The 115,343-nt window shown below is 70.8% G+C and carries 92 protein-coding genes (1 of these 92 running past the window's edge); 48 read left to right on the top strand and 44 right to left on the bottom strand.

The features are described 5' to 3' along the window. Both U9J66_RS18640 and U9J66_RS18635 read right to left on the bottom strand, forming a co-directional pair. A protein-coding gene (locus U9J66_RS18640) for a hypothetical protein (RefSeq protein ID WP_326338268.1) crosses the window boundary here: on the bottom strand, positions 1 to 1,372 show its 5' portion. 833 nt of this gene lie to the left of the window's left edge; 1,372 of the gene's 2,205 nt are visible here — the first part of the coding sequence; its start codon is at positions 1,370 to 1,372; its stop codon lies beyond the left edge, outside the window. Between the two features lie 345 nt (positions 1,373 to 1,717). Then, the gene (locus tag U9J66_RS18635) at positions 1,718 to 2,314 is read right to left on the bottom strand and encodes a YbhB/YbcL family Raf kinase inhibitor-like protein (RefSeq protein WP_026125142.1); all 597 of its coding nucleotides are present in this window, start codon (positions 2,312 to 2,314) and stop codon (positions 1,718 to 1,720) included. A 256-nt stretch (positions 2,315 to 2,570) separates the two neighbouring features. Here U9J66_RS18635 and U9J66_RS18630 point away from each other — a divergent pair, with 256 nt between their 5' ends. After that, a complete protein-coding gene (locus U9J66_RS18630; protein WP_326338267.1) occupies positions 2,571 to 5,870 on the top strand; it encodes an AfsR/SARP family transcriptional regulator in 3,300 nt (1,099 codons plus the stop codon). A 55-nt stretch (positions 5,871 to 5,925) separates the two neighbouring features. Here U9J66_RS18630 and U9J66_RS18625 read toward each other — a convergent pair whose 3' ends face one another. Continuing rightward, on the bottom strand, positions 5,926 to 6,756 hold the full coding sequence (locus tag U9J66_RS18625) for an ABC transporter permease (protein WP_017535357.1): 831 nt from the start codon (positions 6,754 to 6,756) through the stop codon (positions 5,926 to 5,928). Beyond that, positions 6,753 to 7,727: a daunorubicin resistance protein DrrA family ABC transporter ATP-binding protein gene (locus U9J66_RS18620; protein WP_017535356.1), complete on the bottom strand. Its 975-nt coding sequence runs from the start codon at positions 7,725 to 7,727 to the stop codon at positions 6,753 to 6,755. The genes U9J66_RS18625 and U9J66_RS18620 overlap by 4 nt, the downstream gene beginning before the upstream one ends. Before the next feature lie 195 nt (positions 7,728 to 7,922). Between U9J66_RS18620 and U9J66_RS18615 the strand changes: the two genes are divergently transcribed. Together U9J66_RS18615 and U9J66_RS18610 are read left to right on the top strand one after the other, a co-directional pair. Continuing rightward, the gene (locus U9J66_RS18615) at positions 7,923 to 8,498 is read left to right on the top strand and encodes a PH domain-containing protein (RefSeq protein ID WP_017535355.1); all 576 of its coding nucleotides are present in this window, start codon (positions 7,923 to 7,925) and stop codon (positions 8,496 to 8,498) included. After that, on the top strand, positions 8,498 to 10,318 hold the full coding sequence (locus U9J66_RS18610; RefSeq protein WP_326338266.1) for a PH domain-containing protein: 1,821 nt from the start codon (positions 8,498 to 8,500) through the stop codon (positions 10,316 to 10,318). Before U9J66_RS18615 ends, U9J66_RS18610 begins: the two co-directional genes overlap by 1 nt. 74 nt (positions 10,319 to 10,392) lie before the next feature. Here the strand turns inward: U9J66_RS18610 and sepH are convergent, their stop codons facing one another. After that, positions 10,393 to 11,760, bottom strand: a complete 1,368-nt coding sequence (gene sepH / locus U9J66_RS18605; RefSeq protein ID WP_326338265.1) for a septation protein SepH — start codon at positions 11,758 to 11,760, stop codon at positions 10,393 to 10,395. Positions 11,761 to 12,327: 567 nt separating this feature from the next. Between sepH and U9J66_RS18600 the strand changes: the two genes are divergently transcribed. Beyond that, positions 12,328 to 13,335, top strand: a complete 1,008-nt coding sequence (locus tag U9J66_RS18600; RefSeq protein ID WP_326338264.1) for a hypothetical protein — start codon at positions 12,328 to 12,330, stop codon at positions 13,333 to 13,335. Between the two features lie 24 nt (positions 13,336 to 13,359). On the opposite strand, the gene U9J66_RS18595 is transcribed toward U9J66_RS18600, so the two are convergent. Then, on the bottom strand, positions 13,360 to 14,658 hold the full coding sequence (locus tag U9J66_RS18595; RefSeq protein WP_326338263.1) for a D-arabinono-1,4-lactone oxidase: 1,299 nt from the start codon (positions 14,656 to 14,658) through the stop codon (positions 13,360 to 13,362). Between the two features lie 131 nt (positions 14,659 to 14,789). On the opposite strand from U9J66_RS18595, the gene U9J66_RS18590 reads away from it, so the two are divergent. From U9J66_RS18590 to U9J66_RS18580, 3 genes are all read left to right on the top strand, one after another. After that, a complete protein-coding gene (locus tag U9J66_RS18590) occupies positions 14,790 to 15,821 on the top strand; it encodes a ferrochelatase (RefSeq protein ID WP_202421407.1) in 1,032 nt (343 codons plus the stop codon). Between the two features lie 202 nt (positions 15,822 to 16,023). Then, a complete protein-coding gene (locus tag U9J66_RS18585) occupies positions 16,024 to 18,066 on the top strand; it encodes a S9 family peptidase (protein ID WP_017535349.1) in 2,043 nt (680 codons plus the stop codon). Positions 18,067 to 18,219: 153 nt separating this feature from the next. Then, entirely contained in the window at positions 18,220 to 19,032 is an 813-nt protein-coding gene (locus tag U9J66_RS18580; RefSeq protein WP_014909421.1) for an inositol monophosphatase family protein, read from the top strand. Positions 19,033 to 19,196: 164 nt separating this feature from the next. On the opposite strand, the gene U9J66_RS18575 is transcribed toward U9J66_RS18580, so the two are convergent. Then, positions 19,197 to 19,361 carry a hypothetical protein gene (locus U9J66_RS18575; RefSeq protein WP_014912018.1) on the bottom strand — a complete coding sequence of 55 codons (165 nt, stop codon included), beginning with the start codon at positions 19,359 to 19,361 and terminating at the stop codon, positions 19,197 to 19,199. A gap of 652 nt (positions 19,362 to 20,013) precedes the next feature. Here U9J66_RS18575 and U9J66_RS18570 point away from each other — a divergent pair. The 3 genes from U9J66_RS18570 to U9J66_RS18560 all read left to right on the top strand — a co-directional run bounded on the left by U9J66_RS18570 (position 20,014) and on the right by U9J66_RS18560 (position 22,740). Further along, positions 20,014 to 20,667, top strand: a complete 654-nt coding sequence (locus U9J66_RS18570; RefSeq protein WP_014909606.1) for a response regulator transcription factor — start codon at positions 20,014 to 20,016, stop codon at positions 20,665 to 20,667. Further along, positions 20,664 to 21,923, top strand: coding sequence for a sensor histidine kinase (locus U9J66_RS18565; protein ID WP_026125139.1), 1,260 nt, complete (start codon positions 20,664 to 20,666; stop codon positions 21,921 to 21,923). Before U9J66_RS18570 ends, U9J66_RS18565 begins: the two co-directional genes overlap by 4 nt. A 520-nt stretch (positions 21,924 to 22,443) precedes the next feature. Continuing rightward, complete coding sequence (locus U9J66_RS18560; RefSeq protein ID WP_013153901.1) at positions 22,444 to 22,740, top strand: DUF4193 domain-containing protein; 297 nt, start codon at positions 22,444 to 22,446, stop codon at positions 22,738 to 22,740. Positions 22,741 to 23,083: 343 nt separating this feature from the next. Here U9J66_RS18560 and U9J66_RS18555 read toward each other — a convergent pair whose 3' ends face one another. After that, positions 23,084 to 23,359 (bottom strand): DUF4235 domain-containing protein, encoded by a 276-nt coding sequence (locus U9J66_RS18555; protein ID WP_014912301.1) that lies wholly within the window; start codon positions 23,357 to 23,359, stop codon positions 23,084 to 23,086. Positions 23,360 to 23,565: 206 nt separating this feature from the next. On the opposite strand from U9J66_RS18555, the gene valS reads away from it, so the two are divergent. The 5 genes from valS to U9J66_RS18530 all read left to right on the top strand — a co-directional run bounded on the left by valS (position 23,566) and on the right by U9J66_RS18530 (position 29,313). Next, the gene (valS, locus tag U9J66_RS18550) at positions 23,566 to 26,154 is read left to right on the top strand and encodes a valine--tRNA ligase (protein WP_326338262.1); all 2,589 of its coding nucleotides are present in this window, start codon (positions 23,566 to 23,568) and stop codon (positions 26,152 to 26,154) included. A gap of 180 nt (positions 26,155 to 26,334) precedes the next feature. Continuing rightward, positions 26,335 to 26,811: a dUTP diphosphatase gene (gene dut / locus U9J66_RS18545; protein WP_026125138.1), complete on the top strand. Its 477-nt coding sequence runs from the start codon at positions 26,335 to 26,337 to the stop codon at positions 26,809 to 26,811. Positions 26,812 to 26,870: 59 nt separating this feature from the next. After that, positions 26,871 to 27,704: a DUF3710 domain-containing protein gene (locus U9J66_RS18540; RefSeq protein WP_014910394.1), complete on the top strand. Its 834-nt coding sequence runs from the start codon at positions 26,871 to 26,873 to the stop codon at positions 27,702 to 27,704. 62 nt (positions 27,705 to 27,766) lie between these two features. Next, the gene (locus U9J66_RS18535) at positions 27,767 to 28,507 is read left to right on the top strand and encodes a PIG-L deacetylase family protein (RefSeq protein ID WP_326338261.1); all 741 of its coding nucleotides are present in this window, start codon (positions 27,767 to 27,769) and stop codon (positions 28,505 to 28,507) included. A 29-nt stretch (positions 28,508 to 28,536) separates the two neighbouring features. Further along, on the top strand, positions 28,537 to 29,313 hold the full coding sequence (locus U9J66_RS18530; protein ID WP_442789861.1) for an alpha/beta hydrolase: 777 nt from the start codon (positions 28,537 to 28,539) through the stop codon (positions 29,311 to 29,313). A 35-nt stretch (positions 29,314 to 29,348) separates the two neighbouring features. Here U9J66_RS18530 and U9J66_RS18525 read toward each other — a convergent pair whose 3' ends face one another. After that, positions 29,349 to 30,461, bottom strand: a complete 1,113-nt coding sequence (locus U9J66_RS18525; protein WP_161110084.1) for a serpin family protein — start codon at positions 30,459 to 30,461, stop codon at positions 29,349 to 29,351. 262 nt (positions 30,462 to 30,723) lie between these two features. On the opposite strand from U9J66_RS18525, the gene U9J66_RS18520 reads away from it, so the two are divergent. After that, on the top strand, positions 30,724 to 31,488 hold the full coding sequence (locus U9J66_RS18520) for a DUF3159 domain-containing protein (RefSeq protein WP_017535344.1): 765 nt from the start codon (positions 30,724 to 30,726) through the stop codon (positions 31,486 to 31,488). A gap of 7 nt (positions 31,489 to 31,495) precedes the next feature. Here the strand turns inward: U9J66_RS18520 and U9J66_RS18515 are convergent, their stop codons facing one another. Both U9J66_RS18515 and U9J66_RS18510 read right to left on the bottom strand, forming a co-directional pair. Continuing rightward, positions 31,496 to 32,188, bottom strand: coding sequence for a potassium channel family protein (locus U9J66_RS18515; RefSeq protein WP_202422047.1), 693 nt, complete (start codon positions 32,186 to 32,188; stop codon positions 31,496 to 31,498). Position 32,189: 1 nt separating this feature from the next. Beyond that, positions 32,190 to 32,876, bottom strand: coding sequence for a potassium channel family protein (locus U9J66_RS18510; RefSeq protein ID WP_161110082.1), 687 nt, complete (start codon positions 32,874 to 32,876; stop codon positions 32,190 to 32,192). Positions 32,877 to 33,096: 220 nt separating this feature from the next. On the opposite strand from U9J66_RS18510, the gene U9J66_RS18505 reads away from it, so the two are divergent. Continuing rightward, complete coding sequence (locus U9J66_RS18505; RefSeq protein WP_326338260.1) at positions 33,097 to 34,404, top strand: class I SAM-dependent RNA methyltransferase; 1,308 nt, start codon at positions 33,097 to 33,099, stop codon at positions 34,402 to 34,404. 82 nt (positions 34,405 to 34,486) lie between these two features. Here U9J66_RS18505 and U9J66_RS18500 read toward each other — a convergent pair whose 3' ends face one another. Next, positions 34,487 to 36,853: a M64 family metallopeptidase gene (locus U9J66_RS18500; protein WP_326338259.1), complete on the bottom strand. Its 2,367-nt coding sequence runs from the start codon at positions 36,851 to 36,853 to the stop codon at positions 34,487 to 34,489. 150 nt (positions 36,854 to 37,003) lie between these two features. Between U9J66_RS18500 and U9J66_RS18495 the strand changes: the two genes are divergently transcribed. Beyond that, entirely contained in the window at positions 37,004 to 37,384 is a 381-nt protein-coding gene (locus U9J66_RS18495; RefSeq protein WP_326338258.1) for a DUF427 domain-containing protein, read from the top strand. Between the two features lie 53 nt (positions 37,385 to 37,437). On the opposite strand, the gene U9J66_RS18490 is transcribed toward U9J66_RS18495, so the two are convergent. The 6 genes from U9J66_RS18490 to U9J66_RS18465 form a co-directional block, all read right to left on the bottom strand. After that, the gene (locus U9J66_RS18490) at positions 37,438 to 38,385 is read right to left on the bottom strand and encodes a DMT family transporter (RefSeq protein ID WP_042283329.1); all 948 of its coding nucleotides are present in this window, start codon (positions 38,383 to 38,385) and stop codon (positions 37,438 to 37,440) included. Between the two features lie 243 nt (positions 38,386 to 38,628). Next, on the bottom strand, positions 38,629 to 39,384 hold the full coding sequence (locus U9J66_RS18485) for a DUF1326 domain-containing protein (RefSeq protein WP_326338257.1): 756 nt from the start codon (positions 39,382 to 39,384) through the stop codon (positions 38,629 to 38,631). 147 nt (positions 39,385 to 39,531) lie between these two features. Further along, positions 39,532 to 41,028, bottom strand: coding sequence for a hypothetical protein (locus tag U9J66_RS18480; RefSeq protein WP_326338256.1), 1,497 nt, complete (start codon positions 41,026 to 41,028; stop codon positions 39,532 to 39,534). Beyond that, on the bottom strand, positions 41,025 to 41,918 hold the full coding sequence (locus tag U9J66_RS18475; protein WP_017535335.1) for an ATP-binding cassette domain-containing protein: 894 nt from the start codon (positions 41,916 to 41,918) through the stop codon (positions 41,025 to 41,027). Before U9J66_RS18475 ends, U9J66_RS18480 begins: the two co-directional genes overlap by 4 nt. Further along, complete coding sequence (locus U9J66_RS18470) at positions 41,915 to 42,712, bottom strand: zf-HC2 domain-containing protein (protein WP_014909487.1); 798 nt, start codon at positions 42,710 to 42,712, stop codon at positions 41,915 to 41,917. The genes U9J66_RS18475 and U9J66_RS18470 overlap by 4 nt, the downstream gene beginning before the upstream one ends. Continuing rightward, the gene (locus tag U9J66_RS18465) at positions 42,709 to 43,299 is read right to left on the bottom strand and encodes an RNA polymerase sigma factor (RefSeq protein WP_014909197.1); all 591 of its coding nucleotides are present in this window, start codon (positions 43,297 to 43,299) and stop codon (positions 42,709 to 42,711) included. The genes U9J66_RS18470 and U9J66_RS18465 overlap by 4 nt, the downstream gene beginning before the upstream one ends. Before the next feature lie 139 nt (positions 43,300 to 43,438). Here U9J66_RS18465 and U9J66_RS18460 point away from each other — a divergent pair, with 139 nt between their 5' ends. The 8 genes from U9J66_RS18460 (at position 43,439) to U9J66_RS18425 (ending at position 59,019) form a co-directional block, all read left to right on the top strand. Next, positions 43,439 to 44,374, top strand: a complete 936-nt coding sequence (locus U9J66_RS18460) for an LLM class F420-dependent oxidoreductase (RefSeq protein ID WP_042283322.1) — start codon at positions 43,439 to 43,441, stop codon at positions 44,372 to 44,374. 379 nt (positions 44,375 to 44,753) lie between these two features. Beyond that, positions 44,754 to 47,477, top strand: a complete 2,724-nt coding sequence (acnA, locus tag U9J66_RS18455; RefSeq protein ID WP_014913034.1) for an aconitate hydratase AcnA — start codon at positions 44,754 to 44,756, stop codon at positions 47,475 to 47,477. A 130-nt stretch (positions 47,478 to 47,607) separates the two neighbouring features. Beyond that, entirely contained in the window at positions 47,608 to 49,566 is a 1,959-nt protein-coding gene (locus tag U9J66_RS18450) for a hypothetical protein (RefSeq protein ID WP_326338255.1), read from the top strand. Continuing rightward, positions 49,556 to 50,839, top strand: coding sequence for a hypothetical protein (locus U9J66_RS18445; RefSeq protein ID WP_326338254.1), 1,284 nt, complete (start codon positions 49,556 to 49,558; stop codon positions 50,837 to 50,839). Before U9J66_RS18450 ends, U9J66_RS18445 begins: the two co-directional genes overlap by 11 nt. Before the next feature lie 90 nt (positions 50,840 to 50,929). Then, entirely contained in the window at positions 50,930 to 52,960 is a 2,031-nt protein-coding gene (locus U9J66_RS18440) for a hypothetical protein (RefSeq protein WP_161110074.1), read from the top strand. Then, positions 52,950 to 54,266 carry a hypothetical protein gene (locus U9J66_RS18435; RefSeq protein WP_326338253.1) on the top strand — a complete coding sequence of 439 codons (1,317 nt, stop codon included), beginning with the start codon at positions 52,950 to 52,952 and terminating at the stop codon, positions 54,264 to 54,266. Before U9J66_RS18440 ends, U9J66_RS18435 begins: the two co-directional genes overlap by 11 nt. A 127-nt stretch (positions 54,267 to 54,393) precedes the next feature. After that, a complete protein-coding gene (locus U9J66_RS18430; protein ID WP_326338252.1) occupies positions 54,394 to 56,640 on the top strand; it encodes a protein kinase domain-containing protein in 2,247 nt (748 codons plus the stop codon). Positions 56,641 to 56,856: 216 nt separating this feature from the next. Continuing rightward, positions 56,857 to 59,019: a serine/threonine protein kinase gene (locus U9J66_RS18425; RefSeq protein ID WP_326338251.1), complete on the top strand. Its 2,163-nt coding sequence runs from the start codon at positions 56,857 to 56,859 to the stop codon at positions 59,017 to 59,019. Between the two features lie 67 nt (positions 59,020 to 59,086). On the opposite strand, the gene U9J66_RS18420 is transcribed toward U9J66_RS18425, so the two are convergent. Further along, positions 59,087 to 60,598 (bottom strand): AbgT family transporter, encoded by a 1,512-nt coding sequence (locus tag U9J66_RS18420; protein ID WP_326338320.1) that lies wholly within the window; start codon positions 60,596 to 60,598, stop codon positions 59,087 to 59,089. A gap of 243 nt (positions 60,599 to 60,841) precedes the next feature. Further along, on the bottom strand, positions 60,842 to 61,438 hold the full coding sequence (locus U9J66_RS18415; RefSeq protein WP_161110070.1) for a uridine kinase family protein: 597 nt from the start codon (positions 61,436 to 61,438) through the stop codon (positions 60,842 to 60,844). Positions 61,439 to 61,899: 461 nt separating this feature from the next. Between U9J66_RS18415 and U9J66_RS18410 the strand changes: the two genes are divergently transcribed. From U9J66_RS18410 to U9J66_RS18395, 4 genes are all read left to right on the top strand, one after another. Further along, entirely contained in the window at positions 61,900 to 63,159 is a 1,260-nt protein-coding gene (locus U9J66_RS18410) for a styrene monooxygenase/indole monooxygenase family protein (protein WP_014910781.1), read from the top strand. Positions 63,160 to 63,197: 38 nt separating this feature from the next. After that, entirely contained in the window at positions 63,198 to 63,968 is a 771-nt protein-coding gene (locus U9J66_RS18405; protein WP_014911036.1) for a sulfite exporter TauE/SafE family protein, read from the top strand. Positions 63,969 to 64,328: 360 nt separating this feature from the next. Beyond that, a complete protein-coding gene (gene dxs, locus U9J66_RS18400; protein WP_026125198.1) occupies positions 64,329 to 66,257 on the top strand; it encodes a 1-deoxy-D-xylulose-5-phosphate synthase in 1,929 nt (642 codons plus the stop codon). A gap of 55 nt (positions 66,258 to 66,312) precedes the next feature. Then, positions 66,313 to 67,731, top strand: a complete 1,419-nt coding sequence (locus U9J66_RS18395; protein WP_161110068.1) for an FAD-dependent oxidoreductase — start codon at positions 66,313 to 66,315, stop codon at positions 67,729 to 67,731. 7 nt (positions 67,732 to 67,738) lie between these two features. On the opposite strand, the gene U9J66_RS18390 is transcribed toward U9J66_RS18395, so the two are convergent. After that, the gene (locus U9J66_RS18390; protein WP_017535673.1) at positions 67,739 to 68,566 is read right to left on the bottom strand and encodes a neutral zinc metallopeptidase; all 828 of its coding nucleotides are present in this window, start codon (positions 68,564 to 68,566) and stop codon (positions 67,739 to 67,741) included. A 544-nt stretch (positions 68,567 to 69,110) separates the two neighbouring features. After that, positions 69,111 to 69,902: a TetR/AcrR family transcriptional regulator gene (locus tag U9J66_RS18385; protein ID WP_326338250.1), complete on the bottom strand. Its 792-nt coding sequence runs from the start codon at positions 69,900 to 69,902 to the stop codon at positions 69,111 to 69,113. Positions 69,903 to 70,040: 138 nt separating this feature from the next. On the opposite strand from U9J66_RS18385, the gene U9J66_RS18380 reads away from it, so the two are divergent. Next, positions 70,041 to 72,266, top strand: a complete 2,226-nt coding sequence (locus U9J66_RS18380; protein WP_014911184.1) for an MMPL family transporter — start codon at positions 70,041 to 70,043, stop codon at positions 72,264 to 72,266. 76 nt (positions 72,267 to 72,342) lie between these two features. Here the strand turns inward: U9J66_RS18380 and U9J66_RS18375 are convergent, their stop codons facing one another. The 6 genes from U9J66_RS18375 to U9J66_RS18350 all read right to left on the bottom strand — a co-directional run bounded on the left by U9J66_RS18375 (position 72,343) and on the right by U9J66_RS18350 (position 79,530). Next, positions 72,343 to 74,436, bottom strand: coding sequence for a 3-hydroxyacyl-CoA dehydrogenase NAD-binding domain-containing protein (locus U9J66_RS18375; protein WP_014911614.1), 2,094 nt, complete (start codon positions 74,434 to 74,436; stop codon positions 72,343 to 72,345). Then, complete coding sequence (locus U9J66_RS18370; protein ID WP_026125200.1) at positions 74,433 to 75,608, bottom strand: thiolase family protein; 1,176 nt, start codon at positions 75,606 to 75,608, stop codon at positions 74,433 to 74,435. The genes U9J66_RS18375 and U9J66_RS18370 overlap by 4 nt, the downstream gene beginning before the upstream one ends. Positions 75,609 to 75,789: 181 nt before the next feature. Next, the gene (locus tag U9J66_RS18365; RefSeq protein WP_017535676.1) at positions 75,790 to 76,290 is read right to left on the bottom strand and encodes an FBP domain-containing protein; all 501 of its coding nucleotides are present in this window, start codon (positions 76,288 to 76,290) and stop codon (positions 75,790 to 75,792) included. Between the two features lie 89 nt (positions 76,291 to 76,379). Next, the gene (locus U9J66_RS18360; protein WP_014911108.1) at positions 76,380 to 77,381 is read right to left on the bottom strand and encodes a tetratricopeptide repeat protein; all 1,002 of its coding nucleotides are present in this window, start codon (positions 77,379 to 77,381) and stop codon (positions 76,380 to 76,382) included. A gap of 211 nt (positions 77,382 to 77,592) precedes the next feature. Further along, positions 77,593 to 78,843, bottom strand: coding sequence for an HRDC domain-containing protein (locus U9J66_RS18355; RefSeq protein ID WP_026125201.1), 1,251 nt, complete (start codon positions 78,841 to 78,843; stop codon positions 77,593 to 77,595). 111 nt (positions 78,844 to 78,954) lie between these two features. Further along, positions 78,955 to 79,530 (bottom strand): DUF3000 domain-containing protein, encoded by a 576-nt coding sequence (locus tag U9J66_RS18350; protein WP_014909935.1) that lies wholly within the window; start codon positions 79,528 to 79,530, stop codon positions 78,955 to 78,957. 338 nt (positions 79,531 to 79,868) lie between these two features. Here U9J66_RS18350 and hemE point away from each other — a divergent pair, with 338 nt between their 5' ends. Continuing rightward, complete coding sequence (hemE, locus tag U9J66_RS18345) at positions 79,869 to 80,837, top strand: uroporphyrinogen decarboxylase (RefSeq protein ID WP_014908338.1); 969 nt, start codon at positions 79,869 to 79,871, stop codon at positions 80,835 to 80,837. A 64-nt stretch (positions 80,838 to 80,901) separates the two neighbouring features. Here the strand turns inward: hemE and U9J66_RS18340 are convergent, their stop codons facing one another. Beyond that, positions 80,902 to 81,987 carry a DUF4349 domain-containing protein gene (locus U9J66_RS18340; RefSeq protein WP_326338249.1) on the bottom strand — a complete coding sequence of 362 codons (1,086 nt, stop codon included), beginning with the start codon at positions 81,985 to 81,987 and terminating at the stop codon, positions 80,902 to 80,904. A gap of 168 nt (positions 81,988 to 82,155) precedes the next feature. Here U9J66_RS18340 and hemG point away from each other — a divergent pair, with 168 nt between their 5' ends. Continuing rightward, on the top strand, positions 82,156 to 83,628 hold the full coding sequence (gene hemG, locus U9J66_RS18335) for a protoporphyrinogen oxidase (protein WP_202421403.1): 1,473 nt from the start codon (positions 82,156 to 82,158) through the stop codon (positions 83,626 to 83,628). Next, entirely contained in the window at positions 83,625 to 84,335 is a 711-nt protein-coding gene (gene hemQ, locus U9J66_RS18330; protein ID WP_014911538.1) for a hydrogen peroxide-dependent heme synthase, read from the top strand. The genes hemG and hemQ overlap by 4 nt, the downstream gene beginning before the upstream one ends. Before the next feature lie 69 nt (positions 84,336 to 84,404). Here hemQ and pssA read toward each other — a convergent pair whose 3' ends face one another. The 3 genes from pssA to msrB all read right to left on the bottom strand — a co-directional run bounded on the left by pssA (position 84,405) and on the right by msrB (position 86,572). Next, entirely contained in the window at positions 84,405 to 85,202 is a 798-nt protein-coding gene (gene pssA / locus U9J66_RS18325) for a CDP-diacylglycerol--serine O-phosphatidyltransferase (RefSeq protein WP_014910258.1), read from the bottom strand. Next, entirely contained in the window at positions 85,189 to 85,857 is a 669-nt protein-coding gene (locus U9J66_RS18320; RefSeq protein WP_017535681.1) for a phosphatidylserine decarboxylase, read from the bottom strand. Before U9J66_RS18320 ends, pssA begins: the two co-directional genes overlap by 14 nt. A gap of 268 nt (positions 85,858 to 86,125) precedes the next feature. After that, a complete protein-coding gene (gene msrB / locus U9J66_RS18315) occupies positions 86,126 to 86,572 on the bottom strand; it encodes a peptide-methionine (R)-S-oxide reductase MsrB (protein ID WP_014910176.1) in 447 nt (148 codons plus the stop codon). Between the two features lie 252 nt (positions 86,573 to 86,824). Between msrB and U9J66_RS18310 the strand changes: the two genes are divergently transcribed. After that, on the top strand, positions 86,825 to 87,208 hold the full coding sequence (locus tag U9J66_RS18310) for a hypothetical protein (protein WP_017535682.1): 384 nt from the start codon (positions 86,825 to 86,827) through the stop codon (positions 87,206 to 87,208). A 105-nt stretch (positions 87,209 to 87,313) separates the two neighbouring features. Here the strand turns inward: U9J66_RS18310 and U9J66_RS18305 are convergent, their stop codons facing one another. The 5 genes from U9J66_RS18305 to U9J66_RS18285 all read right to left on the bottom strand — a co-directional run bounded on the left by U9J66_RS18305 (position 87,314) and on the right by U9J66_RS18285 (position 93,891). After that, complete coding sequence (locus U9J66_RS18305; protein WP_161110063.1) at positions 87,314 to 88,102, bottom strand: GntR family transcriptional regulator; 789 nt, start codon at positions 88,100 to 88,102, stop codon at positions 87,314 to 87,316. 168 nt (positions 88,103 to 88,270) lie between these two features. Beyond that, positions 88,271 to 89,074 carry a dihydrofolate reductase family protein gene (locus U9J66_RS18300; RefSeq protein WP_017535684.1) on the bottom strand — a complete coding sequence of 268 codons (804 nt, stop codon included), beginning with the start codon at positions 89,072 to 89,074 and terminating at the stop codon, positions 88,271 to 88,273. Positions 89,075 to 89,143: 69 nt separating this feature from the next. Continuing rightward, positions 89,144 to 91,288, bottom strand: a complete 2,145-nt coding sequence (gene glgX, locus U9J66_RS18295; RefSeq protein ID WP_017535685.1) for a glycogen debranching protein GlgX — start codon at positions 91,286 to 91,288, stop codon at positions 89,144 to 89,146. 205 nt (positions 91,289 to 91,493) lie between these two features. Next, entirely contained in the window at positions 91,494 to 93,125 is a 1,632-nt protein-coding gene (locus U9J66_RS18290; protein ID WP_326338248.1) for an acyl-CoA dehydrogenase family protein, read from the bottom strand. A 109-nt stretch (positions 93,126 to 93,234) separates the two neighbouring features. Continuing rightward, a complete protein-coding gene (locus tag U9J66_RS18285) occupies positions 93,235 to 93,891 on the bottom strand; it encodes a pyridoxine/pyridoxamine 5'-phosphate oxidase (RefSeq protein ID WP_326338247.1) in 657 nt (218 codons plus the stop codon). Positions 93,892 to 94,009: 118 nt separating this feature from the next. Between U9J66_RS18285 and U9J66_RS18280 the strand changes: the two genes are divergently transcribed. Both U9J66_RS18280 and U9J66_RS18275 read left to right on the top strand, forming a co-directional pair. After that, the gene (locus U9J66_RS18280) at positions 94,010 to 94,360 is read left to right on the top strand and encodes a DUF5713 family protein (RefSeq protein ID WP_017535688.1); all 351 of its coding nucleotides are present in this window, start codon (positions 94,010 to 94,012) and stop codon (positions 94,358 to 94,360) included. Positions 94,361 to 94,562: 202 nt separating this feature from the next. Beyond that, a complete protein-coding gene (locus U9J66_RS18275) occupies positions 94,563 to 95,852 on the top strand; it encodes an MFS transporter (RefSeq protein WP_202421401.1) in 1,290 nt (429 codons plus the stop codon). Here U9J66_RS18275 and U9J66_RS18270 read toward each other — a convergent pair. The 5 genes from U9J66_RS18270 to U9J66_RS18250 all read right to left on the bottom strand — a co-directional run bounded on the left by U9J66_RS18270 (position 95,827) and on the right by U9J66_RS18250 (position 99,553). Beyond that, a complete protein-coding gene (locus tag U9J66_RS18270; RefSeq protein WP_326338246.1) occupies positions 95,827 to 96,609 on the bottom strand; it encodes a sirohydrochlorin chelatase in 783 nt (260 codons plus the stop codon). The two genes, U9J66_RS18275 and U9J66_RS18270, sit on opposite strands and share 26 nt — an antisense overlap. Further along, the gene (locus U9J66_RS18265) at positions 96,591 to 97,292 is read right to left on the bottom strand and encodes a phosphoadenylyl-sulfate reductase (RefSeq protein ID WP_017535691.1); all 702 of its coding nucleotides are present in this window, start codon (positions 97,290 to 97,292) and stop codon (positions 96,591 to 96,593) included. Before U9J66_RS18265 ends, U9J66_RS18270 begins: the two co-directional genes overlap by 19 nt. Then, entirely contained in the window at positions 97,289 to 97,495 is a 207-nt protein-coding gene (locus U9J66_RS18260; protein ID WP_026125204.1) for a hypothetical protein, read from the bottom strand. The genes U9J66_RS18265 and U9J66_RS18260 overlap by 4 nt, the downstream gene beginning before the upstream one ends. A gap of 82 nt (positions 97,496 to 97,577) precedes the next feature. Beyond that, complete coding sequence (locus tag U9J66_RS18255) at positions 97,578 to 99,275, bottom strand: nitrite/sulfite reductase (RefSeq protein ID WP_041562051.1); 1,698 nt, start codon at positions 99,273 to 99,275, stop codon at positions 97,578 to 97,580. Positions 99,276 to 99,463: 188 nt separating this feature from the next. Next, a complete protein-coding gene (locus U9J66_RS18250) occupies positions 99,464 to 99,553 on the bottom strand; it encodes a putative leader peptide (RefSeq protein ID WP_017535694.1) in 90 nt (29 codons plus the stop codon). Positions 99,554 to 99,681: 128 nt separating this feature from the next. Between U9J66_RS18250 and U9J66_RS18245 the strand changes: the two genes are divergently transcribed. From U9J66_RS18245 to U9J66_RS18235, 3 genes are all read left to right on the top strand, one after another. Next, a complete protein-coding gene (locus U9J66_RS18245) occupies positions 99,682 to 100,692 on the top strand; it encodes a YihY/virulence factor BrkB family protein (RefSeq protein ID WP_026125205.1) in 1,011 nt (336 codons plus the stop codon). A 311-nt stretch (positions 100,693 to 101,003) separates the two neighbouring features. After that, a complete protein-coding gene (locus U9J66_RS18240) occupies positions 101,004 to 102,572 on the top strand; it encodes a hypothetical protein (RefSeq protein ID WP_442789863.1) in 1,569 nt (522 codons plus the stop codon). A gap of 30 nt (positions 102,573 to 102,602) precedes the next feature. After that, positions 102,603 to 103,436, top strand: coding sequence for a DNA primase (locus U9J66_RS18235; protein WP_326338244.1), 834 nt, complete (start codon positions 102,603 to 102,605; stop codon positions 103,434 to 103,436). Positions 103,437 to 103,530: 94 nt separating this feature from the next. Here U9J66_RS18235 and U9J66_RS18230 read toward each other — a convergent pair whose 3' ends face one another. After that, positions 103,531 to 104,730: an MFS transporter gene (locus tag U9J66_RS18230; RefSeq protein ID WP_014913499.1), complete on the bottom strand. Its 1,200-nt coding sequence runs from the start codon at positions 104,728 to 104,730 to the stop codon at positions 103,531 to 103,533. Positions 104,731 to 105,006: 276 nt separating this feature from the next. Between U9J66_RS18230 and U9J66_RS18225 the strand changes: the two genes are divergently transcribed. Next, positions 105,007 to 105,567 (top strand): GNAT family N-acetyltransferase, encoded by a 561-nt coding sequence (locus tag U9J66_RS18225; RefSeq protein WP_014911833.1) that lies wholly within the window; start codon positions 105,007 to 105,009, stop codon positions 105,565 to 105,567. A 144-nt stretch (positions 105,568 to 105,711) separates the two neighbouring features. Continuing rightward, the gene (locus tag U9J66_RS18220) at positions 105,712 to 106,977 is read left to right on the top strand and encodes a phosphoribosyltransferase family protein (RefSeq protein WP_161110056.1); all 1,266 of its coding nucleotides are present in this window, start codon (positions 105,712 to 105,714) and stop codon (positions 106,975 to 106,977) included. A gap of 169 nt (positions 106,978 to 107,146) precedes the next feature. Here the strand turns inward: U9J66_RS18220 and U9J66_RS18215 are convergent, their stop codons facing one another. Further along, positions 107,147 to 107,446: a WhiB family transcriptional regulator gene (locus tag U9J66_RS18215; protein WP_017588640.1), complete on the bottom strand. Its 300-nt coding sequence runs from the start codon at positions 107,444 to 107,446 to the stop codon at positions 107,147 to 107,149. A 773-nt stretch (positions 107,447 to 108,219) separates the two neighbouring features. On the opposite strand from U9J66_RS18215, the gene U9J66_RS18210 reads away from it, so the two are divergent. The 6 genes from U9J66_RS18210 (at position 108,220) to U9J66_RS18185 (ending at position 115,221) form a co-directional block, all read left to right on the top strand. Continuing rightward, entirely contained in the window at positions 108,220 to 108,627 is a 408-nt protein-coding gene (locus U9J66_RS18210; RefSeq protein ID WP_014913110.1) for a YccF domain-containing protein, read from the top strand. A gap of 123 nt (positions 108,628 to 108,750) precedes the next feature. Next, complete coding sequence (locus U9J66_RS18205; RefSeq protein WP_161110055.1) at positions 108,751 to 110,115, top strand: AI-2E family transporter; 1,365 nt, start codon at positions 108,751 to 108,753, stop codon at positions 110,113 to 110,115. A gap of 263 nt (positions 110,116 to 110,378) precedes the next feature. Beyond that, entirely contained in the window at positions 110,379 to 111,977 is a 1,599-nt protein-coding gene (locus U9J66_RS18200; protein WP_014912012.1) for an ABC-F family ATP-binding cassette domain-containing protein, read from the top strand. Positions 111,978 to 112,183: 206 nt separating this feature from the next. Beyond that, the gene (locus tag U9J66_RS18195; RefSeq protein ID WP_014912345.1) at positions 112,184 to 112,390 is read left to right on the top strand and encodes a helix-turn-helix domain-containing protein; all 207 of its coding nucleotides are present in this window, start codon (positions 112,184 to 112,186) and stop codon (positions 112,388 to 112,390) included. 68 nt (positions 112,391 to 112,458) lie between these two features. Next, complete coding sequence (locus tag U9J66_RS18190; RefSeq protein WP_326338243.1) at positions 112,459 to 113,301, top strand: enoyl-CoA hydratase/isomerase family protein; 843 nt, start codon at positions 112,459 to 112,461, stop codon at positions 113,299 to 113,301. Positions 113,302 to 113,631: 330 nt separating this feature from the next. Next, positions 113,632 to 115,221, top strand: a complete 1,590-nt coding sequence (locus U9J66_RS18185; protein WP_326338242.1) for a DEAD/DEAH box helicase — start codon at positions 113,632 to 113,634, stop codon at positions 115,219 to 115,221. Positions 115,222 to 115,343 lie beyond the last annotated feature (122 nt).

The raw sequence follows: 115,343 nt of genomic DNA, 5'->3' as shown, positions 1-115,343 counted from the left end.
CGGTGCCGCCGTACCCGGATCGGTCGAGGGATCCGGTGTCGTAGGCGGAGCGGGTGTGCGTGCCGGTGTCGTATTCGGGGAGCGGGGGTGTCGTGGGGTCGTTCGGTCGGGTGTGGGCGCCGGTGTCGTAGGGAGCGCGGCGGTGGGATCCGGTGTCGTAGGCGGAACGGTCGAGGGAGCCCGTGTCGTACCCCGAGCGGTCGAAGGAGCCCGTCGAGTGGGCACCGGTGCCGTAGGAGGAGGTCGAACGGAACACGTCCGAGGACGGGCCGCCGGTCAGCGGATCGGGGGACGATCCAGGCGAGGGCGTCCCGGGCATCGTCGGGCCTCCCGCGAGGGGATCGGACAGCGGAGAGGGGCCGCCGACCCCGGGTCCGCCCGGCACGGGCGGCTCCGGGCGCCGGTGGGTCCCGGTGTCCATGCTGGACCAGATCGGGGAACCGAGGTCCTCCGTCGGGGCGGCCCCGGAACGGAAGCCCGGCGCCAGGGGGTCGAGACCGCCGCCCGTCGGGGAGGGGTCCGGGGTGTAGGGGGGAACGTCGCGCCGGTCCATCGTGCCGGAGTCGAAGGGGGAACGGTGTTCGGAGGCCAGGGGCCGCTCGGAGGGGGAGAGGGGCTCACGGCCCTCGAAGGGGTCGCCCGTCGAGGGCGGACGCGGCGTCCAGGAACCCGGCCCCAGAGGGTCCTCGTCCCGCGCCGGCGGAGCGGGGGGCGGCTCGGGGGCGGGCGAGAGCGGCTCTCGGGCGGAGGGCGGCGCCGGTCGTTCGGAGCCGGTGTCCGCGGAGACGGAGCGGGGGGCGGGCTCCGGCGGAGGGGTCGGGGTGGAGCTCTGCCCCAGTCCGGCCAGCACCGCCAGGTCCGGGGTGGAGTCCGCGGGGGTCGCGGGCATCTCCGAGGTGGGGGCGGGACGCGGCTCGTCGGGGAGGGCGTCGTGGTCGTGACCGTCGTCGTATCCGTCGTCCAACCGGTCATCGATGTTCGCGGTCTCGCGTTCGTCCCTGCCCCGTGAACGCGGGCGATCCGGCTCCTCCTCGTTCAGACTCGACCAGAAGTCGTTGTCGGAGAGTCCCGCCGAGTCGTCGTCCTCCCAGTCGTCCCGTCGCCTGTTCCGTCCCCGGGGACGTCGCTCCGCCCGTTCCCCGCCTTGACGCGACCTCCGGCCGCGAGGCCGCGCCCCCTCGTCCTCGGGCTCCTCGTCCCGGGCCCGTCCACGGGGTTCGTCGCGGTCGTCGTCGACGCCGTCGTACTCGTACTCGTCGTCGTAGTCGTCGTCCCGTGAGCCGAGGCTGAGCGCCCGCATGCCCAGAAGGATGAGTACGAGCACGGCGAGCACGACGATGACGGCGATGATGATGATGACGGTGAAGGTCATGGTGTACGCACTACCTTGGGGAGGTCTGTCACGCCCGGGACACGCCGGTGACCGGCCGGGGAGGAACGGCGGCCCGGTTCCGCGCGGCCGTGGAACGCCGGGCCCACGGGGTCGACGGGACGCGGGCGCCGATGCTCCACCGCGGTCTCCGAAGGGGATGCCGCGCGGCGGACGGACGGGAATCGGTCATCTGAAAAGGGGCGAGGGGCACGACCCCACTGTATGCGCTGCTGCGCTCTGTGTGCAGAGGGCGACGGAGCCTTCCTCGGATCGTCTTCGCGCCCTCCGATCGATCGGACGCCCCGGAACACGGACGGTGACCGGGGCGCCGATCGGGGCTCCGGATCACTCGCTTTCGGTGACGAGGGTGCCCCGCGCGATGGCCTGCTCGGCGACACCCTCCAGGATCGAATCCAAGGGGGCTCCCTCGGGCAGGTCGAGGGTGCCGCTCAGCGCGTACACGGTGAAGCGGTACTCGTGCGCGTCGTTCTCCGAGGGGCAGGGGGCCCCGTAGGACGCCTCGCCGGCGCTGTTCTGACCGATCTTGGCGTCGGCGGGGACGGAGTTCTGGCGCAGCTCCACCAACTGCGGATCCAGGTCGTGGACGACCCAGAACACGACGGCGGCCTGGGGGTCGTCCACCACCAGGGCGATCGATCCCACGTCGTCGGGCAACCCCGACCAGCTCAGCGGAGGAGAGACGGGATCGCCGTCGGCGTCGCAGGTGTAGGCGACGGGGAGCGGCTGGGCCTCCTGCATCATCGGGCTGGTCACGTTGATGTCGGTCGGCATCTCGCCGCTCAGCTCCGAGTTCAGCACGCCGCAGCCGGTCGACGCGAGCAGCGCGGCCCCCGCCGCCGCTGCGCCCGCACGGGCACCGAGGGGTGTGCGGGGCACGCCGCGCGAGACGGTGGTCCGGGTGGAAGGCAAGACCGGGAACAAAATGGGGCTCCTGCTGGACTTTCGGGCCGTAAGGCGAGACTCGCTGTGCACCGGATCCGGCACCCGGCTGACCCCGGCGCCCGTCACGGTGGAACCGTGTGGAGCGGCGCCGTCCCCGACACCGTCACACGGCCCTGAGCGAACCCTACTGCGGTCGGAGAGGACCCAGGGACCTTCCGGAGGCGATCCGGGGTGGAGACGTCGACGACACCGATACCGAGAGGCGTGATGACCGCGTATCGGTCATCATGGGGCGGTGCGGTTCTCCATTCTCGGTCCTCTCCAGGTACACGACGCCGCGGGGGCTCCCGTCGGCGTCGGAGGAGCGCGTCTGCGCGCCCTCCTGGTGTCGCTCCTGCTCCATCCCGGGCGCACCGTCGGTGTCGAACGGCTCACGGACACCATCTGGGGGTGGGACGAGACCCCCGCCGCCGCGGGGAACGCGCTTCAGGCCCTGGTCTCCCGGCTGCGCCGGGCGTTGGGCGAGGAGGCCCGGATCCACGGTGACGGCTCCGGCTACCGGCTGGAGATCGCCCCCGAACAGGTGGACCTCCACGTCTTCGAGGCGTCGGCCGGGTCCGGGAGGGCTCATCTGACGTCGGGGCGCCCGGCGGAGGCCGAGGCGGCCCTGGTCGAGGCCCTCTCCCTCTGGCGCGGCCCGGCCCTGTCCGACCTCACCGCGAGGGGGCGGGCCGAGGACGTGGCCCTGCGTCTGGCCGAGATCCACCGCACCGCCGAGGAGGACCTCCTGGAGGCCCGTCTCGACCTGGGGCGGTACACCGAGGCCCTGCCGGAGGCCGAGGCGGTGGCCGGACGCGACCCTCATCGTGAGCGTCCGATCGAGCTGCTCATGCGCGCTCTGGCCGGCGGCGGTCGTGTCGCCGAGGCCCTCGACGCGTACGAGGCCTTCCGCGCGCGGCTCGCCGAGGAACTGGGGCTGGATCCCTCGCCCCGTCTGCGGCGGGTCCACCTGAACCTGCTCCGGGGGGAAACGGCGCCCGCTCCGGAGAACACGATCGAGAGGAACGTCAGGCCCTCCGCCGCGCCCTCGGTCCGCCTGCCTCGACCTCTGACCGACTTCGTTCCGCGCGAGAACGAGGTCGGGGCGACGGTGGAACGTCTCTCCGGATCCCGAACGGTCACCCTCATCGGCCCGGGAGGGGCCGGCAAGACGCGCCTCGCCGCGGAGTCCGCCGAGACCCTGGCGGAACGGAACCCCGGGCTGGTCTCCGGCGGTGTCCGCTGGGTGGAGCTCGCCCCGGTTGGGCAGGGGACCGACCTGCACCAGGTCGTCGCCGACACCCTGGAACTGCGCGAGTACGCCGTCATCAGGGCGAACACCGGGGCGGCCCACCTCGACCCCGCCGAACGGGTCGCCTCCCACCTGGGGGACCGCCCGTTCCTGCTGGTGCTGGACAACTGCGAGCATCTGATCGCCGAGGCGGCCGCGCTGACGGAGTCCCTCCTGGCACGCTGCCCCGGCCTTCGCGTGCTGGCCACCTCCCGGGAACCGTTGGGGGTGCCGGGCGAAGTACTCCTGCCGGTGCCGCCGCTGGACCTGCCGCCGGAGGGTGACGACCTCGAACGGGCCCGTACCCGCTCCGCCGTGCGATTGTTCACCGAACGGGCCGAGGCGGTCAGGCCGGGGTTCCGGGTCTCCCAGGACAACCTCGCCCACGTCGTCCGGATCACCCGCGAGCTGGACGGTATGCCGCTGGCCCTGGAGCTGGCGGCGGCCCGGCTCAGGATGATGACCCCGGGCCAGCTCGCGGAACGCCTCACCGACCGCTTCCGCCTGCTCACCAACGGCAGCCGATCGGCCCTGCCGCGCCATCGCACCCTGCGGGCGGTGGTCGATTGGAGTTGGGAACTGCTCGACGAGGCCGAACGCCGGCTGTTGCGCCGCCTCGCGGTCTTCCCCGGCGGGGCCGGGCTGGAGGCCGTCGAACGGGTGGGCTCCGACCCGGGTGAGGAGGCCGAGGGCGGGGTCCTCGGGCGGGACGTGTGGTCGGTCCTGTTCGCCCTCGTGGACAAGTCCCTGGTGGTGGCGGAGAATCCGGTGCGCGACGACGCGCCGCCCACCTATCGCCAATCGGAGACGGTCCGCGCCTACGCCCTCGAACGCCTGGCCGAGAGCGGTGAGGAGGAGCGGGTCCGGGAGGCCCACGCCCGCTACGTGGTCGACCTGTGGCGTCGGGCGGATCCGGAACTGCGCGGCCCCGAGCAGGCCTCCTGGCTGGCCCGGCTCGGAACGGCGATCGATGACTGCCACGCGGCCTTTCGCTGGGCGGTCGAGCGGCGCGACGCCGAACTCGCCCTGGACCTGGTCGAGTACACCCAGTGGTACTGGGCCCTGGACGGAGGGCGGAGCCGGAACCACCGGTGGGCCGAGGCCACGCTCGAACTGGTCGGCGAGGAGGTCCCCCGGGGGCGGGAGACGGCCTACGCCATGTGTCTGTTCAGCCTGGACGAGGGCGTGGAGAGGGGACGGGAGGGCATCCTCGCCCTCCTCACCGAGGTGGAGCGGTTGCTCCGGGCCGGCGAGCGCGAGACCGGGAGGCATCCGTCCCTCGCCCTGTGCCTGGTCTACGGGGCGATCACCGACGGGCGAGTCGACGGGCCCTGGCGCGTGAGGTTGGAGGAGGAACTGGAGGGCGCGGACGACCCTTGGACCCGAGCGCTCCTGTACCTGATGACCGCGATGCTCGACGCGACCTTCGGGGAGATCGGGCGTTCCCGGGAACGAGCGGGGCTCGCCCTGGAGGGGATGCGCGCGCTCGGCGACGCGTGGGGGCAGTGCAACGCCCTGGCCCAGCTCGTGGACGTCTGTTTCCACACCGATCCGGAGCGCTGTGGGGATCTGTTGAGCGAGGGGATCGGGCTCGCGGAGAGGAGCGGGCTGAGGGGCATCGTCGCGCTCTTCCGGATCCTGCGCGCCCAGACCCTCGTGGAACTGGGCCGGATCGCCTCGGCGGAGGAGGACCTGGAGACGGTCACGGGGACCCCGCTGGAGAAGGAGCACCTGGTCACGTTCCGGATGACCCGGGTGATGTGGCTCCAAGCGGCCGGGCGACAGGAGGAGGCACGTCGGTTGGTGGACGAGACCGAACCCGTCGTGGTCGGACTGGGCGGGCTCGCTCCGATCTACATCGAGCCCGCCTGGCGGGGGCTCACCGCCGACGTGGCCCTGTCCGACGGCGACGTCGCACGGGCCTGGAAGGAGGCGGGCCGGGCCTGGTGGCTGGCCGGACGGGGCCTGAGCACCTATAAGAGCGAGATCCTGGAGATCTTCGCCCGGATCATCGTGGACAGCGACCCCGAACGCGCGGTGCTGCTGCTCGGCCACGCGGCGACCCTGCGCGGAGGGCTCCCCTCACGACGGCCGAGGACCCTGCGCCTGGGGGAACGTCTGGTCGAGGTCCTGGGCGAGGCCCGCTTCGCCCGGCTGTGGTCGGAGGGGGTGGACACACCGACGCCCGAGGCGAGCGCTCGTGTGGGGGAGTGGCTGGAGCGGATCGTGCCCGACGACGTGGAGATGGACACCTGGGCCCGGTGATGAGGGAGGGGCCGGCGGGCGTGTGCCCGCCGGCCCCTCCACGCGAGGACGCGGTTCAGGTACGGCGTCGGTAGGCCCACACCGCGAGCGGGAAGAAGACCGCGGTGATGGCGAACGCCCAGACCAGGGTCCACGTGACCGGTCCGGTGACGTCGCCGCCCAGCATGAGCCCGCGCATGGCGTCCACGACGTGGGTGACCGGGTTGTTCGCGGCGATCGGGGCCAGCCACCCCGGCATGTCGTCCGGGGCGACGAAGGCCGAACTGCCGAAGGTCAGCGGGAACAGCAGGATCATCGCGAACGACTGGACCGCCATGGGCGTCCGGGCGAGCATGCCGACGAAGGCCGACATCCAGCACAGCGCGAAGGCGAAGACCAGGATCAACGCCCCGGCCACCACCACGCCGACCGCGCCGCCGTCGGGACGGAACCCGATGGCCAGACCGACCAGCAGCACCATCACCACGGTGATCGCGTAGCGGACCAGGTCTCCCAGGACCGCGCCGATCAGCGGGGCCGAGCGGGCGATGGGCAGCGAACGGAAGCGGTCGAAGATGCCCTTCTCCACGTCCTGGCTCAGGGTGAAGCCGGTGCCCATCGTGGCGAAGATGACCGACTGCGCGATGATCCCCGGCATCAGGAAGTCACGGTAGGTCTGCCAGTCGCCCATCATCGCCTGCCCGAAGACGAAGACGAAGAGGGTGACGAACATGATCGGCTGCAACATCAACCCGAGGACCTCCTCGGGGTTGGTCCTGAGCTTGACGATGCTGCGCCAGGTGAGCTGGAGCCCGTTGCGAACGGTCACCGACAGGCCCACCCGGTCGGGGACGGGCGGGACGTTCTCGGGTGAGGCCGCCGAGGATCGGGTGGTCACGGCGCTCATGCTCGGGTCTCCTCGTTCGTCTCCTCGTCCGAGGGCGAGGCCTCGGCGGTGCGTCCGGTCAGGGCCAGGAACACCTCGTCCAGACTGGGTCTGCGCAGGGACAGCTCGCCCACGGCCACGCCCTGTTCGTCCAGACGGCGGACCACCTCGGGCAGAACCGCGGCGTCGCCGACGGGGACACCGAGCCTCAGCCCGTCGTCGCCGACCGGGGCGCTGGTCACCGTCTCGACGATCTTGACGGCCAGGGGCAGTTGCGAGGGGTCCACGGTGCGCAGTTCCAGCACCTGGTCTCCGGCGCGGTTCTTGAGCTCCTCGGGGGTGCCCCGGCTGATCACCCTGCCGTGGTCGAGCACCATGATGTCGTCGGCGAGCTGGTCGGCCTCCTCCAGGTACTGGGTGGTGAGCAGGACGGTCACCCCGTCGCCGACCAGGTCGCGCACGACGTCCCACAATTCGTTGCGGCTGTGCGGGTCCAGACCGGTGGTCGGCTCGTCCAAGTACAGCAGCGACGGCCGGCCGACCAGGCTGGCGGCCAGGTCGAGTCGGCGGCGCATACCGCCGGAATAGGTCTTGGCGGCCCGGCCTCCGGCGTCGGAGAGCCCGAAGCGTTCCAGGAGTTCGGCGGCGCGGGACCGGGCCCGAGCCCGGTCGAAGCCCAGGAGGCGTGCGATCAGGACCAGGTTCTGCGTCCCGGTCAGTTCGGCGTCGACCGCCGCGTACTGTCCGGTGAGCCCGATCCTGCGGCGTACCTCGTGCGGCTGTTCGGCCACGTCGAAGCCGTCGACGAACGCGCGGCCCCCGTCCGGTCTCAGCAGGGTGGCCAGGATGCGTACGGTCGTGGTCTTCCCGGACCCGTTGGGTCCCAGGACGCCCAGCACGGCCCCCGCCCTGGCGGTCAGATCCACCCCGTCCAGGGCACGTCGGCCCTTGAACACCTTGACCAGACCTTCCGCGCGGATGGCGTCGGTCATGAGTTCCTCCGTTTCAGCGTCTGCGCCCAGTCTGGGCGGCCGCGCTGACAGACCGCTGATACGCGTACACGTCGCCCTCGCCCCGAGATGTCAGCGATGACCGATGGGCCGTCTTCTCGGAGGAACGCGTGGGCCGGACGAGGCCTTCCCCGCCCGTCCGCGCGTCCGCCCGTCCCTTCTAGACTCGGTGGGGTGATGAACACCCCTCCCCATGACGCCGTGCCTCCGCCGGAAGGTCCCTTCGAACCGACGACGGGTGCGGCCCGTCTGCGCCCTCCCCTGCGCAGGGTGAGCGGCCGCTCGATCGGGGTGTGGACGGTGCGGTCGATCCTCGGCGGCCTGATCAACCTGGTCCTGCTCAGCGTCCTGGCCTGGGCGGCGGGGGTCCTGCCCTGGTCCTGGATCCCCGAATGGGCGCGGGAGAACGCCTGGATGCTCCCGACCGTCTACTTCGTGTACGCCCTGCTCAGGACCGCGATCGTGCCCTCATGGCGATATCGGGTGCACCGGTGGGAGGTCACCGAGGACGTCGTCTACACCCGTTCGGGCTGGATCGCCCGCCACTGGCAGCTCGTCCCGGTGAACCGTCTTCAGACGGTGGACCACACCCAGGGTTGGCTGGAGCGGATCTTCGGTGTGGCCACGTTGGAGGTCCAGACGGCCTCCTACGCCGGTTCGTCGACCATCGAGGGGCTGGACGCGGAGGAGGCGCGCGTGCTCAGCGAGGAGTTGGCCGCGCGCGCGGGCACGCTTCGGGACGACGCGACCTGATGGAACGAGAGAACGGAATCGGACCCCACGAGCCCTCGGACCGTGAAGAGCCCGTCGACCCCGGAGAGGGCGGCGGCTGGGTCGCGCCGGGCGGCACCGCCGCCGGTCCCCGACCGGAGGACGGGCCGCCGCGGTGGCCCTCCGCCGGGGAACCGGAGCCCGCCTCGGGGGCGCCGGAGAACGGGGCCGAGGACGACACCGGGGCGCCTCGGTCCGGATCGCCGGTCACCGAGAGCGCTTCCGAGGCCCCGCGCGACTGGTGGGGGACCGGAGGGGGCGCCCCCGTGTTCGGGGCGGAGAACGCTCGACGGCTCAGCCCGCGCAGCCTGGTCGTGGGCCCGATCAACCAGCTCAGGAGCCTGCTGGTGCCCATCGCCGCCGGGCTGATCGTCGGCGGGTTCAACCCGTGGGTGCTCACGGCCACCGGCGTGGCGGTGGTCGGGCTGCTGGTGGGCGGGTTCGTCACCTGGCGGACCTTCCGCTACGAGATCGGCGAGGAACGCCTGGAGATCCGCAGCGGCCTGATCCGGCGTTCCACGCGCACCATCCCGCTGGAGCGGATCCGGGGCGTGGACGTCACCAGCACCCTGTTGCACCGGATGCTCGGTGTGGCCGTGGTCCGCATCGAGGCGGCGGCCGGTTCCCCCGGTGGTGGTGAGGAGGGCAAGCTCGACGCGGTGAGCGTGGCCGAGGCCGAACGTCTGCGCCGGGTCCTGTTGCACCGCAAGGCCGTGCTCCTGGAACGGCATCGGGAGGAGACGGAGCCGGTCGCGGGTGAGGAGGGGAGCGCCCTCGAGTCGGCCCCGGCCCCCGAGACCGTTCCCGAACCCGAGGACACCGGGACGACCTATTTCCGGATGCCTTGGAGCTGGTACCTGTACGGGGCGTTGGCCCTGGGGTACCTGCTCACCCCGTTCGCGGTCCTGGCGACCCTGTTCGGCATGGCCCAGCAGGCGGTCGGCGACAGGGCGGCGGACTTCCTCGTGGACTGGGTGACGACCAGCGACCGAGGGTTCCTCCTGGTGTTCGCGGTGGTGTTCGCGTGCGCCCTGATTCTGCTGATGCCGGTGTTCGCGGTGGTCTCCTACTCCCTCACCCACTGGGGCTTCTCGCTCCGCGGGCGGGACGGGTCGCTGATCGCCGAACGCGGACTGTTCACCCGACGCAGCGTGACGTTGGAGCGAAGGCGCGTCCGCGGCTACGAACTATTGGACAACCCCCTCGAACGCACACGACGGGCGGTGAGTCTGCGCGCCATCGTCACCGGGCTGGGGGACACCGCCAATCGAGCGGTCCTGTTGCCGATCGGCCCAAGGCCCAGGGTGGAGGAGGTCGTGGATCGGGCCCTGGGCCTGTTCCGCGGTCGGCTGACACCCCACCCTCGGGCGGCCCTGTACCGACGGCTGACCCGCGCGGTCCTGCCGTTCGCCGCGGTGGCGGTGGCCGCGATCGCCCTGGAGCCGGTGTGGCCGTCGGTGGTCGCCGGCGTGCTGGCCCTGCTCGGAGTGCCTCTGGGGGTGGACCGGTATCGCTCGTTGGGCCACGGTTACGACGGTGAGCTGGTGAGCGTGCGCTCGGGCTCGTTGCGGCGGACCCAGGCCACGGTGGAGCGGTCGGCGGTGATCGGCTGGAGCTGGACCCAGTCGCCGTTCCAACGTCGCTCCGGACTGGTCGACCTCGAGCTGGCGGTGGGCGCGGGGGAGGGCGGCTACACGGCCCAGGACGCCGCCCAGGAGGAGTCGGTGGACTTCGCCGCGCGGATCACCCCCGAGATGGTGCGCCCCTTCCTGGTACGCGAGGACGGAGAGCCGCCCCGCTGAGCCGAGGACGAGGACGGAAGCGAGGGGGCGGCCACCGATCGGTGGCCGCCCCCTCGCGTACGGGGTCGTGGACCCTACTCGTTCTTCTTCGAACCGAACATGATCTCGTCCCAGGAGGGGACCGAGGCGCGGCGGCCCCGTCCCTTGCGCCTGGCCGCGCCGGCGGCCCCGCCGGAGGTACCGTCGGCGGCGGCCGGGACGGGCGGAGCGGCCGGTTGTTGCTGCTCGGCGGCCCGACGCGGTGTGCCCTGGTCGTCGAGGTCGATGGTGGCCCGACGGCGCCGGGGCCGCTGGGGCTCGGGCGCCGGAGCACGCGGTGGGGCGGGCTCGGGTTCGGGCTCGACGACGGCGCGGGCCGCCGGACGTTCCGGCGCCGCTGGAGGCGGGTCGGGACGGTGGCGGGGCGCGGGACGCTCGAACGGGTCCTCGAACCCGCTCACGGGACGAGGGGCGGGCTCCGGGGCGGTCTGGGGCTCCTGCCAGGGCTCGGGGTGAGGGCGACGCTCCACCGGCGGCGCGGGGCGCCTCCGGACGGGCTCGGAGGAGACGTTCCCGGGCAGTGGGGCCGCGGGCGGGGTCTCCTGTGGGGTCGGACCGCGGTCGGGGGCGCGCTCGGGACGACGCTCGGCCGGTCGACGGGTCTCCTCGCGGGCGGGGACCCCCGGCTGCTCGCCTCTGGGCATCGCCGAACGTAGGGGATCGTCCAACGGCGTGTCCTGCGCGGACGACAGGCGACGCGGGGCGACGTGTTCGTTGCGTCGCTCGGCGGTGGACTGTGCGTCCAGGCGGGGCAGGTCGGTGGGCGCCTCGGAGCGGCGGGGGGCGAACGGTGTGACGTTGGCCCCGGGCTCGGGCGAGACGACCGGAGGCTCGGGCGAGGAGAACCGGGCGGCCTCCTCGTCGGCGGGGGTGACACTCCGGTGTCTGGGCTCGTAGAGCCAGTGCGCGACACGTTCCTCGCCACCGTGGAGGAAGACGAGCTTGAGCTGCCAGGTACGGTCCTCCCGCTTCCAGGAGTCCCACACGGCGTCGCCGGTCTCCAGTTGGTGGGCGCCGATCCTCTTGGTGACGATCTCCTCCAGGGAGGGACCGGGGGTGGCGTCGCCCGGCGTGCGCACGGTGGCGCGCTGGGCCTGCTGGGCGATGTACTCGCGTTCTTGAAGGACGGGTCCCTCGAACCAGCGCACCCGTTCGATCGGTATCCCGGAGATCTCGGAGATGGCCTCCGCGGTCTCGCCGGACCGGATGCGGGCCTGGATTTCCTTGGGGCGCAACGGATTCTCCACTTCGATCTCGTACTGGCCGAGCCGGGAGAACTGGCCGCGTACGGCGGCACGGAGACGGTCGTCGACGGGCAGCGTGAAACGGGTCCCACGGCCGGGGCTGGCCAGCACCAGATAGGTGCCGTCCTCGCTCACGGCCACGAGGCGAAGCTCGTGCATCGCTCTCCCTTTCGCCTCCCGTCGAGGGTTGGTAATGACCGTCCCTCGCGTTCTCCAAGTCTGGTCGGCCGACAACTGTTCGGCCAGTACCGCGCCCGGCATGTCCGAACTGTGCCCGCCTCCCGGTCCGTGGTGGACACCACGGTGGGAGCCACCCCGGGGGTCCGGGGCCCTCGCGGTCGCTTCCGTTGCCAATCTTGACACGCTGAACCTTGCGCGACCGGGAGCGATCGTGGGGGAATGTCGCCGATCCCGCGCGAAGGCTCCGCGGTGATGGTATCCCGCGCACCCCGAATCGCCCCAGGGGTGGGAGAACCCTCGGATCTCGCGTTCGATGCGGACATGACGACCCTTGTCGTAGGCAAATCGACACGCCGAGGGATGCCATAAAGTGACACCTCCTCATTGATGGCGTTATCACCGACTGGTTCCAACTAGGGTGATATGTCCACCTGTGGGTGAGTTGCGAAGTTTGGGGCTTGCGTGGATGTATGCCCCATCACACGCCCATCCCATGACCATGTGTCCTGCCGCGCCCCCGCGCGGCCTACGGAGGGGAACGAGACCATGGCTCGACCCGAGCACGGGCCGGAGACCGGTGCCGAGGGGGAGGATCGGAGAGGGATCGACGAGGAGGCCGGGGAGGGAAGGCGGCGCAGAGGCATCGAGTTGAGCGTGGCCCAGGTCGCCGGCGCGGGCGTGGCCACGCTCACCGCGGCCACCGCCGCCTCCTACCTGAACGTCTACGGAACCGTCATCGGCACCGCCGTGATGGCCGTGCTCAGCACCAGCGTCACCCCGGTGGTCCAGCACTGGATCACCCGGAGCGGCGAACAGGCCAAGGAGTTCGCGGAGAAGAGCCGACACCACGGCGCCCGGACGCTCGTCGAACGGCCGGAACCGGCCATGGACGTGGACGGACCGGCCCCGGAGGACCCCGAGGCCACCCGGACCATGGCGCTGCCCTCCCTGAGCGGCCTGGACGACCCGACCTCGCGCATGGACGCGGTCGGGGCCGGGGACGACGAGGGGGACTTCTCCGACCTCGGGGAGAGCGATGAGAAGGAACGCCCCAAGCGTGGACTTCGCGCGATCCTCATCCCCGCCGGTGTGGTGTTCGTCCTGGTCATGCTGGTGATCCTCGCCTTCGAGCTGTTCACCGGGCGCTCGTTGACGGCCTGGACCCAAGGACAGACCGAGCACACCTCGCCCTCGATCCTGGGTGGGCACTCCGCCCCAGCGGTCGAGGACGACGAGGACGAGGGCACCGAGGCCCCGGTCGACGACGGCCCGGGGAAGGAGGAGGGCTCTCGGGAACAGGGGACGGGACAGGCCCCGCCGACCGAGACCACTCCGGAGCAGGGCACGGGGACCGAGGGCACCGAGGCCCCCGACACCGACCCCGGCGGTCGGGAGCCCGGGACCCCGGAGGTGCCCACCGACCCGGTGGAACCCCCGGGCGGCGGGGAACCGACGGAACCCCGGGAACCGGTGGAGCCCGGGACGGGGAACGGGAACGGTGACGGTGGGACCGGGGAGGTCGCCCCGTTCGACGAGACCCTCCCGACGGGCTGAGCCCCCGACCGCGCGTGGGTCGGGTCAGCCGAACACCCGGTCCAGGTAGGCGTTGCCGAAACGGCGGTGCGGGTCCACCCGCTCCCGCACCGCCAGAGCGTCCCCGAGCCGCGGGTAGACGCCCTCCAGGTAGGAGCGATCGCGCGTGTGCAGTTTGCCCCAGTGCGGTCGTCCGCCCACGGAGGTGAGGACGGCCTCGAGGTCGGCGAAGTAGGACTCGTGAGGGGTCCCCTTGTACATGTGCACCGCGACGTAGGCGGTCTCACGGCTGTAGGCGGTCGATGTCCACACGTCGTCCGCGGGGGCGAAACGCACCTCGACGGGGAAGCTCACGCGGTGGTCGCCGCGGTCCACGATCGAGCGGATCTCACGCAGGACGTCCACCGTGTGCTCGACGGGGATCGCGTACTCCATCTCCACGAAGCGCACGTCCCGCACCGAGGCGAACACCTTGTGGGAGACGTCCGTGTAGGAGCGCGCGGACAGGGCGCGGGAGCTGATCTGGTTCACCGTCGGGATCATCGACGGGAAACGGCGGCATACGCGGTTGATCCCCTCGAAGAGCCGGTTGGACAGGAAGTCGTCGTCCAGCCAGGCCTTGAACGGGGACAGCGGGCGGGCGGGGCCCTCCGCGATGTTGTTGCGCTTGGTGTTGGTGTTCCCGGTGTGGGGGAACCAGAAGAACTCGAAGTGGTCGTTGCCCGCGCGCAGCTCGGGCAGCCGTTCCAGCACCTCGTCGAAGGGCATGGGCTCCTCCCTGGCGTGCAGCAGGAAGGCCGGGCGCACCGCGAAGGTCAACGCCGTCACGACGCCGAAGGCGCCCAATCCCACCCGGGCGGCGTGGAACAGGTCGGGCTCGTGGTCGGCCGAGCACTCCACCACCGATCCGTCGGCCAGGACCATCTCCATGCCCACCACCTGGGAGGCCAGACCGCCGGCGTCGCGCCCGGTCCCGTGGGTGCCCGTCTGTACCGCCCCGGAGACCGTCTGCACGGCGATGTCGCCCATGTTGGCCAGGGCCCTGCCGTGCCCGGCCAGGACGTCGTTGAAGTCGCACAGGGGGGTTCCCGCCGCGACGGTGGCCGTGCCGGCCTCGGGATCGAGGGAACGCAGGCCGGTCAGGGCGGTGGGGGACAGGAGCAGGCCGTCGGTGATCGCCACGTCGGTGAAGGAGTGACCGGTGCCGACCATGCGTACGCGCAGGTCCTCCTCGGCCGCGGAGAGCACGGCGGCGGCGACCGCGTCGGTGTCGTCGGGGGTGGCCGTCCGTCGGGGGCTGGCCCGATGGGTGTCGGCCCATGTGTGCCACAACACATCAGTCATGCGGTGACATTACCGGTCGGTCACTTGTGTGACCAGAGTCGGAATGGTCCTGGTCACGTCTCGCGCGGAGTCGCGCCCCGGAACACGGGGGTGGGGCCGGGAGGTCCGGCGGAGCTGGTTTCATGGGGTGCATGAGGCCTTACGACGCGTTTTTGCTGATCTCCTTCGGTGGACCGGAGGGCGAGGACGAGGTCATCCCGTTCCTGGAGAACGTCACCCGCGGGCGCAACATCCCCCGCGAGCGGTTGGCGGAGGTCGGTGAGCACTACTTCCTCTTCGGAGGGGTGAGCCCGATCAACCAGCAGTGCCGGGACCTGCTCGCCGCCGTCACCGCCGACTTCGAGACCGAGGGTGTGGACCTGCCCGTCTACTGGGGCAACCGGTTCTGGGCTCCGATGCTCACCGACACCCTCGCCCGCATGAAGGAGGACGGGGTCCGCCGCATCCTGGCGATGCCCACCTCCGCCTACTGCAACTGGTCCAGCCGCACCGCCTACCACGAGGACATCGACCGGGCTCTGGCCGAGCTCGGCGACGACGCCCCCGAGGTCGAGCTGATCCGCCCCTTCTACGACCACCCGGGGTTCGTCGACCCCCTGGTCGAGCACACCCGGAAGGCGCTGGACGCCCTTCCCGCCGAGCAGAGGGAGGGCGCGCACCTGCTCTTCTCGGCCCACTCCATCCCCACGGCGATGGCCGAGGCCAGCGGCGGCTCCTGCCACGACCACGGCCCCGAGGGCGCCTACGGCGCGCAGCTCAACGAGGTGGCCCGTCTGGTCGCCGCCCGCCTGGATCGCGAATACCCGTTCGAGGTCGTCTACCAGAGCCGGAGCGGCCCGCCCAGCCAGCCCTGGCTGGAGCCCGACGTCAACGACCGCATGGAGGAACTGGCGGCCGAGGGCGTCCCCGCCGTCGTGGTGATCCCGCACGGCTTCGTCTCCGACCACATGGAGGTCAAGTTCGACCTCGACGTGGAGGCCCGGGAGACCGCGGACAAGCTCGGCATCGGCTACGAGCGCGCGCTCAGCCCCGGAACCCACCCCGCGTTCGTCTCGATGGTCACCGCTCTGGTGCGCGAGTACACCGAGGGGACCGAACCGGCCCGCCTGGGCGACCTGCCCCGTTGCTCCGACGGCGAGGAGAAGTGCTGCCGGCAGCGCTGACCCCGCTCCGGGCGGGCCGGTCCTCCGGCCCGCCCCGGGTCTCACGCGGGCGCTCCGAAGAGGATCGGATCCTCTCGCCGGAAAAGACGCCGAGGTCAACAGTGTTGATCCCCTCTGAGGTGGGGAAAAGGTGGTGACCGGCGTCACCGACGGCCGATAGGGTCGGTTCCGACCACAAGTCGTCGGTTCAGGAGTGTCTGTCTTGGTTCGTTCTTGGTATGAGCTGTCGGAGTACGTCCAACTGCGGCGTGTCAACGGGCTGAGCCTGTCCCCGGACGGCACCCGCCTCGTCGCCCCGGTCAGCGACCTGGCCCCCGACGGCAGATCCTTCCGCAACGCCCTGTGGGAGATCGACGCCCGTCCCGAGACCGAGGGCGGCACCGCTCCCCGCAGGCTGACCCGCTCCACCAAGGGCGAGGCCGGAGCGGGCTTCCTGCCCGACGGCTCGCTGCTCTTCGTCAGCGGCCGGCCCGACCCCGAGGCGGAGTCCTCCGACGAGTCCGGCACCGCTCTGTGGCTGCTGCCCGTCGACGGCGGCGAGGCCCGCCAGATCGCCTCCACCCATGGTGGCGTCGGCGCCTTCACCGTCGCCCGCGAGTCCGGCCTGGTGGCCTTCACCGGCCGGGTCCTGCCCCGTTCGGAGGACCAGGAGGAGGACGCCGAGGCCCGCAAGGCCCGCAAGGAGGCCGGGGTCACCGCGATCCTGCACGAGGCCCTGCCCGTGCGCTCCTGGGACAGCGACGTGGGCCCGGACCACCCCCGCCTGTTCGTGGCCGAACCGCCCCGAGACGAGGACTCCCGTCTCGGCGACCCCCGCGACCTGACGCCCGACGCCGGTCTGTCCCTTCTGGGCGCCTCTCCCGCCCTCACCCCGGACGGCTCCACCCTGATCACCTCCTGGTCGGTCCCCGCCGGCGGCGGCAGTACCCGCGACGAGGTCGTCGCCATCGACACCGCCACCGGTGAACGGCGCACCATCGCGGGCGGTCCCGACGAGGAGTTGGAGTTCGGCGGCCCCCTGGTCTCCCCGGACGGCACCCGGGTACTGCTCCACGCGGGCTCCGAGGGCTCCTACGACGGTGAACCCCGCGACCACACCCTGTGGCTCACCGACCTGGCCACCGGGGCCGGCCGCGACCTGCTGGCCGACCACGAGCTCTGGCCGCGCGACTACGCCTGGTCGGCCGACTCCTCGACGGTCTTCCTCGTCGCCGACCAGAACGGTCGCCGCCCCGTCTTCCGCGTCGACGTCGCCACCGGTGAACTCACCCGGGTCACCGGCGACCACGGCGCCTACAGCGGGCTGGCGCCCTCGCCCGACGGCCGGTACGTCTACGCCCTGCGCGACGCCTGGGACGCCCCGCCCGCCCCGGTGCGCCTGGACGCCGACGCCGTGGACGGCGAGCCCACCCCGCTGCGCACTCCCGGCTCCGAGCTGAGCATGCCGGGCACCCTCACCGAGATCGAGACCACCGCCGACGACGGCACCCGGATCCGTTCCTGGCTGGTGCTGCCCGAGGAGGCCTCAGAGGAGTCGCCGGCCCCGCTCATGCTCTGGGTCCACGGCGGCCCGTACATGAGCTTCAACGGGTGGACCTGGCGCTGGAACCCGTGGCTGCTGGCCGCGCGCGGCTACGCCGTCCTGCTCCCCGACCCGGCCCTGTCCACCGGCTACGGCCAGGACATGCTGCGTCGCGCCTGGGGCAAGTGGGGTCCGCGCACGCACGCCGACGTCATGGCCATCACCGACGCGGCCGTGGCGCGCCCCGACATCGACGCCGAGCGCACCGCCATGATGGGCGGCTCCTTCGGCGGCTACATGGCCAACTGGATCGCCGGGCACACCGACCGGTTCAAGGCGATCGTCTCCCACGCCTCCCTGTGGCAGCTGGACGGGTTCAGCGGCACCACCGACTACCCGCCGGTCTGGGAGCGGGAGTTCGGCACCCCGCTGGCGCAGCCCGAGCGCTACCGTCTCAACTCCCCGCACCTGAGCGCCGACCGGATCCGGACGCCCATGCTCGTCATCCACGGGGACAAGGACTACCGGGTGCCGATCGGCGAGGGGCTGCGGTTGTGGCGCGACCTCCTCCTGCACGAGGTCGACGCCAAGTTCCTCTACTTCCCGGACGAGAACCACTGGATCCTGACCCCGGGCAACGCGAAGATCTGGTACGAGACGATCTTCGCCTTCCTGGACCACCACGTCCACGGCAAGGAGTGGGTCAAGCCCGAACTCCTCTGATCGACCACGTGGCCACGGGCCCCGATACCGGGTGTGTCGGGGCCCGTCCCATGTCCGAGGTCCGCCCGTGGCCGGGCGGGGCCCGGGTCATAGGGTGCGGGAAGAGCCGCCCGGGCACGACCGTCCGGGCGTCCACGAGCGGAGAGGACAGCAGTGACCACCATCCAGTCCACCCACGACCGGGAGAAACTGCGAGATCTGGCGGTCGAGGTGGCGGCCGAGGCCGGGGCGTTCGCGGCCAAGGGGCAGGAGGGCATCACCGTCCTGGACACCAAGTCCAGCCCCACCGACGTCGTCACGGAGATGGATCGGGCCACCGAACGACTCATCCGCGATCGCCTGCTCGCGGCCCGTCCCGACGACGCGGTCCTGGGCGAGGAGGACGGCGGGGTCGAGGGCACCAGCGGGGTGCGTTGGGTGGTCGACCCCATCGACGGCACCGTCAACTACCTGTACGGAAGTCCCGACTGGGGGGTGGCGATCGCCGCGGAGATCGATGGCGTGGTCGTGGCCTCCGCGGTCTGTCTGCCATCCCATCACCGGATGTTCGAGGCGGTCCTGGGCGGGGGAGCGCGCCTGGAGGGGCGGACCCTGCGCGCGCCCGACACGGTGCCGCTGGACCGGGCCCTGGTCGCCACCGGGTTCGGGTACTTCCCCGAGCGTCGACTCCAGCAGGCCAAGGTGTTGACCGGGGTGATCGAGCACATCCGCGACATTCGGCGGGGCGGATCGGCCGCCGTCGACATCACCGGTCTGGCCACGGGTCGTTACAACGCCTACTACGAGCGGGGACTCCACCTGTGGGACTGGGCCGCCCCGGGCCTGGTCGCCTCCGAGGCCGGTCTGCGGGTGGGCGGGGCGCGTGGCGGCCCGCCCTCGAACGATCTGGTCATCGTGGCCCGTCCCGGCCTCTACGAGGAGCTGGACGGTCTGGTGACGCCTCTGGGGGCCGACACCGACGGCTGACCCGTAGGCCTCCCGACACGACGAACCCCGGGCACGTGCGCCGTGCCCGGGGTCGAACCGGGGGAAGGGTGGGCGGGGTCCGGAGAGGGCCCGCCCCTGTGCGCGTCGCCGTCGTGGCCGGCCCCGAGGAGGGGAGACGACGACGCCGGAGCCGTCCTAGCTTCCTAGGAGCGGGCGTCGATACCGTTGCGGTCGGCGATGCGGTACAGATCCTCGAGCTCCGACGCGTGCGTCTCGGCAAGGAAGTCGTCCCCGGCGGCCTTCGCCGTCTGGAGCGACCGGTAGGTCTCGTTGATACGGACCTTGATCTCCGCCATGAACTCGCCCATTGCACCTCTTTCAGGGGTCGGCACCGGGGCATGTCGATGCCTCGGTGCACATCGTTGTGCGCACGCCTGCGCGTGGCACGGAAAGAAGACGTCACGACTTTGTGACACGAACGCTCGTCGCGGTCCGGAGTCGGAATCCGGTGTCCACGCGTGCCTTCTACCTCTACCGCACTGTGACGCGCGTCAAACCTCGGGTCCCCCGTGTGATCCCTTCGTGACCGGAGTGGAGCACGGACCCCTCGCGCGGGCCGAGGCCACGGGTGAACGCGGCGCTCCGCGAAGAGAGGTGAAGCGTGGGGCAAGAGTGTCCCACGACACATTTTCCCTGAGGCTCCTGTGCTTACTTGTTTCTTATTCTTGATGTGTCAGATTTGAGATGTGCGGGGTTGAGTCGTCGCCGACGGTTGGGGGATTCGTCGGCGTCGGCCACCCCGCACACAACAGGGGTCGTGAGACTCCCGGCCCAGCGCCCGTCTCGTACGGGGGCGAGGACGCGAATGAAGGCCTTCGGGTTTACCGTGTCCTTACCCCGACCGTGGGAGAACGGATGACGCGGCCGGGACCAAGAACGCCGCTGCCGGTGTGTTGGGGGATGCGCCGGCAGCGGCCCCCTTTTTTTGTTCTATGTGCCGAACCCCCCAGAAGGACAACGTTGCGCGTACTCGTGGTCGAAGACGAACGGGTCCTGGCCGACACGGTCGCGGTCGGACTGCGGCGGGAGTCCATGGCGGTGGACGTGGTCTACGACGGTGACACCGCCCTGGAGTACACGGCGGTCAACGAGTACGACGTCGTCGTACTCGACCGCGACCTGCCCGGTACCCACGGCGACGACGTCGCCCGCTCCCTGGTCGAGGAGAGCTACAACGGCCGCATCCTGATGCTCACCGCCTCCGACGGTGTCCAGGACAAGGTCGAGGGGCTCACCCTGGGCGCCGACGACTACCTCGCCAAACCCTTCGCCTTCCCCGAACTGGTCGCCCGTGTGCACGCCCTCGGGCGTCGTTCCGCGCCGCCCCTGCCACCGGTCCTGGAACGTCACGGCATCACTCTGGACCCGGCCAACCACCAGGTGTACCGGGACGGGAACGAGATCTCGCTGACGCCCAAGGAGTTCGCGGTCCTCCAGGTGCTCATGCGCGCCCAGGGCACCGTGGTCAGCGCCGAGGGCCTTCTGGAGAAGGCCTGGGACGAGAACGCCGACCCGTTCACCAACGTCGTACGGGTCACCGTCATGACCCTGCGCAAGAAACTCGGCGGCCCCCAGGTCATCCAGACGATCCCCGGCGCGGGGTATCGGCTGTGAGACCGGGCGAGCGTCCGGAACCGGGGCAGGTGGAGGCCACCCGCCCCGGTGACACGGGGACCTGGCGGAGCCTGAACTCCGTGGCCCCCGGTGGTCAGACGACCGAGCGCTCCGCCGCCCACGCCACGGTCCACCGCTTCACCGACAACCTCAGCCTGCGCGCCCGCCTCACGCTCATCTACGGGATGCTCTTCTTCGCGGCGGGCTCCCTGCTGGTCCTGGTCAACTACCTGGTCGTCGCGGTCCTGCTCAACGCTCTCCTCGCCGAGGAGAGCCTGGCCGAGCTGATCGAGCACAGCCACCACATCGAGCAGGTCCTCACCCACGTCACCCGCTTCTCGCTCCTGGCGCTGTTCCTGGTGGGGCTGCTGGCGGTGGCCCTGGGCTACGCGGTCGCCGGGCGGGCCCTGTCCCCCCTGCAGAAGATCACCCGCATCGCCCGTCGCCTCTCCGAACGCTCCCTGCACGAGCGCATCGCCCTGTCCGGGCCCGACGACGAGATCCGCGAACTCGCCGACACCTTCGACGGCATGCTGGAACGCCTGGACCGCGCCTTCGACGGACAACGTCGTTTCGTCGCCAACGCCTCCCACGAGCTGCGCACGCCCCTGGCGATCAACCGCACCCTGCTCGAGGTGGCCCTGAGCGCGCCCGACGTGTCGGCCGACCTCAAGACGGTCGGCCAGACCCTCCTGGAGACCAACGCCCGCCACGAACGCCTCATCGAGGGGCTGCTCTTCCTCGCCAAGAGCGACCGCGAGCTGGAGGTCAAGGCCCGCGTCGACCTGGGCGAGGTCACCGAGACCGTGCTCAGCCAGCTCTCCGGCGACCTCGACCGCTCCGGTCTGTCGATCCGGCGCGACCTGCGCCCGGCGACGGTCGTCGGAGACCCGGTCCTGCTGGAACGCCTGGTCGCCAATCTGGTGGAGAACGCCCTCAAGTACAACGTCGACGACGGTGAGATCACCGTGCGCAGCGGTATGTACGAGGGCATGCCGGCGGTCCAGGTGGAGAATTCGGGCAAGGTGATCCCCGCCTACGAGATCGAAGGGCTCTTCGAGCCGTTCCGGCGGGGTTCCGCGGACCGTGTGGGCTCCGGGCGCAGCGCCGGTCTGGGCCTGTCGATCGTGCGCTCGGTGGTCCGCGCGCACGAGGGCGTGGTCACCGCCTGGCCCCGTGCCGGCGGCGGTCTGGTCATCACCGTCTGTCTGCCGCCCGCGCCCGGACCGGGCGGCGAGGGGAACGAGCGTCGCTGACCTCCGTCCTTCCCCCGCCCCCACGTCCGCCGACGCCCTTTCCACGACCCGTTCGCACCCCGAAGGGTCTCCAAGCTGCGTCCGACTCCGCTTCGTGGTATTTATACGTGTCCGAAGACACGCCCACCCCTGTCACGGGGCTCGACTCGGGGTGGGTATGCTTCCCCGGGCGTGGACACGGAGGGAATCCCTCCTGACGTGGGCATGTCTTGGTTTTCGCTTATATCCGGGGGAGTGTTCACACCGATCCGGCATATGGGCGCGAACGCGTTTTTCAGGTCTAGGAGACGCCCGACGTTGGGTAGTACACGAAGGAACGACGCGTGAGGGGCCACGGAACCTTGGCCGCCTTCGGTCACATTCCCAGGAAAGTGCTACCGACCAGCGAACAGTGACCCGGGAGGGGGCACCGTTCGCGAACATCGGGATAACTCATCGGCCGAATCGGGCACAACGAAGGTCTCTCAAGCGTTACACCCGCGCGACGAGGCACTAAACGAGGGGGATGGAGTTAGCAGAGATGGCCACCGACTACGACAGCCCGCGCAAGACTGACGAGGACATCAACGAGGACAGCCTCCAGGAACTGCAGGCGCGGCGTGTGGACAAGGGCACCGGCACCATCGACGTCGACCCCGACGAGGTGGCCGAGGGCATGGAACTGCCCGGTGCCGACCTGTCCGGCGAGGAGCTCGCGGTCCGTGTGCTTCCCCGCCAGGCCGACGAGTTCACCTGTTCGCGCTGCTTCCTGGTGCACCACCGCAGTCAGCTCGCGGAGCAGCGCGCCGGACAGCTCGTCTGCAAGGAATGCGCCTGATACGGGCGGATACGGGATCCCCGACCCCCGACGGTCCCAGGACGGTCACGGGGTCAGGGACGGGGGCCGGTGCGGCCTCGAACATCATCGACCGGTGGGCGGCGAGACCCGGCGTGTCCCCCTACCGGGCACGCCGAGTCCGAACTTCCGAGGGCCCGCCGTTCGAGGATCCGCCCTCGGCCGCACGATGAGGACGTCACCACCGTTCACGGGGGCTCGCACGGTGGTGGCGTAGGGACCCGCGGGCGGTGGACGGCCGACCCCACACCGGGAGGACCCCGGTGGGGTGAGCCGTCCACCGCCACCCGTTCGCGCCGGGAGGGTCACGAGGGAGCGTTCAGGCTCACGAGCCGCTCTCCTGGGAACCGCCCCCGGTCAACTGCTTGCGGGCGGCGCGCACGGCCAGCACGCGGGCCACCTCGACCCCGACACCGGCGACCACGGCCCAGCTCAGGGCGCGCCCCAGGCTCACCTCGGGCGATTCCAGGTCCGTCGGGGGCTCTTCACCGGTCGCGCGGGTCCAGGCGAAGGTCAGCGCCTTGCGCGTGACGAACTCCGCCGCGAAGCCCGCGACGAGTCCGAGGACGACCGGTCCGACCTCACCGTCCTTCTTAGCCATGTGAATCGTTCACCGTTCCCTTGTGCGTACGATGGTGCGTGCCGATACGCACCGTCTGCGTGAGGAATACTGTCACGCCGGGCCGGTCCCGCGCAGCGCCCGCGCGACGGGGTGTCCCCGCCGAAGGCGGCGACCACCTCCCGACCCCGGTCACGGTGCCGGAAAGCGGGAGCGACCATGGCTCCGAGAGCACTAACATTGCCCTCATGGCCAACCGCTCTCATTCCTTCCGCATGCCCGACAAGCCTTCGCTGGACGGTATCGAGGCGAAGTGGGTGGACGTATGGGATGAGTCCGGCGTCTACCACTTCGACCGCACCCGTGGCCGCGAGGACGTCTACTCGATCGACACCCCGCCGCCCACCGTCTCCGGCTCGCTGCACATCGGGCACGTGTTCTCCTACACGCACACCGACACCGTCGCGCGCTTCCAGCGCATGAACGGCAAGGCCGTCTTCTACCCGATGGGGTGGGACGACAACGGTCTGCCCACCGAACGCCGCGTCCAGAACTACTACGGCGTGCGCTGCGACCCGTCGATCCCCTACGACCCGGACTTCCGCCCGCCGGAGAAGCCCGACGCCAAGCGACAGATCCCCATCTCCCGTCGCAACTTCATCGAGCTGTGCGACGAGCTCACCGTCGAGGACGAGAAGGTCTTCGAGGGCATCTGGCGCAGGCTCGGCCTGAGCGTCGACTGGCGGCACACCTACGCCACCATCGACGACAACTCCCGGGCGGCCGCCCAGCGCGCCTTCCTGCGCAACCTGGCCCGCGGCGAGGCCTACATGGCCGAGGCCCCCACCCTGTGGGACGTCACCTTCCGCACCGCCGTCGCCCAGGCCGAGCTGGAGGACCGCGAGCGTCCCAGCGCCTACCACGAGATCGCCTTCCACAAGCCCGACGGCACCCCGGTCCACATCGAGACCACCCGCCCCGAGCTGCTCGCCGCCTGTGTCGCCCTGGTCGCCCACCCCGACGACGAGCGCTACCAGGACCTGTTCGGCACCACCGTGACCACTCCGGTCTTCGGCGTCGAGGTCCCCGTCAAGGCGCACCGGCTCGCCGACCCCGAGAAGGGGTCCGGCATCGCCATGATCTGCACCTTCGGCGACACCACCGACGTCACCTGGTGGCGCGAGCTCCAGTTGGAGACCCGCCCCATCATCGGCTGGGACGGTCGGATCATCGCCGACCCGCCCAAGGGCATCGACTCCGAGGCCGGCCGCGAGGCCTACGCCACGCTGGTCGGCGCCACGGTCCACACCGCGCGCGAGCGCACCGTCGGGCTGCTGCGAGAGAGCGGCGACCTGGTCGGCGACCCCAAGCCCATCACCCACCCGGTGAAGTTCTACGAGAAGGGCGACAAGCCCCTCGAGATCGTCACCACCCGCCAGTGGTACATCCGCAACGGCGGCCGGGACGAGGACATCCGGGCTCAGCTCCTCCAGCGCGGCCGTGAGCTCACCTGGTACCCCGAGCACATGCGTCAGCGCTACGAGAACTGGGTCGAGGGCCTCAACGGCGACTGGCTGATCAGCCGCCAGCGCTTCTTCGGCGTCCCCTTCCCGGTCTGGTATCCGCTGGACGCCGACGGCAACCCGCGCTACGACGAGCCGCTGCTGCCCTCCGAGGCCCAGTTGCCCATCGACCCCAGCTCCCAGGTCCCGGAGGGCTACACCGAGGACCAGCGCGGTCGCGCGAACGGCTTCATGGGCGACCCCGACGTCATGGACACCTGGGCGACCTCCTCGCTGTCGCCGCAGATCGCCTCCGGCTGGGAACGCGACCAGGACCTGTTCGAGCGGGTCTTCCCGATGGACTTCCGCCCCCAGGGTCAGGACATCATCCGCACCTGGCTGTTCTCCACCGTGGTCCGCGCCCACTTCGAGAACGGCACCCTGCCCTGGAGCACCACCGGCATCTCCGGATGGATCCTGGACCCGGACCGCAAGAAGATGTCCAAGTCCAAGGGCAACGTCGTCACCCCGGTCGCCCTGCTGGAGAAGTACAGCTCCGACGCGGTCCGGTACTGGGCGGCCAGCGGCCGTCTGGGCACCGACACCGCCATGGACGAGGGACAGATGAAGGTCGGCCGCCGGCTGTCCATCAAGATCCTCAACGCCAGCAAGTTCGTCATGTCCGTGGCCGGTGAGAACGCCGACACCGACGCCTCCCGGGTGACCGAGCCCCTGGACCGGGCCATGCTGGCCGCCCTGGCCGACGTGGTCGAGGAGGCCACGGCCGCGTTCGTCGCCTACGACCACACCCGGGCCCTGGAGCGCACCGAGCGCTTCTTCTGGGACTTCTGCGACGACTACCTGGAGCTGGTCAAGGCCCGCGCCTACGACACCGAGTCCGCCGAGGGCGCCTCGGCCCGCGCCGCCCTGCTCATCGCCCTGGGCGCGCTGCACAAGCTGTTCGCCCCCTTCCTGCCCTTCGTCACCGAAGAGGTCTGGAGCTGGTGGCAGGACGGCTCGGTGCACGCCGGCCCCTGGCCGTCCGCGGCCGAGTACCGCGCGGTCGCGGCCGACGGCGACCCGGCCGTCCTGGCCGCCACCGCCGAGGTCCTGCGCGCCGTGCGCAAGGCCAAGTCCGAGGCCAAGCTGTCCATGCGCGCCGAGGTCGAGCACGTCGTGGTCTCCGGTAAGCGGGCCGAGTCGGCCCGCGCCGCGGCCGGTGACATCGCCGCGGCCGGTCGCGCGGCCGGGATCGACTTCCGGGCCACCGACGAGGGCGAGCTCTCCGTCGAGGTGACCCTGCCCCCCGCCGAGGAGGACGGGGCCGCCGGGTAACGGGTGACACGAACGCACCACGTCGGGCGGGGCGGTTCCGGACCACATCGGTCCGGAGCCGCCCCGCCCTCGTCGGTACGGGATCGTTCACCGGTCCGTCGCCCACATGACCTCCGCGAGGAGTCGTTACGGCACGCTGGACACCCGGGCAGCGTTCCGGGAGCGATAGGCTCGGCGAATGTGAGTACCTCATCCCTGGAAGGCACCCGCGTGTCGATCACGGTCCGTCGCCTGGACCCCGGTCTCCCGCTGCCCGCCTACGCCCACCCGGGCGACGCGGGAGCGGACCTGTACACCGCCGTCGACGTCGTCCTCGAACCGGGGGAGCGGGAGACCGTCCCCACCGGACTGGCGATCGCCCTGCCCGAGGGGTACGCGGCCTTCGTGCACCCCCGTTCGGGTCTGGCCGCGCGCAGCGGTCTGACGATCGTCAACGCCCCCGGCACCGTCGACGCCGGATACCGGGGCGAGATCAGGGTGACCCTGCTCAACACCGACCCCCGCACCCCCGTGGAGCTGTCGCGCGGTGACCGGATCGCCCAGCTGGTGATCCAGCGTGTGGAGCGGGCCGAGTTCGTCGAGGCCGACACCTTGCCGGACTCGGCGCGGGGATCGGGCGGTTTCGGTTCGACCGGGGGCCACGCCGCGCTGCGGTGACCGTCCCCCGACACCCCGGTGTGATCCCGGGACCCATGAAGAAGCGGAGAGGTGAAGGCGTGTTTGGACGCCGCCGTAAGAAGCGGGACGAAGAGACCGAGAGAGCCGGGCGGGAGCAGTCCGGTTCCAAGGAGCGCCACGGCGCCGCCGGGGCCGTCTCGTTCGACAACGAGGTGGAACCGGAGCGTCCTTCGGGTCAGCCCGTCAAGGACGAGGACCGGTACCGTCCCACCGGTCCCTGGGACTCGACCGAGGACGCTCCCGACATCAAGCGGATGGACCTGGGCAGCATGCTGCTGCCGATGGAACAGGGCACCGAGATCCAGGTGAACGTCGCCCAGGACGGCCAGGGCAAGCAGAAGATCATCGGCGTGACCCTGGTGCGCGGCAAGACCGCCCTCCAGGTCCAGCCCTTCGCCGCGCCCAAGTCCTCCGGCCTGTGGGGCGAGATGCGCGAGGAACTGCGCACTCAGGTCACCGGTCAGGGCGGACGCGTCGAGGACCACGACGGCACCTTCGGCCCCGAACTCCAGGCGGTCATCCCCATCAAGGGGAAGAAGACCGAGGACGGTCGACAGCTCGGACAGCGGGTGCGCTTCATCGGCGTGGACGGCCCTCGTTGGGTGCTGCGCGGCGTCATCCGGGGCGAGGGCGCCACCAAGCCCGAGATGATGTCGGAGGTGGAGCGGATCTTCGCCGGCATCGTGGTGGTGCGCGGCGACCAGCCGGTGCCCCCCAACGAGCTGCTGCCCATCACCGTGCCCAAGCAGGTCCAGGAACAGATGGCGGCCGCGGCCAAGCAGCGGGCCGCACAGCAGGCGGCCCAGCGTGGCAACGCGGGGAGTTCGCCCAACGGTTCCGGCCCGGACACCGGTGGGGCCACACCCGTCTGACCGAGGAGAACGTCCCTGTGGACAACGTGCCCGGGGGCGCTCCGTTCCGTAATGTGTCCTGCATGGCACAGATGAGAGAGAACGGCGCCCCCGGACGGCTCCCGGAGGACTGGGACCGTCTCCTGGCGGTGGTGGCCCACCCCGACGACCTGGAGTTCGGTGCCTCCTCGGCGATCCACCGGTGGACCTCGCAGGGCAAGCAGGTGGTCGAACTCCTGGTGACCAAGGGCGAGGCCGGGATCGACACGATGGATCCCCGCTCCTGCGCGCCGGTGCGCATGGCCGAACAGCGGGCCTCGGCCGCGGCCGTCGGGGCGACGGAGGTGGAGTTCCTGGACTTTCCCGACGGCATGCTGGAGTACGGGCTGCCGCTGCGCAGAGCCCTGGCGGAGGCGATCAGACGGTACCGGCCCGAGGCGATCGTCTCGATCAACTTCCGTGAGCACTTCGACGGCGGGGGCGGCTTCAACCACGCCGACCACCGGGTCCTGGGACCGGCCCTACTGGACGCGGTCCGCGACGCGGCCAACCGGTGGGTCTTCCCCGAACAGCTCGTGGACGGCACCGAGCCCTGGTCGGGTGTGCGTCTGGTGGCCTTCGGGGCGGCGCCGGGCCCCACCCACTTCGTCGAGTTGAGCGAGGACGACCTGGCCGCGGGCATCGCCTCCCTGGACGCGCACGAGGTGTACCTGGCGGCGTTGGAGGGGTTCGATCAGCGGACCTTCCTGCGCGAGGCGGCGGTTCTGGCCGGTGAACGGGCCGGGGTCCCGCTGGCCACCTCGTTCGAGGTCTTCGAGGTCTGACGGATACACGGAAGGGATATGAGGGGACGATGAGCGAAGGTGGAGGGGCGCGGTCACGTGGGCCCCGGCCCCTCGTATGGGCGGCTGCGGTGCTGTTCGTCCTGGTGGCGACGGGGGTCTTCCTCTTCCTGGCCTGGGCGCTCGATCCGCACCGGGCCGAACCCGGGCCCCTCGAACGGGCCACGGCCCTGCCGAACGTCGACGTGACCCGGGGCGAGGAGGCGGTGACGATCGCCCCCGCGGGCGACCCCTCGGGGGTCGGGGTGGTCTTCTACCCGGGCGCCCGGGTGGAGGCCGACGCCTACGTGGCCTCCTGGGCCCCGGTGGTGGAGGCCACCGGGGTGACGGTGATCGTGCCCGATCTGAGACTCAACCTGGCCCTGCTCGACCGGGCCCGGGCCGAGAGCGTGGTGGGTCTGGCCCCCGACGTGGAGACCTGGTATCTGGGCGGGCACTCGATGGGAGGGGCCTTCGCCGCCCGCCATCTGGCCGACGACACCGACGTCGACTGGGCCGGACTGGTGCTGTGGGCCTCCTACGCGACGGAGTCCGCGGAGCTGTCCGACCGCGACGACCTGAGGGTGATCTCCGTCGCCGGCGGACGGGACGGGCTCCTGTCCCCCGACGAGGTCGAGGGGCACCGGCCCGCCCTGCCGGACTCGGCCGTCACGACGACCGTGGAGGGCATGAACCACGCCCAGTTCGGCGCCTACGGCGACCAGCCGGGGGACGGTCGGCCGGAGATCACCGACGAGGAGGCCAGAACGACCCTGGCCTCGACGACGGCGGACTTCCTCGCCCCCTGAGCCGGGGCGGAGAGGACCGACGGGGGAGGGGCGGTTCAGGATGCGGGGCCGGGATCGACCGGATCGACCACCCTTCCGGTGAACAGGACGGCCTCGCCCCGGCGCAGGGCGAAACCGAACGGCCGATCCACCACGAACCGCTTCGCCTTGGTCGGCAGCGCCGCCGTCAACATCACGGCCGCGGTGGCGGCCGCACCCTCGGCGCCCCGCTCGTCCACGCGAAGGACCGACTGGTGGACGATGGCGTCCACCTTGAGTCGCGCGTCGGCGATCCCGGAGAAATCGGCCTCGTCGGTGGCCAGGGTCCGCACCCCGATCGAGTCGTCGGCCAACGGTTCGAGCAGGGACAGGTCGCTCTCGACCGCGAACCTGGGCAGGGCCAGGTCGACCCGCTCCGGGCGCAGGGCCTCGTACAACGCGCGCGACGTGCGGTGGTCCGGCGGGGTATCGCCCTCGCCGAGGAACACGTCCAGGGCGAGGTCGTACTCGCCCGCCAGGCTCACCATCCGCCATCCGTCCCGCTCGGCGTAGGGCATACGACCGGAACGGTGCATGGTGGAGACCTTGCGCGCCCCTCGTGGGGTGTGGAATCGACGCTGCCCGGTCAGCCCCACCTCGAAGGGGTCACGCCAGACCATCTTCACCCACAGGGCGTTGACCAGCATCATCCGAACGTCGGGGTGGACGGTGCCCGGTGCGAGGAGCTCGTCGATGATCCCTCGGGTGACCTCCGAGACCCGCCCGTTGATCGACCGGCGGACCTCCTCCGAGGCGCCGCGGAAGTCGACCCGTTCCACCTCCGCGCCCGCCCGGGCCCGGACGGCCTTCTCGAACCCGGGGTACGGTCGCAGGTCGTCGGGCACGTACAGACCGTTGAGCACGGCCAGGTCCAGGCCGTCGGCCGACTCGACGGCCGCGTCCAGGGCCGCCAGGTGGGCGGAGGGGTCGCCTCCGACCGGGGCGAGCAGGGCCGCCAGCTCCTCACGGGTCCGTCCGGCGGCCCCCTCGGCCAGAAGGGCCAGGACCGAGCCGACCGAGTACGGCGACCAGACGTGGGAACGGTCCTTCGCCGACAACAGGCGTTCCAGGGCCGAGGCGAAACGGGCGTGGTCCTCGTTGGGCGGTCGGTCTCCTCCGGTGGCGCTCAAGCGGTCCTCCTCGTCGAAGCGGGTGGGCCGCCAGGGTACGGAAGGGGACCGGTCGACGCCAGGGATCGGGCGTCGCCGACGACGGTGGCGAGGACGTGAGAAGCCGCACGCGACAAGGCGGGGCGAAAGCGGACGAGTACGTCCGGTACCCGGTTCTCGGAGGCCGGAAGGGGGGATCGGCCTGTGACGGTTGGCATAGGGTGGTGCATCATGACCGGCGGCCGTCGGACCCCATACAGCGAGACCGGAGCGGGAGCGGGATGTGACTGAGCAGCAGAGGGCCTCGGGCGAGACGGACCGGGTCGATGATCGGGAACGGTCCACCGTCGTCACCGAGGGCACGGTCGAAGCGCTGGTCAGGGCCAAACTCGCCGAGGCACTGGGCGGTAAGCGCGGCATGGTCGAGGCGGCCATCCCCACCCTGGCCTTCACGATCTCCTACATCGTCCTCTCCGAGCTGAAGCTGTCGATCATGCTCGGTGTGGGCGCGGCCCTGCTGCTGGGCGTGGTCCGGCTCCTCCAACGCTCCTCGGTGCAGTACGTCGTCACCAGCCTGTTCGGCATCGGCATCGCCGCGCTCTTCGCCATGCGCAGCGGCAACGCCTCCGACGCCTTCCTGCCCGGCATCATCTACAACGCCGTCTACGCGGTGGTGTTGAGCCTGTCGGTCCTGGTGCGCTGGCCCGCCATCGGCCTGATGATCGGCCCGTTCATCGGCAACAAGGAGGACTTCACCTCCTGGCGGGCCAACCCGGCCGTGGTCAAGCTGGCCTCCCGGCTCACCTGGCTGCTGGTCCTGCCCTGTGTGATCCGGGTCCTGGTGCAGTACCCGCTCTGGCTCGCCGACAGCAACGGTTGGTTCGACGCCTTCGCCCTGCTGGGCCTGTCCAAGGTGGCCATGGGCTGGCCGCTCCAGGTCGCCGCCTTCGCGGGCATGGTGTGGGTGCTGGCCAGGGGCCGTACCCCGCTGGCGGAGGAGAAGCGCGAAGAGACGGGGACCGTCGCCCGCGATCCCGAGACCGACTAGGGGAGACTCAGTCCAGGGAGGCCGGGTCCGACTCGTCGACCGGTCCCAGGACCTCCTCCAAAGTGCCCAACACGTCCGTCTCGGCCAGGAACACCATGGTGTCGCCCGCCGTCAACGTCCGCTCCGGGTCGGGCGGGCACACCCCTCCCGAACCCAGGATCGCCACCAGCGCCACACCCTCGGGCAGCGCGGCGATCAACTCGCCCTCCCGCCTGTCCACGAACGGGCTCCCCGCGTGCAGCACGGACTCGGCGATCTCCGCTCCGGGCAGCGGGGGAGGCATGCCCTCCTCGGCGTACTCCTCCTCGGGGATCCCCTCCACGAGGTCGGCGATCAGACGGGGCGGCGAGACCGCCAGGTCCACGCCCCAGGAGTCGTCGAACAGCCACTCGTTGTCCGGGTCGTTGATACGGGCGATCACCCGTTCCACCCCGAACTCCTTCTTGGCCAGCAGCGAGACCACGAGGTTCACCTTGTCGTCGCTGCCGGCGGCGATCACCACGTCGAAGTCGCCCAGCCGGGCGTCCTCCAGGGTGGCCAGCTCGCAGGCGTCCGCCAGCAGCCACTCCACCTGAGGCAGGTCGTCGACCCCGATCGCCTTGGTGTCCCGATCGATCAGCAGCACGTCGTGGCCGTTGCCCGCCAACTCCGTGGCGATCGAACGACCCACGCTTCCCGCGCCCGCGATGGCGATCCGCATCTCACCCACGCCCCGTCTCGTCCTCGCGCGGCCCCTCCAGCCGCTCGGCCAGATCGGCCATGTCCCGACCGTGCGCCACCGCGTGCAGAACGTCGCCCTCGGCGAGCGGTTCCCCCGGGGCGGCCAGCACGATCCGTCCCCCACGGACCAGGTAGACGGGCCGCAACGGGACCCGCTCCTCCAGCTCGGCGACGGTCACACCGGACCACGCCTCGGTCAGCGGGAAGGCGCGCATGCTCAGACTGCCCGAGGCGTCCTGCCACTCGGGGGCCGTGTCCAGACGCCCGTCGCCCGGGATCATCCGACGCAGGATCGCGTCGGAGGTCCAGCTCACCGTCGCCACGGTCGGGATGCCCAGCCGTTGGTAGACCTCGGCCCGGCGGGGGTCGTAGATACGGGCCACCACGTTCTGGACACCGAACGCCTCGCGCGCCACCCGCGCCGAGATGATGTTGGAGTTGTCGCCGTTGCTGACCGCGGCGAAGGCGGACGCCCGGTCCACCCCGGCCGCGAGCAGGACCTCGCGATCGTGGCCCACACCGCGAACGGCGTGTTTGGCCACCGAACCGCGCAGCCGGCGGAACGCGTCGGGATCCTGGTCGATCACCGCCACGCTGTGCCCCAGGTCCACGAGCGTGTGCGCCAGGGTGGAACCCACCCGGCCGCACCCCATGATCACGATGTGCACGTCGTCAGCACTCCCCGTCCACCTCGGGGCGCACGGATCGTGTCCCGTGGCCCGCGTCTCCACCTTGGCACAGATCGATGTGACACGCGCGTCCGCCCCGGTGGCACGTCCGCGAGCAGTACGGGCGGCACGTGAAGGCCGGTAGATTGGGGGCGGTCGGTGGCTGTGCGCGCAGGGTCACCCGAAGGACCCGCCCACCCACCACCGAAGGACATCCACCATGATCACAGTCGGCACCGAGATCGAGATGAGCGTCGAGGACGTCGCCCACGGAGGATGGTGCGTGGGACGTCACGACTCCCAGGTCGTCTTCGTTCGACACGCGCTGCCCGGCGAGCGCGTCCGTGTACGGATCACCGAGCGGACCAGCCGTTTCCTCAGGGGCGAGGCCGTCGAGGTCCTCACCGCCTCTCCGGACCGGGTCGAGGCCCCCTGCGCCTTCACGGGCCCCGGCATGTGCGGTGGCTGCGACTGGCAGCACGCCTCCCTGGAGGCTCAGCGCCGACTCAAGGGCAAGGTCGTCGCCGACCAGCTGAGCCGGATCGCGGGCCTGGACCTCGACGTGGACGTCGAGGAGCTTCCCGGGACCCCCGACGGTCTGGGCTGGCGCACCCGGGTCCGCTTCTCCGTCGACTCCGAGGGCCGGGCCGGACTGCGCCGTCACCGCTCCCACGACATCGAGCCCATCGACCGGTGCCTGATCGCCCACCCCGGGGTCGACGAGCTGGGCGTGACCGAGGTCCACTGGGAGAACATCTCGGACGTGGAGGCGGTGGCCTCCGCCACCCGCGCCGACCGCGCCATCGTGGTCACCCCCACCACCGCCAAGCTCGGCGCGCTGCCCGACCTCAAGGCCTCCAGCGCGGTGCTGCGCCGCTTCAAGGGCGGCCGTGTGCAGTCGGTGCGCGGCCGCAAGGGCGTGCGCGAGGACGTGGCCGGACGCGAGTACCGGGTCGGCGCGGGCGGCTTCTGGCAGGTCCACCCGGCCGCGGCCGAGACCCTCTCCGCCGCCGTCCTGGACGCTCTGGAGCCGGAGGCCGGCGAGACCGCCCTGGACCTGTACTGCGGCGCCGGCCTGTTCACCGGTGCCCTCGCCGAGGCGGTCGGCGCCGAAGGCCGGGTCATGGGTGTGGAGAACGGCGAGACCGCGGTCCGGGACGCCACCTACAACCTCAAGGACCTGGAGCAGGTGCGCATCGAGCGCGCCGACGTGGCCAAGCAGATGCGCGAGTGGGCCGACGTGCGCGCCGACGTGGTGGCCCTGGACCCGCCGCGCGCGGGCGCCGGCGCCGAGGTGGTGCGCAAGGTCGCGGGGATGAAGCCGCGCCGCATCGCCTACGTCTCCTGCGACCCGGCCACGCTCGCCCGTGACATCGCCGCGTTCGACCGCTCCGGATACCGGTTGGTCGGGTTGCGCGCCTTCGACGCCTTCCCGATGACCCACCACGTGGAGTGCCTGGCGGTGCTGGAGCCGGTCAAGCTCGCCCGCCGTCACCGCGAGCGCCTCGACGAGGGCGAGCAGGACTAGAGACGAAGAGACACGAACGCCCGGGACCGATCGGTCCCGGGCGTTCGTGGTCCGTGCGCTGGGGAGCGCGCGGACGGGGAGGTCAAAGGCCGGAGCACTGTCCGGAGACGGAACCCTTGACGTCGTTGGTCGCGCCGAAGTCGGTGGCCGAGCCGCTGTTGTTCGAGCAGGCGAGCGCGCCGTTCAGCCGGTTGCCGGCCAGGACGGGGCCGTACCCCTCCTCGGGGCCGGTCCAGGTCGAGGCGGGCACCTGGGTGTTGCCGGTCAGGGACACCGAACCCGCCAGGGTGGAGCCCAGGATCGTCACCTCCGACGTGGTGTCGGCGATCGACACCGAGCCGCGCACCTCGGCACCGAAGAGCCGGACGGTGTGCGCCCCGGCGGCGTCGATCCCGCCGCGCACCGAACCGCCGTCCACCAGGAGCGAGGCGCCCTCGGCGACGGTGATCCCGCCCCGCACGTCGGCCCCGTCGAGGCAGACGACGCCCTCGTCCACCCTCAGCCCACCGGTGATCGTCCCGGTGACGATCTCGGCGCACTCCAGGTCGTCGCCGGGAACGACCGTGGCCCGGAAGGACTCGGGGGCGCCGATGTTGCCGGCGGCGTCGATCGCCCGGTGCTCCACGGTGTGGGTGCCCCAGCCGGGCTCGTGGCCGTCGACCTCGAACACGGCCATGGACAGGCCACCGGTGCCGAGGCTGCCGTAGACCAGGTCGTCGACCTCGGTCCCGTCCGGGGTGAACCGGAACGGGGCCTCGGAGTCCTCGGGCCAGCCGTAGTAGTGGTGCCAGCCGTCCCCGTCGACCCGGAACTCTCCGACGACGTGTCCGTCCCGGTCGTCCTCGGGCGACAGCTTCATGGAGAACCCGTTGAGGAACAGGTGGTGCTCCCCGTCCACCGCGGTGGCCGCGGCCTCGGACAGTTCGCGCGGGGCGGTCGGGGCGGTGGCGTCCACGGCCCAGGTGAGGCTCTCCGACGCCTCGTCCTTCCCGGTGGGGTCGGTGACCGTCGCCGTCAGCGTGTGGCCGCCCGAGGCAAGGTCGAACGCTCCCAGGTCGAGGGTGCGGTCGTCGGTCGAGGTGGACACGGGGGAACCGTCCAGCTCCCAGGCCACGTCCAGGATCCGGTCGGTGGGGTGGGCGGTCTCGACGTAGACGACCTCGTCGCCGCCTACGGCGCGCTCGGTGTCCCGGAACCTCTCGAAGCCCACCTCGGTCTCGACCGGCTCCAGCGGTGCGCCGACGGTCCAGGTGAGCGTCCGCGTCATGGCATCGGACGCACGGATGAGCGGATCGCGGACGAAGTCGGTGGGGTCGGTGACCGTCACGCTCACCTCGTCGCCGGCGGACACGTCCAGGGCCGACAGGTCCAGGGCACGGGCGCCCTCGGCGTCGGGGAGTTCCTCTCCGCCGACCGACCACGTGTACGCCAGCTCGTGGCGGACGGGGTGCGGTCCCTCGGCCCAGACGACGTTCTCCGGGCCCACCTCGCCCTCGGGGGTGGAGGCCACCGGCAGGGTCGCCTGGTCGCGCAGGCCCGAGATCCGGTGGGTCATCACCTCGCGGCCGACCTGGTCGAAGTAGTACCCGAGGGTCTTGAGCATGGAGTGGTCGCTGGGGCGCCAGATCCCCACGGAGTGGTAGAGGCCGCCCTCGTGGCCGTCGGGGTCGGCCGCGGCGATCGTGCCGCCGGACTCGCTCTCCTCGCCCAGCCAGCGCCACCACTTGGCCTCCTGGGCGAGCATCTCCTCGGAGGTCATCAGCGTGTGGTGCGCCGAGTCGGGTTCGCCACCGTCGTAGCGGCCCAGGCTGGTGTCGCGGAAGTAGTAGGGGTACTCGTCCTGGAGCCGTCCCAGCGAGTGCGCCAGCTCGTGCGGGCTGATCAGCGCGGACAGGGCGTTGTCGGAGGAGGCGGTCGCCAGGCGTCCACCGGCCCCGCCGTAGGTCTCGCTGTTGGCCAGGGCCAGGATCTGCCGGTTGTCCTCGGTCACCCCGGGGACCAGGTCGGCGGCGGCGTTCGCGGACGCGGCGTCCACGGTGAGCAGCCGCTCCAGGGCGGACTCGTCGCAGCCGTTGAAGAAGCCCATCCCCAACGCGGTGTCGCGCCGCTCCCACCCATGGACGGGGTCGCAGTCGACGCCGGACTCGGCGGAGGGCGTCTCCACCACGTAGACGTTGAAGTAGTGGCGGTAGGAGCGGAAGGGTTCGATGCTCCACTGGACGTTGAGGTGCCGTTCCACCTGCTCGTGGAAGTCCGGCATCTCCTCCGTGGTGTAGCCGTCGCCCAGCAGGACGAGGTTGAACCGTTCGGAGGGGTCGCCGGTGACCTGGACCGGGACGACCTCGGCGCCGTCGAGGGTCGTGGCCTCGGCGGTCCGTTCGAAAGGCAGGAGGACGGCCGATGTGGCCATGAGTGAGAGGGCGGCCAAGGCCGCCGCGGTACCGCGCAAGGGAGGGGTCCTTCGATTCGGGGGAACTGCCCCGGAAGCGTACTGACCTTCGTGTCGTGGGTTCCAGAGGCGGGACCATAAGCGTTTCGATAACCCCGCAGGTCCTACAGTGGGGCCACGACCTGGGAGACCGACGAGGGAGCGTGGATCATGGCCGAGCACGGCGGGTTCTCGAACGAGGACCACCCGATCACCGTCGAACCCACCGGGCGCCCGGTGCGGGTGGAGGTGGACGGCCGGCGGATCGCCGAGACCACCTCGGCGTCGACCCTGCGCGAGGCCGGATATCCGCCCGTCCACTACGTTCCGCTCACCGACGTGGACCCGGCCCTGCTACGCCGGAGCGAGACCACCACCTACTGCCCCTTCAAGGGCACCGCCTCCTACTACGACCTGGTCCCGGAGGGCGGCACCGTCCTCACCGACGCGGTGTGGGCCTACGAGGAGCCCTACCCCGGCGTCGCCGCCATCGCCGGCCTGGTCGCCTTCGACCCCGCCCGCCTCCGCACCGAGCCCGTCGGCGGGGCGTAGGGGAGGGGCCTCGGGACCTTCCGAGCGGAAGGGTCCCGAGGCCCCTCGGGCCGTCAGGGCGAGGGGCGCTTCGATCGGGAGGGGGCCTTCAGGATCGCCAGGCCCAGGGCGAGGACGACCAGTCCGGACCAGGAGATCGGGGGCAGTCGTTCACCGACCAGCGCCACGCCCAGGACCGCGGCGACGGCGGGCTCGGCGAGGCTGAGCGTGGTCGCGGTGGTGGCGGAGGTACGGCGCAGTCCGTGGCCGAACAGCCGGTAGGCGAGGAAGACGGTGAACAGGGCCAGGTAGAGGGCGACGAGGGCGCCGTCGAGGGTGGCCAGCCAGGCGGCACCGGTGGCCGCGACCACGGGGAGGACGAGGAGGCCGCCGCCGGCGAACATCGTGCCCATCACCGCCCCGGAGGGGTGGCCGCGGCGGATCAGACGCTGGGCGATGATCGTGTAGAGGGCGTAGGAGAACCCGGCGACCAGGGCCAAGAGCACGCCCAGGGGGTGGACCGGTGCGGGGGTGCCGACGAGGTCGGGGCCCAGGACCAGGACCGCGCAGCCGAGCACGGCGGCGATCGTCGCGAGGGTCCAACGCAGGTCGGGGCGGACCCGTTCCAGGACCCAGGCGGCCAGGCCCGCGAAGACCGGGGCGCAGCCCAGGGTGATCACGGTGCCGACCGCCACCCCCGCGTGGGCGACGGCGGGGTAGAAGGACAGCGGGTAGCCGGCGACCGCGATCGAGCCCAGGAGCAGGGCTCCCCGGGTGCGCCGGTCCGAGTGGCGGAGCAGGGCGGTGGAGCCGCGGCCGGTCAGGAACAGCAGGAGTCCGCCGAGGACGAGTCCGGCCGATCCGATGGCGGCGGCGTGGGCGTTCTCGGGGGCGAAGGAGGCCGCGGTCCCGGTGGTGCCCCACAGGACGGCCGCTCCGAGGATCGGCAGGGGACCGCCGACCCGGTGGTTCAAGGGACGCTTCGACCGCTGAGGGGTCGTGGACGAGGTGTGTTCCGGCACGTTCGTATCTTCCGTCTCGACGCCTGGGTGATCTGCGGGGCGGGCGCACGACGGACCGGCCGCTCGCCGTGACGGCGGGGCCTGGACAGAGGGGGTTCGGGCGCCCGGTCAGGCGCTCGGAGGCGGAAGGACCTTGTGCCGGTAGTGGTTCATGGGGCCACGGTAGCGCGGGGGCTTCGGCGGAGAGGACGGCGGGGTGGGCTCCCGGGCCCGCCGGTCGGGCGGCGGGCCCGGGAGCGACGATCAGCGGGGGCTCCAGTCGAAGGGGAAGTGTTTGCTGGAACCGCCTCGGTAGGGGCGGGAGAAGTCGAAACCGGTGGCGTGGTCGTCCTCGACCACGCCCCAGGTGGCGACCTGGCCCGGTCCGACCTCGGATCCGGGTGCGTTGATCAGCTGGACACGGCGGTCGGGGTCGGCGGTGGGGCCGGTCAGGGCCTTGGCCCCGACCTTCACACGGCCGGGGATCTCGGCCTCCCAGCGGGCCAGATCGTGCGCGGCGTGGAAGCGGACGGGCGCGTATTCGATGCCGCGCAGTTCACCGATGAGCGAGCCGAACCGTCCGGGCCACCCGCCCTCCTTTCCGGTGAAGAGGCGTTCCAGGGCGTGGCGCTGGTCGGGGTCCGCCGCGGAGTCGATGTAGAACATCAGCCTCATCATGGCCCCGGGGTCGCCGATCCACATGTTGCCCTCGAATTCGCCGACCGCGACGACGCCCAGCCCACCGAGGTCGGTGTTCCGGTAACGGCCCTCCTCGATGTGCCAGACGAGTGTGAACAGGCAGCTTCCGTGGGTGGGCGCCTGGGCGAAGGTGCAGGGGCAGGGGAGTCCGCAGCTACAGACGTCGAACCAGTCGCCTCGCAGGTGCCAGTCCGGTGTCGTCGGGTCCTCGGCGGTCGTGGTCGTTCCGGTGCCGGCGATCCGTGCCTCGATGCCCTCCACGAGGCCGTGTCCGTGGCCGTCGGTTCCGGTGGTCGTGGTCCTGCCGTCGATGCCGCACATGATGCGTCTCCTTCGAGCCTTGTCAGATACCCCCAAGGGGTATATGGAGATCGTGGCATACCCCCCGGGGGCGGTCAATGGGGTGTGGTCGTTCGAAAGGGGAGTGGAGCCTCGGGAGGAGAGGGGCGTGCGAGGAGAGGAGGGGCCTCAAGGGCAGAGCGGGGTGTCCTCGCCCATCTCGTAGGGGAGCTCGTGGGGCTCGATCATGGCCTGCTCCCAGTCGGGCTCGGGGAGCTCTTCCGCCGGCGGGAGATCGAGCAGTTCCGTCAGGGTGTCGAGGTCGGCCTCGGGGGACGTCAACGTCTCCCAGTGCTCTTCGATCACCGCGGCCACGCGTTCCTCGGGAAGGCGCGTCAACAGGTAGGCCAGGCTCAGGTCCGGAAGGTCGGGACGGTAGTCCATCAGGAACCACTCCGCGGCCGTGAAGCGCGTGGACGCGTCCTCGTGCACCGCGCCCCTGCTCACCAGCCAGGAGCCCACCACGACCCGGGCCTGACCGGTCGCCGAGCACAGGTGGTACAGGTACGGCGGGAGCCCCAGGGAGTAGGCGACGACGGAGGAATCCAGGTCCATGCCGTGGTAGGGGTTCTCGGGGTCCCAGTACTCCCCGACCGGGGCGGTGCCGTCGGGCGGGGTGTAGAGGGTGTCGGAACGTCGGGTGGGATTGGCCTGCCAGATCACGGGCAGGGGTGCCCGGTCGGGGATCCGGGCCACCACGGGGGTCAGCTCCGTGCTCCAGTGCTCGACCCACGGCTCGTACCCGGGCAGCGGGCAGTAGGTCATCCTGCCGATCTCGACGCACCCCTCGGCCGCCAGGTCCCGAGGCAGAGGGCTCGGAGACCGCTCGGGATCAACGTAGACGTCGTTCGCATAGGCCTGGAGGCCGACGAGCCCCACCAGGGACAGGCCCACGACGCCGAGACAGGCGACGCGTCTCAGGCGGGCCCCTCGCCGAGCGGCCAGGACCAGCAGCGTCAGGCAGAGCACCATCAGCAGGGTGTGCGTCAGGTAGATCAGCGCGGTCTCGAAGGTGTCCGGGTAGAAGGGAAGCGGCGACAGGGCCAGGTACATGAAGCGGCTCATCTGCTCCATCACCAGATCGGCCGGGGTGACCAGGGCCAGAGCGGTGTACAGCAGGTACGTCGGGAAGAGCAGACCGACCGCGACCAGAGGCACGAAGGAACGGGTCCAGACGGCCGAGACGACGGCCGAGAGGGGCCCGTACCAGCTCAGGAGGATCACCCCGACCAGGGCGATCGGTTGGAACACCCCCGCCGGTGGGACGGGGGCGAAGAGCGGGTACAGCGCCGCGACCGAGCCCATGATCACCGAGGTGACCGTCACCGAGGCGAGCGTCAGCGACAGCAGCCGGAGCGCCGAGGACAACGGCAGGGCCAGATCGTGGGAATGGCGGACCTCGCGGAGCGCCGGGAAGGTCGTGACCGCGAACATGACCGCGCCGACCCCGGCGACCTTCAGGACCGAGTCGGTGAAGAAGTCGTTCAGGGTCGGCAGAGCGGGCATGCTCGTCGTCAGCCACAGCCAGATGAGCATCAAGGGCATCAGGACGAGGAAGACCGGACTGATCAGAAGGTGCCGCAGGTTGAGACCGGTCAGCCGCCAGAAGATGGAGGCCCTGGTCAACGCCCGCCCCCCACGGCTCCGGTCAGAAGCAGGTAGGCGTCCTCCAGGGACGGCTCCACGGCCACCCTCCCGGGCGGGGCGGGTTCGGGAGCGGGCGCGCCCACGGGGAGCAGGACCCGATGGCGGCCATCGGCCAGACGCCAAGAGGTCACGCCCTCCTCGGGGCGCGTGTCCTGTTCCCAGACACGACCTCGGGCCCGGTCGACGAGTTCGCCCGGTGAGCCGTCGAAGATGATCCGTCCCCCGTCCAGACACACCACCCGGCGGCACAGCGCCGCGACGTCCTCGATCTGATGGGTGGAGAGCACCACGGTACTGCGCACCGCGAGCTCCGAGACCAGATCGCGGAAGCGGATGCGCTGTTCGGGGTCCAGGCCGACGGTCGGTTCGTCGAGCAGGAGCAGGCGGGGGTCTCCCAGAAGGGCGGTGGCCAGTCCCAGCCGCTGGCGCATGCCTCCCGAGAGACGCCGGATCCGACTGTGTCTTCGGTCGTACAGGTCCACCCGACGCAGCGCGCGACGTACCTCCTCGTGCCGTTCCCGGCGTCCGCCCAGGTCCTTGAGGACGGCCATGTAGTCCAGCAGGCCGAACGCGGTGAAGTGCGGATAGAAGGAGGGGTTCTGCGGCAGGTAGCCCATGTTCCGCCGGATCTCGGTGCGCTCGGTCGAGCGTTCCGGGGAGCGGTCCAGGACCCGCAGCTCGCCGTCGCTGATCTCCAGGTCGGTGGACAGACAGCGCATCAGGGTGGTCTTGCCGGCCCCGTTGCGTCCCAGGAGTCCGGTCACCCCGGGGCCCAGGTCGAGATCGATCCCGTCCAGGGCCCTCCGGGTGCCGTAGGTGCGGACCAGTCCTCGGGCGCTGACCCCGGAGGCGCCCTCCACGCCGCTCACGCGGTCCTGACCCGAAGGACGATCGCCACGGTCAACAGGGCCAGGGCGATGGCCCAGCAGCCCTGCGCGGTGGAGGAGAACAGCAGAAGCGGATCGACGCCCTCCAACGCCATGATCCCCACGGTGAGCACCCATCCGACGGCGACGATCCCACCGGCCAGACTCAGATGCATCCAGCGGCTCAGAGTCAGGCAACCGGCGACCATCGCCAGTGCGGGCAACAGCCAGAAGACGGCCTCGTAGAGCGTGGCGGACGAGGGCATCAGGATCGCCGCCACCGTGCACAGGAGCAGGGCGGGGACCAGGACCGCGCAGGTGCGCATGAGCAGTAGCGGATAGCCGGCCCACGGGGTGACCGAGGTCAGGGTGTGGGCGGGATCCACGCCGCGTCCGTAGGCGAGGGCGACCCCGATCAGCGGGACGATCGGCGCGGTGAAGGAGAACAGCAGGGTGCCGCGCGGGACCTCGTGGGCCAGGGTGAGGGCCGCGATGAGCACGACCACGGTGGCGATCAGCCAGGCCCGGTAGAGCGCCGGGGTGGCGGCCAGTAGCTTGGCGGTGCCCTCGCGCACGCCCATCACGCCCAAGAGGCGTTCGACCGGCCCGAGGCGGGGGCGGTCCACGATGTCGCGCAGGTCGGCCCAGCTGCTCTCCAGCCAGGCGTCGTCGGTGGGCAGACGGTCTCGGCAGTGGGCGCAGTGCGTCAGGTGGGCCTCCACGGACATGGCGGTGACGTCGTCGGCGGTGTGGTTCGCGTAGCGGTGCAGTTGGTCCTGGTCCAGGTGCCAGCTCATGTGGTCAGTGCCTCCCGTAGCCGAGCCTTCGCGCGCATGACCCGTGTCTTGACGGTCCCCTCGGGTATCTGGAGGATCTCCGCGGCCTCGCGGACGGTCAGGCCGTCGAGGACGGTCGCCTTGAGGGCCGAGCGGAGCTCGGGGGAGAGCTCGTGCAGGGCGGTTCCCAGAGGGCCGTGCTCGATGTTGAGGAGCACGGTGTCCTCGGCGGAGGCGTCGCCGATGGTCTCGTACGGCTCCGGCTCGCTCTCGGCGATCCACCGGTTGGCGCGTTTGCGCAGTTGTGAGATGAGTTGGCGGATCGCGATGGTCCACAGCCAGGCCCCGGCGTCGGTGTCTCCGGGGCGGGGGCGGAAGGAACCGGCGTTGCGCCACACGGCGAGGAAGGTCTCCTGGAGGGCGGCGTCGAGTTGGTCGGAGTCGGAACAGCGGTAGCGCAACCGGGCGCGCAGCCAGGGAGCGTGCCTGCGGTGCAGGATCTCCAGGGCGTCGGTCTCCCCGGCGGCCACGGCCGTCAACAGCACCGGGTCGGGGCTGTCGGGGTCGTAGTCGGGAACGCGGCGTCGCGAGCGGCGGAGGAACTTCACGTGGTCGGCTATCGCTGGAAGGAGGGAGAACGGTTCAGACGGAGCGAGGTCGGGTTCGCACCGTCCTGACCACGCCTTTTCGACGGTACCCGCGCGGCGGTTCCGAAGTTGCCGGTCAGGGTGGGAGAAAATGGGGCGTATGCGTCTGAGTATCTTCCTTGAGCCCCAACAGGGGGCCACCTACGAGGACCAACTCGCCGTCGCCAGGGCCACGGAGGACCTGGGCTTCGACGGGCTCTCGCGGTCCGACCACTACCTCCACATGGGTGATCACGTGAGCGGGCTCCCCGGCCCGACCGACGCCTGGATCACCCTGGCCGGACTGGCCAGGGACACCTCTCGTATCCGTCTCGGCACCCTCATGACCGCGGCGACCTTCCGTCATCCCGGCCCCCTCGCGATCGCCGTCGCCCAGGTCGATCGCATGAGCGGTGGGCGGGTCGAGTTCGGCTTCGGCGCCGGATGGTTCGAGCAGGAGCACGCCGCCTACGGGATCCCCTTCCCGGCCTCGGCCCGTGAGCGTTTCGACCGCTACGAGGAGCAGCTCGACATCATCACAGGGTTGTGGTCGACCCCGGTGGGGGAGACCTTCCGGTACGAGGGGCGGCACTATCGGCTGGCGGAGGGGCCGGCGTTGCCCAAACCGCAGCAGGGGCCGCGCCCTCCGGTGGTGATCGGGGGGACCGGGCCCAAGCGGACCCCGCGTCTGGCGGCCCGGTTCGCCGACGAGTACAACGTGCCCTTCTGCTCCGTGGAGGAGACCGCGGCGGCCTTCGGTCGTACGGCGGAGGCGGTCCGTTCGGCCGGACGCGCCGCTCCGATGGTCTACTCGGCGGCGCAGGTGCTGTGCGTGGGGCGTGACGAGGCCGAGGTGGCCCGGCGCGCCGAGCGCATCGGGCGCGAGGTCTCGGACCTGCGTCGTGACGGCCTGGCCGGCACGCCGGACGAGGTGGTGGACAAGATCGGCCGGTTCGCGGCGGCGGGTGCGGAGAGGATGTACCTACAGGTCCTGGACATGGCCGATCTGGACCACCTGGAGCTGGTGGCCTCCGCGGTGGCTCCGCGGCTGGACTGAACCGGTTCCGGAACCGGGGGTGCCGGAGGGCTTCGGGGAGGCACCCGATAACTTGATATCGAGATACAAGTTGGATACCTTGACATCAAGATATAGCGGGGCTCCCCCGGCCCGCTCCCGACCCGGGCGTGTGAGGTCGACCGCGTTTCGACACACGGGCCCGAGTGGGTGGGCGTGCGCGGCCAGCGAGCCGCGCGACCGGCGGCGATGTGGCGTCGCCGCAGGTCAAAGCGGCCCTGAGGGGTTCTCGAAGGGGTAGGGCGCAGGAGGGCGCTCCACGTTCTCCGGGAACCCGGTCAGGGCGGCCTCAGTAGGTCCCGCGTTTTTGCCATAGGGCAGGATGCTGGGGACAAAGTGGCGAGATCAGGAGGCAGACACCGTGTCCGCGAACAGCTTCGGCGCCCGTGACACGTTGCGCGTTGGCGACGAGTCGTATGAGATCTTCCGGTTGGACGCCGTCAAGGGCGCCGACCGACTTCCCTACAGCCTGAAGGTGCTGCTGGAGAACCTCCTGCGCACCGAGGACGGCGCGAACGTCACCGCCGAGCACATCACCGCTCTGGGCAACTGGGACGCCAAGGCGCAGCCCAACCAGGAGATCCAGTTCACCCCCGCCCGGGTGATCATGCAGGACTTCACCGGCGTCCCCTGTGTCGTCGACCTCGCCACCATGCGCGAGGCCGTCCGCGACATGGGCGGCGACCCGGACAAGATCAACCCGCTCGCCCCCGCCGAGCTGGTGATCGACCACTCCGTCGTCGTGGACCTCTTCGGTCGTCCCGACGCCTTCGAACGCAACGTCGAGATCGAGTACGAGCGCAACTACGAGCGCTACAAGTTCCTGCGCTGGGGCCAGACCGCCTTCGACGAGTTCAAGGTCGTCCCGCCCGGCACCGGAATCGTGCACCAGGCCAACATCGAGCACCTCGCTCGCGTCACCATGGACCGCGGCGGCCAGGCCTACCCCGACACCTGTGTCGGCACGGACTCGCACACCACCATGCAGAACGGCCTGGGCATCCTGGGCTGGGGCGTCGGCGGTATCGAGGCCGAGGCCGCCATGCTCGGCCAGCCGATCTCCATGCTCATCCCGCGCGTGGTCGGCTTCAAGCTGACCGGTGAGCTCAAGCCCGGCACCACCGCCACCGACCTGGTGCTCACCATCACCGAGAAGCTCCGCGAGCACGGTGTGGTCGGCAAGTTCGTCGAGTTCTACGGCGAGGGCGTCTCCTCGGTGCCGCTGGCCAACCGCGCCACCATCGGCAACATGAGCCCCGAGTTCGGCTCCACCGCCGCGATCTTCCCGATCGACGACGAGACCATCCGCTACATGCGCCTGACCGGCCGCTCCGAGCAGCAGGTCGCGCTGACCGAGGCCTACGCCAAGGCCAACGGCTTCTGGCACGACCCGGCCAACGAGCCCGAGTTCTCCGAGTACCTGGAGCTCGACCTCGCCGAGGTCGTCCCCTCCATCGCCGGCCCCAAGCGCCCGCAGGACCGCATCGCGCTGTCCGAGGCCAAGCCGACCTGGCGTCACGACGTCCGCAACTACGTCGCCGACGAGGCCGACGAGGCGGGCGAGGAGTCCTTCCCGGCCTCCGACGCCCCGGCGCAGAGCGCCAACGGCGGCCGTCCGCACCGTCCGGTCCCGGTCACCCTGGCCGACGGCACCGAGACCGAGATCGATCACGGCGCCGTGGTGATCGCCGCGATCACCTCGTGCACCAACACCTCCAACCCCTCGGTCATGCTGGGCGCCGCCCTGCTGGCCAAGAAGGCGGTGGAGAAGGGCCTGAGCCGCAAGCCGTGGGTCAAGACCTCCATGGCCCCGGGCTCCAAGGTCGTCACCGACTACTACGAGCGCTCCGGCCTGACCCCGTACCTGGACAAGCTGGGCTTCAACCTGGTCGGCTACGGCTGCACCACCTGCATCGGAAACTCGGGCCCGCTGCCCGAGGAGATCTCGCAGGCGGTCCAGGACAACGACCTCGCGGTCACCGCGGTCCTGTCCGGCAACCGTAACTTCGAGGGCCGGATCAACCCGGACGTGAAGATGAACTACCTGGCCTCGCCGCCGCTGGTGGTCGCCTACGCGCTGGCCGGTTCGCTCGACGTGGACATCACCACCGAGCCCCTGGGCCACGGCAAGGACGGCGAGCCGGTCTACCTGGCCGACATCTGGCCGACCGCCGAGGAGATCCAGGAGGTCATGGACAGCGCCATCGCCTCCGACATGTACCAGGACGCGTACTCGGACGTGTTCGCCGGTGACGACCGCTGGCGTTCGCTGCCCACCCCGACCGGCAACACCTTCGAGTGGGAGGGCGAGTCGACCTACGTCCGCAAGCCCCCGTACTTCGAGGGCATGGGCGACACGCCCGCGCCGGTCACCGACATCACCGGGGCCCGCGTCCTGGCCAAGCTGGGCGACTCGGTCACCACCGACCACATCTCCCCGGCCGGCGCCATCAAGCCGGGCACCCCGGCCGCCGACTACCTCAAGGCGCACGGTGTCGAGCGTCGCGACTTCAACTCCTACGGTTCCCGTCGTGGCAACCACGAGGTGATGATCCGCGGCACGTTCGCCAACATCCGTCTGCGCAACCAGATCGCGCCGGGCACCGAGGGCGGCTACACCCGCGACTTCACCCAGGCCGACGCCCCGGTGTCGTTCATCTACGACGCCGCGCAGAACTACGCCGAGCAGGGCACCCCGCTGGTCGTCCTGGGCGGCAAGGAGTACGGCTCCGGTTCCTCGCGCGACTGGGCGGCCAAGGGCACCCGCCTGCTGGGCGTGCGCGCGGTCATCACCGAGTCGTACGAGCGCATCCACCGCTCCAACCTGATCGGCATGGGCGTCCTTCCGTTGCAGTTCCCGGAGGGCTCCTCGGCCGACTCCCTCGGCCTGACCGGTGAGGAGACCTTCTCCATCACCGGCGTGACCGAGCTCAACGAGGGCCGCGTCCCCGAGACGGTGAAGGTCACCACCGACACCGGTGTCGAGTTCGACGCCGTGGTGCGGATCGACACCCCCGGTGAGGCGGACTACTACCGCAACGGCGGCATCCTCCAGTACGTGCTGCGTCAGCTGATCGCCGAGTAGTCCCTTCGGTTCCACCGGCGCCCTCGGGCACCGGATCGGATCCTCGGGCCACCGCCGTCACACCGACGGCGGTGGCCCTTTTCGCACCCTTGGTCCTCATATGACCAATGTGGGTGGCTAAGATCCGGTCATGCCCCCGACCCTCATCCCCCGGTCCGGTCGCCTTTCGATCATCGTGTCGTGCGCCTTCCTGTCCCTTCTCGCGGGACCCTCCGACGCGAGGGCGGAGGCCCTCCATGACATCGGTCCGGCCGAATACGTCGCCGACCTCCTGATCGCGGAGCCCGAGGGCGAAGCGGTCGTGATCGGGGACATGCTCGCCGGCACCCACGACCTCGAGGACACGGCCGATCATGTCCGTGATCTCTTCTCCGACCTGGGCGTCCCCTTCCACGTCTACGCCTCGCCGTCGATGCCCTACACCTATGAGGGGAGGGCGTTCCTGTCGGAGGTGGCCGAGCGGGTCGGAGCCGACGGCCTCTACGTGCACATCGCCGACGGTTCCCCGAGGGTCAGGACGGTGGCGGTGGGGGTGGACACGCCGGTGGAGGACGTGGACGGCCTCGTCGGGGCGCGTGCCAGGGGCGAGGAACATTCCTCCATCGAGACGATCGCCGAGATCTACGTGGAGACCCTCCTGGACCCGGCGTTGGAGGAGTGGGCCGAGAACCCCTGGCACGTCCCACCTCGAGATCCGCTCGATGAGGAGGGCGGGGACCGCTCCTCGTCGGGTCTCCTCGACCCGGATCGCCCCGGCGCCTCCGCCGACGCGGGTCTCCTCGTCGGGACGGTGGGAGGGGCCCTGATCATCCTGGCCGTGGTGCGGGTCCGTGTCCTCCGGCGTCGTTATCGCGCGTCGAAGGAGGATCTTCCCGGGACCGGCGCCGTCGTGGGAGCGGTCGCCGTCGCCGCCGTCCTCGCCATCGGGGCGGGCGCGGCGACGTCCGGGGCCGTGCTCGGGCGGTCGGAGAACCCGGCGTCCGTCCGGAGGCTCTCCTCCCCTCCCCACGTCACCTCCACGGAGCGGATCGACCGGATCGTCGAGGGGTGGGGCGACACACCGTTGTACGTCGACCCCCACGTGCGGGGGGACCGTATCGGGCTGACGCGGATCGGCGCCGGGTTGGAGGAGGGGACGGTTCCCGTTCGAGCGGCTCTGATGGTCCAGCACGGGTCCGACGAGTCCGCCGGCGTGCCCGATGTCCTCGCCTACGCGTTGGCGCACACCTATGGGGAGGAAGGCGTGTACGTGGTCTTGGACGTCATCGGCGGGAGGGTCGGAACGGCCTTCGTCGGCGCGAGGCCGACGGGGGAGGGCTTCGACTGGTCGCCTCCGAGGCCGAGCGACCCGGACGGGGCCGCCCTCGCCGAGAGCCTTCACGGCCTCGCGGACGCCTTCGGAGACACCGTGCCCGACCCGACGGTGGAGCCGAGGGTCCCACCCGAGGTGGAGGAGCGGATCGCCCGTTCACCCGATGTTCCGAGGGGACCCGGACCGGGGTTCCTCTCCGACGGCCTGCTCCCCGGGCTGTTCGTCGTCGGTCCGCTCCTCGGAGCGGCTCTGAGCGCGGCCCACCTCTTCGGGACACGGCTCGTGCGAAGGGCCGTGCCGATCCGGGGGCGACGCCTGCGCGCCCAGGCCGAGCGTGAGGCCCGACGGATGCTGGAGGACCTGGAACGGGCGCCGAATCGGACCCCGGGACTCTCGGAGGCCACGGCCGAGGCGGACGTGGCCCTGGCGGCTCTCCATGGAGACCCGGACGACCTCGACCTTCTGGGCGTCATCGTGTTGGCGCGGCGTGCCCGAGGACGTCTATCGGGGACGGTCTCCCGCCCCTCCGTGTGCATGCTCGACCCTTTGCACGGCCCCGCCGAGGGTCGAGGGAGGCCCCGGCACACGAGGCGGCGGATTCCGCTGTGCGCCGAGTGTCTACGGCTTCCTGAGGAGGAGAGGGTCCCTCTTCTCCTCCGTATCGGGTCGCGGATCGTCTTCCACGGAACGGCCGAGCGCGTCTGGGGCCGGACCTGGTACGGCACGCGGGAAGTACTGGAAAGGCACATGGTGGAGGAGGAACGCGTTGCGCGTTGAACGGGCCCTGGCCGTCCTGTCGATGGTCGTACTGCTGTCCGGGGCGCCGGTCGCCGCGGCGGCCGACGTGGACGAGGCCGAACGGATCGCCCGAGGTCTGGTGGAGAACGGTCCGGTGCACATCGATCCGGCCTACGCCGACGACGTCTCCGGGAGAACGATCCAGGAGATCGAACGGCTCATCCTCGAAAGCGGTCTGCCGATCCGGGTCCTGGCGATCCCGTTGGGGGTGGAGGGGGAGGAGTACTGGCAGGGTGACGCCGAGCGGCTGGTCGCCGACGTGCACGGACTGATCGGTGACGACGGCCATTACCTGTTCCTTGAGAAGAACAGGTCGGTCGGGATCGATTACGTCGGAGAGCTCAGGGAGCCCTTCGGGCACGCGTACTACGCGGTCAGAATGGCGGAGGAGGGCTTCTACACGTCGCTCTCGTTGGACGATCGGCTGTGGGAGATGGTGGACTACGCCGTGCACTCGGACCCGGAGGAGCTCTACGAGAAAACGCGCCTCCATGAGCAGGAGGCGGCCTCTCCTCTGGAACCCTCTCCTCCGGAGTTTCCGGCCCCGGTCGACGACACGTCCACGATGCCGCGCGGGCCTTGGATCGGCGTGGGAGCGGGTGTCGTCGGGGCGTCGCTTCTGGCCGGCGGTCTGCTGTACCGCTCCCGGCGGAGAACGCTCGTCCCTCCGAGCCGCGCCTCCTTCGACAACGCGGCCCACACCCGACACGAGGTCCTGGCGGAACGGGCCGAACGGGAGTTGGTCGAGGTGGGCGAGCGGATCACCCGGGCCAGGGCCCGAGGCGAGGTCGGTCTGACCTTCCTGGAGAGGGCCTTGGAACGGAGGGGCGCCGCCCGCACGATCCTGGAGGGGGCCGGAACGGAACCCGCGATCGAGGACCTCGTGGGCGTGCTCGTCCTCCTCGACATGGCCGAGGACGCCCTGGCTCGAGCCCGCGGTGTGCGCCCGCCCGATGCTCTCGCACCGCGCCACTGTTACGCCGATCCGCTGCACGGTACCGATACGGTCGAGACCGACTGGCGGGGGTTGGGCGGAAACGAGACGCTCCGGGTGCCCCTGTGCCCCTCCTGCGTGGAATCGGTGCGGGAGCGACGGCGCCCCGACTCCCTGCATGTGGAGCACGAGGGGGGGAGGGTCCCCTACCACGAGGTGCCCGCCGAGCGGAGCCTGTGGTCGGCGACCGGTTACGGGGCTCTGGCCGACGATCTGGTCGAGCGGATCCGGAGAGGGGAGCACCGGACCCGACGGTGAGACGGTCGGAGTCGTCCGGATCCACGGTGGGTCGAGTGCGTTCGGGCAGGTGAGGGACGGTCGCGGATGGTCCCTCGGTATGCTCTGCGCATGCCCGAAGTCCCCACGAAACCCTCCGAACCCTCTTTAAGCGCCCTGCTCGCCGCGCCCCTCACGACCCTGGCCCTCGTCCTCGTGTTCCTCGTGGGCTGGCCCACCGCCGCGATGGCCGATACCGAACCGGCCTCTCCGGCGGCGTACGTCGCCGACCTCATGGCCGAGCAGCCCGAGGGTCGGGCCGTCGTGGTGAACGACCTGCTCGCCGGCGAGTACGACCTGGAGCGGTTGGAGGAGGAGGTCCGGGCCGAGTTCGATCGGCTGGACGTCCCCTACCACGTCTTCGTCGGCACGGACCTGGTGAACCTGCGACAGCGGGGGTTCGTCGCCGCCCTCCAGGACCGGGTGGGCGAGGCGGGGCTCTACGCCTACCTGAGCGAGGGGAGCGTGATCGTCGACGCCTCCACGACGGCCGGTGTCGACCTGCCGATGGACGAGGCGAACACGGTCATGGTCTACGACGGCCCGGAGTACTCCGATCCCCTCCCCGTGGTGGCCAAGGCCTATGTCGACGCCCTCCTGGACCCCGAGGTCGCCGAGCACGCGGAGCGGGCCCGCCAGGCCTCCTACGACGAGGACGGGGGGTCGACGAGCGAGGACCGCGCCTCGAAATGGCGCGAGTTCGTCGATGACATGGACCCCGACTCCGTCAACGGGCCGGAGAACGCCGGGACCCTGGCCGGGATGCTCGGTGGGACGGTCCTCGGGGTGGGCGGCGCCTGGGCCGTCCTGGTGTGGCGACGTCGGGGCACCGGAAGGCCGCCCGTGGGCTCCCTGTGGTGGGCGGGCGGTTCCGTCGCGGTCGCCGGGGCCATCGCCGTCACCGGCCTGCTCCTGACCGTGCTGCCCGAGGCCGGACCTCGTGAACGGGCCTCGGAAGCGCTCGACGAGGCCCTGTCGTCCCCGCCCTATGTCCTCGCCACCGACCGGGTCGACCGGGTGGTCGATGGGTGGGACGACGATACGCGGGTGTTCGTCGATCCCCTCACCCCGCTGAGTCCGGAGGCGGGGGAGGAGTTGGCGGACGCCGTCGCCGACGCGAGCGTCCCGGTGTACACGGCTGTGGTCCCCCTCGACCGCGACGACGAGTCCGAGGGGGACGCCGAGGTGCTGGCCCACGCGCTCGCCCACACCTCGGGCCGGGGCGGTGTCTACGTGGTGGTCGACGGTCTCCACGGCGGGGTCGGGACGGCTCTGCTGGGGGTGGACGCCGGTGTTCAGGTGTGGGACCTGAACGTCTCGATGAGCGAGCTCCCGGAAGGGGCTCCGGTGACCGCCGCGGCCCTGGAACTGCTGGACCGCCTCGGGGAGGCGCGTTCGGCCCCCGGCGTGGCACCGACGGTGCCCTTGGCCGCCGAGTTCCACGCGGACGCCGCCGACGATGGAGAGCCCTCCACACGCGCGGAGCGTTACCACGCGGAGGGGCTATGGCCCGGACTGCTCATCCTCGGGCCCATGATGGGCGCGCTCCTCTGGTTCGTGTGCGCGGGCGTGGCCCTGCTCCTGCCCTGGTCCGTCCGGTGGACGCGGGCCACCCCCGGTCGGCGTCTGCGCCCCATGGCCCGGCGCGCGGCCGACCGTGCCGTCGCCGCGCTCGACGCCGCAGGCGACCACCCCGAGGCCGACCGCGCGGTGCGGGACCTCGACACCGCTCTGGTGGTGCTGGGCGAGAGCCCGGACGAACTGGATCTGGTCGGGGTGATCGTCCTCGCCCGTCGCGCCGCTCGACGCCTGGAGGAGGCGGAGGGGCGCGCGGACGGACCCGTGTGCATGGCCGACCCCCTGCACGGGCCTGCCGAGGGAAGGGGGCGTCTGCCCCGCTGGGACGGGGGGAATCCGTTGCCCCTGTGCCGGGGCTGTCTGCGCAGGCGCCCCGAACGGCGCGTCCCGCTCCGTGTGCGCGCCGGTGGGAGACGTTTCGTCCCCCACCTGACGCTGCGGGAGCGCACCTGGGTCTCCTCGCGCTACGGCACGAAGAGGCGATTGACCGGAGAGAGCCTGTTGGAGGAGAGCCGTGCCCGTTGACACCCGACCGGGGATCCGGAGACCGCTCGGCCTCCTCGCCTCGCTGCTGATCGTCCTGTCGGGCCTGGCGCCCGCCCCCGCCCACGCCGAGAGCACCGCGGAATCCTCGGCCGAGATCATCGCGAACGCGCTCCGTGAGTCCCCCGTGTACGTGGACCCCGTCTACTCGTCGGTCCTGTCCGAAGAGGCGCGGGCGGAGGCGGTCGCGGCCATCGAGGAGAGCGGCCTGCCGGTGCGCGTCGTCCTGACGCCGCTGTTGGCGGGTGACGACTGGGACGGCGACGCCGCGGCGCTGGCCGCCGCCGTCCACGACCGTATGGGCGGGGTCGGCCACTACCTCGTACTGGAGGGGGACTCGTTCCGGGGACAGGACCTGCCCCCGTCGGCCGACGGTTCCCCGGATCTGCGCGCCCACTACGCGGCCCTGGCCTCCTCCTACGCCACCGAGTTCGACGGAAGCGTCGGGGAACGGATGGAACGGGCGGTGGAGTTCGCCGTCTCCGACGATCCCGAGGCCGTCTACGAGGAGTACGTGAGCGCCTACGAGGACTCTCGGGAAGCGGCCCCCGAACCGGCGGGGAACGCCGAGGCGTCGGACACCGAGAGCCCGGAGGGCACGGCGGCGATGTGGCCCTGGGCCCTGGGGACGGTCGCCTTCCTGGCCCTGCTCGTAGGCGGATACCTGCTGTGGACCCGGCGTCCCACCGCGCCGAGCATGCCGCAGCACGCCGCCTTCGCCAACGCCTCCCAGGCGCGACGGGAGGGTCTGGAAAGACAGGCCGAACGGGAGCTCATCGAGGTCGGAGAACGTCTCGGAGCGATGGAACCGGCCACGGGCACCGACGCGTCCCTCTCCCTGGGGCGGGCCCTGGACGCCCACGACGCGGCCCGAAGAGTCGCCGAACACCTGGAGGAGGGGTCCCTCGCCGACGTCGTCGGTGTGCTGGTCCTGCTCGACCTGGCCGAGGACGGTCTCGCCGCGGCGGGCAAGGGCCGCCGGTGGAGCGGGGCCGACCGGCGACGGCACTGCTACGCCAACCCGCTCCACGGGACCGGGACCACCGACACGGACTGGCGCCAACTGGGGGCCACGCGCAGCGTCCGGGTCCCGCTGTGCGGCGGATGCGTCAAGGCGGTGCGGGGGCGGACCCGGCTCGCGGCCCTGCAAGTGGAACACGAAGGACGTTCCGTTCCCTACTATGAGGTGCCCGCGGAGGAGAGCGTCTGGGCGGCCACCGGTTTCGGTTCCCTCTCCGACGACCTCGTGGAACGGATTCTGCGCGGCGAACGCTCCGGACGGCGATAACGGGCCGACATCGGTTCCCCTTCGGACGGAACCCCTTCGGGGTACGGGTGGTCACACTCCTGTGACACCCTGGCAGGGCCCGCGATGACGGGCGGGCGACGGTGACGATCGAGAGACGGGGCGGGCTGTGGACGATCCCCAGAACCAGGACACGCGGGAGCGCGTGGTCGGCGGCTATCGGCTGCTGAGGTCCCTGGGGCGCGGCGGGTTCGGTGAGGTGTTCCTCGGTGAACGCGAGGACGGCACCAGGGCGGCGGTCAAGCTGCTGCACGCGAGTTGGGCGGGCGACGAGGGTATGCGCCGCCGTTTCACCGCGGAGGTGGAGCAGGCCCGGAGGGTGAGCGGGTTCTGCGTGGCGGCGATCCTGGACGCCGACCCAGAGGCGGAGCAGCCCTGGATCGCCACCGAGTTCATCGACGGTCCCACTCTCCAGGCCTCGGTGGAGGCCGACGGGCCGCGTACCGGCGTGGAGCTCCAGCGTCTGGCGGTGTCGTCGGCGACGGCGTTGGCGGCGATCCACGCGGCGGGCGTGGTCCACCGTGATCTGAAGCCGGACAACATCATGTTGGCGCCGGACGGCCCCCGGGTGATCGACTTCGGGATCGCCCGGGCGGTGGAGGCCACCTCCGTCACCGCCAGCGGCGTGGTCGGGACCATCGGCTACATGGCCCCCGAACAGTTGGAGGGGGCCCGCCTGACCGAGGCCGTGGACGTGTTCTCCTGGGCCGCCGTGATGGTCTTCGCGGCGACCGGGCGGGAGGCCTTCCCCGGCCCCACCCAGGCCTCCCGGATCGCCCGCATCCTGAGCGGAGGCCCCGACCTCGACGGGTTGGAGGGCCCCTTCGCCGAGATCCTCCGCGACTGTCTGGACAAGGACCCCGAGGCCCGGCCCGACGCCGCCACCCTGATGGGCCGACTCATCGCCGGCCCGCTCGTGGACGGCGGCCACCGGAATCCGACCCGGGGCCCGGAGGGGAACGACGCCACCACGGTCACCCCCTCACCCGACGCCTTCACCCGGGTGGGTGTCGACCCCACGCGGGTCGCCCCGCCCTCGAACGCCGACGCCGCGCCGGTGGACCCCACCCGGGTGGCGCGGGTCGACCCGACCAGGGTCGCGGGAGCGGACGTCCCCGCGGCCCACGCCGCACCACCGCGCTCGCTCTCCCAGGCTCCGCCGCCCTCGGGGCCGCCCCTCCTCCCGGAGCGGGCCCCGGACACGGCCGAGCCCTACCGTTCGGCCCCGCGGTCCCACACCCCGGTCCCGGCCCGGGGCGGGACGCTTCCGCCCTACCACTTCGCCGGAGCCCGCTTCCACGACCCGGGCTCCCTGGCCGAGGCCATGCGCGAGGACTGGGGCGCCGCGGTCCAGATCTTCAACAACCCGGCCGAACGCGCCGTCCTGGGCGCCTGGATCATGGACGACCTGCGCGACACCACCGTCGACCGGGCCCTGTTCCGGCGGGACGTCCGTGACGCCAACCTCGCGGTGGCCTCCTTCATCGCGCAGAGCCGCCCCGACCTGCCCCCGACCTTCCGAGGGCGGGACGCCTCCATGGAGGGCCTGCGCGCCCTGTTCGCCGACCCGCGCCCCCTGCTCACCGGGGCTCCGCTGGCCAACGAGATGGCCCTGTTGGCCCGCCCCGAACTCCTGCGGATCCTCGACGCCCACACCGGCCCCGAGGCGGGCGCCCACCGCAGGCTGGCCGAGGACCTGGACCGGGCCGAACGGGTCGGCACCGCCCTGTACGAGGAGCTCTCCCGAGAACTGGAGGGGTGGCGCTCGACCCACTCCACCGTCAACCCGGCCCTGGTCATGGCCTTCCTGCTCCACCCGGAGCTGATCGTCCAGCCCGCCGACGGCGGTGACGGCGGGGTCGCCGAGTGGATCGACATCCTCTGGCGTCGGGTGATCGCGGCCGACCTCCCCGACTCCGCCGGGTACGCCGCCGCCGTCCACGGCGCCATGAGCACCGTCCAGGCGCTGGCCCGCCAGCGCAGGTACTGGGAGGAACGCCACTCCCAGGTCTCCGGGACCCATGAGGCCCTGGAGGAGAAGGTGCTCTTCCAACAGCGGATGCAGCGGGCCGCGCGCTGGTGCAAGTACGCCATCGTCGCCCTGCCGATCGGTTTCGTCCTGAAGTTGGCCGACGGCGGCGGTTTCGGAGAGTTCCTCTTCGGGCTCGGACTGCTCGCCCTGGTGGCGTCCCTCAGCATCAACGTCACCAACGCGATCATGTGCGGTAACGCCGCCCGGCGGGCCCAGCGGGTCATGGAACTCCACAACTCCCGCCAACAGCTGCCGCAGTTGGACTCGGGGGTCGGACGCATCCGCGCCGACCTGGAACGGGCCAGGCGCATCACCTCAGGCTGACCACGACACCCGCCCGAACACCGTTCGGGCGGGTGTTCCTTCGGTCGGCCCTCTCGGACCTTTCGTATCGGAGCGCCCGGTACGGTTCCGCGTCGGTCGGTGTCCCCCTGGAGCACGGACGGGAGACGACGCCCGGAACCTCCGAAGGCGCTCGGCCGCGCGACCCTCTCGCGCGGTCCCCCCCTGAAAGAGCACAACAGGAGAAGAGGCCGCTTCGTGAACGAGACCACGGAGAGGGTCGACCCCGGACGTACGGTCGGCCGCTACCGGTTGCTCCGGCGGCTGGGCCGCGGCGGGTTCGGTGAGGTGTTCCTCGGCGAGGACGAGGACGGATCCAGGGCGGCGGTCAAGCTGCTGCACGCGAGTTGGGCCGCCGACGCGGACATGCGGCGCCGCTTCGCCGCGGAGGTGGAGCAGGCCCGGAGGGTGAGCGGGTTCTGCGTGGCGGCGATCCTGGACGCCGATCCCGACGCCGACGAGCCCTGGATCGCCACCGAGTTCATCGACGGTCCCACCCTTCAACAGGCGGTCACCGAGGACGGACCCCGCACCGGAGCGGACCTTCAGCGTCTGGCGGTGTCGACGGCGACGGCGTTGGCGGCGATCCACGCGGCGGGCGTGGTCCACCGTGACCTGAAGCCGGACAACATCATGTTGGCGCCGGACGGCCCCCGTGTGATCGATTTCGGGATCGCCCGGGCGGTGGAGTCCACCTCCGTCACCGCGAGCGGGATCGTCGGAACGGTCGGCTACATGGCTCCGGAACAGTTGGAGGGTATGCGGATCGGAGCCCCGGTCGACGTGTTCTCCTGGGCCGCCGTGATGGTCTTCGCGGCGACCGGGCGGGAGGCCTTCCCCGGCCCCACCCAGGCCTCCCGGATCACTCGGATCCTGTCCGGGGAACCGGACACCGGCGACCTGTCCGGGCCACTCCTGGAGACGATCCTGGCCTGCCTGAGCAAGAACCCCAAGGCACGACCGCAGGCCCGGGACCTGCTCGGACACCTGGTCGCGGGCTCGGCGCCGAGCGGTGTCGCGCCCACGAAGACGGAGGGGGCGCCCCCGCCGGACCCGACCCTGTCCTATACCCGGATGGAGCGGCCCGACCCGGTGGCCGGGCCGGAGGCGGCGCACATGGCCCCGCCTCCCCCGTCCGGAGGACACCGGACCCCGCCGCCCAGGGAGGAACGGTCGACCCCGCGGCCCCCGCATGGGGAGGGAAGGGCCGATTCGGGGGCGTGGGGAGCCTCGAGCGGCCCTCGGGGCGGGGTGCCGCCCTACCATTTCGGCGGGACCCGCTTCGTCGGTATCGAGGAGCTGGCGGCGGCCTTCCAGAGCAACTGGGTCGAGGCCCTGCGGGTCTTCGCCGACCCCGAGGAGTTCGCGGCCCTGGGCTCCTGGGTGATGCACGACCTGGGCGACACCAGGGTCGACCGGGCCCTGTTCCGTCGTGAGGTACGCGACGTCAACCTCGCCCTGGCCACCTTCATCGCCGAGGCGGCCCCGGAGCTGCCGCCGAGGTTCCGCGGTCACGACGCCTCGATCAAGGGGCTGGCGGCGCTCTTCCACGACCCGACACCCCTGGTCAGCGGGGACCCTCGGGCCAACGAACTGATCATGACGGCCCGGCCACAGGTCCTGTTCCAAATGTCCCGGCACGGGGGCGGGGACTCCGCCCACCTCGCCTCGTTGGCGCGTGACGTCGAACGCGCGGAACGCGCGGGGCTGGACTTTCAACGGGAACTCATCGAGAACCTGGACGGTTGGCGGGATGTGCCGGCCCGGGTCGATCCGGCGTTGGCCCTGGTGTTCCTCCTGCGTCCCGAGACCGTGCTCGCCCCCGATCCCGGGGCCGGGGCCGGCCCCGAGACCGGAGCGTGGATCCGGGCCCTGTGGTCACGTGTGGAGGCGACCTCCGGCGCGGACCGCGCCGGAAGCGCCGCCGCCGTCTACGGTGTGCTGGGGGTCATCGTCTCCATGACCGGACAACGCCGTGAACTGCTCAGGGAACTCGAGGCGCGCAAGGGGGAGCAGCGACACCTGGTGGAGCGTGACACCTGGCGATCCAGGCACGACACGGCTCTGCTGTGCCTGCCCCTCCTGGCGATCGCCTCGTGTGGTGTCGGCGGTGGTGCGGCGGCCGGGCCGAGCCCGGGGCTCGGAGGGTTCCTCTTGACGGTCGCGGCCCTCGCGGGCTTCGCGTTCATGGTCCTGCTGGTCGTCCGCATGGCCGAGGACGGCCGTGTCCGGAGCGCCGAACGGCGCAGGTCGAACGTGTTGCCCACGGTGTTGCGCCACACCGGGCAGGCTTTGCGAAGGATGGATCAGGACCTGGAGAGGGCGCGCCGGATCTGCTCCCGGCCGCACACCGGGGCCTGATCCGAACGCGAGGAGCCCCCTCCCGGACCTCTTCCGGAAGGGGGCTCGTTCGTGCGGCGGCCGGTCCCTAGTAGGTGTAGGGGGTGCCCGGGCCGAGGGGGATGCCCAACCCCCACCAGAGGAAGAAGAACAGCGACCAGCTCACGAACACCGTGATGCTGATCGGCAGGGTCAGCGAGATCATCGTGCCGACCCCGGCGTCCTTGCGGTACTTCTGAAGCAGTCCGAGGACCAGGATGAAGTAGGCGCTCATCGGGCTGATGATGTTGGTCGCCGAGTCGGCGATCCGGTAGAGCGCCTGGGTGGTCTCGGGGCTGACGCCCATGAGCATGAACATCGGGATGAACACCGGGGCGATGAGGGCCCACTGGGCCGAGCCGCTGGTGATGAAGATGTTCAGGGTGGTGGCCAGCAGCAGGAAGCCGATGAAGAACAGCGCCGGGTGCACGCCGAGGGAGTCGAGCATGTCGGCTCCGGAGACGGCGATCACGTCGGCCATCCCCGACCAGGAGAAGTAGGCGATGAACTGGGCCGCGGCGAAGAACAGCACCAGGACGGGGGCCAGCTCCCGGACCCCGACGGCCATGGCGGGCGGCACCGAGGCCATGGTGGGGATCGTGCCGACGGTACGTCCGTAGACCATGCCGACGATGAGGAAACCGACCGCCAGGACCACGGCCACGCCGGTCAGCATCGGGGAGCTGAGGAGGCCGCCGTCCTCACCGCGCAGCGGCGACGACGGGGGGAGCACGATCGCGGCCAGGGCGCCGAGGTAGAGCACGAGCGCGAGGCCGGCGCGGCGCATGCCCTTGCGCTCCTCGTCGGTGAGGAGCATGGAGCCGAGGTCGCCGGTCTCGCCGTCGCCGTCCTCCTGGACCTTGTCGGTGAGCTTCACCAGCACCAGCTCGGTGAGCAGGGTGATGACGACCGCGAGGAAGAGGGCCGAGACGAACGTGAAGAAGAAGTTCGACAGTGGGTTGACCACGTAGCCGGGGTCGATGATCTGGGCCGCGCTCGTACTGATGCCCGACATCAGGGCGTCGGTGAGCGTGATGGTCAGCGCGGCGTTGTATCCGGCGCTGACCGAGCCGAAGCCAACGACGAGGCCGAGGACGGGGCTGCGTCCCACCGCCTTGAAGACCATGGCGGCCAAGGGGATGAACACCACGTAGGCGGCGTCGGAGGCGACGCTGGCGCTGATGCCGGTGAGCACGACGGCGAAGGTCAGCAGCTTCTTGGGTACCCGGGTGACGCTGCCGCGCAGCGCCGCGGTGACCAGGCCGCTCTGTTCGGCGACCGAGACGCCGATCATGACCGAGACGATCAGCGGCAGTGGTGGGAAGGCCGCGAAGTTGGCGACGGCGTCACCGACGATGAAGTGCAGGCCCTCCGGGCTCAACAGGCTGCGGACCGCGATGGTCGAGCCGTCGGCCGGTGAGACGACCGAGACGTTCAGGGCGGCGAGCAGGGCGCTGGCCAGGACGACCAGGCCCGCCATGATGACGAAGAGCCAGAACGGATGGGGCAGCCTGTTGCCGACGCGTTCGATGGCGGAGAGGACGCCGAGGGTCAGTCGCATCCTGCGGGTGGGGGTCTTGGGAGACCCGTTCTGTGTTGTGGTCAACGGTCTTCCTAAGAAGGCCAGAGGCCTTGTGGTTCACGGGAACGGGCTCGGGCGGGACACGCGCGAGGGAACCCGACAAGTGGCCTGTGTGTGGTCAAATGTCTCGAAACGCATTTGTGGTGCAGGTGACAGTGAACCATGACCGGGTCAATGGTGTGACCATAGCGGGGGAGGCTCTTCGGGGTATCCCTTCCCACGTCAGAGGTTGAGAACCACCAGATCCGCCCGGTCGCGCGGCGGATCGACCGCGTAGACGTCCTCCTCCTGCCGCGCCCACATTCCTCGGTAGGGCGCGTAGAGATCGGAGTCCTCACGGGCGGCCAGCCGGCGCTCGCGTTCGGACGTGGGGGCCTCCACCCACAGCAGGACGTCCACCAGGTCGCCCACGACACCGGTCCCCGACCCGCAGCCCTCCACCACGAGGGTGCCGCCCCCGGCCACCTCCTCGGGAGGCCCCGGGATCGGGGGACCGAACCCGCCCCGTTCCCAGTCGTAACGCCGCCACACCACCGGGCGTCCCGCCGCCAAGGGCAACAGGATCCACTCCCGGAGCAGCTCCGAGGCCCGGGACAGCCCCGCCCACCCCGGATAGAGGTCCTCCATGGTCAGCACGGCGGCGGGCTCTCCCCGGGCGACCAGAGCGGCGCGCAACCGCTCGGCGACCGTGCTCTTGCCCGAGCCGGAACGGCCCTCCACGGCCACGATCCGGACCGAGCCCTCCCGGCGGGGCGCTCCGGTCACGAGGTCGGCCGTCCATACGGCCCAGTCGTCCCGATCGGTGCTCACCTTCTCCATGCCCGAAGCCTAGGGAACATCATGGGCCCGGGGTGCCGGTGTGAACCGTGTCGCTTTTCGCGGACGACGTCCGCGTGCGCGTCGAGGACACCCTCCGGTCGGGACCGCGTTCCCTCGGGTTCGTCCCCCGTTCTCCGCCCGGAGGGGTTCGGGAAGCGCCTGCGGCGCCTTCCACCTGCGAGAACACCGCGTAGGGCCGCCCTCGACCTCCGTGACCGGGAGACGGACGGTGCGCCACGAGGTCCCGGGTCCTTGGTCCCGGCCACCGTAGAGGCGAGAGTCCCGAGGTCAGGGGCGGAATCCGCGCCTCAGAGGGCGCTGCTAGCTTCGCCCCGTAAAGCCACCGGCCGACACGGGGACGTCGTACACGATCACGACGACCTCCGGTCGGTCATGCCCGGAACCCGCGGGCCGGGCACATGAGGCCGCGGCTCGACGGGGTGGGGGTACTAAGGAGAGAGATGCGCAGGATCCTCGTCGTCGGAGCCGGACAGTCCGGACTCCAGCTGGCCATCGGCCTGCTCGCGGAGGACTACGACGTCACCCTGGTCGATCCGAGGGGGCCGGAGGAGATCGAGACGGGACGGGTGATGTCCACCCAGTGCCTCTTCGGCCCGGCCCTACGCCGTGAACGCCGCCACGGTCTGTCCTTCTGGGACGACCGGGCCCCCGCCATCACCGGTGTGGGGGTCCGGGTGGCCCGCCCCGACGGCGACCCCGAACCCGAGGTCGACTGGGTGGGCCGCCTGGAGGAGTCGGCGCAGTCGGTGGACCAGCGACTGAAGCTGGCCGCCTGGCTGAGGGTGTTCGTCCAGGGCGGAGGCCGCTTCCTCCGCCACCGGGTGTCCGTGGAGGACCTCGCGACGGTGGGGCGGGACTACGAGCTGGTCGTGGTCGCGGCGGGACGGGGCGAGCTCGCGCGGATCTTCCCCCGGGACGAGCGACGTTCCCCCTTCCGGGCGCCGCAGCGCTCCCTGTCCCTGGCCTACGTCACCGGCGCCGAGGCCCATCCGGCCGGCGGGGTCCTGTCCCGGACCGCCGTGCCGGGCGCGGGGGAGGTGTTCTCCCTGCCCACCCTCTCCCTGGTCGGTCCCTGTCAGGCGGTGATGGTGGAGGCGGTGCCGGGCGGCCCGCTCGACCGGATCCCGGGCGCGGGGGCGAGCGGAGAGGAGATCCTGGCGGGGATCCTGGACGTCCTGCGCCACCACGCCCCTTGGGAGTACGAGCGCTTCGCCGAGGCCCGCCCGGCCGATTCCGGGGCGACCCTGTCCGGTGGCTACGCGCCGACGGTGCGCGAACCCGTCGCCCACCTGCGAGGAGGGAACGTCGTCCTGGGCATGGCCGACTCCGTGGTCGCCAACGACCCCATCACCGCGCAGGGGGCGAACATGGCGTCGCTGTGCGCCGAGGTCTACCGGCGCGCCATCGTCGACCACGGTCGGCGCCCCTTCGATGAGACGTTCATGCGCTCGGCCTTCGCCGCCTACTGGCACCACGCCCGGCAGGTCACGGCGTGGAGCCGGGTGATGCTGTCCGGTCCGCCCCACGTGTGGGAGCTGTACCGACTGGCCGAGCGGCACCGGCCCACCGCCGACCGGTTCGCCGACTCCTTCAGCGATCCGGGCGGGCTCATCGACTGGTTCCTGCACCCCGAGCGGGCGATGGAGTACGTGGATTCGGTGCGGTGCGCGACCGGTTCGTCCCACCTTCCTATCTCCTGATCCCGATCGGGTAGGGCGGGATATAGCCTCGCCTCCTCATGTTCGCTGATCTCCTCACACCCACCGACCATGCCCTGTTCGGTCAGATCGACCCCTGGGTCTTCCTGCTCGTCGCGGCGGTCGCGGTCCTGGCCGGGGCCGCCGTCCAGAGCATGGTCGGTCTCGGCCTCGGTCTCGTGGCCGCGCCGGTCATCTCCTTCCTCGATCCCACGCTCATGCCGGGGTCCCTGCTCATCACCGTCATCGTCCTGCCGGTGCTCACCCTCGTACAGGACCGGAGCCACATCGACTGGCGCGGTCTGGTCTGGGGGCTGCCGGCCCGGATCCCGGGCACCGTCCTGGCCGTCTGGGTCGTGGCCGTGCTCGAACCCCGCATGCTGGCCGGGTTCGTCGGGGTCATGGTGCTGCTCGCCGTGATCCTGACCGTGTGGGCCTTCAAGGTGCGCGTCACCCCGGTCTCCCTGGTCACGGCCGGGCTCGTCTCGGGGTTCGCGGGCACGGCGACCTCGGTGGGCGGCCCGCCGATGGCGCTGGTCTACCAGAACGAGCCGCCCGAAAGGGTACGCGCCACCCTGGCGGCCTTCTTCCTGTGCGGCGGGCTGATCTCGCTCGTCGCGTTGGGGGCGGGCGGTCAGATCGACACCCGCACCGTCGCCGCGGGGATCGTCGCGATCCCCTTCGTGGGCTTGGGCTTCTTCCTCGGTAACCGGGTCCGGCGTTGGGTGGATCCGGCCCGCCTGCGGATCGGTCTGTTGACGGTGGTGACCCTCTCCGCGCTCGGTCTCCTCGCGCAGGCCGTGTTCGGCTAGGAGACGGCCCGGTGTCGGCCGCGCGTGTGGTGCGAAGCCTCACAGCGCGATATCGGGGCCGGTAGGGGAGAGTTCGTCCCGCTCTGGTCCATCCCATCGGTAACGGTGACGGCAAAAGAGAGTAATCTACGCCGAAACCGGTGGGTGGACGGGAACGTTCGTGGTACTTCGACCGGGGGACACGGGCGCCTTCCTTCGGATACCGTCGGGGCCTCGGCCTCGGGGGTTCCATGTGGGACCCGTGGACGAAGGCCCATAAACTCGGGTATGTATACCTGCCGGTGGCCAAGTGCGGCCCATGTCAGAGGCCGTTCACGGCAAACGTAAGCGGACACGCGGGACGAGGGGACTGACGAGACAGTGACACTGTTCGAGTCGATACACAATCCGGAAGCTCTCAAAAGGCTTTCGGCCGACCGGCTCCCTGTGCTGGCCCGGGAGATCAGGGAGTTCCTGATCGAGTCCTGCGCGCAGACCGGCGGACACCTGGGCCCCAGTCTCGGCGTGGTCGAACTGACCATCGCCCTGCACCGGGTCTTCGACTCCCCCAAGGACCCGATCCTCTTCGACACCGGTCACCAGGCCTACGCGCACAAGGTCCTCACCGGCCGTCACGACTTCACCGACCTGAAGTCCGAGGGCGGTCTGTCCGGATACCCCTCCCGTGCCGAGTCCGAGCACGACTTCATCGAGAACTCCCACGCCTCGACCGCCCTGTCCTACGCCGACGGCATGGCCAAGGCCAACGAGGTCCAGGGCCGCACCGACCGGACCGTGGTGGCCGTCATCGGCGACGGCGCCCTCACCGGCGGCATGGCCTGGGAGGCCCTCAACAACATCGCCGAGAAGAAGAACCGGCGTCTGGTCATCGTCGTCAATGACAACGGCCGCTCCTACTCGCCCACCAAGGGCGGTCTCGCCGACCACCTGGCCTCGCTCCGGATGAACCCCGGCTACGAGCAGGCCCTGGACCTGGCCAAGACCACCCTCAACCGCACCCCGGTGGTCGGCCAGCCCCTCTATGAGGCCCTGCACGGCCTCAAGAAGGGCATCAAGGACACCATCCAGCCGCAGATCATGTTCGAGGACCTGGGGCTGAAGTACCTGGGCCCGATCGACGGCCACGACGAGCAGGCGCTGGAGAAGGCGCTGCGCCGGGCCCGCGACTTCGGCGGCCCCGCGATCGTCCACGTCATCACCCAGAAGGGCAAGGGCTACGCCCCGGCCGAGAACCACGACGAGGACCAGTTCCACGCCCCCGGTCCCTTCGACGTCGACACGGGTAAGGCCAAGCCCGGCCCCAAGGTCGAGAAGTGGACCTCCGTCTTCGCCGACACGATGGTCGAGCTGGGCGGCGAGCGCGAGGACATCGTCGGCATCACCGCCGCGATGCTCCATCCCACGGGTCTGAACAAGTTCGCCGAGGTCTACCCGGAACGGACCTTCGACGTCGGTATCGCCGAGCAGCACGCCGCCACCGCCGCCACCGGTATGGCGATGAACGGCCTGCACCCGGTGGTCGCCGTCTACGCGACCTTCCTCAACCGCTGCTTCGACCAGGTGCTCATGGACGCGGCCCTGCACAAGCAGGGCGTCACCTTCTGTCTGGACCGCGCCGGTGTCACCGGTAACGACGGCGCCAGCCACAACGGCATGTGGGACCTGTCCATCCTCCAGGTCGTTCCCGGTCTGCGTCTGGCCGCCCCGCGCGACGCCGCCCGATTGCGCTCCCTGCTGCGGGAGGCCGTGGCGGTCGAGGACGCCCCCACCGTCGTGCGCTACCCCAAGGGCGCCGTGGCCGAGGAACTGCCCGAGATCGGTCGGGTCGGCACCATGGACCTGCTGCGTCGGCCCGCCGACGGCGGCCTGTCCAAGGACCTGCTGATCGTGGGCGTGGGCACCATGGCCCAGGTCGCCTGTGAGGTGGCCGACCGGATGGCCGACCAGGGCATCGGCGTCACCGTCATCGACCCGCGCTGGGTCAAGCCCCTGGACGAGGCCCTCGTGGCCGAGGCCGCCGAGCACTCGGTGGTCGCCGTGGTGGAGGACAACGGCCGGACCGGCGCGGTCGGCGACGCGGTCTCCCGTCTGCTGCGCGACCACGAGGTCGACGTGCCCGTGCGCACCTTCGGCATCGAGCAGGAGTTCCTGGACCACGCCAAGCGCGACCGGATCCTCCAGCGGCAGGGTCTGACCCCGCAGGAGTTGTCGCGCCGGCTCACCGAGACGGTCTCCCGTCGCGGCGAGGGCACCCGGACCACGCGGGAACTGGCCGACGAGACGGCCTGACCACGCTTTTCACGGCGGCACCGGAGTGTTCCTCCGGTGCTGCCAGAATGGTCGTATGACCTCTCCCGAACCCGAGCAGCAGCGACCGGACCGGACCGACACGGAGGAGGCCGCCCCGCTCCGGGTGGCCGTCATCGGCTCCGGTCCGGCCGGGGTCTACACCGCCGACGCCCTGACCCGGCAGCGTCGGGTACCGGTCCGGATCGACGTCCTGGACCGGCTCTACACCCCCTATGGACTGGTGCGCCACGGCGTGGCCCCCGATCACACCAAGATCAAGGGCGTCGCCCGGGCGTTGCGCCGGATCCTCGAACATCCCGACGTGGACTTCGTCGGCGGGGTCGAGTTCGGCACCGACCTGACCCGTGCCGACCTGGCCCGTTCCCACCACGCCGTGGTCTACGCGACCGGGGCCTCCGTCGACCGTCGTATGGGCGTGCCCGGCGAGGACCTGGCCGGCAGCGTGGCCGCGACCGACTTCGTCAACTGGTACTGCGGACACCCCGACAGCGCGGTGGAGCGGTTCGTGCTGGACGCGGAGGAGGTCGCCGTGGTCGGCGCGGGCAACGTCGCCCTCGACGTCGCCCGCATCCTGGTCAAGACCGCAGACGAGCTCCGCCACACCGACATCCCCCAGCCCGTTCTGGACGTGCTGGCCCGGAGTCGGGTGCGCACCGTCCACGTTCTGGCCCGTCGCGGCCCTCTCCAGGCCAAGTTCACCGCGCCGGAGCTGCGCGATCTGCTGGAGCTCCCCGGCGTGGACGTGGTGGTCCGTCCCGAACAGGTCGACATCGACCCGGCGCGGGTCGGCACCGGCGACCCGGCCACGCGCTCGGTCTCGCGCGCCGCGCGGACCAACCTCAAACTGCTGCGCGAGTGCGCCGAACGTACGCCGGAGGGCAGGCCCCGCCGGGTCGAGTTCCATTTCTGGTCCCGCCCGGAGGAGGTCCTCGGCGAGGACCGGGTGAGCGGCCTGCGGGTGGAGCGCACCCGTCTGGACGACCAGGGCCGGCTGGAGGGCACCGGGGAGCACACCGTGCTGGACGTCGGAATGGTGCTGCGCTCGGTCGGCTACGCCGGCGTCCCCCTGAGCGGGGTCCCCTTCGACGAGAACGGTCGTACGGTCCCGCAGCGGGACGGTCGGGTCCTGGACGAGCATGGAGACGCCGTCCCGGGGGACTACGTCGCGGGATGGATCAAGCGCGGTGCGACGGGGGTGATCGGCACCAACAAGTCCGACGCCGCGGGGACGGTGCGCTCGCTGCTCTCCGACGCCGACGCGTTGCGTTCGGCCCTGCCCGAGCCGGTCGAGTTGACCGAGGTCCTGGCCGACCGGGGCCTGACCGTGGGGGACTACGAGGGCTGGTTGCGCATCGACGAGGCCGAGGGACGCCTGGCCGCCGAACTGGAGCGCGGCGAACGCGTCAAGCTGGGCGGTTGGGAGGCCCACCGCAGGGCGCTCGGCGAGGACTGAGCCCCGCTCAGGCGACCCGTTCCACGGGGGCGTCGTAGGTGTTGCACCCGGCCACGGTCGTGCCCTCCCAACCGGCCCGCAACCAGTGGTCGCGGTTGGCGGCGCTCCCGTGGGTGTCCAGGTCGCCTCCCTCGTTGAAGTGGCGGTTGACCACGTCCAGCGCGTCACCGTCGGGGTCGGTCAGGCCGCGCAGTCCGACCCCGGCCATGCACTCGGCCTGGAGTTCGGTGCGGCGCAGGGTCTCCAACTCGTCGGCCTGGCTCCCGGCGGTCCGACGCAGCTCGTGGGAGACGTTCAGGATGCCGGTGGCGTGCTGGACGTGGTGGGCGTACTCGTGGCCCATCAGGGCGAGCCACACGATCTCCTGTTCGTCCTCGGGAACGAACTCCGACACCTCGCGCACGTTGGGCAGGACGACGGTGATCAGCCCCCGGTCGCTCTCGTAGTAGGCCAGGGTGAAGGCGTCCTCGGTGTCGGTGTCCAAGGCCTCCTCGGTCACCGTGATCTCGGGCAGGTCGGGGAACAGTCGCAGTTCGTCCATCACCGGGATCCACAGCTCGTTCAGGCAGGTCCCCGCCTCGGAGGCGAAGGCCTCCCAGGACGCGTCGGAGTCGACGTCCAGAGGAGGGAGAGCGCAGTCGACGGGCGGGGGCATGGCGACGCCGTAGAGAGGATGGTCGACCAGGTCGACGTCGACCCGGTTCGGGCGCGCGCGCAGGTCGTCGTTCCTGACCGTGGCCACGTCCACCCCGTTCGGCGTGTCGGGCTGTCGAGGGGCCACGACCACGATCGACACCCCGGCGACGAGTGAGACGACCGCGACCACGGCGGCCACGCACGACAGGAACAGGATCGTTCCGCTCTGGTCCCGTTGGGCGGGAAGGCCGTACCAGGCCCGCGGAGGGGGGCCTCCGCCCGGCGGCCCCGTCCAGGGCGCGGGGGCGTGATGGGGGTGGGGGTACGTGGCGTACGGTCCGGTCGGGTATCCGGACCCGGGGGCAGGGGTGGCGCCCGCTCCGTGGAACGGGGGAGGGAAGGCCGGAGGAGGACCCGCCGGCGGGGGGCCCGCGGGGGCGACCGCGCGTGGGTCGACCGGAGCTCCTCGATGGGGCCCGTACGTCCCTGGAACGGCCGTGGCGGGGTCGGTGGGCGCCCATGTGGCCTCGGGGGTGGGTGTGTCTCCCTGGGCGCGAGAGATCGCCGGAGAGGGCGGGGCGGGGTGGTCGCCGTGCCGGTCCGGGCCGGGAAGGGGGCCCTGGGCGGCCGTGTCACCGGTTCGGTCGTCCACAGTGCCGTCCTCGTCGTCGCTCCAACAGGGATAGGGCATGTCGGTTTCGTACCCACGAATCCGGCGAGTGCCGCTTATCCCCAGTATGGGGTCAACCGGCCGTGCGAGTGCTCGTCCCCTCGCCCTCCTCCACCGGCCGGTAGCGCACACCCAGGCCCGTCATCATGTTCTGAAGCTCGGACTCGAAGAGCGGTTCCATGTCGCGCATCACGAAGTCGAGGTGTTGGAAGACCTCCATGCACACCACGCCGTAGACGCGGACCCAGCAGGTGGTCAACACCAGGGCGGCCCCCACGGGGACGTCGTGGACGGCCAGGCCCACGGTGTCGGCGAAACTGTTCAACTCCACGCGCAGATCGGGGTCGATCTCCTCCTCCGCGGGGAAGGGGATGTCCTTCTCCTGGAGGAGGCGCTCGAACAGGGCGAAGAAGGTGGAGCCGAAACGGCTGCCCGCCTCCAACGCCGGGGTGATGTCGGCGTCGGGGTCCAGACGCGAGCGCGGGCCGAACATGACGGAGAACTCCGCCGGGTGGGCGATCGCCCACGCGCGCAGGGCCCGCAACGCCCGGTGCAGCCGCAGTTCGGTGTCCTGGGGCGGGGCCGAGGCGTCGGCGGAGGCGACGGCCTCGGCGAGCTCGTCGAACATGTCGGCGGTGATGGCCACCAGGAGGGCGTCGATCCCCGAGACGTAGCGGTACAGGCCCGGGGCGGTCATGCCTATCTCGCGCGCGACCGCGCGCAGGGAGACGCCGGCGACCCCGTGCTCCACGAGGTGTCGGCGGGCGATCCCCTTGATCTCGCCGAGTGTGGCCTCCCTCACTCGCTCGCGACGGCTGGGCGTGCCCGCTGTCTTCGGGTCGCTGGTGACCGGCGGTTTCGTCATCTTCAGAGGTACATCCCGTCTCGACTCCGTGGCGTCGGCACTGTTCGGTGCCCGCCGACGACATTGACAGCGTAATGGGCGCACGCTTTAGTGAACACCGTTAACCAACATGATGGATGTTCGCTCGAAGGGGCGTGTATGTCGACGAACACGGGGTTCTTCGGCCGGCTGGGACTCGGCGCGCACCGGGGGAGACGGTGGATCCTGGCCCTGACGGTCCTGTTCACGGTCTTCTCCCTGGTGTGGGGGCTCGGCGTCTTCAAGGACGTGGGACAGAGCGGTTTCGAGGATCCGGGCTCGGAGTCCTCACGGGCCATGGACGTCCTCCAAGAGGAGCTCGGCCACACCGACATCGACGTCATCGCCGTCTTCCGCAGCGACGAGATGAAGGTGGACAACCCCACCTTCGCCCAGGCGGTCCGACGCGTCGTCGACGCCCTCCCCGAGGACTCCGTGGCCGACCGCGACCTCTACCTCGACGAGGACCTGGAGGAGATCGAGCGCGGCATCCTCGTCTCCGAGGACATGCACGCCACCTACGTCCCGATCACCCTTAGTGGACGGACCCACGACGAGCGCCTCGAGCAGTTCGACGAGGTCGCCGAGGTCCTGGAGTCCGGCCCCCTCGAAACCCACCTGGGCGGCTCCATCGCGGTCGAACACGAGCTGTCCGAGACGGCGGAGAGCGACATCGTCCGCGCCGAACTCGTCACCCTGCCCCTCCTGCTCTTCCTCCTCGTCCTGATCTTCGGCGGCCTGGTCGCCGGCCTGATCCCCCTCGCCGTCGGCGGGCTGGCCATCCTGGGCTCCCTCACGGTCCTGCGCCTGCTCACCCAGGTCACCGAGGTCTCCGTCTTCGCCATCAACGTGGCCACCCTCCTGGGGCTGGGACTGGCCATCGACTACGGCCTGTTCATGGTCAGCCGTTTCCGCGAGGAGCTGAACAAGGGGCGCGCGATCGCCGACGCGGTGCGGCGCACCGTGGACACCGCCGGGCGGACCGTCGCCTTCTCCGGGATCACCGTCGGCATCGCCTTCGCCGGCCTGCTCTTCTTCCCTCAGCCCATCCTGAAGTCCATCGGCTGGGGCGGGATCGCCGTCGTCGTCTTCGACCTCATCGCCGCCCTGGTCTTCCTGCCCGCGCTGATGTCGGTGGTCGGCCATCGGATCGACCGGTTCAGGCTGCCACTGCCGCGCCGCACCGTCACCGGGATCGTCGACGAGAACGCCGGGGCCTGGGCCCGCCTGGCCCGCGCCGTCATGCGAGGACCGGCCGTCTCCCTGGTGGCGGTCGCCTGCGTGCTGGTGGCCTTCGGGGCCGGACTCACCGCGACCAACCTGGGCTCCACCGATCAGCGCTACCTCCCCGTCGACGCTCCGGCCCGGATCGGCACCGAGGCTCTGGGGGAGGACTTCCCCGCCGGCGAGGTCGGCCGGCTGCACGTGGCCGTCGTCGGCGACCCCGACGAGGCGGCGCTGGAGGAGTACGTCGAACGCCTGGACGCGCTGCCCGGCACCGTGCGCTCCGGCCTGGAGCGCACGGGCGAGGACATCGCCCACGTGGAGGTGGTCTACCAGGGAGCCACCGACGATCCCGAGGTCCAGGAACTCGTGCGCGACGTGCGCGCCGAACCGGGGCCGGAGGGGGCGGAGGAGACCCTCGTGGGCGGTGTGGCCGCGATGCAGTGGGACAACCTGGACGCCATCGTCGACAACGCCCCCAAGACCGTCGCGTTCATCGTCGGCTCCACGCTGGCGCTGCTCTTCCTCGCCTTCGGCTCTCTCGTCCTGCCGATCAAGGCGGTGCTCATGGGCGCGCTGTCCCTGAGCGCCTCCCTGGGCGTGGTGGTGTGGGGCTTCCAGGAGGGGCACTTCTCCGCCCTGCTGGGCTTCGAGGCGGTCGGCACCATCGACCCCACCTACCTGGTCCTCATCACGATCGTCTCCTTCGGGCTGGCCATGGACTACGAACTGTTCCTGCTCAGCCGGGTGCGCGAGGAGTACCTGCGCAGCGGGGACAACACGAGGTCGGTGGCCCTGGGATTGCAGCGCACCGGGCGGATCATCACCAGCGCCGCGCTCCTGCTGGGCGTGGTGCTCCTGGCGATGGGGACCTCGGGTCTGCTCTTCCTGAAGATCATCGGCGTGGGTCTGGCGATCGCGGTCCTGGTGGACGCCACCCTGGTCCGGGCGGTGATGGTCCCCGCCACGATGAGGCTCCTGGGTGACTGGAACTGGTGGCTGCCCCGTCCACTGCGATGGCTGCACGACCGGATCGGTATCTCCGAGGGCGGGGACGACGAGCCCTCCGACGCGCTTCCGGAACGGGAACGTGAGCGCGAGCGGATGACCTCGGGGGTGTGACCTCCCGCCCTCGCCGAACGACGACGGGCCCGCTCTCCCGGAGAGAGCGGGCCCGTCGCGTGTGTCCCTCGGAAGGCTAGAAGGCCTTCGGGTCGCCTTCGTGGAACGGCTTGCCGTTCACGGCGGTGGAGACGCCGACCTTGTCCAGGTACGGGGTGATGCCACCGGTGTGGAAGGGCCAGCCCGCGCCGGTGATCAGGCACAGGTCGATGTCGGCGGCCTCGGCCACGACACCCTCCTCCAGCATCAGGTGGATCTCCTTGGCCAGCGCGCGCAGGGCGCGGTCCAGGATGGCGCTCTCCTCGGAGGGGGAGTCCCCGCCCGCGAGCAGCGCCTTCACCTCGGGGTCGATCGACAGGTCCGGCGCGAAGATCGCCGTCTTGCCGGCGTCGACCACGGCCTTCAGCTGCGGCGAGACCGCGAAACGCTCGGGGAACGCCTCGTTCAGGGTCTCGGCGACGTGCAGACCGACGGCCGGACCGACCAGCTGGAGCAGCATGAGCGGCGACATCGGCAGACCCAGCGGAGCGACCGCGCGGTCGGCCACCTCGGGCTCGGTGCCCTCGGCCACGGCGCCCAGGACCTCGCCCATGAACAGGGTGAGCAGGCGGTTGACCACGAACGCCGGGGCGTCCTTGCACAGGACCGACGTCTTCTTCAGCTTCTTGGAGACGGCGAAGGCCGTGGCCAGGGAGGCGTCGTCGGTCTTGTCCCCGCGGATGATCTCCAGCAGGGGCAGGACGGCGACCGGGTTGAAGAAGTGGAAGCCCACGACCCGCTCGGGGTGGCGAAGCCCCGAGGCCATCTCGGTGATGGACAGCGAGGAGGTGTTGGTGGCCAGGATCGCCTCGGGGGAGACCACGGCCTCCACCTCGGCGAAGACCTGCTTCTTGATGTCCATCCGCTCGAAGACGGCCTCGATGACGAAGTCGGCGTCCGAGAAGGCGTCCTTGGTCAGCGAGCCGGTGACCAGGGCCTTGAGGTGGTTGGCCTTGTCCTGGTTGACGCGCCCCTTCTTCAGGAGCTTGTCGACCTCTCCGTGGACGTAGGCCACGCCCTTGTCCAGCCGCTCCTGGTCCAGGTCGGTCATGACGACCGGGACGTCGAGGCGACGGGCGAACAGCAGGGCGAGCTGGCCGGCCATCAGACCGGCGCCGACGACGCCGACCTTGGTGACCTTGCGGGCCAGGGACTTGTCCGGGGCGCCGGCGGGACGCTTGGCGCGCTTCTGGACCAGGTCGAAGGCGTAGAGACCGGCCTTGAGCTCGGGGCTCATGATCAGGTCGGCCAGCGCCTCGTCCTCGGCGGCGAAGCCCTCGTCACGGCTGCGGTTCTTGGCCTCGGCGACCAGCTCGACGGCGCGGGCCGGGGCCGGGGCGGCGCCGTGCAGCTTGCCCTCGACGACGAACCGGGCCATGTTGACCGCGTTGTCCCAGGCCTCGCCCTTGTCGACCTCGGGGCGCTCGACCGTGACGTCGCCCTTGAGGACCTTGGCGGCCCAGCGCAGCGACTCCTCGACGAAGTCGGCGGGGTCGAAGATCGCGTCGGCGATCCCCATCTCGAAGACCTGCGGACCCTTGATCATCTTGTTCTGGGCCAGCGGGTTGTCGACGATGAGCTTGAGCGCCTTCTCCGCGCCGATCAGGTTCGGCAGGAGGTAGGTGCCGCCCCAGCCGGGGACCAGACCCAGGAACGCCTCGGGCAGGGCGAAGGCCGGGACGCCGGAGGAGATGGTGCGGTAGGTGCAGTGCAGCGCCACCTCGACGCCGCCGCCCATGGCGGCACCGTTGACCAGGGCGAAGGTCGGCACGTCCAGCTCGCCGAGCTTGCGGAACGTGTCGTGGCCCAGCTTGCCGATGGCCTCGGCCTGCTCGTGGGTCTGAATCGCGGGGACACCGGTGAGGTCGGCGCCGACGGCGAAGATGAACGGCTTGCCGGTGACGGCCACGGCCACGATGTCGGTGCGCGCCTTGGCCGCCTCGATCGCGGCGTCCAGGCTCAGTAGGCCGCCGGGGCCGAAGGTGTTCGGCTTGGTGTGGTCGTGCCCGTTGTCCAGGGTGATCAGGACGGCGGTGCCCGCACCGTAGGGGAGCTCGACGTCACGGGAGATCGCGTTGGTGACGACCTCGTCCTTGAAGAGCTCTCGGGCCTGCTCGATGGCGGTGCTCACTTGCCCCCCTCGTAGTTCGTGTTCTCCCACAGGATGGTCCCGCCCATGCCCAGGCCCACGCACATGGTGGTGATGCCGTAACGGACGTCGGGGCGCTCGGCGAACTGACGCGCGAGCTGCATCATCAGGCGGCCGCCGGAGGAGGCCAGCGGGTGGCCGATCGCGATGGCGCCGCCCCACGGGTTGACCCGGGCGTCGTCGTCGGCGATGCCGAAGTGCTCCAGGAAGGCCAGCACCTGGACGGCGAAGGCCTCGTTGATCTCGATGAGACCGATGTCGTCCATGCCGATGCCCTGGCGGGCGAGGAGCTTCTCGGTGGCCGGGACCGGGCCCACACCCATGACCTCGGGCTCGACACCGGTGAAGGAGAAGTCGACCAGGCGCATCTTGGCGTCCAGGCCCAGCTCCTCGGCGACCTCCTCGGCCATGAGCAGGGTGCCGGTGGCGCCGTCGTTGAGGCCCGCGGCGTTGCCGGGCGTCACGTTGCCGTGCGCGCGGAACGGGGTCTTGAGGCCGGCGAGCGACTCCATGGTGGTGCCGGGGCGCGGCGGCTCGTCCTGGGTGGCCAGGCCGAAGCCCTTCTCCGCGGAGCGGACCAGGGTCTCCACCAGGTCGGGCTGGATCTTGCCGTCGGCGTAGGCCTTGGCGACCTTCTCCTGGCTGCGCACCGCGTAGGCGTCGGCGCGCTCCTTGGTGATGGTCGGGTACCGGTCGTGCAGGTTCTCGGCGGTGTTGCCCATGACCAGCGCGGACGGGTCGACCAGCTTCTCGGAGATGATCCGGGGGTTGGGGTCGACGCCCTCGCCCATGGGGTGGCGGCCCATGTGCTCGACGCCACCGGCGATCACGACGTCGTAGGCACCGAAGGAGATGCCCGCGCCCGCGGTGGTCGCGGCGGTGAGCGCGCCGGCGCACATGCGGTCGATGGAGTAACCGGGGACGCTGCGCGGCAGCCCGGCGAGGATCGCGGCGGTGCGCCCGAGGGTCAGGCCCTGGTCGCCGATCTGGGTGGTGGCGGCGATGGCGACCTCGTCGACACGCTCCGGGGGCAGGCCCGGGTTGCGGCGCATCAGTTCGCGGATGACGCGGACGATCAGGTCGTCGGCGCGGGTCTCGGCGTAGAGGCCCTTGCCTGACTTGCCGAACGGGGTGCGGACCCCATCGACAAACACGACATCGCGGGCAGTTCGCGACACGATGGCCCCTCCTTCTCCAAGCGTTGGGTGGACTGTATGCGTCCATGCTACTCGCCAGTAACAAATAGTGCGAGCGGCGGGGCCGAACACATCGAAAGAAGCCGGAAGGGCTCCGCGGTGGCGGTCGCGGACACGATCCCCGCAGAGGGGATTCCCCTCAGGAGACGAGGAAACCCGTCACGAAACGGGCGAGATTGTCGCGCAGCCGCTCCACCCGTTCTTCGCGGGTGATGGTCTCCGCCGGCTGGATCAGGGGAGAGGTCCGCAGACCTCGGACGTAGAGCGGGCAGGCCAGGTCCTCGCAGACGTACAGACCGACCGAGTCCCCCTTGCGGCCCGCCGCCCCGCGCTTGGGCGCGTTGAACAGGCGGACGCCGCCGGAGGGGTGGACGGTCAGGCAGAGCGAGCAGGCCATGGTCCTGAAGAAGCCGCCCCCGCGCCCTCCGGAGGACAGGCGCAGGGCGATACCGACCAGACCCTCCTCGGAGTCGGTCACGAGGTAGGCGTGCTCCTGGGCCCGCGGGTCCCGCCACCCGAGGAACTCCATCTCCTCCCAGGGCAGCGGGGGAGCCTCTTGGGGGAGGTTCATCCTCCGGGTCTCACCCTTGGAACAGTTGACGAAGGAGGAGCGCATCTCTTCCGCGGTCGCCTCGCGCACGGTGTGTCCGTCCCTTTCGACGATGTGGTGTGGAGACGACGGTGGGCCGGGACCCGAACGGGTCCCGGCCCACCGTCGTGTGTTCCGTTCTACAGCAGGGCGTCGGCCTCGCGGTGCCGCCCGGCCGCGTTGTAGGCGCCGGCCAGGTCGCGGCGCAGTCGCAGGGTCAGCCGTCGCACCTCGGGGTCGCCGGAGGAGTTCAGCGCGACCCGGTAGGCCTCGCGCAGCACCTCCACGGCCTCGTCGGCCCGTCCGGCCTGCGTGTGGGCCCGGCCCAGACGGTGGTGCACCGTCAGGGTGTCCAGGTGTCCCTTGCCCAGTCGGCGACGACGGGCCGCGAGCACCATGCGGAGCTGGGACCCGGCCTCCTCGTAGCGCCCGGTCATGCTCAGCGCGGCGCTCAGCCCCAGGCGCAGGTCCTCTCGGCGCTCGGTCGAGGCCACGTCCTCGATCGCCCGCTCGTAGTGGGCGATGGCCGCGTCCACACGACCACTGCGCCGGTAGCAGACGGCCAGACGCGTCCGGGCCTCGACGGTGTCCTCGTCGGCCGGGCCGAACTGGCTCTCCCGCTGGCCGAGCAGGGTCTCCCACTGGCCGGCGGCGTCCGCGGGACGACCGGCGTCCTCGAAGGCCCAGGCCAGGTTCTCCCGGATGATCTCGGTCCTGGGGTGGTCGTCACCGTAGACCGCCACCGCCTCGCCCAGGGCCAGCTCGAACTGCTGCACGGCCGACTGGCGACGCCCCATCTGCGCGTACTTGGTCGCGAGGTTGTTGCGCGCGGTGATGGTGTCCGGGTGCTCGGTGCCCAGACGCTCGACCAGGGATTGGAGGGTGCGCTCCAGAGCGGCCGCGCGCATGCCCGCCGTGGGCACACGCGAGCCGGAGGACCCGGTGCCGGGCCGTGCGCCCTCGGACAGGGCGGCGGGGACCGTGGCGGGGACGCTCGCCACGGGTGCCGACACCTGCTCGGGGATGGGCGCGGACGGTTCCTCGACATGGTCCATGTGAGTGGGCAAGGCGGTCTTGGGCGACTCGACCTCGGCGGAACGCGTCAACCCGGTCCCGCGTAGCAGCGCACGCCAGAACGACAAGCAGACTCACCACATTTCCCTGATCACGTACCGGGGCCTTGTGAGCCCACGGTTCGGTACACACCCGTCGTAGAGATAACGAGCCCCTGACGATCCGGGGCACGTTTCTATAACTTAATCGGACAGCGGGCTATGGAACAGGCGTGAACCGCCCCTGAATGCCGGTGACTTCGATCACGTTTGGATTCAAAGTGTGAGAAAGGGGTAAAGGTCACCCCTCTTCGGGCACCCGCAAGGCCTTCGTCAGCGGTTCCGCCGTCAACCCGACCTGCCAGTTCCGGGCCCCTCGGGACCGCAGGAAGGCGCCCACCGAGTCCGGATCGACGGTCTCGGGAGGCGTCCAGGCCAACCTTCTGACGGTGTCGGGGAGCAGAAGGTTCTCGGTCGGCATCGTGATCTCCTCCGCGATCCGCGCCACCGTCGACTTGGCCGCGTCCAGCCGCCGTGCGGCCTCCGGCGCGCGGTCGGCCCAACGGTTCACCGGCGGAGGACCGTCGCCCGGAGCGTTGGGGCGCGGCAGCTCCGACTGGGCCATGTCCCGGGCCCGATCGATCGCCTTCAGCCACGTGGCCGGATAGCGTCGCGCCAGCTTGATGCCGAACTGGCGGATCCGGTTCAGCTCATTGGCGTCGCGCGGCATGGTCGTCGCCGCCTCCACGATCGCCGCGTCGGGCAGGACCCTGCCGGGAGAGGTGTCCCGCTCCCGCGCGATGCGATCGCGTTCGTACCAGAGCTCGCGCACGGCGGCCAGGGAACGCTGCTTACGCACCTTGTGGATCCCCGAGGTGCGTCGCCACGGATCGGCGCGCGGCTCTTTGGGCGGGGCCGCCAGGATCGCGGCGAACTCCTCACGGGCCCACTCCAGCTTGCCCGCCTCCTCCAGCTCCGCCTCCAGACGGTCCCGGAGTTCGATGAGGATCTCCACGTCCAACGCCGCGTAGCGCAGCCAGTCCTCCGGCAACGGCCGCTGGGACCAGTCCACGGCCGAGTGCTCCTTGGCCAGACGGATGTCCAACAACCGCTCCACCATGAAGCCCAGTCCGACCCGCTGATAGCCCAGCAGGCGTCCGGCCAGCTCGGTATCGAAGAGCCGACCGGGACGCAGGTTGACCTCGGCCAGACAGGGCAGGTCCTGGTGCGCGGCGTGCAGCACCACCTCGGCCTCGCCGATGGCGGCGTCGACCCCGCTCAGATCGGGACAGGCGATCGGATCGATCAGGGCCGAACCGGAACCCTCCCGACGCAGTTGCACCAGGTAGGCGCGCTGGCCGTACCGGTACCCCGACGCGCGCTCGGCGTCCACGGCGACGGGGCCGGTGCCCGCGCCCAGGGCCGCGATCACACCCGCCAGAGTGCCGGGGTCGGAGGTGACCTCGGGAAGACCCTCGCGTGGTTCCCGCAGTAGAGGTGCCCTCTCCGAGTCGTCATGGTCGGGTTCGCGGGAGTCTGTCTTGGAGTTCAACGCGTTCGCCACACCACTACGGTATGCGCTGTGGCCACCCGACGCGGTGGGCGGCCCGTCCTCGACGCTCATGGAAGCGCGCGCCCACCGCCTTCCGACCCCGGTCCGGGGTCAGGGACGTGAGCGCTGCCGGGCTATGTCGGTGACGTCCCGGGGCGGTAGCCCCGACGCCGACGCCAACAGGGCCAGCCAGGCGTTCACGTGACCGGACAGGTCCTCGGACTCCGGCGTCCACGAGGCGCGCATCTCGACCTCGGTGGTGGCGCCCTCGTGGGCCTTGGTGCCGAACCCCTCGGTGGTGGCCCGGGTGACCGTGCCGCTCAGGGTGTGGTGGGCGGCCCCGTTGGCCTCCAGGGCGTCGGTGAGCCAGCTCCAGGCGACCGGCCCCAGCAGCGGGTCGGTCGCTATCTCCGATTCCAGCTCGGAGTTGGCCTGACAGACGACCCGGAAGGGGCCGGGCCAGTCACGGGTGCCCTCGGGGTCGTACAGGACGATCAGTCGCCCCCAGGCGACCTCCTCGCCCTGGACGACGACCTCGGCCGACACGGCGGCTGTGTGGGGGGCCAGCCGTTGGGGCGCGGGGATCTCCCCGACGGTGATCTCGGGGCGCAGCAGGGGGGAGCGGAGGGCCTCGACCGCTCGCCGGAACGTCTCTTGTGCGTTCTCGGCGCTACCGACATCGGGCATGGTGGAAACGTCAGCCTTCATTTTGTGGTGATCACGTCCTGGCGGGGGTCGTTCGAACGTGGTCCGCCGATGATGTGATGGTGGGCACGGGTTCGACCGTGGCACGAGTCACCGGTGCCGGGGCGCAGATCCCCCGGCGTGTCGGGGTTTTGTGATGTTCTTGGAACCGCCGGAGCGTCAACCACCCCGGTTCGCACCCGAACGTCCCCCGGGCCGGGAGGCCTTCCTCGGTGATCCGAGTGAGAGCACCGCGACGGGCATGGCACGATCAAGGTGTGACGCTTCAAGACTCTCCATTCCTTCGCGCCTGCCGGCGTCTTCCCGTGTCCCACACCCCGGTGTGGTTCATGCGCCAGGCCGGGCGTTCCCTGCCCGAGTACCGACGGGTCCGCGCCGACGTGCCGATGCTCGAAGCGTGCGCGCGCCCCGACATGATCACCGAGATCACGATGCAGCCGGTCCGCCGGTACGACGTCGACGCCGCGATCTTCTTCAGCGACATCGTCGTTCCGCTGAAGGCCATCGGTATCGACCTCGACATCAAGCCGGGGGTCGGCCCGGTGGTCGAGGAGCCGATCCGCGACGCCTCCGACATCAAGCGTCTGCGCGATCTCGAACCCGACGACGTTCCCTACGTCACCGAGGCGGTCGGTCGACTGGTGGAGGAGCTCGGCGACAAGCCGCTGATCGGCTTCGCCGGCGCCCCCTTCACCCTGGCCTCCTACCTCATCGAGGGCGGCCCGTCGAAGAACCACGAGCACACCAAGGCGCTCATGTACGGCGAGCCCGAGCTCTGGGACGAGCTCATGCGCCGTCTGGCCTCCATCACCCTCGGGTTCCTGAAGACCCAGATCGCGGCCGGTGCCAGTGCGATCCAGCTCTTCGACTCCTGGGTCGGCGCGCTGAGCGCCGAGGACTACCGCGCCTCGGTGCTGCCCTACACCTCGTGGATCTTCGGCCAGTTGGCCGACCACGAGGTCCCGCGTATCCACTTCGGCGTGGGGACGGGTGAACTGCTGGGTCTGCTCGGCGAGGCCGGCGCCGACGTGGTCGGCGTGGACTGGCGGGTGCCGCTGGACAAGGCCGCGCAGCGGGTGCAGCCGGGCATCGCCCTCCAGGGCAACCTGGACCCGGCGACCCTGTTCGCCCCCTGGGAGGTCGTCGCCGACCGCACCCGCGACATCCTGTCCCGGGGCCGCGCCGCCGAGGGCCACATCTTCAACCTGGGCCACGGGGTGCTGCCCACCACCGACCCGACCATGCTGGAGCGCCTCACCGCGTTCGTGCACGAGGAGACCGCCGTCTGACCGACGGCCCTCCTCCGCCTCCTCGGCGCCCGCCCCTCGAAGGGGCCGGGCGCCGAGGCGCGTCTCACCCGCGTTCGGCGGTCTCTCCGGTCGTGTCCTCGGGGCCCTCGGTGTCGCGGTCCTCTCGGCCCGGGGTGGTCTCGGCCGAGACCGGTTCCGAGGAGGCGCCCTTCCTCGACCATCGGCGGAAGGGGGACCCGGAGCGTCCGCGTGCGGCCGGGCGAGCGCCCGTCCCCTCACCGGAAGGGGTGGCCGCGCGACGGCGACGCCACCACCACACCGGGCCGGCCCCGATCAGGGCTCCCGCCAGTGCGAACGGCAGCAGCCAGCCGGCGGCCACGGCCAGGCCTCCGGCGACCCCGACCAGGGCGCGCCAACCGCGCTCCAGGCCGCCCAGGAAGCCGATCGACTCGCCCGAGGGTCGTTCCTCCAGGTAGGTGGCGGGCGGGCGCAGCGACAGGTGCACCGTCGAGTAGGCGGTCTGGTTCCGCAACGCCTCCAGGCGGGCCTGGAAGGCCTCCAACGACTCCTGACGATCCTGGATCTCGCGCTCGACCCGGAGCAGGTCGTCGACGTCCTCGGCCTTCTCCAGATGTCCTCTCAGGGTCTCCAGGGCGGCCTCGGAGGAGGCGACGCGGCTCTCGACGTCGGCCACCTCCTCGGTGACGTCCTCCACCGATCGTTCGAGGTCGGAGCGGTCGCCCAGGGCGGCCAGCCCTTCGAGGGCCTCCTCGTAGCCGTCGACGGGGACGCGCAGGGTCAGCTCGCCTTCGGGGGGTTCGCCGTTCGGGGTGGAGACGCGCTCCGAGGCGACGTGACCGTCGGCCTCCACCGTCAGCTCCTTGGCCAGCTCGGCGGCCTCGGAGACGTCCTCCACACGGACGGTCATGTACGCGGTGTGGACGAGGGCGCGCTCGTCGACCTCGATGTCGGTGCCGATCGGGTCGGCGGCCTCGTCCGCCTCGGCGCCCTCCCCGTCGTAGGAGTCGAGGGCGGCCCGTTCGGGGGAACCGGCGGAGCCGTCGGCGGGCGCGGAGGCGTCCATCTCCAGGGTGGAGGCCCCGCACGAGGTCAGGAGGAGGGCGGCCAGCCCTCCGGCGATCAGGGATCCGACGGCACGGGCCGTCCGAGAGGGTGGTGAAGTGTCCATGCGCCTTGGACGCGGCCGCCCTCGAACGGGTTCGGCCCCTTCGATAACACCGGCGCAACGGGTCGAAGGCACACATGGGGGCCGGCCCTTCGCCCCTCGTCACGGGCCGGAGGTCCTCTCAGTGGACGCCGGAGCACTGTGACCGCCGACATCTGGGAAGCTGGTGACATGCCTGAAGCACCGCATGTCGTCGTGGTCGGGGGCGGGGTCTCCGGACTCACCGCCGCACACCGTCTCAACGCCCGGGGGATCACCACCACCGTGCTGGAGGCCGCCGACGTTCCGGGGGGCAAGCTGCGCGCCTCGCCGGTGGCCGGGGTGCCGGTCGACGCCGGGGCCGAGGCGGTGCTCGCCCGCAGGCCCGAGGCCGTGGACCTGTTCTCCGAACTCGGTCTGGACGACAGGGTCGTGCACCCCGGACCCGGCTCGGCCGCCATCTACAGCCGGGGCCGGATCCGCTCCCTGCCCAAGGGGCAGCTCATGGGCGTGCCCGGCGATCTGAGGGCCCTGGCCCGGAGCGGGGTGCTCTCGCCCGCGGGCACCCTGCGCGCCGCCCTGGACCTGGTCTGGCCCGGTACCCCGGTGCGCTCGGACGTGCCGGTGGCCTCCTACGTGGGGATCCGGATGGGCCGGCAGGTCGTGGACCGACTCGTCGAGCCCCTGTTGGGCGGTGTCTACGCCGGCCGAGCCGACGAACTCTCCCTCGACTCGGCCCTGCCCCAGATCGCCCCCATGGCGCGGAGCGATCGCTCCCTCATGCGGGCCGTGCACACCAGTCTCAAGGGGCGGGGCGCCGCCCCCACCAAGGCCGGTCCGGTGTTCGCCTCCCTGCGCGGCGGCGTCGCCACACTCGTGGACGCCCTGGTCGAGCGCCAGAAGGACCTGCGGACCGGGACTCGGGCGCGGGCCCTGGAACGGACCTCCCGGGGCTGGAGCGTTCGACTGGAGGGCGCCGAGAGGCGGATCGAGTGCGACGGCGTCCTGTTGGCCTGCCCGGCCCCGGAGGCCGCGCGCCTGCTCGCCGACACCGAGCCCGCCGCCGCCCGAGACCTCCGCGGGGTCGAGTACGCGAGCATGGCCCTGGTGACCTTCGCCCTGCCCGCCTCGGCCTTCCCCGCGCCCCTCACCGGAACCGGCTTCCTGGTGCCGGCGGGGGAGGGGCTCACCATCAAGGCCGCGACCTTCTCCAGCAACAAGTGGCCCTGGCTCGCCCGAGAGCTGGATAGGGTCGACCCCGGTGCCGACCTGGTCGTCCTGCGCTGCTCCATCGGACGTTTCGGGGACACGACCGTCCTGCGCCGTTCCGACGAGGAACTGGCCGCGGCGGCCTTGGCCGACCTGGCCGTGGTCACCGGCCTGAACGGCGCTCCCGTGCAGACCCGCGTCACCCGTTGGACCGACGGACTGCCCCAGTACGGGGTCGGACACGCGGGACGGGTGGAACGCGTGCGGACGGCCGTGGAGCGCCACGACGGGCTCGGCGTCTGCGGCGCCGCCTACGGAGGGGTGGGCATCCCCGCCTGTGTCGCCGACGCGGGCCGCGAGGCCGCGCGGTTGGCCGACACGCTCATCGACCACAGCAACACCGGTCTCGACGCCTCGGGCGCCGAGGGAACGAACCAGCAAGGAGACAACCCGTGACGGGCCAGCAGAACGAGGCGGTCGCCCAGGACGGCACCGACCTCAACGAACTCATCCGCTACACCATGTGGTCGGTCTTCAAGATCGACTCCCTGGAGGGCGTGGACCGCGCCGCCGCGGCCGAGGAGCTCCAGGCCCTCCTGGACAAGGCCGCCGAGCAGGGCGTCGTCACGCGCGGCGCCTACGACGTCCAGGGCTTCCGCGCCGACGCCGACATCATGTTCTGGTGGGTGGGTCGGACCCCGGAGCAGGTGCAGTCCATCTACTCCGACTTCCGTCGCACCCTCATCGGTCGCGCCGCCACCCCCGTGTGGTCGGTCGTGGGTCTGCACCGGCCCGCCGAGTTCAACCGCGGCCACGTGCCGGCCTTCCTGGCCGGCGAGGAGCCCCGCGAGAACATCTGCGTGTACCCCTTCGTGCGCTCCTACGAGTGGTACCTGCTGCCCGACGACGAGCGTCGCGCCATGCTCGCCGAGCACGGCCGTATGGCGATCCCGTATCCGGACGTGCGGGCCAACACGGTCTCCTCGTTCGGGCTCAACGACTACGAGTGGCTGCTCGCCTTCGAGGCGGACGAGCTGCACCGCATCGTGGACCTGATGCGTCACCTGCGCGGTGCCAAGGCGCGTCTGCACACGCGCGAGGAGGTGCCGTTCTACACCGGTCGGCGTAAGAGCGTGGCCGAGCTGGTCGACTCTCTGCCGTAGGCCACCACCGGGTACGACGACGGCCCCCGCGCTCATCGAGCGCGGGGGCCGTTCGGGTCCGTGGGGCGGTCACTCGACCCGGGACGCCTCCCGACGGGTGGCGATCACGTAGAACGGGATCGTGACGATGAACAGCAGCACCAGGGCGCTCATGAGGTAGATGAGCGCGTCTCCGGCCGGCAGCCCCAGACCCCAGGCGACCATGAGGACCACACCGGTGCCGAGCATGCCCAGCACCACGTAGGCCTTGCGCCCCTTGGGCTTGGGGTACTCCATCCGGCTGACCATCAGCCAGGCCACGAGCAGCACCGCGGCCACGCCGACCAGGAGCGGCGGGTCGAGCAGCACGATCGTCACCACGGCCATCGCCCCGAAGGGGCACGGCAGTCCGGTGAAGTAGTCGGCACCCGGAGCCTGACAGGAGAACCGGGCCAGCCGCACGATCACCGCGAGCAGGATCGCGCCGGCCGCCGCCACCGGCAGCGTCCAGGTACCGCCGGAGATGGTGCCCCACACGACGAAGAAGAACGCCGGGGCGACACCGAAGCTGATCACGTCGGCGAGGTTGTCCAACTCCGCGCCCATGCCGCTGCCGCCCAACTTGCGGGCGACCCGTCCGTCGAGCACGTCGAGCGAGGCGGCGATCATCATCAGACCCACGGCCGTGGCCATGGCGGTCTTGGGCAGGGGGCCGGACGCCCCGGCCGCCAGGTGCGCGCTCTGCGCGGCGGCCAGCGCGCACACGGCCAGGAAGCCGCACAGGGCGTTGCCCAGGGTGAGGTAGTCGGCGATCCCCAGGCGGAGCCGGGGGGCCTCCTCGGACACCTCGGCGGGTTCGGGCGCGCGAGCGGTGTCAGTCGGCGTCAAGGCGGGTTTCCCCGGCGCGGACCTTCTGGCCGATCTCCACCGCCGGGGCGACACCGGACGGAAGGTAGACGTCGACGCGTGACCCGAACCGGATGAGCCCGATCCTCTCGCCTTGCTCGACCTTCTGCCCCGCAGCGAGATACGGGACGATACGCCTGACCATCGCGCCGGCGATTTGAACGACCGTGATCTCACCGATCTCGGTTTCAAGGGTCCAGATGACGCGCTCATTACGCTCGCTGTCCTTGTCGAAGGCGGGCCGGAAACCCCCGGGGCGGTGCTCGACGCCGGTCACGACTCCGGCGAGGGGGGCACGGTTGACGTGCACGTTGAGTGGGTTCATGAAGACCGCGATCCGCGTGCGCCCGTCGGACCGGTGGTCGACGCTCTGGACGACACCGTCGGCCGCGGACAGGACCCGGCCGGTCGCCGGGCCGCGGTTCGGGTCGCGGAAGAACCAGGTCATCCCCGCGGCGAGGCCGATCACCGGGGCGGCGATCAGCGCGCGGGTACGGGAGCCCCGGGCGGCGATGGCGGCCGCTCCCGCGGCGCCGAGAGCCGGGATCAACCAGGGGGCCGACCCCTGGGCCATGCCCAGACGCGGACGCGCCGCCGGGCGGGGGGATGCGGAGGAGGAAGGTGAGTCGTCGGTCATCGGGCACTTTCGTCGCGGGTCGGTCTGGTCGCCCGCACATCGGTCTTCGCTGTGAGGGGTGGGCCCTGCCGGGGCGGGTCCGCCGGCGCGTGGGTCTCTCTCCGGTGGGGCGCTCTCTCCGCGCGCCCTCCGGTCGACGAGGGCCGAACGTCGGTGCGCTGGTGAGATTATCCCCGATCACTCGGGGCGGGGGAGCCGGGGAGGTCCCGGGTATCCCGCGTATCGCGGCCGTGGCCACGGGGATACCCGCCGAACCAGGATGGTAAGCCTACTCCGTGGGTTCGAGGGTGAGCGCTACGGAGTTGATGCAGTAGCGCTCGTCCGTGGGGGTGTCGTACCCCTCACCGCGAAAGACGTGTCCCAGATGGGAGTCGCAGGTGGCGCATCGCACTTCGGTGCGGATCATGCCGAGTGAGATGTCCTCGTGCAGGGTCACGGCGTCGGTGTCGGCCGGGTCGAAGAAGCTGGGCCACCCGCAGTGGGAGTCGAACTTCTCGTTCGAGCGGAACAGTTCGGCCCCGCACCCTCGGCAGCGATAGACACCGGTGGTCTTGGTGTCGACGTACTCACCGGTCCAGGGACGTTCGGTGGCGGCCTGACGGAGTACCGCGTACTCCATCGGGTCGAGGCGCTCCCGCCACTGCTCGTCGGTCCTGGGCAGGTCCTCGGGTCCCCCGCCGTTCTCGTGCGGGGCCCGGTCCGATGCGTCAGCCATGGAGAAGACGCTACCCGGAATCGGGTCCGGATGCCGACCCGCTGTCAATTGGTGTGAAAAGGGTCAACCAGTTCAGACCAAGGTAAATCATCCTTAGCGGCTACATACGCCTAACTTCACCTTTGGTGACGTTCGCTGGTGATTCATGCGGGTACGGGCTTCGCACAGGGGACAGTGGCCGAAGCACACGGGGCAGGTGACATGGCTGTTACGGCTCAACAGGCACTCGGAGTGAACAGGCGACCACTGCGTGTGGGAAGGGTCCGCTACGGGCTGTGGTGGTTGGACCAGGCGACGGTGGGCGTCCGGAATCGGGCGCGCGCGGTCACCGGGGGGACCGCCGCCGTGGGGCGGGAGTTGCGCTGGGCCGCCGAGCTCAGCGCCCGCAGCACACTGGCCGGGGTCGACCACGTCAGACCCGAACCCTGGAGCGACCGAGGTCTCCTCTGGTTGTTCGGTGGCATCTCCATCGCCGCGGTGGCGGTGGCGGTCCTCCTGGGGTTCGGAATGGCGCACTGGGCGATGACCTCGTCCGGTGCCACGCTGTTCGCCGCGGCGGGGGCCGTGGCGGTGGGAGTCGTCCTCCTGCCGCTGGCCTACCTGGTCTTCGCCTCCAAGCGGCGGGGCCGCCGATAGGGCAGGACGTACGAACGACGGCACCGAGGAACGGAAAGACGATACGAGCGCGGTGGAGGGGCCTCCCGAGAGGGGAGCCCCTCCTTCGCGCGAGGGGGAGCGGGGTCAGGCGTCGAAGTCGTACTGGAGCACGTACGCCGAACCGTCCATGACGATCTCGTTGAACTCCACCGGCCGGTGGTCGTCGGTCAGGGCGGTCCGGGCCATCTCCAACACGGGCGTCCCCGGGAACAGGGTCAGATCGCGGGCCTCCTCGGGGGTGGGCATACGGACCCGGATCTCCTCGGTGAAGCGGGCCGGCGCGTGCCCCGCCTCGGCCAGCCGGGCGTAGATCCCGCCGGGGCCGCTGTCGTGGGCGCGTACCCGTCGCGCGGACTCGGAGTCCTCGTCGCCCTCCCACAGGGCCCGCGGAAGGTGGGACACGGCGCTCTGTACGGGACGGCCGTCGACGAGATAGCGCCGAGAGCGTCGGATCACCCTGCTGGCCCCGGGCAGGTCCAGGGCGCGCAGCACGTGATCCTCGGGTACCACCTCGTCGACGATCAACCCCTCCACCTCGTAGCCGCGGGTGTCGCTGTCGGTCATCCAGATCGCCCGTCCCGACCCCCAGTTCTCCTTGGACAGGCGACGGGCGCCGTGCCTTCTCAGAGGACGGAACAGGCGCACGTAGATGCCGGAACCGCGCACGGCCACGGCCAGCCCCTCGTTGGTGAGCACCGAGAGCGCCTGTCGAGCGGTCGCCCGCGCGATCCCGTACCGCTCCATGAGGGCGTTCTCCCCCGGAAGACGGTCGCCGTCGGCGTATTGTCCGGAGCGGATCCGTCCTCGAATTTCCTCGGCTATCTCCCTGTAGACCGGGGCTGATCCGTTTTCGGACGTCGACACCACGTTCATCCTCTCGCCCAGGGGGACCACACCGGTGAGCCCCGTCGATGCGGCGCGCCCAGTAACAGCTCTCGGGTGGACGGCACACCACGGGTATGTCCGATTGCGGGAGGGTTCATGCGTCATTGTGGGACGACCGGAACGGAGTGGTGATGGAGGTGTTCTCAGGGGAATACATCATTCCCTGACGTAACGGGCGAACAGATTCCCCTCGTTCTCCAGAAGGTGCGCCAAACGCAGAGGGACGTTCTCCTGCGAAAGGTGTCCGGCCTCCCCGGCCGCCGGCGGAGGGGCCGCCACGATCCGGGGCGAACCCACACCCAGAAGACGCGGGCTCGTCGTCAGACACAGTTCGTCCAACAAACCCGCCGCGACGAACTCCCCGAGCAGGTGCGGGCCCCCTTCCGTCAGCACCCGGTACAGACCCCGCTCGGCCAACGCCCGAACGATGTGGGCGGGGCGTACGGACACGTCGTCGACGATCACGACGTCGGCGTGCGCAGAGACGCGTTCCAACCGTTCGATCGGGGCGTCGGCGACGGTGAACACGATGGTGCGCGCGTCCTCGGGGGCGGTCTCCAACAGGGCGTCGTCCAGTTCGAGCGAACGGGTGACCACCGCGATCCTCGGGGTCGCCGGACGCCCGGCCCGGAGCCGCTCCCACACCTCGCGGGGGCGGACCGGACGGTAGCCCTCCTGCCGGGCGGTCGCGGCGCCCACCACCACGACGTCGCACAGACCGCGCAGGACGCCCATGATCCGACGGTCGGGGGCCGAGGACAGGTCGCGGCTGCGCCCCGACGGTCCGATGGCACCACCGTCGGCGCTGGCGACCATGTTGGCGCGGACCCAGGGCCGGTCCGAGACCGGCGGATAGGCGTAGGCCTCGGCCGGATCGACGTCGACCCGGCCGGGGACGGGCAGGAGTTCGCGAAGGCTCGCGGGGCTCGAGGCGCCCCCCGCGTCGTGTGTGCTCGACATGGTCACCCAGGCTAACGGGGAGGCCCTCCCCTCCGGGGCGCACGGGGCGCACCGGAGGGGCGAGGACGGTCAGGCCCTGCGGTGCGCGGCCCGACGCAGCAGGATCAGGGCCCGGTCGATCACCCGGACCGGGCCACCGGCGGGGATCGGCGGACGTCCCACCACGTCCGGATCGGCGGTGTCCAGGATCGTCTCCCAGCTCATGCCGTACGCGGTCCCCGGCAGTTTGAACTCCACCGGCTCGGGACCGTTGTTGAGCAGCAGTACGAACGAGTCGTCCCGGATGGGGCGGCCGCGTGTGTCGGGTTCGGTGATGGCGTCCCCGTTGAGGAACACGCCCAGGGCCCGTTCCGGATCGTTCCAGTCGGGCCCCTCCATGGTCGACCCGTCCGGGCGCAGCCAAGAGATGTCGGGGAGCCCGTCCGAGCCGGCCCTCCCGCTCTCGATCGGGCTGCCCCGGAAGAAGCGGCGGCGTCGGAACACCGGATGTTCGCTGCGCAGTCGGGCCAGCCCGCGCACGTAGTCCAGGAGGTCGTTCTCCGGGTACTCCCCGGCCAGGCCCGCGCCCTCCCAGTCGATCCAGGCGATCTCGTTGTCCTGGCAGTAGGCGTTGTTGTTGCCCTTCTGCGTACGTCCGATCTCGTCGCCGTGCGAGAGCATCACCACGCCCTGGGACAGGTACAGGGTGGCCAGGTGGTTGCGCACCTGTCTACGGCGCAGGGTGAGGATGGCCGGGTCGTCGGTGGGTCCCTCCACCCCGTGGTTCCAGGACCGGTTGTCGTCGGTCCCGTCCCGGTTCTCCTCGCCGTTGGCCTCGTTGTGCTTGTGGTCGTAGGAGACCAGGTCGGCCAGGGTGAAGCCGTCGTGGCAGGTGATGAAGTTGATCGAGGCCACGGGGCGACGCCCGTCGTCCTGATACAGGTCGCTGGAGCCGGCCAACCGGGAGGCCAGCTCGCCCTTGACCGGCTCGCCGCGCCAGAAGTCGCGCACGGTGTCGCGGTACTTGCCGTTCCACTCCGTCCACAACGGCGGGAAGTTGCCGACCTGGTAGCCGCCCGGCCCCACGTCCCAGGGTTCGGCGATCAGCTTGACCTGGGAGATCACCGGATCCTGCTGGACGATGTCGAAGAACGTGCTCAGCCGGTCCACGTCGTGGAACTCTCGGGCCAGCGCCGAGGCCAGGTCGAAACGGAACCCGTCCACGTGCATCTCCAGGACCCAGTACCTCAGGGAGTCCATGATGAGCTGGAGCGAGTGCGGGTGCCGCACGTTCAGACTGTTGCCGCAGCCGGTGTAGTCGAGGTAGTAGCGCTGGTCCTCGTCGGAGACCCGGTAGTAGCCCAGGTTGTCGATACCGCGCCAGGACAGGGTCGGCCCCATGTGGTCGCCCTCGGCGGTGTGGTTGTAGACCACGTCGAGCAGCACCTCGATGCCCGCCTCGTGCAGCGACTTCACCATCGCCTTGAACTCCTGGACCTGTTGCCCTCGGGAACCGAGCGCCGCGTAGCCGCTGTGCGGGGCCAGGAAGGCCAGGGTGTTGTACCCCCAGTAGTTGGTCAGCCCGCGCGCCACCATGGCGTGCTCGGGAACGAAGTGGTGGACGGGCATGAGCTCGACCGCGGTCACCCCCAGCGAGGTGAGGTAGTCGATCATCACCGGGTGGGCCAGCCCGGAGTAGGTCCCCCTCTGGTGTTCGGGGATGCCCGGGTGGCGCATGGTCAGACCGCGGACGTGGGTCTCGTAGATCACCGTCCGGTGGTAGGGGGTGCTCGGGCGCGACTCGTTCCCCCAGTCGAAGAACGGGCTCACCACCACACATTTGGGCACGTAGGGGGCGCTGTCGGCGGTGTTCTTACGGGTCGGATCCGTGAAGTGGTAGCTGAACAGAGATTCGTGCCAGGTGAGCTCGCCGTTGAGCGCCTTGGCGTAGGGGTCGGTGAGCAGCTTGTTCGGGTTGCAGCGCAGTCCGTGCTCGGGCGCGTAGGGCCCGTGTACGCGGTATCCGTATTGTTGGCCCGGCCCCACGCCGGGCAGGTAACCGTGCCATACGAAACCGTCGTATTCGGTCAGGGATATTCGGGTCTCCGTCCCCTCGTCGTCGAACAGGCAGAGGTCCACCTGTTCGGCCGCTTCGGAGAAGAGGGAGAAATTGGTCCCGGAACCGTCGTAGGTAGCACCGAGCGGATAGGGGCTACCAGGCCAGACTTCCACCATAGGCGTCGTCAGTCTCTTGAGTGTCGGGGCCCTGGATGGGCGTTTTCAGTTGCGACATCTTCCTTCCGCCTTGAGCACGGAAGTATGCCGAACTGGGCCGATGATCTTCTTCGACGACCGTTCCGGGTGTTGTGTCCTATATGTGAATGATGGACGATTTCCTAAGAGAAAAAGGAAATCGCCTTTTCCGCTCGGTGCGATTCGATCAGGAACGCGGCCTGGCCCGCTCCAGGATCGCCTCGGTGTCCACACCTCGGGGCAGGGTGCCGAACACGTGCCCCCACTCCCCGTCCAACCGGCTGCGGGTGAACGCCTCGGCCACCGGGGACGGCGCGTGGCGCAGCAGGACCGACGCCTGTAGGGCCAGCGCCATCAGCTCCACCACCGAACGCGCCCGGAAGGCCATCTCCTCCGTGTCGCCCAGGGTCCGCCTCAGCCGCTTCAACGCGTCGTCGTAGCGCCGGTCGACCCCCTCGGCCTCGCCCAGCTCGGAGAGGAAGGCCTCCACCGCCTCGGGGGAGCGGGACATCGCGCGCAGCACGTCCAGCGCGGCCACGTTCCCCGATCCCTCCCAGATGGAGTTGAGCGGCGAGTCGCGGAACAGTCGCGGCATCCCGGACTCCTCCACGTAGCCGTTGCCGCCCAGACACTCCAGGGCCTCGGCCGCGTGGGCGGGCTGGCGCTTGGTCACCCAGAACTTGCCCACGGCCACCCCCAGGCGACGGAAGGCGGTCTCGCGCTCGTCACCGTGCACGGAGCGGTCCACCGCGCCCGCCAGACGCGTCATCAAGGCGGTGGCGGCCTCCGACTCCAGTGCCAGGTCGGCGAGCACGTTGCGCATCAACGGCTGCTCCACCAGAGGCGCCCCGAAGGCGCCGCGCGTGCGGGCGTGGTTCAGCGCGTGCACCACGGCGGCGCGCATCCCCGAGGCCGAACCGATCACGCAGTCCAGCCGGGTGCTGTTGACCATCTCGATGATGGTGGGCACCCCGCGCCCCGGCTCGCCCACCATGTACGCGACCGCGTTCTCGTACTCCAGCTCGGCGGAGGCGTTGGACCGGTTGCCGAGCTTGTCCTTGAGCCGCTGCACGAACAGCGCGTTGCGGGTACCGTCCTCCAGGACCCGGGGCACGAGGAAGCACGTGGGCCCCTCGGGGGTCCGCGCCAGGGTGAGGAACAGGTCGCTCATGGGCGCGGAGGTGAACCACTTGTGCCCGGTGAGCAGGTGGTGCCCCTCGGAGGTGGGCACCGCGCGCGTGGTGTTGGCGCGTACGTCCGAGCCGCCCTGCTTCTCCGTCATGGACATGCCGGCGATGAGACCGCTCTTGCCCGCCGGGGGACGCAGCCCGAAGTCGTAGGTGCGGGAGGTGAGCAGCGGCTCGTACCGTTCGGCCAGCTCCGGGGCGTGACGCAGCGCCGGGACCGCGGCGTAGGTCATCGAGATGGGGCACCCGTGCCCGCTCTCGGGCTGCGACCACAGGAAGAACTTCGCCGCCCGGGCCACGTGCGCGCCCTCCCGTTCCTCGGCCCAGGGCGCGGCGTGCAGACCGTTCTCCACGGCCTGGTCCATGAGCACGTGGTAGGCGGGCTGGTAGTCGACCTCGTCCACACGGTTGCCGTAGCGGTCGTGCGTGCGCAGCACCGGCGTGTAGGTGTTGGCGGCCTCGCCCCAGGCACGGACCCGCTCGGATCCGGCGGCGACGCCGACGCGGCGCACGTCCGGTTCGGCCCAACCGGCGCCCTCGCGCCGCAGCCCCTCCAGCAGGGCCGGATCCTCGGCCGCGTCGTAGTCGCCGAGCGGGGCGGCCTGGTTGAAGACCTCGTGAGTGGCGGGCATACCGGCTCCGTTCCTGGGTCGGGCGGCGGACGGGTGACGGGCATCCTATCCGTCCGCCGCCCGTGAACCCGAATCAGGTTCGGTCATGTGGGGGAGACGCCTCGCCGGCTCACGGCCAGAGCAGCCCGCGCCGCCAACCCGACCCCGCCCGCTCGTACCGCAGGCGGGTGTGCCGACGGTCCGGATCGGCCTGCCAGAACTCCACCCGCGTCGGACGCACCAGGTACAGCCCCCAGTCGTCGGGCGCCAGGGCGGGGTCGGCCCTCAACCTCTCACGGCTGCGTTCGGCCGTCCGGTGGATCTCCGACAGTTCGTCGAGGGGTTCGCTCTGCCGTCCGTGCAGACCGGCCACCCTGCCCTCCAACGGCCGGTTCCGGAAGTCGGCCGCCCGGGCCTCGGCCTCGGCGAGTTCGGCCCGACCCGTCACCCGCACCTGGCGTCCTCGCGGACCCCAGAAGAACAACAGGGCCACGTTCGGGTCGTCCGCGAGGTCGCGCCCCTTGGCCGAGGTCGTGGTGGTGGCGAACCACCAGCCCTCGTCGGTGAGGTCCTTCAGGATGAGGACCCGCGCCGAGGGGACCCCGTCCGCGTCGACGGTGGCCACCGTCATCGCGTGGGGCTCGTCCACCTCGGTCGCCACCGCGTCGGCGAACCATTCCCGGAACAACTCCAGCGGATCCTCCGGCGCCGAGTCGGGATCGAAGGATCCCAACGGCCCCGCGAACACCTTCAGCCCCCGCAGTAGGTCCCGCATCCCCTCGCCCATCGTGCCCCTTCCGTCCGGTCGATGTCCGTTCGTCGAACCTATCGAGGCCTCGGTGACGGAAGTGTCGTAGGCGTCCCGAAGAATCCCCTCGCACCCTTCGCACCACGAGGAGACACATATGAACAGCGACACCACCGCCCCCACGGGACCGGACCCGGACTCCCTGCTCGTCGGGATGTACCGGGACCCCTACTTCCCGGACCACCTCGTGGACCGCGGCAAGGCGATCCTGCTGCGCCTGAGCGCGCGGATCGAGGCCGAACGCCCCGCCGACCTCGACGCGCTGTACGTCCTCACCCACGCGGCCACCGAGGAGTTCAACGACCTGGAGGAGGAGTTCGGAGCGGCCGGCAGCGAGATCGAGACCGTGGCCAGGGACGAGATCGGCGAGTCCTTCCGGCGGGTGGCCACCGCACACGGGTTCCACGACGCCGATCCCGAGGAGCTCATCGCGCCCCGCGAGTGGTGAATCACCGGAAGGGCGGTGCCCGCCTCGCTCGAACGTCGACGACATGGCGTTCGACCGCCCTTCCACGCGGCCGCCGGGGGCGCCGACCCCGCCCGGTTTCGCACCTCGTGTCCTCGATACGATGCCCTGGCCGTGGCGTCCCGGTCCATGACATCCGGTGACGGGACGACCGGCGTGGGGATCGGAGCGGGAAGAGGAGACCATGACGGACGCGGAACCTCCCGAACGCTCCTGGTGGCTGTGGTCCCTCCTGGGCAGCGTCGTGCTCACCCACACCGCACTCAACCTCGCCCGACCCCTCATCTCCTATCGGACCATCGCGGTGGGCGGCGACGCCGTCGAGGTCGGCCTGGTCACGGCGGCCTACGCGCTCCTGCCCCTGCTCATCGCGGTCCCCTTGGGGCGTTCCATCGACCGCTCGGCGCGCATCGCCTGGATCGTCGGCCTGGGCGCGGCCGTCCTCGCGTTGGGCGGGCTGTCCCTGGCGCTCTCCGGCGGACTGTTCGGGATCGCCCTGGCGAGCACGATCGTCGGCGTCGGCCACCTGCTGTGCATGGTGGCCGGACAGGGCCTCATCGCCCGATACTCGCGCCCCGGCCACCTGGACCGCGACTTCGGCTGGTTCACCGCGGCCGCCTCCCTGGGCCAACTCGTCGGTCCCCTCATCTCGGGCGCCGTCCTCGGAGACACCTCCGGCGCGGCCCTGCTCTCGGCCACCTCCGTCGCTCTGGCCGTGGCCGGGGTCACCGCCGCGCTGGGCGTCCTCCCGTTGCTGCCGCTCGCGCGGCTGAGACCGTCACGGCGCGCCGCGGACCGGCGAGACACCCCGCCGGTGCCCACCCGCGACCTGCTGCGACAGCGCGGCATGCCCTCCGCGCTGCTCACCAGCCTGGCCCTGCTGTCGGCGGTCGACATCCTCACCGCCTTCCTGCCGCTCATCGCGGAGAGTCGGGGCATCTCCCCGATGCTGGTCGGCGTCCTGCTGAGCCTGCGCGCGGGCTCCTCCCTGCTCTCCCGCCTGATCCTGCAAGCGCTGTTGCGCCGCTGGTCGCGTGGGACGCTCATCGTGACCAGCACCTTCGTCGCCGCCGTCGCCCTGGCCCTGGTCGCCCTGCCCACGGGAGGCTTCGCGGTCCTGGCGGTGGTGCTGGTCCTGGGCGGGTTCCTTCTGGGCCTGGGGCAGCCCCTGACGATGGCCGAGGTCGCCACCCTGGCCCCGGAGGGCTCTCGTGGGGCCGTCCTGGCGCTGCGGGTCTGGGGCAACCGGTTGGGCCAGGTGGCCATCCCCGCCGCGGCGGCGGGGGTCGCCGGAGCGGTGGGGGCTCCCGGAGCCCTGCTCTTCTCCGCCGGGGTCCTGCTGATCGCCTCGGTCACCGCCCTGCGCTCGGGCTCCGGAGACGCCGAACGGGCGGCCGGGGAAGAGCCGCCCGTCCGACGTCCCGCCGAGGGACGTCCCCGAAGAGGGTTCAGGTCACGCCGTACGGAGAGGTGACCATGGCGTCGTACCTCTCCCACACCACCTCGGCGAGCTCCGGAGCGTCGCCCAGGGCCTCGGAGACCACGGAGGCCCCCGACGCCACCGAACGTTCGCGCACTCGGTCGGCGAAGTACCCCGGGGCCAAAAGGTAGGTGGAGACCGCCACCCGCTCGGCGCCGTCCGCCAGCAGGGCCGCGACCGCCTCGTCCGGAGTGGGGGAGGAGGCGGAGGCGTAGGCCGCCCGCACCTCGCGCCACGGCCCCCGTTCGGCGAGCAGGCGGCCCAGTTCCGCCACCACGGCGTCGGCCTCCGGATCGCTCGAACCCGCCGAGGCCAGGACCAGCGCCGTCCCAGGATCGGCGGACGCCCCGGCCTCGGCCAACCGGCGCTCCACCGCCTCCGGCAACAGCGGATGAGGTCCCAGCGTGTCGGCGTAGTGGACGCGCAGCCACGGACTCCGTTCCCGGACCCCTGCCATGGCCCGGGGCAGGTCCACCTTGCTGTGGAAGGCCGCCGTCAGCAGGGCCGGCAGGACCACGACCTCGCCCGCGCCCTCCGAGGCGAGCCCCTCCAGGGCCTCCTCGACACCGGGCTCGACATGGTCCAGGTAGGCCAGACGCACCTCCGTCCCGGGACGCAGGGCGCGCACCCGGGAGAAGAGCGCCTCGACCGCCGCGGCCGACCTCGGATCGCGGCTGCCGTGCGCCACCGCCAACAGCGGCACCGAGGAGACCGTGCTCTCGCCCCGGGCGCTCATACGTGGATCCCGCATTCGGTCTTGCCCGTCCCGGCCCAGCGGCCGCTGCGCGGATCCTCGCCGGGCGCGACCCGCCGGGTGCACGGCTCACAGCCGATGGAGGGGTAGCCGTCGTACTGGAGCGGGTTCACCAGCACACCGTGTTCGCTCATGTAGGCGTCCACCTCCTCCTGGGTCCACCGGGCGATCGGATTGACCTTGGTCATCCGGCGCCGCCGGTCCCACTGCACGACCGGGGTATCGCGTCGTGTCGCCGCGTCCTGCCTGCGCAGCCCGGTCAACCAGGCCGAGTAGGGTTCCAGCGCCTTGCGCAGCGGCTCCACCTTGCGCAGGTGGCAGCAGATGCCGGGGTCGCGGTTGTGCAGCCTCGGGCCCAGGGCCAGGTCCTGCTCGGCCACCGTTCGCACCGGCTCCACGTTGACGAGGTTGATGTCGTAGATGGACGCGACGGCGTCGCGGGTACCGATGGTCTCGGGAAAGTGGTATCCGGTGTCCAGGAAGATCACGTCGATCCCCGGGACCGCCTTGGAGACGATGTCGACCATGAGGGCGTCGGCCATCGAGGAGGTCATGCACAGCCGGTCGCCGAAGGTCTCCGCGGCCCAGAGGACGATCTCCCGGGCCGTGGCCTCCTCCAGCTCCCGGGCCGCGCGCTCGGCCGACTCGGGACCTCCGGGGCGGGTGATGGTGGTGCTCATACGTTCCCTTCCATCGGTCTGGACGCGGCGCCGTCCGAGGAGAACGACGCCGATCGCAGGCCCACGTACTTGACCCGGAACACCCGGGCGCAGGACAGGCAGGCCCAGGGGTAGCCCTCGCCCTTGACGGCGGCCCCCTCCTCGGGCACGAGGTCCTCGTCGCCGCAGTAGGGGCAGTAGTAAGGTGCGGCCCTTTCGGACACGACGCACCTCTCCTTCCGATCGGGCCCGGCCCGACGATCCGGGGCCGGGAGGGTCCCCGGGCGCGGGCCCGGGGACCCGATGTCACTTGAGGTCGGAGTCGTCGGCGCGGGCGGCCCACGCGGCGAAGTTCTCGTCGTCCTTACGCTGCTCCTGGAAGCGTCGGAGGACCCGTTCGACGTAGTCCGGCAGATCATCGGCGGTGGTCTTCAGACCGCGGATCTTCCGTCCGAAGGACTGCGTGAGCCCCATTCCGCCACCCAGATGGATCTGGAAGCCCTCCACCTGTTCGCCCCGCTCGTTCAGGACGAGCTGCCCCTTGAGGCCGATGTCGGCGACCTGGATCCGGGCGCAGGAGTTCGGGCAGCCGTTGACGTTGATGGTGACCGGCTCCTCGAAGTCGGGCAGCCGCCGCTCCAACTCCTCGATCAGGGTCGCGGCCCGATCCTTGGTCTCCACGATCGCCAGCTTGCAGAATTCGATGCCGGTGCAGGCCATCGTCTGACGACGGAACACGCTCGGTCGCACCTCGAAGCCCTCGGACTCCAGCGCCGCGGCGATCGAGTCGACCCGGTCCTCCTCGATGTCGAGGATGACGAGCTTCTGATCGGGGGTGGTACGGATCCGGTCCGACCCGTGCTCCTCGGCGATCTCGGCCACCCGGAGCAGCGAGCCGCCCGAGACCCGGCCGACCTTGGGCGCGAAGCCCACGTAGTACCTTCCGTCGCGCTGACGGTGCACGCCCACGTGGTCGCGGCGCACCCCCGGGTCGAGTACGGGGGCGGGACCGTCGGGCAGTTCGTAGCCGAGGTACTCCTTCTCCAGGACCTCGCGGAAGCGCTCCGTGCCCCACTCCTTGATCAGGAACTTGATCCGGGCGCGGGTCCGCAACCGGCGGAAGCCGTAGTCACGGAAGATGGAGCACACCCCGGCCCAGACCTCGGAGACCAGTTCGGGCCGCACGAACGTCCCCAACCGCCGGGCGAACATCGGGTTGGTGGACAGGCCGCCGCCGACGAAGAGGTCGTAGCCGACCTCGCCCGCCTCGTTCCGGACCCCCACGAAGGCCACGTCGTTGATCTCGTGGTTGACGCAGTGCGAGGTGCACCCCGACAGGGAGGTCTTGAACTTGCGCGGCAGATTGGAGAAACGGGGGTCGCCGATGTGCTCGTCGTAGATCTCCTGGATCTGCGCGGTGGGGTCGATGACCTCGTCCTCGGCCACGCCGGCCAGCGGACAGCCCATGATCACCCGAGGGGTGTCGCCACAGGCCTCGGTGGTGGAGAGTCCCACCGACTCCAGCTTCTCCCAGATCGCGGGCACGTCCTCGACCCGGATCCAGTGGTACTGGACGTTCTGTCGGTCGGTGATGTCGGCGGTGTCGCGCCCGTGGTCGCGGGAGATCTCGGCGATCGCGCGCAGTTGGGCGACGCTCAGCCGGCCGCCGTCGATGCGCACGCGCAGCATGAAGTAGCGGTCGTCGAGTTCCTCGGGCTCCAGCACGGCGGTCTTGCCGCCGTCGATGCCGGGGGCGCGCTGGGTGTAGAGCCCGTACCAGCGGAACCGGCCTCGGAGGTCGGCCGGGTCGATGGAGTCGAACCCGCCCTTGGAGTAGATGTCGATGATCCGATCGCGGACGTTGAGCCCGTCGTCGTTCTTCTTGTTCTCCTCGTTCTTGTTCAGCGGCTCGCGGTAACCGAGGGCCCATTGGCCCTCACCACGGGTGCGCCGGGGCTTGGCGGCCACGGGGGCCTTGCCGGGCTGCGCGGAAGAGGGAGGCATCGCGGGTGTCTCCGATGGGGTCGCGGGGTGCCGGGGTCCCGGCGCCCGCACCGCAGACCCGTAGACACCGCACGTCGTCGTGGTCGGTGCTACGGGTACGAGATCCGCGTGTACAGGAGTTTCGAGGGGGGAGCGCCGGGGCCGCCGGCACCCACTGGCTCACAGGGGTGCGTAAAGGCGGCGAGGAACTAACCGACGCTGCGACAGATGGCGCTGCTGACCCGCTGGAAGTCCACGTGGCGGCGCACGCGGAGCATGGGGTCCAGAGCAGCGATCATGAAGCGAGAATGTCACGCCCCCGTGTCCTTGTCCAGATGTGCCCGCCCGAGGGAGACGTGGGTCACGTCCGGAGGCGGACGCGTCCGCTCCTGTCGGGGCCGCCGCGGCTCCCGATAACGTTCTCCTTGTGGTGGGTTTCTGGGAGGGTCTCTGGCGTACGACCGACGCGTGGTTCCGGCGGCATTCGGTGTTCCACAGTGGTCTACTGCTGATCCTGCGCACCCTTCGAGCCCTGTCGCGTTCACGCGTGATCGGGCTGGCCGCCGAATCGGCCTTCTTCGCGCTGATCTCCCTGCCCGCGCTCCTGCTGTGCCTGTTGGGCGCCCTGGGGCCGTTGGCGGCGGTGTTCGGCGAGGGTCTCGTGGTGGAGATCCGCGAGTGGATGCTGGACCTGGCCGCGCGGGTCCTGACCCCGAACACCGTCGAATCCGTGGTGGAACCGCTGGTCGACGACTTCCTCGGCGGGGTCCAGGGCGGTCTGCTGTCGGTGACCTTCCTGGTGTCCCTGTGGTCGGGGTCGCGGGCGATGAACGTGTTCATCCGCTCCATCACGATCTCCTACGGGCTGGACGAGCTGCGCGGCTGGATGGGGCAGCGGGTGCTCGCCTTCTTCGCCTACCTGGGCGGGCTGTTCTTCGCGGTCCTGGTGCTGCCGATCATGGTGTCGGGTCCCGACCTCGTCCATGAGCTGTTGCCGGTCACCGTGGGCTGGCTCAACCTCCTCTATTGGCCGATCGTGGGTCTGTTGGTCACGACCGCCGTCACCCTCCTGTACGCGCTCAGCGTGCCGGTGCGCACCCCGCTGTGGCGTCACCTGCCGGGCGCGGTTCTGGCCACCGTGGTGCTCTTGGGCGGGTCGGCGCTTCTGCGCTCCTACCTGGACGCCTCCTTCGGTCAAGTGAGCATCTACGGTTCCCTGGCCGCGCCGATCGCGATCCTCGCCTGGCTGTACGTCATGGCCATCGCGGTGTTGGTGGGTTCCTCGCTCAACTCCGAGATCGACGCGATGTGGCCGACCATGCGGACGGCGGCGGCCCGGGCCGAACTCGCCAACCGCCACTTCGAACGCGCGGACCGTATGGCCCAGCGCAGGGAGCAGGCGGTCATCGACACGATCAACGACCACAACGGGCGCTGACCGCGCGGGATCGGGTCGGGGCCGTGCCGTGGAGGCGTCGCAGACGTGCCCGTAGGTCCTCGGAAACTCCGGGTGGCCGGATCCGGCCAATTTCGGCGTGAACCGAGGTGTCTTTTGGGGTGTCCACACCAGAGTCGATGGATGTGGGAGAACGGGACCATCCGCAGGTGGGAGATGGTTTTCGCAGGTCAGTGGAGAGGTGGCCGAAAAACCGATGGGAGAGGTGCGAACCATGACCGATTCTCGGGCATCCGATCAAGTCGGCCGGTTCCGGTGAGGATCAGTATGATCGCGTGCAGCACCGACGACGTATGCGCCGCACCCTCTTGTTCGGTCTTCTCGCCGAGCCGCCGCCGAACGTCATCGCCGACCACGATTCCCCTGCTCCCGTATACGAACAGGTCCATGTTCCACATGCCTTCGGAGGCACCATGAGCCGGGCGTCCCGTCCGGGACATCCCGGACCCACCGCCGTCATCGTCATCGCTCCGGACGAGCGCACCGCCGAGATCGTCATCGAGGGCCGCCGCCAGGTCGTGTCCGGCCAGGCACCCAAGGACACCAGACGGGCCGCGCTCGACGTCGCCACCGGTCACGCCGCGCGGATCGGCGGGCCGGTGCTCATCGACGCGCGTGACGCCAACGGCTACTGGCGTCTGGTCGCGACCCCGGACGGGGTCGTCCGGGCCGCCGATCCGCCGCCCCCGGGGCCCGCGCCGAACACGACACCGCCGGTCCCGGAGAAGGCCGGTGGCGGGCGCAAACGCGTGTTCGTCATCGTGGGCGCCGTGGTGCTGGCCCTGGCCCTCATCGGTGGTGTGGGCGCGGTCGTCCTGCGCTTCCTTCCGGACTCCACCACCACGGCCTCCGAGGCCGGGGAGGACGAGCCCACCTCCGACGGGCCGATACTGGACCACCCGGCCCCGCCCGGTTACGCCACGACGGTCGAGATCACCGAGGAACTCGCCCCCGACACCCTCCCCGGTGTCAGCGGCGACGGCGAGAACCTCGTCTACATCGACCCCGCCGAACGCCTCAACCTGCTCAACGCCGACGGGTCGCGCGAATGGTCGGTGAACCTGCCCTTCGAAGCGGCGGAGGTCCTCGGCAGCCCCCGTTTCGTGGAGTACGACGGAGCCCCCCACATCACGATCGAGACCGCCGGGGCCCTGTGGTTCTGGCCCGCGACGGGCGGCAACGCGGGCAACATCGAGCTCAGGGAGGCCGCCTCCGCCCAGTACGCCGGTTCCGGGGTGCTGGTGCGCGGCGATGACAGCGCCTACGTCCCGATCGACGGAGAGCTCGAGGAGATCGACACCCCGGGCGGTTCCGGGGCGATGCTCGCCGAGGACGGCCGTGCGCTGGCGGGCGTGCTCCGAGGCCCCTGGCACTGGGTCGCCCCCGACGAGGACCCCCGGAAGGTGGAGCCGGAGGAGCCCGAGGGCGCCGGCGACCTGGACTCCATCATGACCTTCATCCGCGGCTACGCCATCGTCCTCTGGGAGATGGAGGAGGGCGACGACCTCCTCCTGGCCTTCCACGACAACACCGACGGTTCGGTGCTCGGCACCGCCGAGGTCGACCCGGACGACCTGGAGGACGTGCGCCACCGCACCGGACCTCTGGGATCGGAGCTGGCCGCCTACGGCCCGGTGCTCTTCGAGCCCGGCAGCGGCGAGACCACCGTGCTCCCGGGTTTCGAACCCGAGATCGCCATCGGTGAGCGGATCTTCGGCGAACTCGACGGGACCCGAGTGGCGGTCGACGCCTCGGGCGAGACCGTCGAGGTCCCCGAGGACGCGGAGACGCCGCGCGGGCTGCTCGGCGACCGCGCCGTCGTGGTCCGTGAGGACCACCTCTATGCCATCCCCCCCGAATAGTTCAGTACACCAGTGAAAGAAAGGAGCGGGATGTCCCCTAAGAAGCGGGTATTCACCGTTACCGCGGCCGGTCTGTTCATGGCCGGTTTCTCCGCCGGTCCGGCGTTCGCCGACACGGTGGACGAGATCGCCCCCGAGGTCGCCCCCGAGGCGGCCGAGGCCCCCGCGGTCGAGACCCCCGAGGTCGAGACCCCCGAGGTGGAACCCCTCTCGTTCGAGGCCCCCGCCGTCGAGACCCCCGTGCTCGACCTGGCCCCCGCGGTCGAGGAGGCGGTCACCACGCTTCCCGAGATCGCTCCGGTCGACCTGCCGCTGCCGCCCGTCTTCGACCCCCCGGGTGACGACGACGGCGAGACCCCTCCGCCCGGTGAGACCCCTCCGCCCGGTGAGGACGAGGACGAGGACGAGGACGAGGACGAGGGCGACGGCGGCGAGGGCGAGACCCCTCCGCCCGGCGAGACCCCTCCGCCCGGTGAGGGCGAGGAAGAGGAGGAAGAGGAAGAGGACAACGGTCAGACTCCTCCGCCCGGTGAGGGCGGGGAAGAGGAGGAAGAGGAGGAGGAAGAGGAAGAGGACAACAATCAGACTCCTCCGCCCGGTGGGGAAGAGGGGCAGACTCCTCCGCCCAGTGACCGGACCGGTGGTGATGAGACCGGCGGTGACGAGACCGGCGGTCAGTCCTCGAACACGACCACCTCCGCCTCCTCCTCGTCCTCCACGACGACGGAGAGCGCCTCCGACCCGGACCTCGCCGCGACCGGCGTCGACCTGTCGGGCTTCGTGCTCGGCGGCGCCATCGTGGCCGGTGTCGGCGCTCTGGCCCTGTGGGCCGGCAGCCGCCGTCCGGGCATGGTCATCGAGTAACACCACGCTCCGCCCCGTGGCGACACGGGACGAAGCGCGGGCCCCGATCTCCTCCTCGGAGGTCGGGGCCCTTTCGTATGCGCGACGGGACGCTTCAGGAACGGGGGCGCAGGGCGGGTGCCAAGAGGAAGGCGGCCGCGCCTCCGGCGGCGATCACCCACAGGGCCGAGCCCAGCCCCGCCGAGTCGGCGAGGAACCCCACGGCCGGTGGGAAGGCCAGGAAGCCCGCCCGACCCAGCCAGCCCACCACGGTCACCCCGTCCCCGGTACGGACTCCGGGCACGTTCCCGGCGGCGGTCAGGGTCAGGGGGAACAGGGTGGAGACCCCCAACCCCAGGACCCCGAAGCCGACGATCGCTGCGGCCGGATGCGGCAGGGCCAGGGCCAGGGCCATGCCACCGGCGGCGAGGAGACCACCGCCATGGCCGACCGCCACGGCTCCGAAGCGGTCGGTCAGTCGGTCCCCGAACAGCCGACCGACCGTCATCATCGTCTGGCAGGCCACGAACGGCATGGCCGCGAGGAACAGAGGGGCTCCCAGCTCGGTGCTCATGTACACCGCGCCCCAGGAGGCCGCCGAGTCCTCGATGCCGCCGGCCATCATGAGCAGGATCCCGAGGGCGGCGAGCAAGAGGATCGCGCGGGGCGGCACGCGGGTGCGGCCGCCGTTCCGGCCGCCGGTCCCGTCCTCGCGCTCGCTGTTCTCCGGCCCGGGCAGGAGCATGCGTCCGATCGACAGGTTGACCGCCACCAGGATCGCGGTCACCCCGCCCAGGTGCCACAGGATCGGTACCCCGCTCCCGGCCATGGTCGCGCCGAGCAGGCCCCCGGCGACCGCGGCCATGCTCCAGACCGCGTGGAAGGTGTTGATGATGCTGCGTCGGTAGCGCCGCTGGACCCGGAGCCCGTGCGAGTTCTGGGCCGAATCGGTCCACGCGTCCGCGCTTCCCATGACGAACAGGGTCGCGGCGAGCATCCACCAGTTCTGGGCCAGCGCGATGAATGGAAGCGCTCCCAGTGAGAGTAGACTCGTCGCCACGGCGGTGGGACCGCTGCCGAACCGATGGATGAGAGGACCGGCGAGCATACCCGTCAGGATCGCTCCGAACGGCATCGCCGCGATCGCGAGCCCCAACTCGGCGTTGCCCAGCCCCAGGTCGTCCTTGATCACGGGGAGCCAGGGCACCGCGTTGGTGTAGGTGAACCCGTTCACGAAGAACAGGGTCGACACCGCGATCCGCGCGCGCCTGGCGTCGGGCGGCGGGGCGGTCGGTGTCTCGGTCCGGGCGTTCACAAGCGGCTCCCACGGTGGTCTCGGTGCGGGCAGATGCTATCCAGTCCCGCGTTCGGGTGAACAGGGGGCGGGCACGAACCTCGCGCCATGGGCTTGCCAAGCGGGACGGAGGTGTCTTACATAGGGAGACCCCGTCGTCCAGTGTCCAGGAGGCCGATCCCGGCACCGCCCCCGAACCCCTCGCGCCCCGCGGCCCGCTCCCGCGTGCGGCCCCCGTCCGCCGAACCTCTCCCGGACCGTGCCCGCACCCGGCCCCGGTCGAACCGGAAGATCCGCATGATCAATACGAGCGCACTGCGAGAAAAACCCACCCTCATCGGCGAGAACGTGCGTTTGGTGCCCCTGGGGCCCGAACACACGGATTCCTATTTCTCGGCGGGCCTGGACACGGAGGTCCGCAGACTCATGGGCGCCCACGGTCATCCGACCTACGAGCAGGCCCGGAAATGGTGTGAGAGCAGAGCGGACAGGGAGGACCGGCTGGACCTGGCGATCACCGCCCCCGAGGACGGACGCTACCTCGGCGAACTCTCCCTCTACGACGTCTCCCCGGAGAACGCCTCGGCCGGCTACCGCATCGCCCTCTCGGCGATCGAGTTCACCGGCCGAGGGCTGGGGCGGGAGGCCACACGGCTGGTCCTGCGCCACGCCTTCGAGGAGGTGGGTCTGCACCGGATCTGGTTGCACGTGTACGCCTTCAACATGCGCGCCATCGCCGTCTACCGCTCCTGCGGTTTCTCGGTCGAGGGTCGCCTGCGCGACTCCCTCCTCTGGGAGGGTCGCAGGTACGACTCCCTGCTGATGGCGGTGCTCCGCGACGGTTTCGACCCCTCCTGACGGGGGCGGACCGAAGGGGCACGTGGGGACCTCGGGTTCCAACCCGCGTGCGGCGGGGTATGCCGCTAGCACTGTTTCCAGCAGCTCACTCCGGACAGGCGGAAGGAGCGGTGCCGGGCCTCACGGTCCGGTGCCGGTGAGGACATGAACCCGGTACCCGTTTCCCTGCCCTTCGCCGACCGCGCCGAAGCGGGACGGCGCCTCGCGGAGCGTGTGCGCGCCCACGCGGTCGACGATCCGCTCGTGCTGGCCCTGCCCAGGGGCGGTGTCCCCGTGGGCGCGGAGCTCGCCCGCGCCCTGGGGGCGGACTTCGACGTGCTCGTGGTGCGCAAGATCGGTCTTCCCGGCCATCCGGAGACCGGTGTGGGCGCCGTCTCCGAGGACGGTCGCGTCCTCTACGACGATCTCGCCCTGGCCCGTATGCACATTCCGCGTCAGGCCCTGTCCGACACCGTGGCCTCCGAACGCGACGAACTCGATCGCCGACGTCGGACCTACCGGGGCGAACGCCCTCTGCCGCGGATCGCCGGACGCGACTGTGTGGTCGTCGACGATGGCGCGGCCACCGGCGGCACCGCGCGCGCGGCGCTGAGGACGGTACGCCAGGCCGGGCCCGCCCGACTGATCCTGGCGGTGCCGGTGGCCTCCCCGGAGGCGGTGGAGCTCCTCCGCGGCGAGGTCGACGCCCTGGTGGTGCTCGGCGCCCCGGACAACTTCCGCTCCGTGGGGGAGTGGTACCGGGAGTTCGGCCAGCTCTCCGACGAGAACGTCACGTCGACGCTCTTCGAGGTCGAACGTTCGCGGCCCAGGTCCGAGGTGGCCAGGGCGGTGCGCGTCCCCGCCGGTCGGGCCTACGTCGACGGAGACCTGACCATGCCGGAGGAACTGCGGGGCGTGGTGGTGATGGCCTTCGACCACGGTCGGGTGGATCCGCGCGGGCGGGCGATCGCCTCGGCCCTGCGGCGGGCGGGTTACGCGACCCTGCTGGTGGATCCGCCGGACGAGGAGGAGGCCTCGGCGGAGTGGCCCGCGGCGGTGGTGACCTGGCTGAGACGGGCCACCGACGCGGCCGGCGAACCTCTGGGGATCCTGTGTTCGGGGGCCACGGCGGCGTCCCTGCCCCTCGCGGCGGCGGCGCTGCCCGAGGACGTGGCGGGGGTCGTGGTCCATGGGGGCCGGATCGATCGGGCGGGGGAGGCCCTGTCCGGGGTACGGGCGCCCACCCTCCTTCTCGCGGAGAGCGGGGACGTCTCCGCTCGGGAGGCGGGGGAACGGGCCCGTGCCCTTCTGGGCGGACCGGTCGAGTCGGCCGTGGTCTCGGCGCCCGAAGGGGACGGGGAGGAGTGGCGCGAGGTCGCGGTGCGGACCCTGGACTGGTTCGACCGTCATCTCACGCGGGGCTCCGGGTGAACGGATGATCGTGTCCGGGAATATGTCTTCCTGGTCGGACATTCGATGGGGCCCGAAGGGCTTTCGAAGACAGAAGACCCGCGGCGCCCTCGACGTTCGTCGTCGGGGCGCCGCGGGTCATCGGGCCGGGGCCGTGTGGGAAGGGATCCGCGCGGGGGACTCGTGGGTCCTAGGCGGCGTTGGCGCGTCGCATGCGGCGACGACGCTCGGAGGCGCGCTCGTCCTCGTTCAGGCCACCCCAGGTCCCGTACTTCTCCGGACGCGAGATCGCATAGTCCAGGCAGTCGGTTCGAACCGGGCAGGCCGCACAGATCTCCTTGGCCTTGCGCTCGCGGATCTCCCGCTCCGGCTGGCGTTCGCCATCGGGGCCGAAGAAGAGCACAAGGTCCTCGCCCCGGCACGCGGCGGCATCCTGCCACCCCCAGCTCGGGCGGGGGCGCAGCGCGGCCTGCCGACGTACCTGAGACATGCTTGAACCACCTCTACTGAAATCACTAGTAAGCTGTCGTAAAAAGCTTCAGTCACCGAAAGTCGGTCATGCGGCGCGAGACACCCCGCACGACGCAAACGTCGAGCGGTGCTGGCGTTGTTCCCCGGTGTGGTTGAGACCACGAGAAGCGCCACCACAGAGGCGAAGCCTGCCGATGATGGGGTGCTCTCACACGAACGGCCGCGGAGGCGGTGACGGCCTCCGTCCGAGCCGGTACGTAATCATGCCATCCCCACTCCCGATCGTGCACGGGGGGTGGGGAAATTACTCGTCCAACCGTTACCGAAACCTGATGGCTGACATCTGGTTTGCTGGTTTTTGTCCGAGTTTGTCGCAGATCACGCGAACGACCGTTCCCTGTAGGACACCGCACATCGTATGGGGCTATGTCCCTCCTGCCTAGGGGGTCCCCCTGATGCGCCGATCACATTGTGGACGGGACATCGCTCCGAGATTGGGTTCGACCGTATGTCCTCACCCTCCGCCACCGGCTAAGGGAGGGAGAGGCGGCGTCTCCGGTGACACGGAGCGGCGGTGACGGCGCGGCCGAGACCCCCGCATGGCGGCCGGACGCACCCGGCGCCGAGACCCCGACCCGCACCCCTCCGCCTCGCCCCCTAGGGGAGGTTCCAGGGAAGAAGAACGGAACAGGTCGTGGTGTCCGAGCGTCCCAGACGATAGAAAACAGGGTGCGTCCGACTCCCGTCCGGGGGTGGACCCATTCCGGGACAGACACAAGGAGACGAATCACCGTGGCCCTCCTGCGGCTCATCCTCAACATCATCTGGCTCTTCGTCGCCGGATTCTGGCTGGCGGTCGGCTATGTCATCGCCGGCATCATCTGCTGTCTCCTCATCGTCACGATCCCCTTCGGCATCGCCTCCTTCCGTATGGCCCGCTACGCCTTCTGGCCCTTCGGTCGCGAACTCGTGCGCAAGCCGGGTTCGGGGGGCGGCTCCACCTTCCTGAACGTGATCTGGGTGATCGTGGCCGGCTGGTGGCTGACCATCGGACACATCACCACCGCCGTCGGCCTCGCCGTCACGATCATCGGTATCCCCATGGCGTGGGCCTCGATCAAGATGATCCCCGTGGCCCTGGCGCCCTTCGGGAACGAGATCGTTCGCAGTGGTCACCCCCGGGAACCCTGGCAGTTCTGACAGAGTTGACCACTCACGGGGTCCGGGCGCATCGAACGGACCCCCTTCCCCGACATCCCCCGCGTACCCATGTGTCCGCTCCGGCCGGAGCGGACGGACCCACCAGTAGAGAATGGAGTCCATGTGCAAGCCCAGCGGCCGGGAGTATGGGCGCTCCTGAACAAGTGGCTCGACGCCCGCAGAGCCCGGGCCGAGCGTCTCGCCCTGCTCGAAGCGCAGGACAAGGCCCGCATCGAGGCCGAGACCCGGGCGGAGGAGAAGACCGCCGCGGAGCAGGACGACGTCGGGGCGGGGGATCTCTTGCGCGTGGTCAGTGACGTCGCCTGGCGGATACTGCTGGTCGGCGTGGTCGCGGGGCTCCTCGTCTACGCGGTCATCCACCTCTCGGTGATCACCCTGCCCGCGATCCTGGCGGTCTTCATCACGGCCCTGTTGATGCCCTTGGCCAACTGGCTGAGGGGCAAGGGGCTGGGGCGCGGTTCCTCCACCGCGATCTCCATCCTGGTGGCCCTGATCGTGCTCAGCGGCGTGATCACCATGATCGTCTCGCCGGCGATCCAGGGGTTCGAAGGGCTGGTCGCCAGCGTCTCCAGCGCCATCACCGAACTCCAGGGTCTCCAGATCCCCTTCCTCGACCCGGCGCTCATCACCGAGATGATCGACAACGCCTGGCTCCAGATCCAGGGGATGATCACCGACAACACCGACCGTCTGCTCAGCGGAGCCTGGACCGCCGGTGCCGCGGTGGTGCAGATCCTGCTCGGGCTGGTCCTGATCATCGCGCTGACCGTGTACTTCGTCCACTCCGGCGACAAGCTCATGGAGTGGATCGCCACCCTCCTGCCGCCCAAGTCCCGTCCGGGGCTGCACCACGCCGGTGGTATCGCCTACGGGGTGATGGGGCGTTACGTCCGGGGCGTGGCGATGGTCGGGTTCATCGACGCCGTCGGCATCGGCATCTTCCTGCTCATCTTCCTGGACATCAACCTGGCGATCCCGCTGATCGTGCTGACCTTCGTCGGGGCCTTCCTACCGATCATCGGCGCCTTCCTCACCGGCCTGCTCGCCGCGTTGGTGGCGTTCGTGACCGAGGGCTGGGTGATCGCCCTGGTGATCGTCGGCGCGGTCGTCCTGGTCCAGCAGCTGGAGAGCAACATCTTCGCGCCCCGTATCTATGGTCAGGCGCTGGAACTGCCCTCTCCCGTCGTCCTGATCGCCATCACGGCGGGCGGCATCCTCGGCGGCATCCCGGGCATGTTCCTGGCCACCCCGGTCGCGGCCGTCCTGGCCGCTCTGTTGCGCAACCGTCCGCCGGCCCACAACGAGCACACGGACGAGAGCGAAGGGGAGGTCGACGAGAAGCGTCGTCGAGCCCTGACGACGGCGGAGTCCGCCGTGGTCGTGGTGGCCCGACCGGAGGAGACCGGAGAGGCCGCGACGGCCAAGGAGCCCCCCAAGAAGGGGGACAAGGACGCCCCCGGAGAGTGACCCCGGAAGGACCGTTCCTTCCTCATGGAGGAATGCGCGACGCCCCCGGCCCCGTTGTGGGGTCGGGGGCGCGCCCGTGCCCGGGACGTCCGCCCGGAAAACCCTGGCCCTCTCCCACGACCTTGCCGTTAGGCTGGATCGGTCCGCCCGAAGGCGGATCCGCCCGATCCGTCCGCGTCCCCGCGACCCGGACCGCACGGCCCGCGCCCCGTATCCGGGCCGCGACGACGAACCGCCACACCATCTTTGAGGAAGCCCCACCCATGTTGATCGCCACCGACCTCGAACTGCGCGTCGGAGCCCGACTCCTGCTGGAACCGACGACCTTCCAGGTCGCGGCGGGGGACCGGATCGGTCTGGTCGGCCGCAACGGTGCGGGCAAGACCACCATGACCAAGGTGCTGGCGGGGGAGGGACTTCCCACCGGTGGGACGGTCACCACCTCGGGCACCATCGGCTACCTGCCCCAGGACCCGCGCACCGGCGACCTGAACGTGATCGCCAAGGACCGCGTGCTGTCGGCCCGGGGGATCGACGAGGCGCTCCGCGGTCTGCGCGAGGCCGAGAAGAAGATGGCCAGCGACCACGAGAAGACCAGGAACAAGGGGGTGCGCGCCTACGCCCGTTGGGAGGAGCGCCTCCACGTCCTTGGCGGGTACGCCGCCGAATCCGAGGCCGCCGCCATCGCCTCCAGTCTCGGTCTTCCGGACAAGGCGCTCTCCCAGCCCCTGCACACGCTCTCCGGTGGTCAGCGTCGTCGGGTCGAGTTGGCGCGCATCCTGTTCAGCGGGGCCGACACCCTGCTGCTGGACGAGCCCACCAACCACCTGGACGCCGACTCCATCGTGTGGCTGCGCGACTTCCTCAAGACCCATCAGGGCGGGCTCATCGTGATCAGCCACGACGTGGAGCTGGTCGACCAGGTGGTCAACAAGGTGTTCTACCTGGACGCCAACCGCAGCGTCATGGACATCTACAACATGGGCTGGAAGCAGTACCAGGTCCAGCGCGAGGACGACGAGCGTCGCCGCCGCCGTGAGCTGGCCAACGCCTCCAAGCAGGCGGACAACCTGCGTAAGCAGGCCGAGCGCTTCCGGTACAAGGCGACCAAGGCCCGCGCGGCCCAGCAGATGCTGAACCGGGCCGACAAACTGCTGGACGGGGTGCAGGGGACGCGCAAGGCCGACAAGGTGGCCAAGCTCCGGTTCCCGGACCCGGCGCCCAGCGGTCGCACCCCGCTGATGGCCGAGGGGCTGTCCAAGTCCTACGGATCGCTGGAGATCTTCACCGGCGTCGACCTGGCCATCGACCGGGGCAGCCGGGTGGTCGTCCTCGGGCTGAACGGCGCGGGCAAGACGACCCTGCTCCGTCTGCTGGGCGGTGTGGAGGAACCCGACACGGGTCGTGTCGTGCCCGGACACGGACTCAAGATGGGCTACTACGCCCAGGAGCACGAGACCCTGGACGTGGGCCGCAGCGTTCTGGAGAACATGATGAGCGCGGCCCCGGATCTGCCGGAGGTCGAGGCGCGCAAGACGCTGGGTTCGTTCCTGTTCACCGGTGACGACGTGGACAAGCCCGCCGGTGTGCTCTCGGGTGGTGAGAAGACCCGGTTGGCGCTGGCCACCCTGGTGGTCTCCAGCGCCAACGTGCTGCTGCTGGACGAGCCCACCAACAACCTGGACCCGGCCAGCCGCGAGGAGATCCTGGCCGCGCTGCGCAACTACAAGGGCGCCATCGTACTGGTGACCCACGACGAGGGCGCGGTCGAGGCGTTGAGTCCCGAACGCGTCATCATGCTGCCGGACGGGGTCGAGGACATGTGGAACCCCGATTTCGAGGACCTCATCGCCCTGGCCTGAGTCGACGGCGGGATCATGGGGAGGGTGGACGCTCGGCGTATCGCGAGGTTCACCCTCCCCCTTTTTCGGTCGGGGTTAGGGGTCTTCCGAAACGTGGGCCGACCGGCGCGGCGTTCGGTGAATGTGGCGGTGGGCGTGCGGCATGTCGGATCATGGCGATGGTCCGGCCCGTACCCGAGGCCGGTGTCCCGAAAGAGGAGAGAGCCGTGAGTGACGAGTTGAGGAAGGGCGCCCGGGTCTCCGGGGAGAGTCGGGCGGAGCTGGCCGCCGAACTCAGGCGCCGCTATGACGAGGGCGAGAGCATCCGCTCCCTCGCCGCCGCCACCGGGCGCTCGTACGGGTTCGTGCATCGCCTGCTCGGTGAGACCGGTGTGGAGTTGAGGGGTCGGGGCGGAGCGACGCGCAAAGCCTGAGCCCGATCGCGAGTTCGAGGTTACTCGCGAGTAGGGTCGGGGGTGTCGACGACCCGATGGAGGAACCCATGACACAGGCCCCGCAGGAGACCGGAGTGACGGAACCGCCCGGCGAGGAGGAGCTGACCCGGGCGGGGCTGCGCCTCACGGTGGAGGGCGCCGTCGCCCGCATCACCATCAGCCGTCCCGAGCGCCGCAACGCGATGACCGGGCGGACCTGGACGACCCTGGCCCACATCGGCCAGACCCTCCCCGAGGATGTCCGAATCGTCGTCATCGCCGGAGAGGGCGACATCTTCTCCGCCGGGATCGACCTCGGCATGTTCACCCCCGAAGGGGTCGAGGGCGAGCGTTCCATCATCGGGGGGCTCACCGACGGGTCCGCCGACGAGGCCGACCTGGACGCCTACATCGCCGAACTCCAGCAGGGCTTCCTGTGGCTGCGCCGCCCCGACCTGGTGACCATCGCCGCCGTGCGCGGGTACGCCATCGGCGCCGGGTTCCAGCTCGCGCTCTCCTGCGACCTGCGCGTCCTCGCCGACGACGCCGTCTTCTGCATGAAGGAGCCCGCCCTGGGGCTGGTCCCGGACCTCACCGGGACCAAGCCCCTGGTGGACATCGTCGGCGTCCACCGGGCCACCGAGATCTGCCTGACCGCGCGCAAGGTCGGCGCGGAGGAGTCCCGTGAGCTCGGCCTGGCCACCCTGGTCGTGGGCGTCGACGAACTGGAGGGGGCCGTCGACGACGCCGTCGCGGCGCTGCTCACGGTCGACCACGGGGCGGCCACCGCCACCAAGGACCTCCTGCTCCAGGCCGAGGGCAACACGCTCGAAGAGCAGTGCGCGGCGGAACGGGCGGCCCAGGTGAAGCGGCTCACCACGCTGGCCAAGGCCATGGCGGCTCAGGCCTGACCCTCCTGACCTCGGGGAACGGGGTGGGGAGACCCGTATCACCGGTGAAAAACACCCACCCCGTCCCCGATTCGCGGCGATCTCTAGTACGCTGCTGCAAGCGGTCGTTCAATATCGCGCGCATCCGAGCGCGCCGGACCGCCAAGACGCGGAGAGCGTGTCGACCCTGTCGACGTCACTCTTGACCCGAAGAGCACACGAACCCCACCTACGTCGGGGTCGCTTCCGCGTGTGATCAGGCGCGTTTGTGTGATTTCTTCGCTGGGTCCGTCGTGACCGTGTGGAGCCTTCCTCGAAACGCCGCCAAACGATGAGGAAGGTACACGTCACTTGACGACGGACACTGCCGTAACGCCTGCCTTCGACAGCCTGGGGCTTCCCAAGGACATCGTCGACGAGCTGGCCAAGAACGGTGTGACCACCCCGTTCCCGATCCAGGCCGCCACCATTCCCGACGCCATCGAGGGCCGCGACGTCCTCGGCTGCGGCCGGACCGGATCGGGCAAGACCCTGGCCTTCGGCCTGCCGGTCCTGATGCGCTGCGCCGAGCGCCGCGCCGCCTCCCACCGCCCGCGGGCCCTGATCCTGGTGCCCACCCGCGAACTCGCCCACCAGGTGCGCGACGCCCTGCGCGGCTACGCCCGCGTCGTGGGCGTGCGCGTCGGCGACGTCGTCGGAGGCAGCTCCTACACCCGCCAGATCAACGAACTGCGCCGCGGTGTCGACGTCCTCGTCGCCACCCCGGGCCGTCTGACCGACCTCATCGACCAGGGCGCCTGCGACCTGGGCGACGTGGAGATCTCGGTGCTGGACGAGGCCGACCAGATGTGCGACATGGGCTTCATGCCGCAGGTCAGCGAGCTCCTCGACCAGGTGCACCCGGACGGGCAGACCCTGCTGTTCTCGGCCACGCTCGACGGTGACGTCGACAAGCTGGTCCGCAAGTACATGAACGAGCCGCGCACCCACTCCGTGGACCCGCCGGTCTCGCAGGTCACCACCATGGAGCACCACTTGCTCAAGGTGCTGCCCCGCGACAAGAACAAGATCGTCACCCAGATCGCCGCGCGCGAGGGTCGCACCATCCTGTTCGTGCGCAGCAAGTACCGCGCCGACACCATCAGCGAACAGCTGATCGAGGCCGGCGTTCCCTGCGCCTCCCTGCACGGCGGCAAGACCCAGAGCGTGCGCACCCGCACCCTCGCCAAGTTCCGTGAGGGGCGCATCCAGGCCCTGGTCGCCACCGACGTCGCCGCCCGCGGCATCCACGTCGACGGCATCGACCTGGTCGTCAACGTCGACCTGCCCACCGGTCACAAGGACTACCTGCACCGCGGCGGTCGTACCGCCCGCGCCGGTTCCTCCGGCTCCGTGGTCTCCCTGGTCGCGCCCAACCAGCGCCGTATGGCCCGCCGTCTGCTCAGCGACGCCGGTGTCGACGCCAAGCAGCACCTGGTCAACCCCGGTGACGAGCTGCTCACCCAGGTGACCGGGGCCAAGGAGCCCTCCTGGGAGCCGTGGATCGAGCCGCCGGAGCCCGAGCGTCCCCGTCGCGGCCGTGGCGGCCCCCGTCGTGGTGGCTACCGCGGTAACGGTGGCGGCTACCGTGGCGGTTACCGCGGTGACCGCCGCAACGACCGCGGTGAGGGCGGCTACCGCCGTGACGACCGTGGCGAGGGCGGCTACCGCGGCCGGCGCGACGACCGTTCCGAGGGCGGTCGCGACGACCGCCGCGGCGGTTACGGCGAGCGCTCCGATGGCGGTTACCGCGGTGGCGGCGAGCGTCGTGGCGGCGGTTACGGTGGTGAGCGTCGAGGCGGTTACCGAGGCGACTCCCGCGGTGGCTACCGCGGCGACCGTCGCGGTGGCGGTCCCCGTCGCGGCGACCGCTACGACTCCGCCCCCAGCGGCCGGAGCTGATCCAGAGCACGACACGGAGGCCCGCTACCGGCGAACCCCGGTAGCGGGCCACCGGTGTGTCCCGGGGGGGGTGTTTAAGGTCCTTTAACCCCGCGTCGCCTGTGCTGGGGGGCCCGGCGTGG

The sequence above is a fragment of the Nocardiopsis sp. LDBS1602 genome, assembly GCF_035818715.1.
Classification (GTDB): domain Bacteria; phylum Actinomycetota; class Actinomycetes; order Streptosporangiales; family Streptosporangiaceae; genus Nocardiopsis; species Nocardiopsis alba.
This window is presented reverse-complemented; position numbering and strand designations above follow the sequence as displayed.

Coding starts and splice junctions, on each gene's coding strand:
- U9J66_RS18625 (WP_017535357.1), bottom strand. CDS start 6,756: ATGAGCGCCGTGACCACCCGATCCTCGGCGGCCTCACCCGAGAACGTC.
- U9J66_RS18620 (WP_017535356.1), bottom strand. CDS start 7,727: ATGACCGACGCCATCCGCGCGGAAGGTCTGGTCAAGGTGTTCAAGGGC.
- U9J66_RS18615 (WP_017535355.1), top strand. CDS start 7,923: ATGAACACCCCTCCCCATGACGCCGTGCCTCCGCCGGAAGGTCCCTTC.
- U9J66_RS18610 (WP_326338266.1), top strand. CDS start 8,498: ATGGAACGAGAGAACGGAATCGGACCCCACGAGCCCTCGGACCGTGAA.
- sepH (WP_326338265.1), bottom strand. CDS start 11,760: ATGCACGAGCTTCGCCTCGTGGCCGTGAGCGAGGACGGCACCTATCTG.
- U9J66_RS18600 (WP_326338264.1), top strand. CDS start 12,328: ATGGCTCGACCCGAGCACGGGCCGGAGACCGGTGCCGAGGGGGAGGAT.
- U9J66_RS18595 (WP_326338263.1), bottom strand. CDS start 14,658: ATGACTGATGTGTTGTGGCACACATGGGCCGACACCCATCGGGCCAGC.
- U9J66_RS18590 (WP_202421407.1), top strand. CDS start 14,790: ATGAGGCCTTACGACGCGTTTTTGCTGATCTCCTTCGGTGGACCGGAG.
- U9J66_RS18575 (WP_014912018.1), bottom strand. CDS start 19,361: ATGGGCGAGTTCATGGCGGAGATCAAGGTCCGTATCAACGAGACCTAC.
- U9J66_RS18560 (WP_013153901.1), top strand. CDS start 22,444: ATGGCCACCGACTACGACAGCCCGCGCAAGACTGACGAGGACATCAAC.
- U9J66_RS18555 (WP_014912301.1), bottom strand. CDS start 23,359: ATGGCTAAGAAGGACGGTGAGGTCGGACCGGTCGTCCTCGGACTCGTC.
- valS (WP_326338262.1), top strand. CDS start 23,566: ATGGCCAACCGCTCTCATTCCTTCCGCATGCCCGACAAGCCTTCGCTG.
- U9J66_RS18535 (WP_326338261.1), top strand. CDS start 27,767: ATGGCACAGATGAGAGAGAACGGCGCCCCCGGACGGCTCCCGGAGGAC.
- U9J66_RS18530 (WP_442789861.1), top strand. CDS start 28,537: ATGAGCGAAGGTGGAGGGGCGCGGTCACGTGGGCCCCGGCCCCTCGTA.
- U9J66_RS18515 (WP_202422047.1), bottom strand. CDS start 32,188: ATGCGGATCGCCATCGCGGGCGCGGGAAGCGTGGGTCGTTCGATCGCC.
- U9J66_RS18505 (WP_326338260.1), top strand. CDS start 33,097: ATGATCACAGTCGGCACCGAGATCGAGATGAGCGTCGAGGACGTCGCC.
- U9J66_RS18495 (WP_326338258.1), top strand. CDS start 37,004: ATGGCCGAGCACGGCGGGTTCTCGAACGAGGACCACCCGATCACCGTC.
- U9J66_RS18485 (WP_326338257.1), bottom strand. CDS start 39,384: ATGTGCGGCATCGACGGCAGGACCACGACCACCGGAACCGACGGCCAC.
- U9J66_RS18470 (WP_014909487.1), bottom strand. CDS start 42,712: ATGAGCTGGCACCTGGACCAGGACCAACTGCACCGCTACGCGAACCAC.
- U9J66_RS18460 (WP_042283322.1), top strand. CDS start 43,439: ATGCGTCTGAGTATCTTCCTTGAGCCCCAACAGGGGGCCACCTACGAG.
- U9J66_RS18450 (WP_326338255.1), top strand. CDS start 47,608: ATGCCCCCGACCCTCATCCCCCGGTCCGGTCGCCTTTCGATCATCGTG.
- U9J66_RS18440 (WP_161110074.1), top strand. CDS start 50,930: ATGCCCGAAGTCCCCACGAAACCCTCCGAACCCTCTTTAAGCGCCCTG.
- U9J66_RS18420 (WP_326338320.1), bottom strand. CDS start 60,598: ATGCGACTGACCCTCGGCGTCCTCTCCGCCATCGAACGCGTCGGCAAC.
- U9J66_RS18415 (WP_161110070.1), bottom strand. CDS start 61,438: ATGGAGAAGGTGAGCACCGATCGGGACGACTGGGCCGTATGGACGGCC.
- U9J66_RS18410 (WP_014910781.1), top strand. CDS start 61,900: ATGCGCAGGATCCTCGTCGTCGGAGCCGGACAGTCCGGACTCCAGCTG.
- U9J66_RS18405 (WP_014911036.1), top strand. CDS start 63,198: ATGTTCGCTGATCTCCTCACACCCACCGACCATGCCCTGTTCGGTCAG.
- U9J66_RS18395 (WP_161110068.1), top strand. CDS start 66,313: ATGACCTCTCCCGAACCCGAGCAGCAGCGACCGGACCGGACCGACACG.
- U9J66_RS18385 (WP_326338250.1), bottom strand. CDS start 69,902: ATGACGAAACCGCCGGTCACCAGCGACCCGAAGACAGCGGGCACGCCC.
- U9J66_RS18380 (WP_014911184.1), top strand. CDS start 70,041: ATGTCGACGAACACGGGGTTCTTCGGCCGGCTGGGACTCGGCGCGCAC.
- U9J66_RS18350 (WP_014909935.1), bottom strand. CDS start 79,530: ATGCCCGATGTCGGTAGCGCCGAGAACGCACAAGAGACGTTCCGGCGA.
- U9J66_RS18340 (WP_326338249.1), bottom strand. CDS start 81,987: ATGGACACTTCACCACCCTCTCGGACGGCCCGTGCCGTCGGATCCCTG.
- hemG (WP_202421403.1), top strand. CDS start 82,156: ATGCCTGAAGCACCGCATGTCGTCGTGGTCGGGGGCGGGGTCTCCGGA.
- U9J66_RS18320 (WP_017535681.1), bottom strand. CDS start 85,857: ATGACCGACGACTCACCTTCCTCCTCCGCATCCCCCCGCCCGGCGGCG.
- msrB (WP_014910176.1), bottom strand. CDS start 86,572: ATGGCTGACGCATCGGACCGGGCCCCGCACGAGAACGGCGGGGGACCC.
- U9J66_RS18305 (WP_161110063.1), bottom strand. CDS start 88,102: ATGAACGTGGTGTCGACGTCCGAAAACGGATCAGCCCCGGTCTACAGG.
- U9J66_RS18300 (WP_017535684.1), bottom strand. CDS start 89,074: ATGTCGAGCACACACGACGCGGGGGGCGCCTCGAGCCCCGCGAGCCTT.
- glgX (WP_017535685.1), bottom strand. CDS start 91,288: ATGGTGGAAGTCTGGCCTGGTAGCCCCTATCCGCTCGGTGCTACCTAC.
- U9J66_RS18290 (WP_326338248.1), bottom strand. CDS start 93,125: ATGCCCGCCACTCACGAGGTCTTCAACCAGGCCGCCCCGCTCGGCGAC.
- U9J66_RS18285 (WP_326338247.1), bottom strand. CDS start 93,891: ATGGGCGAGGGGATGCGGGACCTACTGCGGGGGCTGAAGGTGTTCGCG.
- U9J66_RS18280 (WP_017535688.1), top strand. CDS start 94,010: ATGAACAGCGACACCACCGCCCCCACGGGACCGGACCCGGACTCCCTG.
- U9J66_RS18275 (WP_202421401.1), top strand. CDS start 94,563: ATGACGGACGCGGAACCTCCCGAACGCTCCTGGTGGCTGTGGTCCCTC.
- U9J66_RS18270 (WP_326338246.1), bottom strand. CDS start 96,609: ATGCGGGATCCACGTATGAGCGCCCGGGGCGAGAGCACGGTCTCCTCG.
- U9J66_RS18265 (WP_017535691.1), bottom strand. CDS start 97,292: ATGAGCACCACCATCACCCGCCCCGGAGGTCCCGAGTCGGCCGAGCGC.
- U9J66_RS18255 (WP_041562051.1), bottom strand. CDS start 99,275: ATGCCTCCCTCTTCCGCGCAGCCCGGCAAGGCCCCCGTGGCCGCCAAG.
- U9J66_RS18250 (WP_017535694.1), bottom strand. CDS start 99,553: ATGATCGCTGCTCTGGACCCCATGCTCCGCGTGCGCCGCCACGTGGAC.
- U9J66_RS18240 (WP_442789863.1), top strand. CDS start 101,004: ATGCGCCGCACCCTCTTGTTCGGTCTTCTCGCCGAGCCGCCGCCGAAC.
- U9J66_RS18235 (WP_326338244.1), top strand. CDS start 102,603: ATGTCCCCTAAGAAGCGGGTATTCACCGTTACCGCGGCCGGTCTGTTC.
- U9J66_RS18225 (WP_014911833.1), top strand. CDS start 105,007: ATGATCAATACGAGCGCACTGCGAGAAAAACCCACCCTCATCGGCGAG.
- U9J66_RS18220 (WP_161110056.1), top strand. CDS start 105,712: ATGAACCCGGTACCCGTTTCCCTGCCCTTCGCCGACCGCGCCGAAGCG.
- U9J66_RS18215 (WP_017588640.1), bottom strand. CDS start 107,446: ATGTCTCAGGTACGTCGGCAGGCCGCGCTGCGCCCCCGCCCGAGCTGG.
- U9J66_RS18200 (WP_014912012.1), top strand. CDS start 110,379: ATGTTGATCGCCACCGACCTCGAACTGCGCGTCGGAGCCCGACTCCTG.
- U9J66_RS18190 (WP_326338243.1), top strand. CDS start 112,459: ATGACACAGGCCCCGCAGGAGACCGGAGTGACGGAACCGCCCGGCGAG.